The 115,343-nt window shown below is 56.3% G+C and carries 106 protein-coding genes and 1 tRNA gene (1 of these 107 running past the window's edge); 24 read left to right on the top strand and 83 right to left on the bottom strand.

The window, feature by feature from the left end:
* Positions 1–685, bottom strand: the beginning of a protein-coding gene (gene rcsC / locus AB8846_RS13855; protein WP_370732943.1) for a two-component system sensor histidine kinase RcsC. 2,162 nt of this gene lie to the left of the window's left edge; only the first 685 of its 2,847 coding nucleotides appear in the window; it begins with the start codon at positions 683–685; the stop codon falls past the left edge of the window.
* Between the two features lie 135 nt (positions 686–820).
* Positions 821–3,457, bottom strand: coding sequence for a DNA topoisomerase (ATP-hydrolyzing) subunit A (gene gyrA, locus AB8846_RS13850; RefSeq protein WP_370732942.1), 2,637 nt, complete (start codon positions 3,455–3,457; stop codon positions 821–823).
* A gap of 146 nt (positions 3,458–3,603) precedes the next feature.
* Between gyrA and ubiG the strand changes: the two genes are divergently transcribed.
* From ubiG to yfaE, 4 genes are all read left to right on the top strand, one after another.
* On the top strand, positions 3,604–4,332 hold the full coding sequence (ubiG, locus tag AB8846_RS13845) for a bifunctional 2-polyprenyl-6-hydroxyphenol methylase/3-demethylubiquinol 3-O-methyltransferase UbiG (protein ID WP_058841537.1): 729 nt from the start codon (positions 3,604–3,606) through the stop codon (positions 4,330–4,332).
* Between the two features lie 347 nt (positions 4,333–4,679).
* Complete coding sequence (gene nrdA / locus AB8846_RS13840) at positions 4,680–6,965, top strand: class 1a ribonucleoside-diphosphate reductase subunit alpha (protein WP_063143748.1); 2,286 nt, start codon at positions 4,680–4,682, stop codon at positions 6,963–6,965.
* Positions 6,966–7,046: 81 nt separating this feature from the next.
* Positions 7,047–8,177: a class Ia ribonucleoside-diphosphate reductase subunit beta gene (gene nrdB, locus AB8846_RS13835; protein ID WP_047346599.1), complete on the top strand. Its 1,131-nt coding sequence runs from the start codon at positions 7,047–7,049 to the stop codon at positions 8,175–8,177.
* Positions 8,177–8,431, top strand: a complete 255-nt coding sequence (gene yfaE, locus AB8846_RS13830) for a class I ribonucleotide reductase maintenance protein YfaE (protein ID WP_008500234.1) — start codon at positions 8,177–8,179, stop codon at positions 8,429–8,431. Before nrdB ends, yfaE begins: the two co-directional genes overlap by 1 nt.
* Positions 8,432–8,514: 83 nt before the next feature.
* Here yfaE and glpQ read toward each other — a convergent pair whose 3' ends face one another.
* Together glpQ and glpT are read right to left on the bottom strand one after the other, a co-directional pair.
* Entirely contained in the window at positions 8,515–9,576 is a 1,062-nt protein-coding gene (gene glpQ / locus AB8846_RS13825; protein WP_370732940.1) for a glycerophosphodiester phosphodiesterase, read from the bottom strand.
* A gap of 11 nt (positions 9,577–9,587) precedes the next feature.
* Positions 9,588–10,940, bottom strand: coding sequence for a glycerol-3-phosphate transporter (gene glpT / locus AB8846_RS13820; RefSeq protein ID WP_370732938.1), 1,353 nt, complete (start codon positions 10,938–10,940; stop codon positions 9,588–9,590).
* A gap of 252 nt (positions 10,941–11,192) precedes the next feature.
* Here glpT and glpA point away from each other — a divergent pair, with 252 nt between their 5' ends.
* From glpA to glpC, 3 genes are read left to right on the top strand one after another with little or no spacing between them, the layout of a single operon-like run.
* Positions 11,193–12,821 (top strand): anaerobic glycerol-3-phosphate dehydrogenase subunit A, encoded by a 1,629-nt coding sequence (glpA, locus tag AB8846_RS13815; protein WP_370732937.1) that lies wholly within the window; start codon positions 11,193–11,195, stop codon positions 12,819–12,821.
* Positions 12,811–14,028: a glycerol-3-phosphate dehydrogenase subunit GlpB gene (gene glpB, locus AB8846_RS13810; RefSeq protein ID WP_370732936.1), complete on the top strand. Its 1,218-nt coding sequence runs from the start codon at positions 12,811–12,813 to the stop codon at positions 14,026–14,028. Before glpA ends, glpB begins: the two co-directional genes overlap by 11 nt.
* Positions 14,025–15,215 carry an anaerobic glycerol-3-phosphate dehydrogenase subunit GlpC gene (glpC, locus tag AB8846_RS13805; protein WP_370732935.1) on the top strand — a complete coding sequence of 397 codons (1,191 nt, stop codon included), beginning with the start codon at positions 14,025–14,027 and terminating at the stop codon, positions 15,213–15,215. The genes glpB and glpC overlap by 4 nt, the downstream gene beginning before the upstream one ends.
* Positions 15,216–15,247: 32 nt before the next feature.
* Here the strand turns inward: glpC and AB8846_RS13800 are convergent, their stop codons facing one another.
* The 10 genes from AB8846_RS13800 to AB8846_RS13755 all read right to left on the bottom strand — a co-directional run bounded on the left by AB8846_RS13800 (position 15,248) and on the right by AB8846_RS13755 (position 25,116).
* Positions 15,248–16,447: a nicotinamide mononucleotide deamidase-related protein YfaY gene (locus AB8846_RS13800; protein WP_370732934.1), complete on the bottom strand. Its 1,200-nt coding sequence runs from the start codon at positions 16,445–16,447 to the stop codon at positions 15,248–15,250.
* 93 nt (positions 16,448–16,540) lie between these two features.
* Positions 16,541–17,080, bottom strand: a complete 540-nt coding sequence (locus AB8846_RS13795; protein ID WP_024908211.1) for a YfaZ family outer membrane protein — start codon at positions 17,078–17,080, stop codon at positions 16,541–16,543.
* Positions 17,081–17,204: 124 nt separating this feature from the next.
* On the bottom strand, positions 17,205–18,566 hold the full coding sequence (gene menE / locus AB8846_RS13790) for an o-succinylbenzoate--CoA ligase (protein WP_370732933.1): 1,362 nt from the start codon (positions 18,564–18,566) through the stop codon (positions 17,205–17,207).
* Entirely contained in the window at positions 18,563–19,528 is a 966-nt protein-coding gene (gene menC / locus AB8846_RS13785) for an o-succinylbenzoate synthase (RefSeq protein ID WP_370732932.1), read from the bottom strand. The genes menE and menC overlap by 4 nt, the downstream gene beginning before the upstream one ends.
* Positions 19,528–20,385: a 1,4-dihydroxy-2-naphthoyl-CoA synthase gene (menB, locus tag AB8846_RS13780; RefSeq protein WP_023312524.1), complete on the bottom strand. Its 858-nt coding sequence runs from the start codon at positions 20,383–20,385 to the stop codon at positions 19,528–19,530. The genes menC and menB overlap by 1 nt, the downstream gene beginning before the upstream one ends.
* Positions 20,382–21,158 (bottom strand): 2-succinyl-6-hydroxy-2,4-cyclohexadiene-1-carboxylate synthase, encoded by a 777-nt coding sequence (menH, locus tag AB8846_RS13775; protein ID WP_370732931.1) that lies wholly within the window; start codon positions 21,156–21,158, stop codon positions 20,382–20,384. The genes menB and menH overlap by 4 nt, the downstream gene beginning before the upstream one ends.
* Complete coding sequence (gene menD / locus AB8846_RS13770) at positions 21,155–22,825, bottom strand: 2-succinyl-5-enolpyruvyl-6-hydroxy-3-cyclohexene-1-carboxylic-acid synthase (protein WP_370732930.1); 1,671 nt, start codon at positions 22,823–22,825, stop codon at positions 21,155–21,157. Before menD ends, menH begins: the two co-directional genes overlap by 4 nt.
* 88 nt (positions 22,826–22,913) lie before the next feature.
* Positions 22,914–24,209, bottom strand: a complete 1,296-nt coding sequence (menF, locus tag AB8846_RS13765) for an isochorismate synthase MenF (RefSeq protein WP_370732929.1) — start codon at positions 24,207–24,209, stop codon at positions 22,914–22,916.
* A gap of 86 nt (positions 24,210–24,295) precedes the next feature.
* The gene (gene elaB / locus AB8846_RS13760; RefSeq protein ID WP_008500219.1) at positions 24,296–24,601 is read right to left on the bottom strand and encodes a stress response protein ElaB; all 306 of its coding nucleotides are present in this window, start codon (positions 24,599–24,601) and stop codon (positions 24,296–24,298) included.
* A gap of 53 nt (positions 24,602–24,654) precedes the next feature.
* Positions 24,655–25,116, bottom strand: coding sequence for a GNAT family N-acetyltransferase (locus AB8846_RS13755; RefSeq protein ID WP_063143736.1), 462 nt, complete (start codon positions 25,114–25,116; stop codon positions 24,655–24,657).
* Between the two features lie 71 nt (positions 25,117–25,187).
* Between AB8846_RS13755 and rbn the strand changes: the two genes are divergently transcribed.
* Together rbn and AB8846_RS13745 are read left to right on the top strand one after the other, a co-directional pair.
* A complete protein-coding gene (gene rbn / locus AB8846_RS13750; RefSeq protein ID WP_370732928.1) occupies positions 25,188–26,105 on the top strand; it encodes a ribonuclease BN in 918 nt (305 codons plus the stop codon).
* Positions 26,106–26,169: 64 nt separating this feature from the next.
* Positions 26,170–27,174, top strand: coding sequence for a chemotaxis protein (locus AB8846_RS13745; protein ID WP_032643418.1), 1,005 nt, complete (start codon positions 26,170–26,172; stop codon positions 27,172–27,174).
* Positions 27,175–27,265: 91 nt separating this feature from the next.
* On the opposite strand, the gene nuoN is transcribed toward AB8846_RS13745, so the two are convergent.
* From nuoN to lrhA, 14 genes are all read right to left on the bottom strand, one after another.
* Positions 27,266–28,723 (bottom strand): NADH-quinone oxidoreductase subunit NuoN, encoded by a 1,458-nt coding sequence (nuoN, locus tag AB8846_RS13740; protein ID WP_029740937.1) that lies wholly within the window; start codon positions 28,721–28,723, stop codon positions 27,266–27,268.
* 6 nt (positions 28,724–28,729) lie between these two features.
* Positions 28,730–30,259 carry an NADH-quinone oxidoreductase subunit M gene (gene nuoM, locus AB8846_RS13735; RefSeq protein WP_023312532.1) on the bottom strand — a complete coding sequence of 510 codons (1,530 nt, stop codon included), beginning with the start codon at positions 30,257–30,259 and terminating at the stop codon, positions 28,730–28,732.
* Positions 30,260–30,418: 159 nt separating this feature from the next.
* Positions 30,419–32,260: an NADH-quinone oxidoreductase subunit L gene (gene nuoL, locus AB8846_RS13730; protein WP_370732927.1), complete on the bottom strand. Its 1,842-nt coding sequence runs from the start codon at positions 32,258–32,260 to the stop codon at positions 30,419–30,421.
* Positions 32,257–32,559, bottom strand: coding sequence for an NADH-quinone oxidoreductase subunit NuoK (gene nuoK / locus AB8846_RS13725; RefSeq protein ID WP_003861496.1), 303 nt, complete (start codon positions 32,557–32,559; stop codon positions 32,257–32,259). The genes nuoL and nuoK overlap by 4 nt, the downstream gene beginning before the upstream one ends.
* Entirely contained in the window at positions 32,556–33,110 is a 555-nt protein-coding gene (gene nuoJ / locus AB8846_RS13720; protein WP_063143733.1) for an NADH-quinone oxidoreductase subunit J, read from the bottom strand. Before nuoJ ends, nuoK begins: the two co-directional genes overlap by 4 nt.
* Positions 33,111–33,120: 10 nt before the next feature.
* Positions 33,121–33,663 (bottom strand): NADH-quinone oxidoreductase subunit NuoI, encoded by a 543-nt coding sequence (gene nuoI, locus AB8846_RS13715; protein ID WP_003861491.1) that lies wholly within the window; start codon positions 33,661–33,663, stop codon positions 33,121–33,123.
* 13 nt (positions 33,664–33,676) lie between these two features.
* Positions 33,677–34,654: an NADH-quinone oxidoreductase subunit NuoH gene (nuoH, locus tag AB8846_RS13710; protein ID WP_047346615.1), complete on the bottom strand. Its 978-nt coding sequence runs from the start codon at positions 34,652–34,654 to the stop codon at positions 33,677–33,679.
* Positions 34,651–37,374 carry an NADH-quinone oxidoreductase subunit NuoG gene (gene nuoG / locus AB8846_RS13705; RefSeq protein ID WP_370732925.1) on the bottom strand — a complete coding sequence of 908 codons (2,724 nt, stop codon included), beginning with the start codon at positions 37,372–37,374 and terminating at the stop codon, positions 34,651–34,653. The genes nuoH and nuoG overlap by 4 nt, the downstream gene beginning before the upstream one ends.
* Before the next feature lie 55 nt (positions 37,375–37,429).
* Positions 37,430–38,767, bottom strand: a complete 1,338-nt coding sequence (nuoF, locus tag AB8846_RS13700; protein WP_023312536.1) for an NADH-quinone oxidoreductase subunit NuoF — start codon at positions 38,765–38,767, stop codon at positions 37,430–37,432.
* Positions 38,764–39,264 carry an NADH-quinone oxidoreductase subunit NuoE gene (gene nuoE, locus AB8846_RS13695; RefSeq protein WP_370732924.1) on the bottom strand — a complete coding sequence of 167 codons (501 nt, stop codon included), beginning with the start codon at positions 39,262–39,264 and terminating at the stop codon, positions 38,764–38,766. The genes nuoF and nuoE overlap by 4 nt, the downstream gene beginning before the upstream one ends.
* 2 nt (positions 39,265–39,266) lie before the next feature.
* The gene (gene nuoC, locus AB8846_RS13690) at positions 39,267–41,069 is read right to left on the bottom strand and encodes an NADH-quinone oxidoreductase subunit C/D (RefSeq protein ID WP_023312537.1); all 1,803 of its coding nucleotides are present in this window, start codon (positions 41,067–41,069) and stop codon (positions 39,267–39,269) included.
* A gap of 89 nt (positions 41,070–41,158) precedes the next feature.
* A complete protein-coding gene (nuoB, locus tag AB8846_RS13685; protein ID WP_003861482.1) occupies positions 41,159–41,833 on the bottom strand; it encodes an NADH-quinone oxidoreductase subunit NuoB in 675 nt (224 codons plus the stop codon).
* A 15-nt stretch (positions 41,834–41,848) separates the two neighbouring features.
* Positions 41,849–42,289: an NADH-quinone oxidoreductase subunit NuoA gene (gene nuoA, locus AB8846_RS13680; protein WP_370732923.1), complete on the bottom strand. Its 441-nt coding sequence runs from the start codon at positions 42,287–42,289 to the stop codon at positions 41,849–41,851.
* A gap of 630 nt (positions 42,290–42,919) precedes the next feature.
* A complete protein-coding gene (gene lrhA / locus AB8846_RS13675) occupies positions 42,920–43,858 on the bottom strand; it encodes a transcriptional regulator LrhA (RefSeq protein ID WP_370732922.1) in 939 nt (312 codons plus the stop codon).
* A gap of 938 nt (positions 43,859–44,796) precedes the next feature.
* Here lrhA and alaA point away from each other — a divergent pair.
* Together alaA and yfbR are read left to right on the top strand one after the other, a co-directional pair.
* Complete coding sequence (gene alaA / locus AB8846_RS13670; RefSeq protein WP_008500204.1) at positions 44,797–46,011, top strand: alanine transaminase AlaA; 1,215 nt, start codon at positions 44,797–44,799, stop codon at positions 46,009–46,011.
* A gap of 118 nt (positions 46,012–46,129) precedes the next feature.
* Entirely contained in the window at positions 46,130–46,729 is a 600-nt protein-coding gene (yfbR, locus tag AB8846_RS13665) for a 5'-deoxynucleotidase (protein ID WP_023312539.1), read from the top strand.
* Positions 46,730–46,778: 49 nt separating this feature from the next.
* Here yfbR and AB8846_RS13660 read toward each other — a convergent pair whose 3' ends face one another.
* From AB8846_RS13660 to yfbV, 4 genes are all read right to left on the bottom strand, one after another.
* Positions 46,779–48,611 carry an SLC13 family permease gene (locus AB8846_RS13660; RefSeq protein WP_063145417.1) on the bottom strand — a complete coding sequence of 611 codons (1,833 nt, stop codon included), beginning with the start codon at positions 48,609–48,611 and terminating at the stop codon, positions 46,779–46,781.
* A gap of 75 nt (positions 48,612–48,686) precedes the next feature.
* Complete coding sequence (locus tag AB8846_RS13655; protein WP_045402709.1) at positions 48,687–49,346, bottom strand: sugar phosphatase; 660 nt, start codon at positions 49,344–49,346, stop codon at positions 48,687–48,689.
* Between the two features lie 11 nt (positions 49,347–49,357).
* Positions 49,358–49,852, bottom strand: a complete 495-nt coding sequence (locus AB8846_RS13650; RefSeq protein WP_023312542.1) for a YfbU family protein — start codon at positions 49,850–49,852, stop codon at positions 49,358–49,360.
* A 92-nt stretch (positions 49,853–49,944) separates the two neighbouring features.
* Positions 49,945–50,400 carry a terminus macrodomain insulation protein YfbV gene (gene yfbV / locus AB8846_RS13645; protein WP_023312543.1) on the bottom strand — a complete coding sequence of 152 codons (456 nt, stop codon included), beginning with the start codon at positions 50,398–50,400 and terminating at the stop codon, positions 49,945–49,947.
* 337 nt (positions 50,401–50,737) lie between these two features.
* Between yfbV and ackA the strand changes: the two genes are divergently transcribed.
* Together ackA and pta are read left to right on the top strand one after the other, a co-directional pair.
* On the top strand, positions 50,738–51,940 hold the full coding sequence (ackA, locus tag AB8846_RS13640; protein WP_063145415.1) for an acetate kinase: 1,203 nt from the start codon (positions 50,738–50,740) through the stop codon (positions 51,938–51,940).
* Between the two features lie 76 nt (positions 51,941–52,016).
* The gene (pta, locus tag AB8846_RS13635; protein WP_063145414.1) at positions 52,017–54,158 is read left to right on the top strand and encodes a phosphate acetyltransferase; all 2,142 of its coding nucleotides are present in this window, start codon (positions 52,017–52,019) and stop codon (positions 54,156–54,158) included.
* A 112-nt stretch (positions 54,159–54,270) separates the two neighbouring features.
* Here the strand turns inward: pta and AB8846_RS13630 are convergent, their stop codons facing one another.
* The 5 genes from AB8846_RS13630 to AB8846_RS13610 form a co-directional block, all read right to left on the bottom strand.
* Positions 54,271–55,224 (bottom strand): transketolase family protein, encoded by a 954-nt coding sequence (locus AB8846_RS13630; RefSeq protein WP_370732921.1) that lies wholly within the window; start codon positions 55,222–55,224, stop codon positions 54,271–54,273.
* Positions 55,217–56,047, bottom strand: coding sequence for a transketolase (locus tag AB8846_RS13625; RefSeq protein WP_370732920.1), 831 nt, complete (start codon positions 56,045–56,047; stop codon positions 55,217–55,219). The genes AB8846_RS13630 and AB8846_RS13625 overlap by 8 nt, the downstream gene beginning before the upstream one ends.
* Positions 56,044–57,435: a PTS ascorbate transporter subunit IIC gene (locus tag AB8846_RS13620; RefSeq protein WP_032659183.1), complete on the bottom strand. Its 1,392-nt coding sequence runs from the start codon at positions 57,433–57,435 to the stop codon at positions 56,044–56,046. Before AB8846_RS13620 ends, AB8846_RS13625 begins: the two co-directional genes overlap by 4 nt.
* A 21-nt stretch (positions 57,436–57,456) precedes the next feature.
* Positions 57,457–57,729, bottom strand: a complete 273-nt coding sequence (locus tag AB8846_RS13615; protein WP_023336413.1) for a PTS sugar transporter subunit IIB — start codon at positions 57,727–57,729, stop codon at positions 57,457–57,459.
* An 80-nt stretch (positions 57,730–57,809) separates the two neighbouring features.
* Entirely contained in the window at positions 57,810–58,253 is a 444-nt protein-coding gene (locus AB8846_RS13610) for a PTS sugar transporter subunit IIA (RefSeq protein WP_023336414.1), read from the bottom strand.
* A gap of 235 nt (positions 58,254–58,488) precedes the next feature.
* Here AB8846_RS13610 and AB8846_RS13605 point away from each other — a divergent pair, with 235 nt between their 5' ends.
* The gene (locus tag AB8846_RS13605) at positions 58,489–59,508 is read left to right on the top strand and encodes a LacI family DNA-binding transcriptional regulator (RefSeq protein WP_029741925.1); all 1,020 of its coding nucleotides are present in this window, start codon (positions 58,489–58,491) and stop codon (positions 59,506–59,508) included.
* Positions 59,509–59,511: 3 nt separating this feature from the next.
* Here AB8846_RS13605 and yfcD read toward each other — a convergent pair whose 3' ends face one another.
* From yfcD to yfcF, 3 genes are read right to left on the bottom strand one after another with little or no spacing between them, the layout of a single operon-like run.
* Complete coding sequence (gene yfcD, locus AB8846_RS13600) at positions 59,512–60,066, bottom strand: NUDIX hydrolase YfcD (protein WP_063145410.1); 555 nt, start codon at positions 60,064–60,066, stop codon at positions 59,512–59,514.
* Between the two features lie 55 nt (positions 60,067–60,121).
* The gene (gene yfcE, locus AB8846_RS13595) at positions 60,122–60,673 is read right to left on the bottom strand and encodes a phosphodiesterase (protein ID WP_063145409.1); all 552 of its coding nucleotides are present in this window, start codon (positions 60,671–60,673) and stop codon (positions 60,122–60,124) included.
* A gap of 56 nt (positions 60,674–60,729) precedes the next feature.
* Entirely contained in the window at positions 60,730–61,374 is a 645-nt protein-coding gene (yfcF, locus tag AB8846_RS13590; RefSeq protein ID WP_063145408.1) for a glutathione transferase, read from the bottom strand.
* 140 nt (positions 61,375–61,514) lie between these two features.
* Here yfcF and yfcG point away from each other — a divergent pair, with 140 nt between their 5' ends.
* From yfcG to AB8846_RS13570, 4 genes are all read left to right on the top strand, one after another.
* Entirely contained in the window at positions 61,515–62,144 is a 630-nt protein-coding gene (gene yfcG, locus AB8846_RS13585; protein ID WP_331411821.1) for a GSH-dependent disulfide bond oxidoreductase, read from the top strand.
* Positions 62,145–62,219: 75 nt separating this feature from the next.
* Positions 62,220–62,588: a dihydroneopterin triphosphate 2'-epimerase gene (folX, locus tag AB8846_RS13580; protein ID WP_023336419.1), complete on the top strand. Its 369-nt coding sequence runs from the start codon at positions 62,220–62,222 to the stop codon at positions 62,586–62,588.
* Between the two features lie 13 nt (positions 62,589–62,601).
* Positions 62,602–63,495 (top strand): TIGR01777 family oxidoreductase, encoded by an 894-nt coding sequence (locus AB8846_RS13575; RefSeq protein ID WP_370732919.1) that lies wholly within the window; start codon positions 62,602–62,604, stop codon positions 63,493–63,495.
* Positions 63,496–63,539: 44 nt separating this feature from the next.
* Positions 63,540–64,052, top strand: coding sequence for a GNAT family N-acetyltransferase (locus AB8846_RS13570; RefSeq protein ID WP_370732918.1), 513 nt, complete (start codon positions 63,540–63,542; stop codon positions 64,050–64,052).
* 66 nt (positions 64,053–64,118) lie between these two features.
* On the opposite strand, the gene hisP is transcribed toward AB8846_RS13570, so the two are convergent.
* The 15 genes from hisP to pdxB form a co-directional block, all read right to left on the bottom strand.
* Complete coding sequence (hisP, locus tag AB8846_RS13565; protein ID WP_023312558.1) at positions 64,119–64,892, bottom strand: histidine ABC transporter ATP-binding protein HisP; 774 nt, start codon at positions 64,890–64,892, stop codon at positions 64,119–64,121.
* Between the two features lie 8 nt (positions 64,893–64,900).
* The gene (locus tag AB8846_RS13560; protein WP_063145404.1) at positions 64,901–65,617 is read right to left on the bottom strand and encodes an ABC transporter permease; all 717 of its coding nucleotides are present in this window, start codon (positions 65,615–65,617) and stop codon (positions 64,901–64,903) included.
* A complete protein-coding gene (locus AB8846_RS13555; RefSeq protein ID WP_014832782.1) occupies positions 65,614–66,300 on the bottom strand; it encodes a histidine ABC transporter permease HisQ in 687 nt (228 codons plus the stop codon). The genes AB8846_RS13560 and AB8846_RS13555 overlap by 4 nt, the downstream gene beginning before the upstream one ends.
* A gap of 88 nt (positions 66,301–66,388) precedes the next feature.
* Positions 66,389–67,171: a histidine ABC transporter substrate-binding protein HisJ gene (hisJ, locus tag AB8846_RS13550; protein ID WP_032659199.1), complete on the bottom strand. Its 783-nt coding sequence runs from the start codon at positions 67,169–67,171 to the stop codon at positions 66,389–66,391.
* A 226-nt stretch (positions 67,172–67,397) separates the two neighbouring features.
* Entirely contained in the window at positions 67,398–68,180 is a 783-nt protein-coding gene (gene argT / locus AB8846_RS13545; protein ID WP_023312560.1) for a lysine/arginine/ornithine ABC transporter substrate-binding protein ArgT, read from the bottom strand.
* A gap of 291 nt (positions 68,181–68,471) precedes the next feature.
* Positions 68,472–69,041, bottom strand: a complete 570-nt coding sequence (locus tag AB8846_RS13540) for a UbiX family flavin prenyltransferase (RefSeq protein ID WP_029740194.1) — start codon at positions 69,039–69,041, stop codon at positions 68,472–68,474.
* 89 nt (positions 69,042–69,130) lie between these two features.
* Positions 69,131–70,648 carry an amidophosphoribosyltransferase gene (gene purF / locus AB8846_RS13535; RefSeq protein WP_063145403.1) on the bottom strand — a complete coding sequence of 506 codons (1,518 nt, stop codon included), beginning with the start codon at positions 70,646–70,648 and terminating at the stop codon, positions 69,131–69,133.
* 33 nt (positions 70,649–70,681) lie between these two features.
* Positions 70,682–71,170, bottom strand: coding sequence for a colicin V production protein (gene cvpA, locus AB8846_RS13530; RefSeq protein ID WP_000262116.1), 489 nt, complete (start codon positions 71,168–71,170; stop codon positions 70,682–70,684).
* Positions 71,171–71,335: 165 nt separating this feature from the next.
* Complete coding sequence (gene dedD, locus AB8846_RS13525) at positions 71,336–72,022, bottom strand: cell division protein DedD (RefSeq protein WP_063145402.1); 687 nt, start codon at positions 72,020–72,022, stop codon at positions 71,336–71,338.
* The gene (gene folC / locus AB8846_RS13520; RefSeq protein WP_370732917.1) at positions 72,012–73,280 is read right to left on the bottom strand and encodes a bifunctional tetrahydrofolate synthase/dihydrofolate synthase; all 1,269 of its coding nucleotides are present in this window, start codon (positions 73,278–73,280) and stop codon (positions 72,012–72,014) included. The genes dedD and folC overlap by 11 nt, the downstream gene beginning before the upstream one ends.
* Positions 73,281–73,350: 70 nt before the next feature.
* Entirely contained in the window at positions 73,351–74,256 is a 906-nt protein-coding gene (gene accD, locus AB8846_RS13515) for an acetyl-CoA carboxylase, carboxyltransferase subunit beta (RefSeq protein WP_063145400.1), read from the bottom strand.
* Between the two features lie 154 nt (positions 74,257–74,410).
* Positions 74,411–75,070 carry a DedA family protein gene (locus AB8846_RS13510; protein WP_032659206.1) on the bottom strand — a complete coding sequence of 220 codons (660 nt, stop codon included), beginning with the start codon at positions 75,068–75,070 and terminating at the stop codon, positions 74,411–74,413.
* Between the two features lie 28 nt (positions 75,071–75,098).
* Complete coding sequence (gene truA / locus AB8846_RS13505; protein ID WP_023312566.1) at positions 75,099–75,911, bottom strand: tRNA pseudouridine(38-40) synthase TruA; 813 nt, start codon at positions 75,909–75,911, stop codon at positions 75,099–75,101.
* Positions 75,911–76,924, bottom strand: a complete 1,014-nt coding sequence (locus AB8846_RS13500) for an aspartate-semialdehyde dehydrogenase (protein WP_370732916.1) — start codon at positions 76,922–76,924, stop codon at positions 75,911–75,913. Before AB8846_RS13500 ends, truA begins: the two co-directional genes overlap by 1 nt.
* A 67-nt stretch (positions 76,925–76,991) precedes the next feature.
* On the bottom strand, positions 76,992–78,128 hold the full coding sequence (gene pdxB / locus AB8846_RS13495; RefSeq protein WP_370732915.1) for a 4-phosphoerythronate dehydrogenase PdxB: 1,137 nt from the start codon (positions 78,126–78,128) through the stop codon (positions 76,992–76,994).
* Between the two features lie 113 nt (positions 78,129–78,241).
* Here pdxB and flk point away from each other — a divergent pair, with 113 nt between their 5' ends.
* The gene (gene flk, locus AB8846_RS13490) at positions 78,242–79,246 is read left to right on the top strand and encodes a flagella biosynthesis regulator Flk (protein ID WP_331411805.1); all 1,005 of its coding nucleotides are present in this window, start codon (positions 78,242–78,244) and stop codon (positions 79,244–79,246) included.
* Between the two features lie 90 nt (positions 79,247–79,336).
* Here flk and AB8846_RS13485 read toward each other — a convergent pair whose 3' ends face one another.
* Both AB8846_RS13485 and fabB read right to left on the bottom strand, forming a co-directional pair.
* On the bottom strand, positions 79,337–80,515 hold the full coding sequence (locus AB8846_RS13485) for an MFS transporter (RefSeq protein WP_063145395.1): 1,179 nt from the start codon (positions 80,513–80,515) through the stop codon (positions 79,337–79,339).
* Positions 80,516–80,583: 68 nt separating this feature from the next.
* Positions 80,584–81,801: a beta-ketoacyl-ACP synthase I gene (gene fabB / locus AB8846_RS13480; protein ID WP_063145394.1), complete on the bottom strand. Its 1,218-nt coding sequence runs from the start codon at positions 81,799–81,801 to the stop codon at positions 80,584–80,586.
* 158 nt (positions 81,802–81,959) lie between these two features.
* On the opposite strand from fabB, the gene mnmC reads away from it, so the two are divergent.
* Positions 81,960–83,957: a bifunctional tRNA (5-methylaminomethyl-2-thiouridine)(34)-methyltransferase MnmD/FAD-dependent 5-carboxymethylaminomethyl-2-thiouridine(34) oxidoreductase MnmC gene (gene mnmC / locus AB8846_RS13475; RefSeq protein WP_370732914.1), complete on the top strand. Its 1,998-nt coding sequence runs from the start codon at positions 81,960–81,962 to the stop codon at positions 83,955–83,957.
* Positions 83,958–84,033: 76 nt separating this feature from the next.
* Here the strand turns inward: mnmC and AB8846_RS13470 are convergent, their stop codons facing one another.
* The 6 genes from AB8846_RS13470 to prmB are packed head-to-tail and all read right to left on the bottom strand — an operon-like array spanning position 84,034 to position 88,582.
* Positions 84,034–84,309, bottom strand: a complete 276-nt coding sequence (locus AB8846_RS13470; protein ID WP_028013966.1) for a YfcL family protein — start codon at positions 84,307–84,309, stop codon at positions 84,034–84,036.
* A 13-nt stretch (positions 84,310–84,322) separates the two neighbouring features.
* Positions 84,323–84,868 (bottom strand): elongation factor P hydroxylase, encoded by a 546-nt coding sequence (locus AB8846_RS13465; protein ID WP_264438522.1) that lies wholly within the window; start codon positions 84,866–84,868, stop codon positions 84,323–84,325.
* Positions 84,868–85,677 carry a sulfite exporter TauE/SafE family protein gene (locus AB8846_RS13460; protein ID WP_032642026.1) on the bottom strand — a complete coding sequence of 270 codons (810 nt, stop codon included), beginning with the start codon at positions 85,675–85,677 and terminating at the stop codon, positions 84,868–84,870. The genes AB8846_RS13465 and AB8846_RS13460 overlap by 1 nt, the downstream gene beginning before the upstream one ends.
* Positions 85,677–86,501: a penicillin-insensitive murein endopeptidase gene (mepA, locus tag AB8846_RS13455; RefSeq protein ID WP_023312576.1), complete on the bottom strand. Its 825-nt coding sequence runs from the start codon at positions 86,499–86,501 to the stop codon at positions 85,677–85,679. The genes AB8846_RS13460 and mepA overlap by 1 nt, the downstream gene beginning before the upstream one ends.
* A 2-nt stretch (positions 86,502–86,503) precedes the next feature.
* A complete protein-coding gene (aroC, locus tag AB8846_RS13450) occupies positions 86,504–87,589 on the bottom strand; it encodes a chorismate synthase (protein ID WP_029742149.1) in 1,086 nt (361 codons plus the stop codon).
* A 60-nt stretch (positions 87,590–87,649) separates the two neighbouring features.
* Positions 87,650–88,582, bottom strand: coding sequence for a 50S ribosomal protein L3 N(5)-glutamine methyltransferase (gene prmB / locus AB8846_RS13445; RefSeq protein ID WP_033146104.1), 933 nt, complete (start codon positions 88,580–88,582; stop codon positions 87,650–87,652).
* Between the two features lie 145 nt (positions 88,583–88,727).
* On the opposite strand from prmB, the gene smrB reads away from it, so the two are divergent.
* Positions 88,728–89,279, top strand: coding sequence for an endonuclease SmrB (smrB, locus tag AB8846_RS13440; protein ID WP_370732913.1), 552 nt, complete (start codon positions 88,728–88,730; stop codon positions 89,277–89,279).
* A 46-nt stretch (positions 89,280–89,325) separates the two neighbouring features.
* Here the strand turns inward: smrB and sixA are convergent, their stop codons facing one another.
* From sixA to AB8846_RS13420, 4 genes are all read right to left on the bottom strand, one after another.
* Complete coding sequence (gene sixA / locus AB8846_RS13435; protein WP_045330962.1) at positions 89,326–89,811, bottom strand: phosphohistidine phosphatase SixA; 486 nt, start codon at positions 89,809–89,811, stop codon at positions 89,326–89,328.
* 209 nt (positions 89,812–90,020) lie between these two features.
* Positions 90,021–92,168 carry a fatty acid oxidation complex subunit alpha FadJ gene (gene fadJ / locus AB8846_RS13430; RefSeq protein ID WP_370732912.1) on the bottom strand — a complete coding sequence of 716 codons (2,148 nt, stop codon included), beginning with the start codon at positions 92,166–92,168 and terminating at the stop codon, positions 90,021–90,023.
* A complete protein-coding gene (gene fadI, locus AB8846_RS13425) occupies positions 92,168–93,478 on the bottom strand; it encodes an acetyl-CoA C-acyltransferase FadI (RefSeq protein ID WP_063145391.1) in 1,311 nt (436 codons plus the stop codon). The genes fadJ and fadI overlap by 1 nt, the downstream gene beginning before the upstream one ends.
* Before the next feature lie 236 nt (positions 93,479–93,714).
* Positions 93,715–93,999 (bottom strand): YfcZ/YiiS family protein, encoded by a 285-nt coding sequence (locus tag AB8846_RS13420; RefSeq protein ID WP_125915122.1) that lies wholly within the window; start codon positions 93,997–93,999, stop codon positions 93,715–93,717.
* Positions 94,000–94,371: 372 nt separating this feature from the next.
* On the opposite strand from AB8846_RS13420, the gene fadL reads away from it, so the two are divergent.
* On the top strand, positions 94,372–95,655 hold the full coding sequence (gene fadL, locus AB8846_RS13415; protein ID WP_311391997.1) for a long-chain fatty acid transporter FadL: 1,284 nt from the start codon (positions 94,372–94,374) through the stop codon (positions 95,653–95,655).
* Between the two features lie 44 nt (positions 95,656–95,699).
* Here fadL and mlaA read toward each other — a convergent pair whose 3' ends face one another.
* The gene (mlaA, locus tag AB8846_RS13410) at positions 95,700–96,452 is read right to left on the bottom strand and encodes a phospholipid-binding lipoprotein MlaA (RefSeq protein ID WP_063145783.1); all 753 of its coding nucleotides are present in this window, start codon (positions 96,450–96,452) and stop codon (positions 95,700–95,702) included.
* Positions 96,453–96,767: 315 nt separating this feature from the next.
* Between mlaA and AB8846_RS13405 the strand changes: the two genes are divergently transcribed.
* Entirely contained in the window at positions 96,768–97,697 is a 930-nt protein-coding gene (locus AB8846_RS13405; RefSeq protein WP_063145782.1) for a formate/nitrite transporter family protein, read from the top strand.
* Positions 97,698–97,772: 75 nt separating this feature from the next.
* A tRNA-Arg gene (locus tag AB8846_RS13400) sits at positions 97,773–97,844 on the top strand.
* Positions 97,845–97,894: 50 nt separating this feature from the next.
* Here AB8846_RS13400 and AB8846_RS13395 read toward each other — a convergent pair.
* The 15 genes from AB8846_RS13395 to AB8846_RS13325 form a co-directional block, all read right to left on the bottom strand.
* Entirely contained in the window at positions 97,895–99,232 is a 1,338-nt protein-coding gene (locus AB8846_RS13395) for a VasL domain-containing protein (protein ID WP_370732911.1), read from the bottom strand.
* 44 nt (positions 99,233–99,276) lie between these two features.
* Positions 99,277–100,521, bottom strand: coding sequence for a GIY-YIG nuclease family protein (locus AB8846_RS13390; RefSeq protein ID WP_370732910.1), 1,245 nt, complete (start codon positions 100,519–100,521; stop codon positions 99,277–99,279).
* A 73-nt stretch (positions 100,522–100,594) separates the two neighbouring features.
* Positions 100,595–100,993 (bottom strand): hypothetical protein, encoded by a 399-nt coding sequence (locus tag AB8846_RS13385; RefSeq protein ID WP_370732909.1) that lies wholly within the window; start codon positions 100,991–100,993, stop codon positions 100,595–100,597.
* Positions 100,994–101,058: 65 nt separating this feature from the next.
* Positions 101,059–101,529: a hypothetical protein gene (locus AB8846_RS13380; protein WP_370732908.1), complete on the bottom strand. Its 471-nt coding sequence runs from the start codon at positions 101,527–101,529 to the stop codon at positions 101,059–101,061.
* A gap of 14 nt (positions 101,530–101,543) precedes the next feature.
* The gene (gene tssE / locus AB8846_RS13375) at positions 101,544–101,996 is read right to left on the bottom strand and encodes a type VI secretion system baseplate subunit TssE (RefSeq protein ID WP_370732907.1); all 453 of its coding nucleotides are present in this window, start codon (positions 101,994–101,996) and stop codon (positions 101,544–101,546) included.
* On the bottom strand, positions 101,989–102,525 hold the full coding sequence (gene tssJ / locus AB8846_RS13370) for a type VI secretion system lipoprotein TssJ (protein ID WP_370732998.1): 537 nt from the start codon (positions 102,523–102,525) through the stop codon (positions 101,989–101,991). The genes tssE and tssJ overlap by 8 nt, the downstream gene beginning before the upstream one ends.
* Positions 102,506–103,609 (bottom strand): type VI secretion system baseplate subunit TssG, encoded by a 1,104-nt coding sequence (gene tssG / locus AB8846_RS13365; RefSeq protein WP_370732906.1) that lies wholly within the window; start codon positions 103,607–103,609, stop codon positions 102,506–102,508. Before tssG ends, tssJ begins: the two co-directional genes overlap by 20 nt.
* The gene (tssF, locus tag AB8846_RS13360; protein ID WP_370732905.1) at positions 103,564–105,327 is read right to left on the bottom strand and encodes a type VI secretion system baseplate subunit TssF; all 1,764 of its coding nucleotides are present in this window, start codon (positions 105,325–105,327) and stop codon (positions 103,564–103,566) included. Before tssF ends, tssG begins: the two co-directional genes overlap by 46 nt.
* Before the next feature lie 20 nt (positions 105,328–105,347).
* Positions 105,348–106,943, bottom strand: coding sequence for a type VI secretion system protein TssA (gene tssA, locus AB8846_RS13355; protein ID WP_370732904.1), 1,596 nt, complete (start codon positions 106,941–106,943; stop codon positions 105,348–105,350).
* Positions 106,943–110,356 carry an ImcF-related family protein gene (locus AB8846_RS13350; protein WP_370732903.1) on the bottom strand — a complete coding sequence of 1,138 codons (3,414 nt, stop codon included), beginning with the start codon at positions 110,354–110,356 and terminating at the stop codon, positions 106,943–106,945. The genes tssA and AB8846_RS13350 overlap by 1 nt, the downstream gene beginning before the upstream one ends.
* A complete protein-coding gene (locus tag AB8846_RS13345) occupies positions 110,343–111,503 on the bottom strand; it encodes a hypothetical protein (RefSeq protein WP_370732902.1) in 1,161 nt (386 codons plus the stop codon). Before AB8846_RS13345 ends, AB8846_RS13350 begins: the two co-directional genes overlap by 14 nt.
* Before the next feature lie 3 nt (positions 111,504–111,506).
* Positions 111,507–111,773, bottom strand: a complete 267-nt coding sequence (locus tag AB8846_RS13340; RefSeq protein ID WP_370732901.1) for a PAAR domain-containing protein — start codon at positions 111,771–111,773, stop codon at positions 111,507–111,509.
* Positions 111,774–111,800: 27 nt separating this feature from the next.
* Positions 111,801–112,571, bottom strand: a complete 771-nt coding sequence (locus tag AB8846_RS13335) for a hypothetical protein (protein ID WP_370732900.1) — start codon at positions 112,569–112,571, stop codon at positions 111,801–111,803.
* Entirely contained in the window at positions 112,564–114,585 is a 2,022-nt protein-coding gene (locus tag AB8846_RS13330; protein WP_370732899.1) for a lipase family protein, read from the bottom strand. The genes AB8846_RS13335 and AB8846_RS13330 overlap by 8 nt, the downstream gene beginning before the upstream one ends.
* Positions 114,554–115,343 (bottom strand): DUF2345 domain-containing protein (locus tag AB8846_RS13325; protein ID WP_370732898.1); only part of this gene is annotated, 790 nt, incomplete at its 5' end. The genes AB8846_RS13325 and AB8846_RS13330, both read right to left, overlap by 32 nt.

The raw sequence follows: 115,343 nt of genomic DNA, 5'->3' as shown, positions 1-115,343 counted from the left end.
TGGTCTGCTCAATCCCCAGCAGCGCCTGCAGGCGATTGCCGAGATACACCGGCGTCAGGGCGTAGAAATAGCCCACGCCCGGGCGCGGGCCCTGGCTAACCCAGAAGATGTTATTCCCGCGCTCGTCCTGCGGCGCATTGCGATATTTCACAATACGCTCATGCAGGCTTTTCAGCGCATTGTCACGCTCAACGGGCACATCGCGCAGGCCAAAGTCAGCCATGCAGAGATTTTCACTGCCAATCAGGAATACGCGATTCAGGTCGTAGGCGGCGGAGAAATTGTCGCGCCAGTAGCGCATAAACCAGGCAAGGGATTCCAGCGACCCGCGCCAGGTGTTGCTCATGGTGGAGCAATCGGAGTCCGGGAACAGCGGCTGGAAGTCCGGGACTTCGGTTTTATCATTACGCCCGCGAAGCGCAAGGATGCCGTTTTCCGCCGTCAGACGATTTTCGGCAATATACTTCAGCTCCTTCATCACGTCAGACGTTCGCTGAATGTAGCGCTGGGCCTGGTCAGAGCTTAAGTTAAACTCCTGGCGGATCTCCGCTTCTTTCTGGTGCAGCGCGTTAACGATGTAAAACACCGAGAACAAGGCCACCAGCAGCCAGAGCAAGAGCGCCAGCGCCCGAAACAGATAGCGAGAGACTTTCAGCGTAGTACGAAAGGAGACGAGGTATTTCAAGGGGGCGAGGCTCCGCCGTCGGGGTCAAAAGAATGTGGTTAAGGTAGCGGTAAACGCGCCAGGTCGCAACGTTGACTTATCTGCTTGTGCAAAAGAAAAGGGCCGGAATCCGGCCCTTTTTTGCATCAGGAGACATTACTCGTCAGCGTCATCCGCTGCGTCATCGTCAGTGTCGGCTTCCGGCGCGATATCATCATCGCCTTCCGCAACGCTACCGTCGATGGAATCGAGCTCTTCGTCATCCACCGGCTCAGCAACACGCTGCAGACCCACCACGTTTTCATCTTCCGCTGTACGGATGAGGATTACGCCCTGGGTGTTACGCCCCACCACGCTGATCTCAGACACGCGGGTACGCACCAGCGTACCGGCATCGGTGATCATCATGATCTGGTCGGCATCGTCCACCTGCACCGCGCCCACAACGGAACCGTTGCGCTCGGTCACTTTGATAGAGATAACGCCCTGCGTGCCGCGAGACTTGGTCGGGTATTCGCTTTCTGCTGTACGTTTACCGTAGCCATTCTGCGTAACGGTCAGGATTGCGCCTTCACCACGCGGAACGATCAGGGAAACAACGCTGTCTTCGCCAGCCAGTTTGATACCACGAACGCCCGTAGCGGTACGACCCATTGCACGGACCGCGTTCTCTTTAAAGCGCACCACTTTACCGGCGGCAGAGAACAGCATCACTTCATCAGAACCGGAGGTCAGATCCACGCCGATCAGCTCGTCGCCTTCGTTCAGGTTCACCGCGATGATCCCGGCGGAACGTGGGCGGCTGAACTCGGTCAGCTCGGTTTTCTTCACGGTACCGCTGGCGGTCGCCATGAAGACGTTCACGCCCTCTTCGTACTCGCGTACCGGCAGGATGGCGGTGATACGTTCGTTCGCTTCCAGCGGCAGCAGGTTCACGATTGGACGACCACGCGCGCCGCGGCTTGCTTCCGGCAGCTGATAGACTTTCATCCAGTACAGACGACCGCGGCTTGAGAAGCAGAGGATCGTGTCATGGGTGTTTGCCACCAGCAGGCGGTCAATAAAGTCTTCTTCTTTAATACGTGCTGCCGATTTACCTTTACCGCCACGACGCTGTGCTTCGTAGTCGGTCAGCGGCTGATACTTCACATAGCCCTGATGAGACAGGGTGACCACCACGTCTTCGCGGTTGATCAGATCTTCAATGTTGATATCAGAGCTGTTCGCGGTGATTTCGGTGCGGCGCTCATCGCCGAACTGATCGCGGACCAGTTCCAGCTCTTCACGGATCACTTCCATCAGACGCTCTGCGCTACCCAGGATGTGCAGCAGCTCGGCGATCTGTTCCAGCAGCTCTTTGTATTCGTCGAGCAGTTTTTCGTGCTCAAGGCCGGTCAGTTTCTGCAGACGCAGATCCAGAATCGCCTGGGCCTGCTGCTCGGTCAGGTAGTACTGACCGTCACGCACGCCAAACTCAGGTTCCAGCCACTCAGGACGCGCAGCGTCGTCGCCCGCACGTTCGAGCATCGCAGAAACGTTACCCAGCGCCCATGGCCGAGCCACTAACGCTGCTTTCGCTTCCGCCGGGGTTGGCGCACGACGAATCAACTCGATAATCGGGTCGATGTTGGCCAGCGCAACCGCCAGCGCTTCAAGGATGTGCGCACGGTCGCGCGCTTTACGCAGTTCGAAGATGGTACGACGGGTCACCACTTCACGGCGGTGACGCACGAACGCGCTCAGGATCTCTTTCAGGTTCATGATCTTCGGCTGACCATGGTGCAGTGCAACCATGTTAATACCGAAGGAGACCTGAAGCTGAGTCTGGGAGTACAGGTTGTTCAGCACAACCTCGCCCACCGCGTCGCGTTTGATCTCAATCACGATGCGCATACCGTCTTTGTCAGACTCGTCACGCAGCGCGCTGATGCCTTCAACACGTTTTTCTTTTACCAGCTCGGCGATTTTTTCAATCAGACGCGCTTTGTTCACCTGATACGGGATCTCGTGAACAATGATGGTTTCACGGCCGGTCTTAGCGTCCGCTTCCACTTCGGCGCGGGCACGGATGTAAATCTTGCCGCGGCCGGTGCGGTACGCTTCTTCAATACCGCGACGACCGTTGATGATCGCCGCCGTCGGGAAGTCCGGACCCGGGATGTGTTCCATCAGCCCTTCAATGCTGATGTCTTCATCGTCGATATAGGCCAGGCAGCCGTTGATCACCTCGGTGATGTTGTGCGGCGGAATGTTGGTTGCCATACCGACCGCGATACCGGACGAACCGTTCACTAACAGGTTCGGGATCTTGGTTGGCATCACATCAGGAATTCGCTCGGTGCCGTCGTAGTTATCGACGAAATCAACGGTCTCTTTTTCCAGATCGGCCATCAGCTCATGAGCGATTTTCGACATACGGATTTCCGTATAACGCATCGCCGCAGCGGAGTCGCCGTCGACTGAACCAAAGTTACCCTGACCATCTACCAGCATGTAACGCAAGGAGAATGGCTGCGCCATACGAACGATGGTGTCATACACGGCGGTATCACCATGCGGGTGATATTTACCGATGACGTCACCGACGACGCGGGCAGATTTTTTATAGGCTTTATTCCAGTCATTGCCCAATACGTTCATGGCGTATAGTACGCGACGGTGTACCGGCTTAAGGCCATCGCGGACGTCCGGCAGCGCACGGCCAACAATGACCGACATCGCATAGTCCAGATAGGAGCTCTTCAGCTCTTCCTCGATGTTAACCGGTGTAATTTCTCTCGCAAGGTCGCTCATCTAACCGCTATCCCTCTACTGTATCCCGGATTCAAAGGTCGCAAATTATAACACAGCCGAGGTGATTGAGGTAAACCTATACGCTTTATTCACGGGGATTGCCTGATATACTCCTTTGTCTTGCTAAATAAGGAGTAAAAGCGCCCATGAATGCCGAAAAATCCCCGGTGGTTCACAACGTTGACCACGAAGAGATTGCCAAATTTGAAGCGGTGGCGTCCCGCTGGTGGGATCTCGAAGGTGAGTTCAAACCGCTGCATCGCATTAACCCGCTGCGTCTGGGCTATATCGCGGAGCGTTCCGGCGGTCTGTTCGGTAAGAAAGTGCTCGACGTCGGCTGCGGCGGCGGCATCCTGGCTGAGAGCATGGCGCGCGAAGGGGCGAACGTCACTGGCCTGGATATGGGCTTTGAACCGCTGCAGGTGGCCCGCCTTCATGCGCTGGAGTCCGGTATACAGGTGGAATACGTGCAGGAAACCGTGGAAGAGCACGCGGCAAAACACGCCCATCAGTACGATGTGGTGACCTGCATGGAGATGCTGGAGCACGTTCCCGATCCGCAGTCGGTGGTGCACGCCTGTGCAAAACTGGTGAAACCGGGCGGTCAGGTCTTCTTCTCGACCATCAACCGCAACGGTAAAGCCTGGCTGATGGCCGTCGTCGGCGCAGAGTATGTCCTGCGCATGGTGCCGAAAGGCACCCACGACGTGAAGAAATTCATCAAGCCTGCGGAGTTGTTAAGCTGGGTTGATCAGACGTGGCTCAAAGAGCAGCACATCACCGGCCTGCACTACAATCCGCTGACCGATAAATTCAAGCTCGCACCGGGCGTTGATGTTAACTATATGTTGCACACCACCGCCAAAAACGACTAACGTCATTCGTTATTCTTATAAAGATTGCGCGACATCATGTTGCGCAATTCTGACCTCCCGTTGAAGAAATCAGCACTCGATCAAATTTTGAATTTTTTTTCTTAATTATTGACATGTCTTCCAGGCCTTACGGTACGAGGACTTAGCCTTTTTTACCCTTTCACAACCTCAATTTAACGTCAAAATCAACCCTTGTGCTGAAAAGATTCGATACTAGAATACTCACCATATAGCGTTTTTCTTATCGCAAACCCCCTATATGTAGTATTTATCCACAGAGTTAGTCACAAGACGGTTCTGTGGATAAGCGGGGGATATTTTTTATTTCACGGACAGGTAAAACCCACATGAATCAGAGTCTGCTGGTGACAAAGCGCGACGGTACTACCGAGCGTATCAATCTGGACAAAATCCATCGAGTTCTCGACTGGGCAGCAGAAGGACTGAACAACGTATCTATCTCCCAGGTCGAACTGCGTTCCCACATTCAGTTCTACGACGGCATCAAAACGTCTGATATCCACGAAACGATCATTAAAGCAGCGGCTGACCTCATCTCCCGCGAAGCACCGGATTATCAGTACCTCGCTGCGCGTCTGGCGATTTTCCACCTGCGTAAAAAAGCCTACGGCCAGTTTGAGCCGCCGAAGCTTTACGATCACGTGGTGAAAATGGTTGAGCTGGGCAAATACGACACGCATCTGCTGGAAGACTATACGGAAGAAGAGTTCGAGCAGATGAACGGGTTTATCGATCACTGGCGCGACATGAACTTCTCCTACGCGGCGGTGAAGCAGCTCGAAGGCAAATACCTGGTTCAGAACCGTGTAACCGGTGAGATCTACGAAAGCGCCCAGTTCCTCTATATTCTGGTGGCCGCCTGCCTGTTCTCTAACTATCCGCGCGACACCCGTCTGGAATACGTGAAGCGTTTCTACGATGCGGTATCCACGTTCAAGATTTCTCTGCCGACGCCAATCATGTCCGGCGTGCGTACCCCAACCCGTCAGTTCAGCTCCTGCGTACTGATCGAGTGTGGTGACAGCCTGGATTCCATCAACGCCACCTCCAGCGCCATCGTGAAATACGTTTCCCAGCGTGCCGGTATCGGCATCAACGCCGGTCGCATCCGTGCGCTGGGCAGCCCGATTCGCGGCGGTGAAGCGTTCCACACCGGCTGTATCCCGTTCTATAAACACTTCCAGACGGCAGTAAAATCCTGCTCTCAGGGCGGCGTGCGCGGCGGTGCTGCGACCCTGTTCTACCCGATGTGGCACCTGGAAGTGGAAAGCCTGCTGGTCCTGAAAAACAACCGTGGCGTGGAAGGCAACCGCGTGCGTCACATGGACTACGGCGTGCAGATCAACAAGCTGATGTACACCCGTCTGCTGAAAGGCGAAGACATCACGCTGTTCAGCCCGTCCGACGTGCCGGGCCTGTATGACGCGTTCTTTGCCGATCAGGACGAGTTCGAGCGTCTGTACACCAAATACGAAAAAGACGACAGCATCCGCAAGCAGCGCGTGAAGGCGGTAGACCTGTTCTCCCTGATGATGCAGGAACGTGCCTCTACCGGCCGTATCTACATCCAGAACGTGGACCACTGCAACACCCACAGCCCGTTTGACCCGGTCGTCGCCCCGGTGCGCCAGTCTAACCTGTGCCTGGAGATCGCCCTGCCGACCAAACCGCTGGAAGACGTGAACGACGAAAACGGCGAAATCGCGCTGTGTACGCTGTCCGCGTTTAACCTGGGCGCGATTAAGAGCCTGGACGAGCTGGAAGAGCTGGCCGTGCTGGCGGTTCGCGCGCTCGACGCCCTGCTGGACTACCAGGATTACCCAATCCCGGCCGCCAAACGCGGTGCAATGGGCCGCCGTACCCTGGGTATCGGCGTAATCAACTTCGCCTACTGGCTGGCGAAAAACGGCAAGCGTTACTCTGACGGCAGCGCCAACAACCTGACGCACCAGACGTTCGAAGCGATTCAGTACTACCTGATGAAAGCCTCTAACGAGCTGGCGAAAGAGCAAGGCGCGTGCCCGTGGTTCAACGAAACCACCTACGCGAAAGGCATTCTGCCAATCGACACCTACAAGAAAGACCTGGATGCGATTGTCAACGAGCCGCTGCATCTCGACTGGGAAGGCCTGCGCGAGTCCATCAAGACCCACGGCCTGCGTAACTCGACGCTCTCTGCCCTAATGCCGTCCGAGACCTCTTCGCAGATCTCCAACGCCACCAACGGTATTGAGCCGCCGCGCGGCCACGTCAGCATCAAAGCGTCGAAAGACGGCGTGCTGCGTCAGGTCGTACCGGACTACGAAACGCTGGGTAATAACTACGAGCTGCTGTGGGAAATGCCGAACAACGACGGCTACCTGCAGCTGGTGGGTATCATGCAGAAGTTTATCGACCAGTCGATTTCTGCCAATACCAACTATGACCCGACGCGCTTCCCGTCCGGCAAGGTACCGATGCAGCAATTGCTGAAAGACCTGCTCACCGCCTACAAATTTGGCGTGAAAACGCTGTACTATCACAACACCCGTGACGGTGCGGAAGACGCGCAGGACGACATGGTGCCGTCAATTCAGGACGATGGCTGCGAAAGCGGCGCATGTAAGATCTAATGTAAATGCCGGGTGGCGCTACGCTTACCCGGCCTACGATTTTGTTTGCCCGACTGACAAAATCTCTCACAGGACACACTCATGGCATATACCACCTTTTCACAGACGAAAAACGACCAGCTCAAAGAGCCGATGTTCTTCGGCCAGCCGGTCAACGTGGCACGCTACGATCAGCAAAAATATGACATCTTCGAAAAGCTGATCGAAAAGCAACTCTCCTTCTTCTGGCGCCCGGAAGAAGTGGACGTTTCCCGCGATCGTATTGATTTCCAGGCATTGCCGGATCACGAAAAGCATATCTTCCTCAGCAACCTGAAATACCAGACGCTGCTGGACTCCATTCAGGGCCGTAGCCCAAACGTGGCGCTGCTGCCGCTGATCTCCATTCCTGAGCTGGAAACCTGGGTGGAAACCTGGGCGTTCTCCGAGACGATCCACTCCCGCTCTTACACCCATATCATCCGCAACATCGTGAACGATCCGGCGGTGGTGTTTGACGATATCGTCACCAACGAGCAGATCCAGAAGCGCGCGGAAGGCATTTCCCACTACTACGACGAGCTGATCGAGATGACCAGCTACTGGCATCTGCTGGGTGAAGGCACGCACAACGTGAACGGTAAAACCGTTACCGTGAACCTGCGCGCGCTGAAAAAACAGCTGTATCTGTGCCTGATGAGCGTCAACGCGCTGGAAGCGATCCGCTTCTACGTGAGCTTCGCCTGCTCCTTCGCCTTTGCCGAGCGCAAGCTGATGGAAGGCAACGCCAAAATCATCCGCCTGATTGCCCGCGATGAAGCCCTGCACCTGACCGGTACCCAGCACATGCTGAACCTGCTGCGCAGCGGTACGGACGATCCGGAGATGGCGGAAATCGCCGAAGAGTGCAAGCAGGAGTGCTACGACCTGTTCGTGCTGGCGGCTCAGCAGGAGAAAGAGTGGGCGGACTATCTGTTCCGCGACGGCTCCATGATTGGCCTGAACAAAGACATCCTGTGCCAGTACGTTGAGTACATTACCAACATCCGTATGCAGGCCGTCGGTCTCGACCTGCCGTTCCAGACGCGCTCTAACCCAATCCCGTGGATCAACACCTGGCTGGTGTCCGATAACGTGCAGGTTGCGCCGCAGGAAGTGGAAGTCAGCTCTTACCTGGTCGGTCAGATTGATTCTGAAGTCAACACCGACGACCTGAGCGACTTCCAGCTCTGATGTCACGCGTCACGTTAAGCCTTTCCGGCACTGAGGTACTGTGTCGGGAGGAGCACCCTTCTCTGCTGGTGGCGCTTGAGGCGCATCAGGTAGAAGTAGAGTACCAGTGTCGTTCCGGCTACTGCGGCTCCTGCCGCTGCCGTCTGGTCGCAGGCCAGGTGGACTGGCTGACCGAACCGCTGGCCTTTATCAACGAAGGGGAAATTTTGCCCTGCTGCTGCCGGGCAAAAGGCGATATAGAGATCGAGATGTGATTGTGTCGGGTGGCGCTTCGCTTACCCGACCTACAAAACCGCAGTTCGTAGGCCGGGTAAGGCGCAGCCGCCACCCGGCAATTTCAGCGTTTATCCTTCAAAAAACTCACCGCTTTATCCGGGAAATCCGTAAACAGTCCGTCCACGCCCGCCTGGTTATACAACACCTCATAAAGCTGATTCACATCCGTGGCATACGGCGGCAGCTGGTCTGCACGCACCGTGTACGGATGCACCTGCATCTTGCTGGCGTGCGCCTCTTTCACCATCGCCGTCAGCTTCACGTGGCCCGGGGCCGATCCTTCCGCCACCAGCATGTGGTAATCCGGCCCGATGCCGTCGGCGTACTGCGCAATCTGCTTCATCGCGCCCGGCTTAAACATCCAGTCGTAGTTATAGTTCACCCACTTCCCGTCCGGCTGCTTCTCCTGGGTTTCATTCCAGTCGGTATAGGCAATCAGCTGCACCAGATTGAGGTTCATCCCCATCTTCGGCTCCAGCTCGGTTTTGATGCGCTTCAGCTCGGCGGCGTCAAAACACTGCAGGTAAACTTTGTCCTTCTTGCTGGTGTAGCCGTACTGTTTCAGCACCTCCAGCGTCTTCGCAGCAATGTCTTTTCCTTCCTGATGGTGGAACCACGGCGCTTTGATCTCCGGGTAGATACCGATGTTTTTGCCGGTTGAGTGGTTCAGCCCCTGAACAAACTCAATCTCTTCCTGGAAGGTATGAATGCGGAAGTCAGATTTGCCCATCGGGAAACGCCCCGGATAGACCTGCACCTTCTTGCCGCTTTCAATCTCGAAGCCTTCGGTAAACTTCAGGGAACGGATCTCCGCCAGCGTGAAGTCGATGGCGTAGTAGCGGCCATCTTTTCGCGCGCGGTCCGGGAAGCGCTCCGCCACGTCCGTCACGCGGTCCAGATAGTGGTCATGCAGGACAACCAGCTGGTCGTCCTTCGTCATCACCAGATCCTGCTCCAGATAATCCGCGCCCTGGGCATAGGCCATCGCTTTTGCCGGCAGCGTGTGCTCCGGCAGATACCCGCTGGCACCGCGGTGGGCGATAACGATTTTATCCGCCGCCAGCGCGGAGCCGGTCATCAGGCCCGCCAGCAGCAGGCCGGTTGTTACGTAAGATAATTTCATGGCATTGCTCCTTATTGACGACGCGCCTGCACTTCCGCGTGGTGACGTTTCTCACCGATCATCACAACAATCAGCAGCAGTACCGCCAGCACGCTACCGCCGATCATCACCATAAAGCCGCCGTCCCAGCCGAAGAAGTCAACGGTGTAGCCCACGATGGCGCTCGCCGCGACCGAACCGCCCAGATAGCCGAACAGACCGGTAAAGCCTGCCGCCGTGCCTGCCGCTTTTTTCGGTGCCAGCTCCAGCGCGTGCAGACCGATCAGCATCACCGGACCGTAAATCAGGAAGCCAATAACAATCATGCAGGCCATGTCCACACCCGGATTACCCGGCGGGTTAAGCCAGTACACCACGGTCGCGATGGTGACCAGGGTCATAAAGAACACGCCCGTCGCGCCGCGGTTACCTTTAAACACCTTGTCCGACATCCAGCCGCACAGCAGCGTGCCCGGGATCCCGGCATATTCATACAGGAAATAGGCCCACGAGGATTTATCCAGCGCGAAGTGCTTCACCTCTTTCAGGTAGGTTGGCGACCAGTCGAGGATGCCGTAGCGCAGCAGGTAAACGAACACGTTCGCCACCGCGATGTACCACAGCAGCTTGTTCGGCAGGACGTACTTCATGAAGATCTGTTTTGCGGTCAGCTCTTCTTCGTGCTCTTTGCTGTAATCATCCGGATAGTCGTTTTTGTACTCTTCAATCGGCGGCAGGCCGCAGGATTGAGGCGTATCGCGCATCAGCGCGAAAGCGATAATCGCCACGACGATGGCGCCAAAGGCAGGCATATACAGCGCAGCGTGCCAGTCGTTGAACCAGGCCATCCCCAGCAGGAACAGCAGCGGCGGAATACCGCCACCCACGTTATGCGCGCAGTTCCACACCGACACGATGCCGCCGCGCTCCTTCTGCGACCACCAGTGCACCATGGTGCGTCCGCACGGCGGCCACCCCATCCCCTGGAACCAGCCGCAGAGGAACAGCAGCACGAACATGACGGCAATGCTGGAGGTTGCCCACGGCACAAAGCCCATGAACAGCATGACCGCGGCCGCCAGGATCAGGCCGGCGGGCAGGAACACGCGCGGATTCGAGCGATCCGACACGGAACCCATGATGAATTTGGAAAAACCGTAGGCGATTGAGATCCCCGACAGCGCGAACCCCAGATCGCCGCGGGAGAAGCCCTGCTCCACCAGATACGGCATGGCGAGCGCAAAGTTTTTACGTACAAGGTAGTACGCCGCGTACCCGAAGAAGATCCCCAGGAAAATTTGCCAGCGCAGACGGCGGTATAGCGGATCAATTTCTGCCTCTGGCAGACGCGCCCGATGCAGCGCAGGTTTGAAGATACTGAGCATAACAGCCTCCGTGGCCTTGAATTGAATGAGCAGGTGGCTCGCACCTGAATTCCAGAGGCGGGGATGTTAAGAAATCACGGTGATTGTTACTGTGAATCAACGCACAGATTGTTACAGAAATATGACAGAATGCGCAAAAAAGCGCATGAAATCACGTTTCACTTTCGAATTTCGCGCGTTTATGTTCGAAATCAAACAAACCACACTATTGATATGGCTAAATGATAAAAAAACGAACATAGAGGGTAAACAATGACCATTCACGATCCTCGCTACAGCGATGTGATAATCATTGGCGGTGGCGCAACCGGCGCCGGGATCGCACGCGATTGCGCCCTTCGCGGCTTAAGCGTCACGCTTCTGGAGCGCCATGATATCGCCACGGGCGCAACCGGGCGTAACCATGGCCTGCTGCACAGCGGCGCGCGGTACGCGGTTACCGACGGTGAATCCGCGCGCGAATGTATTGCTGAAAACCAGATCCTCAAGCGTATCGCCCGCCACTGCATTGAGCCGACCGACGGCCTCTTTATTACCCTTCCAGAAGATGACCTCGCCTTTCAGGACACCTTTATTACCGCCTGCACTGCGGCAGGCATTCAGGCGGAGGCCATGGACCCGGCGCTGGCGCGGCGGCTGGAGCCGTCGGTTAACCCGGCGCTTATTGGCGCGGTGAAAGTGCCTGACGGCACCGTTGACCCCTTCCGCCTGACCGCCGCCAATATGCTGGACGCACGCGAGCATGGCGCGCACATCCTGACCGGGCACGAGGTGACCGGGCTTATCCGCGAAGGTCATCGCATCTGCGGCGTGCGGATCCTTGATACACAATATAACGAACACAGCGAGCTGTATGCCGCCGTAGTAGTCAACGCGGCGGGGATCTGGGGGCAGCGCATCGCAGAATACGCGGACCTGTCGGTGCGCATGTTCCCGGCGAAAGGCTCGCTGCTGATCCTCGACCACCGCATCAATAACCACGTGATCAACCGCTGCCGCAAACCGTCTGATGCCGATATCCTCGTCCCGGGCGACACCATTTCGTTAATCGGTACCACCTCAACCCACGTGGACTACAGCGAGATTGACTACAACCGCGTGACCGCCGAAGAGGTCGACATCCTGCTGCGCGAAGGGGAAAAACTGGCCCCGGTGATGGCGCAGACGCGTATTCTGCGCGCCTACGCGGGCGTGCGCCCGCTGGTCGCCAGCGATAACGACCCGAGCGGGCGTAACGTTAGCCGGGGCATCGTGCTGCTCGATCACGCCGAGCGCGACGGCATGGACGGGTTTATCACCATCACCGGCGGCAAGCTGATGACCTACCGCCTGATGGCCGAGTGGGCGACCGATGCCGTCTGCCGCAAGCTGGGCAATACCGAACGGTGCGTGACGGCAGAACAAGCCCTGCCCGGCTCGCGTCAGTCCACCGAAAAAACGCTGCAAAAAATTATTTCCCTGCCCGCGCCGCTGCGCGGATCCGCTATTTACCGCCACGGCGACAGAACGCCACAGTGGCTCGGTGAAGGAAGATTGAGCCGCAGCCTGGTGTGCGAGTGCGAAGCCGTCACCGCCGGTGAGGTGCAGTACGCGGTGGAGAGCCTGACGGTCAAAAGCCTGCTCGATCTTCGCCGCCGTACCCGCGTTGGAATGGGGACCTGTCAGGGCGAGCTGTGCGCCTGTCGTGCCGCCGGACTATTGCAGCGTTTTCACACCACCACCGCCACCCAGTCGCTCGATCAGCTCAGCGCGTTTTTAAACGAGCGCTGGAAAGGCATTCAGCCTGTCGCGTGGGGCGATGCCCTGCGCGAAAGCGAATTTACCCGCTGGGTCTACCAGGGGCTTTGCGGTCTTGAGAAGGAGCAACGCGATGAAATTTGATACCGTCATCGTCGGCGGCGGGCTGGCAGGCCTGCTCTGCGGCATCAAGCTCACGAAGCAGGGGCTGCGCTGCGCCATTATCACCCGGGGCCAGAGCGCCCTGCACTTCTCGTCGGGCTCGCTGGATCTGGTGGACGAAGCGTACCGCGACAAGCTGCCGCCGGAGCACCCGTATCACCTGATTGGCGCGCAGCATATTGACCGCTTTGCGCTGGAAACCGAAGCGCTGCTGGCGGACTGCGGCGCGCGTCTGAAGGGGAGCGCCCGGCTCAATCACCAGCGCGTCACGCCGCTCGGCACCCTACGCTCTGCCTGGCTCAGCCCGGAGGAGGTACCCGTTGCTCCCTTCAATGCCGCGCGCGTGCGGGTCGTGGGTATTAGCGGCTTTCTGGATTTTCAGCCCCATCTCGCGGCGGCGTCGCTCTGTCGCCAGGGCGTTAACGCCGAAACGGCAGAGATAGAGCTGCCCGAGCTTGATGTCCTGCGCGATAACCCGAGCGAGTTTCGCGCGGTGAATATCGCCCGCTTTCTGGATAACGAGGACAAATGGCCGCTGCTGTATGACGCGCTCAGGCCGCTCGGCGACGGCTGCGACGCCCTGCTGATGCCCGCCTGCTTTGGTTTACGCGACAACCGGCTCTGGCGCTGGCTCTCGGATCGGCTGCCCTGCTCGCTCGGCCTGCTGCCCACGCTGCCCCCTTCCGTACCCGGCATACGCCTGCATACCCAGCTCCAGCGCCAGTTTGCCGCGCAGGGCGGCGTGTGGATGGCGGGTGATGAGGTGAAAAAAATCACCCTGACCGACGGCGCGGTGAGCGAAATCTGGACGCGCAACCACGACGATATTCCGCTTCGTGCCCGCTATACGGTGCTGGCAAGCGGCAGCTTCTTCAGCAACGGGCTGCTGAGCAGCCGGGAGGGCATCCGGGAAGCCATTATGGGGCTGGATGTTCGCCAGCGTGCCTCACGCGCGGACTGGTATCAGAGTGATTTCTTCTCGCCGCAGCCCTGGCAGCAGTTCGGCGTGATTGTCGATAGCCAGCTGCATCCGCAGCTTTCCGGTAGGCCCGTCAGTAATCTCTTTGCCATCGGCTCGCTGCTGGGCGGGTACGATCCCATTACCCAGGGATGCGGTGGCGGGGTCTGCGCCATCACGGCGCTGTATGTGGCAGAGCAGATTAGCCAGCGTACGGAGGCTGAACAATGAACGACACCCGTTTTGAAAGCTGCATTAAATGCACGGTGTGTACCACCGTCTGCCCGGTCAGCGGCGTGAACCCACGCTATCCCGGGCCAAAACAGGCCGGGCCGGACGGCGAGCGTCTGCGTCTGAAGGACGGCAAGCTGTACGACGAGGCGCTGAAATACTGCATCAACTGCAAACGCTGCGAAGTTGCCTGCCCGTCGGATGTTAAAATCGGCGATATCATCCAGCGCGCCCGGGCGCGCTACAGCACGCAAAAGCCGACGCTGCGGGACGCGATCCTGAGCCATACCGATCTGATGGGCAGTGTCTCGACGCCGTTTGCCCCGCTGGTGAATGCCGCGACCTCGCTCAAACCGGTGCGCCAGCTGCTGGATGCGACGCTGAAGATAGACCATCACCGCAGCCTGCCGAAATATTCTCACGGCACCTTCCGCCGCTGGTACAAATCCGTCGCGGCGGAACAGGCGAAGTATGCCGACCAGGTGGCCTTTTTCCACGGCTGCTATGTGAACTACAACCACCCGCAGCTGGGTAAAGATCTGCTGAAGGTGCTGAACGCCATGGGAACGGGCGTTCAGTTACTGAACAAAGAGAAATGCTGCGGCGTACCGCTGATTGCCAACGGGTTTACCGATAAAGCGCGCAGGCAGGCTCAGAGCAATGTCACTTCCCTGCGCGAAGCGATTGTCGATAAAGGTATTCCGGTGCTGGCGACCTCGTCCACCTGTACCTTCACCCTGCGCGACGAGTACCCGCATCTGCTGGACGTGGATAACACCGGCCTGCGCGAGCACATCGAGCTGGCGACACGCTTCCTGTGGCGCAAACTCGATAGCGGGCAGACGTTGCCGCTGGGGACATTACCGCTGAAAGTGGTCTACCACACGCCGTGTCACATGGAGAAAATGGGCTGGTCGCTCTATACGCTTGAGCTGCTGCGGCTTATTCCCGGCCTGGAGCTGACGGTGCTGGATTCGCGCTGCTGCGGGATTGCGGGAACCTACGGCTTCAAGCGTGAAAACTACGAAACGTCACAGGCGATTGGCGCCCCGCTGTTCCGTCAGATTGAAGAGAGCGGCGCGGATATCGTGGTGACCGACTGCGAAACCTGCAAGTGGCAGATTGAGATGTCCACCAGCAAGCGCTGTGAACATCCGATTACCCTGCTGGCGAAGGCGCTGGGCTGAACATGGCGGGGCGAAACGCCCCGGCACAGGTTTTACTCGATGAACAGCGACTCGACCACATGGATCCAGCCGTGCTCGCTGGCAACCTCTTTACCATTCAGCCAGCGGCGCAGCATGTTCAACGCCATCATGGCGCAAACCTCCTGACGCACCGCCAGGCTATGGCGGGTGATGCTCATTTTAACCCGCAGCGCCCAGGTGCCTTCCGGCGTCGCCAGCGCGAAGTTAAGGTATTCCTCATCCAGCCCCCCGACAAACAGCGCCAGACCGGCAAAATGTTTTACCCTTCTTTCGGAAGCCCAGCGGGCGGTTTGCGCCAGGGTCTCCTGCTGGAACGGCACCACTTCGCTGGCCAGCAGCGGCGCGTTGACGCGCGACAGCTGCAGCGCCAGCAGGCCGCCGGTGAACTGCTCGCTTAAGGTCACGCTCAGCTGACGCGACTGCAGATGCGCCGCAATCTGCGCGGGTAGCCCTTCCGTTCCTTCAAAGATCAGGCTTTCGCCCGCCACGCGCTGCACCTCGGGCCACAGGGCCAGCATCGCCGCTTTCTGCTCGGCCGGGCCTGTCAGCTTAAGTTCAATGATCGGCATGGAGGAGCGATAGCCCATGGAGACGCCCGGCGGCAGCGGGAGAGGGTCTAGGCTCTGGGCCAGATCGCTTTCCGAGCGGCCAAAGGTGGTCAGACGCAGGCACAGCGGAGGTTCAGGCAGGGTAAAACGATCGCGAAGGCGCGGCAGGATCTGCTGCTCGACCATCACTTTAAATTCTGAGGGCACGCCCGGCGTGAAGAACATCAGGCAGCGGTTCAGCTGCATGGCAAACCCGCACGCGGTCCCGACCGGGTTATCGACCAGCTCGGCGCTGGCGGGAATTTCAGCCTGTTTGCGGTTGCTGGGGGCCATGACGCGGCCACGTTCGGAGAAAAAGCGCTCCATCTGCGAAAGCCACGCCTCGTGCAGCACCAGCCCTTCGCCTTTTGCGGTAGCGGCGGCCAGCGCGCTGAGATCGTCACTGGTGGGGCCGAGCCCGCCGTTCACAATCAGCACGTCGCAGTGCTCGCTGCGCTCGCGCAGAATAGCGACCAGCGACTCCAGACTGTCGCCCACCGTATTGCGGCGCGTTAACGGTAATCCTTGCTCAAAGAAAAGATCGGCAAGCCAGGCAGCATTGGTATCAATAATTTGTCCATGCAGCACTTCGTCGCCGGTGGATAACATCTCCACGTTAATCATTATGTTCTCCCGCTTATTTGGTCAAAACACTATAGCGCAAACGCGGGGTGGAGAAGAGAGAAACTGGCGCGGCAGAACGCCGCGCCGGAGTGATTAGAAGCCTGCGCTGACGCCCACGTACGGGCCGTCGGCCAGCGCGTTATCGCGGTTGCCGTCTTTGCCGGCCAGGTTCAGATAGCGATAGCCCGCTTCGATGGTAATCGGACGCATGATGGTCCAGCGCGCGCCGGCGTTGGCCTCTTCATAGCTTTCGATACCGCTTGAGAGGGAATCCGGCGAATAGTAATACTCACCAAACAGGCCGAAGCTGTCGCCAATTTTCCACTGCAGCCCGCCGCCCACTGCGGCCGCGTACCCTTCGTCACCGTCATTTGGGTTGGTATAGATACCTTTACCGCCGACGGTGGCCAGGAACGGGCCAAGAGGAACGTTCAGACCCAGGCCGAGGCTCGCCGCGTCGCCGTCGTCATCGTTATGCGTCCAGCCGCCGGTCATCGCCAGACCGGAAGTCTCGGTACCCATGCCAAACCCCAGGTGGGTGTAATCCTGACCCGCCGAGCCGTTAATGCTAATGGCGTTAGCCGCCGCAGATACAACCATCAGGCCGAAGCCCAGTAATGCCACTTTTTTCATTGTCGTGATCCCGCACAATTATTATAAAGAAGTCCCAAAACCGCGAGATTTTAACCGGAGTCTCCCGGGGATCAAGCACTCTGCGTGCGGCAGAACGGTAGATTGTAACTATTTGAAACGGCGATTATCCCTTCAGCGATGCGTTCACCCACTGCTGCAACGCGCGGCGCGAGACTTTAATGCCGCCATTTTTGAGTTCGGTCGGCAACAGCAGCCAGCGGACGGGTTGCTCAAAACGCGCCACCTTATCCCTGACCCAGTCAGGTAAACAGGTGATATCCGTGCCCGGCTCGCACTCCACCACCGCCACCGGACGTTGCCCAAACTCGGCGTCGTCCAGCGGGACGATAAACACCTGGTTAATCTGCGGATGGCGGGCGATAACACGCTCAAGGCTCTCCGGCTGGATCCCTTCTCCGCCGCTAAAAAAGAGGTTGTCCATGCGGCCCAGGATCGTCAGTCGGCCGTCATGCCATTCGCCGCGATCGCGGGTAGCGAACCATCCCTGCGCGTTGGTCAGCGGAACTAGTTCGCCGTCCCGCCAGTAGCCTGAGGCCATGCTTTGCGCCCGGATCCAGACCTCACCGTTAACCACCTGCACCTCTCTGCCCGGCAGCGCATCGCCTACGTCCGGCGCGCCGTCCGCCGCTTTCGCGCAGACGGTAGAAGCAAACTCGGTCAGGCCGTAGCCGCAGAAGGTGCGAATCCCCTGCTCGCGCGCCTGCTGCGTCAATTCAACAGGGATGGCGGCTCCGCCCAGAAGCACCGCTTTCAGTGCGACAGGCTGGTGGGTATTAAGCAGGCGCCAGAGCTGGGTCGGCACCAGCGAGGCGTGGGTGCAGCCGAGCAACGCCTGCGCCAGCGGCTGTTTCTCGCGCACGGTTAACCGCGCCCCGGCCTGCAGCCAGCGCCATAAAATCCCCTGCCCGGAAACGTGAAACAGCGGCAGCGAAAGCAGCCAGTCATCGTCTTCACCGTAGGGCATCAGCGCCAGCACGCCGCGCGCGCTGGCGAGATGAGCCTCGCAGGTATGCACCGCCGCTTTCGGCAGCCCGGTGGAGCCGGAGGTCAGCGTCATGGACGCGAGCCGCGACGGTTGCCACGCAACGCAATATTCACCCGTGCGCTCGCGCATGCGCAGGGCAGGAAGCCCCTCACAGGTACCGTCCAGCACCAGCGCAAAACGCAGCGTCATCTGCGGGAGCAACACGTCCAGCAGCGGGCGCGGCAGCTGCGGATTAACGGGAAGAATACGCGCCCCGCACTGGAGCAGCGCCAGCCACGCCAGCAGGGTTTGCGGATGATTATGGGCCAGCAGTAGCACGCCGTCGCCCTCCTCCACGCCCTGCAGATGAAACTCTGCCGCCAGGCGGTCGATGCGGGTGCACAGCTGCTGCCAGCTGTGCACCTCGTCGTCCAGCCTGAGGGCCGGCTTATCGGCAAACTGCGCGCACCAGTGCCGCCACGGCCAGTCGGTAAAACTCATCGCAGCGGCTCCAGCGCCGCGACGTCGAGGCACGGCAGCGCGCTGTCCGGCCACGTGCGGATAAGCTGAGCCTGCATCAGGTTCAGCGTGTCGAGGCCAGGGATCGTGTCCGGCGTTAGCCAGGCGGCAATGCGCGCCAGCTGGGTCAACCCAAGGCTGGACTCAATCGACGAGCTGATGACCGCCGTCAGTCCAAGCGCGTGCGCTGCCGCGACCTGCTCGCGCACCTTCGCCAGGCTGCCGGTCAGCGTCGGTTTAATCACCACCGCGCTGACGCCGGGCTCGGCGACAAATTCAAAATCATCCTCGCGCAGGCTTTCATCCCAGGCGATGGCTATCCCCGTTTCGCGGGCGAACGCGCGCGAATCGTCGCGGGTTTTGCACGGTTCTTCGAGGAAGGCAATGCGGCTGCGGTACGCCGGGTTGACGTACTTTGCAAACTGCTGCGCCTTGAGCGGCGTCCAGGCGCGGTTAGCGTCCAGACGCAGATGAAGGTCAGGGATCGCTTCAAGCAGCAGGTTGGCGACCATGCCGTCGCGCACCGCCTCGTAGAGACCGACTTTAATTTTCGCCACCTTCTCGCCCGGCATGGCGGAGAGCAGCGCGAACAGCTCGTCAGGATCGCCCGTGCAGAGCGGTGCCGCGCGGTAGTTAGCCTCTTCAGGCAGGCTACCGTCCAGCTCCGCCAGCGCGCAGCTGAGACCAAAAGCCGCGGAAGGCACGTCCGGCAGCGCCGGGTTCTCGCCCTCGCGCCACGCGTCCGCCCACGCCAGCAATGCTGACCGCGCGTCATCCAGCGACTCCAGGCTAAAGCCCGGCAGAGGCGAAATCTCGCCCCAGCCTTCCCGCTCGTCCTGCTGTAGATGGACGAAGAAGCCGTCACGGGTTTTTAACCGCCGTTCACGCAGCACCACGCCCGCGTCCATCGGTATCTGCCAGCGGTAAACCTGCGCGCGACGCATTACGGGTTCCGTTTGTATTTGCTGAAGTCCGGCTGGCGTTTTTCGTTAAACGCGTTGCGCCCTTCCTGACCCTCTTCGGTCATGTAGAACAGCATGGTGGCGTTGCCCGCGAGCTCCTGCAGACCCGCCTGACCGTCACAGTCGGCGTTGAGAGCGGCTTTGAGGCAGCGCAGCGCCATTGGGCTGTTTTGCAGCATTTCGCGACACCAGCGTACGGTCTCTTTTTCGAGATCGGCAATCGGTACTACGGTATTCACCAGGCCCATATCCAGCGCTTCCTGAGCGTTGTACTGACGGCACAGGAACCAGATTTCACGGGCTTTTTTCTGCCCGACGATGCGCGCCATGTACGAGGCGCCCCAGCCGCCGTCGAAAGACCCCACTTTAGGGCCCGTCTGGCCGAAGATGGCGTTCTCGGCGGCAATGGTCAGATCGCACATCATGTGCAGCACGTGACCGCCGCCGATGGAGTAGCCCGCCACCATCGCCACCACCGGTTTTGGACAGGTGCGGATCTGACGCTGGAAATCGAGGACGTTCAGGTGGTGCGTGCCCGCATCGTCCTGGTATCCGCCGTAGTCACCGCGCACTTTCTGATCGCCACCGGAGCAGAACGCCTTATCGCCTTCGCCGGTCAGGACAATCACGCCGATGTTGTCGTCGTAGCGCGCATCCGCCAGGGCCTGAATCATCTCTTTCACGGTCAGCGGACGAAAGGCGTTACGCACCTGCGGGCGGTTAATGGTGATTTTGGCAATGCCGTCGGTGGATTTGTGGTAGCGAATGTCGGTGTAGCCTTCGGAGCAGTCCTGCCATTCAACCGGGGCGTAGAGCATGTTTTCATCAGGATAGATCATAGAGTGTCCTTTATTCGATAACGCAGTATCTGAGCCAGACTCGCGATAACCGCATCGGGGTTTTCCCGGTGGGCGTTGTGTCCGGCATTGGGAATTACATGGCGAACGGCGTTCACTTCCGCGGCAAGGGCCGCGAACTTCTCATCCCGTTCGCCATAGAGATAGTCAAAAGAGAAATCGCGTGCGCTAAGCGCGGCACGCAAATCAGGCTGCACGGCCAGCGAGGTCGCCTCGAGCATCATCGCCAGCGTCGCGCCGCTGTTCTGGCTGCGCAGGGTAATCAGCGCATCGCGCTGGGCGTCCGTGAGGGAGGCGAACACGGGCTGTTGATACCAGTCCGTGAACACCTTCTCCAGCGGTTCGGTGCGAAAACGCGTCGCCCAGCCGCGGTCGGATGCCCGCCGCGCATTTCTCGCATCGGCATCCTGCAGGCCCGGATGACCGCCCTCCACCATCACGCCCAGCAGACCCTTCGGCTGCTGGCAGGCATGGAACATCGCAATGCGGCCGCCGAGGGAGTACCCGACAAGCCAGAATTTCAGTATGTTGTAACTAAGAAGGGTTCGGGTGAGCAACTTGCTCATCTCGTCAAACCCCGCCACGCCCAGATCCCGGGATCCACCGTGACCCGGCAGTTCCAGGTACAGCCGGGGGTAATCGCTGAGCCCTTCACCGACCCTCTGCCACTCGCGGCAGTCCCCGGAAAAACCGTGCAAAAAGACCAGCCAGGGATAGCCTGGTTTTCCAGCCCGCTGCACGCCAGAGAGGATCACAGCTGGCTCACCTGCGCCAGCAGGCTTTGCAGGGCCTGCGCACCGTCAGCATCGTTCACCACCAGCTCAATCAGCGTCGCACCCGGCTGCTTCCAGGCGCTGCTTAACGCCGCGTCCAGCTGTTCCCAGCTTTCCGGGCGATGGTATTTCAGGCTAAACATTGCCGCGGCGTGTTCGAACTGCACGTTCTGCGGCATCAGATAGAAGCGCTCGCGCTCGCTCTGCGGCGTTGGCAGCAGGGAGAAAATCTGCCCGCCGTTGTTGTTGACCACAATCAGCACAAACGGGGCTGACGCCTGACGCAGCAGCGCCAGCGCGTTGAGATCGTAGAGCGCGGAGAGATCGCCCACGATCGCCAGCGTCGATTTCGCGCTGGCGCGCTGCACGCCCGCCGCCGTGGAGATCAGCCCGTCGATGCCGCTGGCACCGCGGTTGCTGTACACCGGGTAGCCCACGGGCAGCTTCGAAAACGCGTCAATCAGCCGCACGACCAGGCTGTTGCCGACAAACAGTTGCCCCTGTTCAGGCAGGCACTGGCGAATACGGTGCGCCAGCCCGGCCTCGCTAAACGCTTCACAGTGCGCTTTGGTCAGTTCCCACGCCTGGCGCGAAAGGTCAGGGATGGCCACCGCCCAGGGCTTGCGTTTTTCAGCCGGATGAAGCGTCAGCCAGGCGTCGATACTGCTGACCAGACGACGACCGCGATGGTGCGCCGGGTCAAGCCGCCCTTCCAGCGCATCCACCAGCCAGTACTCTTCCGGCTCGCAGGTGGCCTGCCACTGCAGTAACCGTTTGCCGGTCAAACTCGATCCAAGCTGAACCACAATCTGCGCCTGCGCCAGCTCGGTGACCGCTTTGGCATTACCCAGCCAGAGGTCGGCGCACGGCAGCGGCTGACCGGTCTGGGAAAGCACGTCGCCTATCAGCGGCCAGCCAAGGGTTTGCGCCCATTCGGCAACCAGCTTGCCTTCGGCGGCGCTCATGCGCCCGGCAATCACCACGCCGCGCTTCTGCCGCCAGAAGAACCAGTCGCGCTGCTTCGCGCTCTCAAGATGCGTCTGCTCACGCAGCCACGGTTTTTCACTCTCCCACCAGTCGCCAAGGGACTGCTGCCAGTCAAGACCCGTGTCGTCCAGCTCACCGTACAGCGGCTCGGCAAACGGACAGTTGATATGCAACGCCCCGCTGCGCAACGTCTCCATGGCGTGATCGACGGTGGAGACCAGCCAGCTTGCCGGAATATCCTGGGTGGGACGCGGTAACGAAATCGTCTGCGAAGGATGCGAAGCAAAGAGCCCCGGCTGGCGAATGGCCTGATTGGCGCCGCAGTCGATAAGCTCAGGGGGGCGATCTGCCGTCAGTAAGATCAGTTTTTCACCGGTTAACCCGGCTTCAATCAGGGCCGGATAGAGGTTCGCCACGGCGGTACCGGAGGTGACGATCACCGCTACAGGTTCTTTGCTGACTTTCGCCAGCCCAAGCGCAAGATGGCCGAGACCGCGTTCATCAAAGTGGGTGTGGTGAATCAACGCCCGGTTTTCAGCGGCCGCCAGCGTCAGCGGCGTTGAGCGAGAACCCGGTGCAATACACACGTGCCTGACGCCATGGCGCGTCAGGGCTTCAAGGATCACCGCCGCCCAGCGTCGGTTAAAAGAACTTACTGACATGAGATTGTCCGGTATCAAGAATGCGACACAGTATAAATAATAGAAAAAAATGGAATTTTGATATGAATCGGGATTGCGCGATTCAGTATTAATCCCTTAGGAGCAGAGAGCGCAATCCGGCGGCTTTGTTTTCAATCTCCTGCCACTCCTGCTCCGGGTCAGACCCGCTGACAATACCGGCACCGGCGTAGAGCCGCAGAGAATCCTCCAGAACCCGCGCGGAGCGCAACGCCACGCAGAACTCACTCTGTTCAGGAGATAAATACCCGGCCGAACCGGCGTACCATTCGCGGTTAAAGGGTTCAACCTTCTGGATAAACTCGCGCGCAGGCTGTCGGGGTAATCCGGCAACGGCCGCGGTCGGCTGTAACATGAGCAGACACTGCTCATCATCGGCCTGTTTGAGCTCGGTCCAGATACAGCGGCGCAAATGCTGCACTTTACGCAGGCGTACCACCTGGGCAGGCAGTACCTCAAGCGTCTGCGTATGGTGCTGAAGTCGCTGGCAGATATCTTCCACGACCAGCATATTTTCGCGCTGGTTTTTATCGTCGTTAAGCAACCACTCGCCGAGACGCTGCGCCTGTTTATCATCATTGTGGCTGGCGACGGTGCCCGCCAGCGCTTCGGTGCGCAGCAGCTTGCCGCGCCGCCGCCAGAGACGCTCGGGCGTAGAGCCAAGAAACGCGTTGCTGGCGTCGAATACCATGCAGAAATGGTAGCAGTGTAAATTCAGGGCGCGGCTGGCCGCCATCAGCGCGACGGGGTTAACGCGCTGCGTGAACTGCAGATCGGTTGCCCTCGCGAGGACGACCTTTTCAAAATCACCGCGCGCGATGGTCTCCGTCGCCGTGCGGATAAGCTTCAGCCATTCGGCCTGCTGCGGCTGATGGGTTTCGTGCTCAACCTGAACGGACAGCGGACGGATAGATCTCGCAGGACGGAGCTGCTGTAAAAAATCCAGCGCGGCGCGGGCATCCTCCTGAAGCGAGCGGTTGCTCCACAGCTGCAGGCGCAGCGTGGCGTTACCGGCGGTGCGTCGCCAGAGCAGTCGCGGTAAAAAGAGGCTACCCTGCTCCGGATTAAAGGCGTTCAGGCCGCAGATACGGGTATCACCTGCTGCGTTTTGCTCGCGCAAAAACTGCGAGGCTAACGCCAGAGAGGAAAATTGGGTGACTGCCCCCAGCGCGGCCAGCTCTTCATCGCCGTTACGCTGCTGCCAGTAAAACTGCGGATAACACTGCTGCTCGCCCAGCCAGGCGAGGGGATCGAAGGCGTCGTTTAACGGGAAAGAGACGTCGAAATGACGTATGCCGGGTGCTGCGGGTAACGCTTGCGATAGCTGGCTACGCAGTTGCTCCAGCGCGAGGAAAATCGAATTCACGCGAACCTCTCCCTGTTAAAACCTCGTATTATACGGGGTACTGACCATAAATAGCAGTACCCACGTATAGGGAGTGGTTAAGCGGCTTAACGACGGGCTAACAGCAGCCCCAGTACCAGACCTACGGCAGCACCCACTCCAATGCCCTGCCACGGTTTTTCATGCACGTAATCATCGGCACGATAGACCGCTTTTTTGGCACGGTAGTAGTAAGTATCTGACGCGTGGCTGACGCGGTTTTTCACTTCATGCAGCGCCTGCTCGGCACGGGCCTTTAGCTCAATATATTTCTGATCGGCAGGGTCGCCCGAGGAACGTAACACCTCTTCAAGCGTTTCGCTCAGTAAGGCCAGATCGTCGTCGATACGGGTATCCCAGGATTGAAATGACATATTTTTCTCCATGTTAGTACACCAGTCCGCTAACTATAGCCAACGTGCCGCCATTACGCCTGTTTCGTTTCCCGCGCCATGCCGATGTGGGGAATGCCATCTTCGTCATACACTTCCGTTACCGGCGTGAAGCCAAAGTGGGCATAGAACGACTGCAGGTGCGCCTGCGCGCCCAGGTATAACGCCTTGTCCGGCCACTGTTTCCGGCACGCTTCCAGCGTTTTTTCCATCAGCTGATAGCCGAGTTTTTCGCCGCGCGCCTTGCCGCTGATGATGACGCGGCCAATGACGACAGGCTCAAAATCGTCTTCGCTTTTCAGAATCCTCGCATACGCCACCAGCTCGTTATCCCGCCAGCCGAGGATATGGCGGTTCTCGCCAACGAGGTCATCGCCATCGATATCCTGATACGGGCAGGTCTGTTCCACAACAAACACTTCGCAGCGCAGCTTCAGCAGGGCGTAAAGTGCATTAACGGTGAGGTCACTATGATGTAAATCTTGCCACTGGATCATGTCAGTCTCCTTCCTGGGGTTCATCACGTTATACTAAACCCCTCCCCGTTCGGCAAAGGGCTGATTGCGTTATGGAACTGATTTTTCTGGGTACGTCCGCTGGCGTGCCAACCCGCTCACGAAACGTGACGGCGATCCTGCTGGATCTTAAGCACCCCACCCGTGGCGGGCTGTGGCTGTTTGACTGTGGTGAAGGGACGCAGCATCAGCTGTTACACACCGTTTATCACCCAGGCAAGCTGGATAAAATTTTTATCACCCATCTGCATGGCGACCATCTGTTTGGCCTTCCCGGCCTGCTCTGCAGCCGCTCGATGGCCGGTAACGCCAACCCGCTGACGATTTACGGGCCAGCGGGTATTCGTGAATTTGTTGAAGCTACGCTGCGCCTGAGCGGGTCATGGACCGATTATCCGCTGGAGGTCGTTGAGATAACCGAAGGCCTGGTTTTCGACGACGGGGATTATCGGGTGACTGCTCAACCGCTCAATCATCCTGTGGAGTGCTATGGCTACCGCATTGAGGCGCATGACAAACCCGGCGCGCTGGATGCCGCCGCGCTGATCGCCGACGGCGTAAAGCCCGGGCCGCTGTTCCAGCGTCTGAAGCACGGAGAGACCGTCACGCTGGAGGACGGACGCGTCATCAACGGCCAGGATTATCTCGCTGCACCGCAGCCCGGCAAAAAACTGGCGATTTTTGGCGATACGGCCCCTTGCCCGGCGGCGCTCACGCTGGCCCAGGGCGTGGACGTAATGGTGCATGAAGCGACGCTTGAAGCGGCGATGGAAGAGAAAGCCAACAGCCGGGGCCACAGCTCCACGCGTCAGGCGGCGCAGCTTGCCCGTGACGCGCGCGTCGGGCGGCTCATCGTCACCCACGTCAGCTCGCGCTACGACGCGCGGGGATGCGCAAGCCTGCTGGCAGAGTGCCGCACGCTGTTTCCGGAATGTGAGCTGGCCGAAGATTTCGCTCAGGTCAGCGTTTAGTCCTTCATTTTTCCCTCAGGATGCCGATAACGATTAAAAGGTCAGCATTTCTCTCGAGGGTAGAATGGATAATTTCCAGAAAGATATTGATGACAGGGCGAATCTGACCCTGTCGAACCGTTTTGAACTGTTGCTGTTCCGTCTTGGCACCTCTCTGAACGAAAATAAATCCGAGCTGTTTGGCATTAACGTCTTTAAGCTGCGTGAAATTGTGCCGATGCCGGAGTTCACGAAACCCGCCGGGATGAAGTCACCGCTGATGGGAATGGTGAATATTCGCGATCAGGTGATCCCGGTGATTGACCTGGCCGCCGTGGCGGGCTGTAAGCCCACCACCGGACTGAACATCCTGCTGATTACCGAATATGCGCGCAGCGTGCAGGCGTTTGCCGTGGAATCGGTTGAGAACATCATGCGTCTGGACTGGAAGCAGGTGCACGCGGCGGAAACCGCCGTCAGCGGTCGCTACATCACCAGCATTGCGTGCCTGGACGAGAAGACCGATACCAACGATCTGGCGATGGTGCTGGACGTTGAGCAGATCCTGTATGACATCACCCCTGCCAATCACGATCTGCACGCCACGAACCTGAAGACCACCAAATTCCATATCAAACCAGGCGCTGTCGCCATCGTCGCGGAAGATTCCAAAGTGGCGCGCTCGATGCTGGAGAAAGGTCTGCAGGCGATGGAGATCCCGGCGCAGCTGCATATCACCGGCAAAGAGGCGTGGGAAAAAATTGGCGTGCTGGCGGCACAGGCCCAGGCTGAAGGGGTTCCCATCACCGATAAGATCGCTCTGGTGCTGACCGACCTCGAAATGCCGGAGATGGACGGTTTTACGCTGACGCGCAAAATTAAAACCGACCCGTTCCTGAAAGACATTCCGGTGGTGATCCACTCTTCCCTTTCCGGCAACGCCAACGAAGACCATATTCGCAAGGTGAAGGCGGACGGGTATGTCGCGAAGTTTGAGCTGAACGAGCTGTCGTCGGTGATTGAGGAAGTGCTTGACCGCTCGATGAAGAAGATTGACGGGCCGTTGATTAGCCGGAAGCAGCTGGCTTAAGTCTGGTGCGGGCTGGTGCCCTCACCCCGTCCCTCTCCCACAGGGAGAGGGCGAAAATCATAAAAAAACCCGCCGAGGCGGGTTTTTTGTTTTACATCAGCGGCATCGCTCGCTGCACGATATCAATCAGCGGCTGCGGATAGATACCGAAGATCAACACCAGCAGCGCGGAGATAAGCACGACGATACCACCGGCGCTGTACTGCCAGTTGGTTGGGGCATCACGGTTGAGCTGCTGAGGCGCGCTCAGGTACAGGCTCACGGCCACGCGCAGGTAGTAGTAGAGACCAATCGCGGAGCCGATAACCACGCCCGCAGTCAGCCACCACAGGTGCGCCTGCACACCGACGGCCAGCACGTAGAACTTACCGATAAAGCCAAGCGTCATCGGGATGCCCGCCAGAGAGAGCATCATCACGGTCATCACCGCGGACAGGATCGGACGGTGCCAGAACAGACCACGGTAGGAGAACAGTGAATCGGCATCCGGACCACGGTACGGGCTGGACATCAGGCTCACCACGCCGAAGGCGCCGAGGCTGCTGAACAGGTAGCCGGCCAGATACACGCCTACGGCTTCCATCGACATCTCACCGCTCTGCAGCGCAATCAGCGCCACCATCAGGTAGCCCAGATGAGAGATAGACGAGTAGCCCAGCAGACGCTTGATGTTGGTCTGGCTCAGCGCCATCAGGTTACCGAAGATGATGGAGACGAACGCGATAATGCCCAGCACCACGCGAACCGCTTCGCTGTCACCTACCGGTGCGTACAGGAACAGACGCATGACCACACCGAAGATAGCGATTTTGCTCGCCGTCGCCAGGAAGGTCGACACCGGAGCCGGAGCGCCCTGGTATACGTCTGGCGTCCACAGGTGGAACGGCACCAGAGAGAGTTTAAAGCCGAGGCCAACGATCATCATGCCCAGACCCGCCAGCAGCAGCGGCTCATGCAGCATGCCGTCACCGAGGCTCTTGCCGAGCGCCATGAAGGAGAGGTTACCGGACTGTGCGTACAGCAGCGCAATACCAAACAGCAGGAACGAGGACGCAGCAGCAGACAAGATGGTGTACTTGATGCTTGCTTCCAGCGAGCGCTTCTGACGGAAGGCGTAACCAATCAGACCGAACAGCGGCAGAGAGATCAGCTCAATACCGAGGAACAGCGCGGCCAGATGGTTCGCATTCGCCAGCAGAATGCCGCCCAGCGCGGCAATCAGAACCAGCAGGTAAAACTCTTCTTTATTGTCGTTGTAGCCTTCGAGCCACGGGTACGCAAAGGTGCAGGTTGCCAGGCTCGCCAGCAGCACCAGACCGGTATACAGCATGGCGTAACCGTCAACGCGCATCAGCGGGGTGACGTCCATCGCCCCACCCTGGCCAACAAACCAGAGAGAGACTAACGCGGCATTCAGGCCGATGACCGACAGCGTGGCATTCAGGAAGTGATTGCGTCGCCACGCAATGGAGAGCATCACAACCACCACCGTCAATCCGACGATCAGCAGCGGTAGCAGCGCGATCAGTTGTTGTGGAGTTATTGTCATGGCGAATTACGGCCTTGTAGTAGAAGCAGAATTAACAAACCACTGCTGGATGTTACCCATCGCGCTATGCGAGGTATCCAGAATCGGCTGCGGGAAGAAGCCCAGCAGCACCAGCAGTACGACCAGCAGCAGGATGATGAACAGCTCACGCAGCGACATCCCCGGCAGTTCTTGTGCAGCAATTTCGCTCTTCGCTTTACCGAAGTAAGCGCGGTGCAGCATCGCCAGCGAGTACACGGAAGCGAACACCAGACCAAAGGTGGAGATCACGGTAATCACCGGGACCACTTTGAAGCTGCCGAACAGAATCATAAATTCGCCGACGAAGTTACCGGTGCCCGGCATCCCCAGGGTAGCCACCGCGAAGAACATGGACAGCGCTGGCAGCCACTTAATTTTGCTCCACAGACCGCCCATCATGCGCATGTCGCGGGTATGCAGACGTTCATACAGCTGACCACACAGGATGAAGAGGCCGGCTGCGGACAGACCGTGCGCAATCATCTGGATCACCGCGCCCTGGTACGCCAGCTGGCTGCCGGTGTAGATAGCAATCAGCACGAAGCCCATGTGGGAAACGGAGGTGTACGCAATCAGACGCTTGATGTCGTACTGCGTGAAGGCCATCCAGGCACCGTAGAAGATACCGATCACACCCAGCCACATGGCAATCGGTGCGAACTCAGCGGAGGCATTCGGGAACAGCGGCAGTGCGAAACGCAGCAGACCGTAGGCCGCCGTTTTCAGCAAGATGCCCGCCAGGTCAACGGAACCCGCCGTTGGTGCCTGAGAGTGCGCGTCTGGCAGCCAGCCGTGCAGCGGAACGACCGGCATTTTCACCGCGAACGCGATGAAGAAGCCCAGCATTAGCAGGTATTCAACGCCGTGGGACATTGGCGTCTTCAGCAGATCTTCGTAGTTGAAGGTCCAGGTGCCGGTCGCGTTGTGGTGAACAAACACCAGCGCCAGAATGGCAATCAACATCACCAGACCACTCGCCTGGGTATAGATGAAGAACTTGGTTGCCGCCGTGATACGCGTTTTACCGTCGGACGCCTTGTGGCCCCACAGCGCGATCAGGAAGTACATCGGCACCAGCATCATCTCCCAGAAGAAGAAGAACAGGAACATGTCGATGGCAAGGAACACGCCGATCACGCCGCCCAGGATCCACATCAGGTTCAGGTGGAAGAAGCCCTGGTATTTTTCGATTTCTCGCCAGGAGCAAAGTACCGCCAGAACGCCGAGCAGACCGGTCAGCACCACCATCAGCAGCGACAGACCGTCAATCGCCAGGTGGATCGTAATCCCGAAACGCGGGATCCACGGCAGGATGAACTCAGACTGCCACTGCGGAATACCCGCAGACTGGGTCAGTGAGTAACCGCCCTGCAACCACAGTTGCAGGCCAAGCGCGAGCGTCAATCCCATGGTGATCAGCGCGATCCAGCGCGGCATCTTCACGCCAAAGCGTTCAGTCTGCCAGCACAGGAAGCCGCCGATGAAGGGAATTAATATTAGCCAGGGTAGTAACATGGCGATTTTTATTCCTTGTTAAAGTCCCTAAGGGACCGATTTTCAACAAATTCGACAAAATTCACGCGTTAGTGCGGTTTGTGGTGTCGGGCGGCGCTCACGCTTACCCGACCTACTGTCTCGTAGGCCCGGTAAGCGCAGCGCCACCGGGCAAAACCACTATCGCAACACCATCAGCAGCGCCAGTACGACAACCGCACCGATGCTCATGGACGCCACATACCAGCGCAGGTAACCGTTCTCGCTGTACAGCAGGCCTTTACCTGCAAAGCGGGAGAGGATCGCCGGGATATTCATCAGGCTGTTCAGAGGGTCGCGCTTCACCAGCCACGCAATGCCCAGGAACGGCTTAACGAAGATCATGTCGTACAGCCAGTCGAAGCCCCACGCGTTGTACCACCAGGTGCCCAGCAGACGGCCCGGGGCGCTGTTGGCAACGGCAGTCACCAGCGTACGTTTGCCCAGCCACAGCCATGCTGCAATCAGGATGCCCGCAATAGCGACCACGCCGGAGGTGATTTCAAGCGTCAGAACGCGACCGTGCTCAAGCTCGGTGGTGTCTGGCAGTACGCCCTGCAGCGGCGGCACAATCATCGCGCCAATGAAGGTGGACAGTACCAGCAGCACAATCAGCGGCAGGTGGTGGGTGATCCCCTTCCCTGCGTGAGCGTGAATTTGTTCTTTACCGTGGAATACGATGAAAATCATACGGAAGGTATACAGGGAGGTCATGAACGCACCGACCAGACCCGCAACCATCAGATTGATATGACCATTCGCCATGGCGCCCGCAAGGATTTCGTCCTTACTGAAGAAGCCCGCGGTGATGAGCGGCAGTGCCGCCAGCGCCGCGCCGCCCACCAGGAAGCAGATATAAACCAGCGGGATGGACTTACGCAGTCCGCCCATCTTGAAGATGTTCTGCTCGTGATGGCAGGCCAGAATCACAGAACCGGATGAGAGGAACAGCAGCGCTTTAAAGAACGCGTGCGTCATCAGGTGGAAAATGGCTGCGTCCCACGCCTGGACGCCCAGCGCCAGGAACATGTAACCAATCTGGCTCATGGTGGAGTACGCGAGAACGCGTTTGATGTCGGTCTGCACCAGCGCGGCAAAGCCTGCCAGCACCAGCGTTACCGCACCAACGATACCCACCAGATGCAGAATTTCCGGGGTCATCAGGAACAGGCCATGGGTACGCGCAATCAGGTAGACACCGGCGGTTACCATGGTCGCGGCGTGGATCAGCGCGGAGACAGGGGTTGGACCCGCCATCGCGTCGGCCAGCCATGTCTGCAACGGCAGCTGCGCGGATTTACCCACGGCACCACCCAGCAGCATCAGCGTTGCCCACCACAGCATATTGTTGCCTGCAGCGAAGTGCGCCGGCGCCAGTTCCACCATTTCGCGGAAGTTCAGCGTGCCCAGTTCGTTGTAAAGAATGAACAGCGCGAAAGCGAGGAAGACGTCACCCACGCGGGTCACGACGAACGCTTTCATGGCCGCTGCGCCATTCTTCGGATCGGTATAGTAGAAACCGATCAGCAGGTAAGAACACAGACCCACGCCTTCCCAGCCCAGATACATCAGCAGCAGGTTATCGGCCAGCACCAGAACCACCATGCTGGCGATAAACAGGTTGGTGTAGGCGAAGAAGCGGGAGTAACCCTCTTCACCGCGCATGTACCAGGAGGCGAACATGTGGATCAGGAAGCCAACGCCGGTGACCACGGAGAGCATGGTCAGCGAGAGGCCGTCCAGCACCAGGTTGAAGCCGATGTTGAAATCACCGACCGACATCCAGGTCCACAGCGGCACGCTGAAAGGCTGGCGTCCGTTGTTAAAGAAGTCGATACCCGCATACGCTGTGACCAGCGCAGCCAGGCCGATGGAGCCAATGCCCACGGTCGCAGACAGATTCTCAGACCAGCGGCCGCGAGAAAACGCCAGCAGCACGAAGCCAATCAGCGGAAAAATAATGGTTAAGGCAAGCATGTTCATCCACGCAACTCACTTACTGAATCGATGTTCAGGTTCTGGCGGCGACGATGGAGCTGCAGCAACAGCGCCAGGCCAATACTCGCTTCGGCAGCCGCGAGGCTGATGGCGAGAATGTACATCACCTGACCATCGGTCTGGCCCCAGTAGCTTCCGGCGACCACGAAGGCCAGCGCGGAGGCGTTAATCATGATTTCCAGCCCGATCAGCATAAACAGCAGATTGCGGCGGATAACCAGACCGGTCAAACCCAGGACGAATAAAATCGCAGCGAGGATCAGTCCATGTGTTAAGGGGATCATGCGCGCTCCTCCATTTTTCTTTTCGCGCGGTCGTCAGTGCGGTTGCTCAGCACCTCACCAACACGCTCTTCGCGGCCAACGTGGAAAGCAACAACCAGACCTGCCAGCAGCAGCATTGAGGCCAGTTCAACCGCCAGAACGTATGGGCCAAAGAGCGTGATACCGACCTCTTTAGCGCTGATTGGCGTTCCGTCGATACCCTGATCGTTCACGCCCAGAATGGCGTAAACGATCACCACCAGCATGATGGCCGACAAAATTGCCGGGCCAATCCACACCTGCGGTTTTAACCACTGACGTTCCTGCTCAATTTCAGAGCCGCCCAGGTTCAGCATCATCACCACGAACACGAACAGCACCATGATGGCCCCGGCGTAGACGATGATTTCCAGCGCACCGGCGAAGTGCGCGCCCAGTGCGAAGAACACCCCGGAAATGGCCAGCAGCGAGATGATTAAGTACAGCAGCGCATGCACCGGATTGGTGTGCGTAATCACTCGTAGCGTAGCCAGGATGGCGATAAGGCCACAGATATAAAAAGCGAATTCCATTGCCCTCTCCTTACGGTAACAGGCTCTTGACGTCGATAGGCTTAGCTTCGTTCTCTGCTTCGCCCTTATCTTTGCCGTCGATTGCCATACCCGCCATCCGGTAGAAGTTATATTCCGGGTATTTGCCCGGACCGGAAATCAGCAGATCCTCTTTCTCGTACACCAGGTCCTGACGCTTGTACTCACCCAGCTCGAAGTCTGGAGTCAGCTGAATCGCCGTGGTTGGGCACGCTTCTTCACACAGACCGCAGAAGATGCAGCGTGAGAAGTTGATGCGGAAGAACTCAGGGTACCAGCGGCCGTCTACCGTCTCTGCTTTCTGCAGAGAGATACAGCCTACCGGACACGCTACCGCACACAGGTTACAGGCAACGCAGCGCTCGGAACCGTCCGGGTCGCGCGTCAGCACGATACGGCCACGGTAGCGCGGCGGCAGATATACCGGCTCTTCCGGGTACATCCGGGTTTCGCGTTTGGCAAACGCGTGCAGGCCGATCATCCAGATACTGCGTACCTGGGTACCGAAGCCTACCAGTAATTCTTTTAAGGTCATGGTCTATAGCCCCTTATGGCTGCTGCCAGAGAATGACAGCCGCCGTTACCAACAAGTTGACGAGCGTCAGCGGCAGGCACACTTTCCAGCCGAAGGACATTACCTGGTCATAACGCGGACGCGGTAACGCTGCGCGAATCAAAATGAACATCATCATGAAGAACGCGGTTTTCAGCGCGAACCAGATGAACGGCGGTAAGAACGGGCCATGCCAGCCACCGAAGAACAGCGTTACCATCAACGCGGAAATGGTGACGATACCGATGTACTCGCCCACGAAGAACAGACCGAACTTCATACCGGAATATTCAATGTGGTAACCGTCGGCCAGTTCCTGTTCGGCTTCTGGCTGGTCAAACGGGTGACGGTGACACACGGCCACGCCCGCGATTGCAAAGGTAATAAACCCAAAGAACTGCGGAATAACGTTCCAGATGTCGGCCTGGTTATTGACGATGTCGGTCATGTTGAATGAACCGGCCTGCGCCACCACGCCCATCAGGGAGAGACCCAGGAACACTTCGTAGCTCAGCGTCTGCGCGGAAGCACGCATCGCACCCAGCAGGGAGTATTTGTTGTTACTGGACCAGCCTGCGAACAGCACCGCGTAAACCGCGAGGCCTGCCATCATCAGGAAGAACAGAATGCCAATGTTCAGGTCAGCGACCACCCAGGTCGGGCTGACCGGAACGATAGCAAACGCCAGCAGCAGCGAGGTGAAGGCGATCATCGGTGCCAGAGTAAAGATCACGCGGTCCGAGAAGCGCGGGATCCAGTCCTCTTTAAAGAACATCTTGATCATGTCCGCAACCAGCTGGAGTGAACCACCCCAGCCCACGCGGTTCGGTCCGTAACGGTTCTGGAACAGACCGAGCAGACGACGTTCACCAAAGCTCATGAACGCGCCGCAGGTGACCACCACCAGCAGGATAACAACCGCTTTCAGAATGCTCAGCAGGATGTCGATAAGATCCGGCGTTAACCAACTCATGCTTTTGCCTCCTGCAGGTTATCAAGACGCGCACCCGCCAGAACCGGCGCGATGCCAGGCATACCCATCGGCAGACCCACCTGCCCTGCTGTCAGACCTTCGGAGATAATCAGCGGCAGGCTGATTGTCTGGCCGTCATAGCTAAAGGCAATGTTTGCGCCCGCGTTAACGCCAAGCTTCGCGGCATCCGCCGGGTTGAGCTTGATGTACGGCTGCGGCATGCGGGTCTGGAAGACCGGTGAACGCTGGGACAGCTCGTCGCTACCGAACAGATGGTAGTACGGCGCGATACGCCAGTTGCCATCCTGCGCCTGGAAGCTCGCCGGAACGGTCGTGAAGAAGTCCAGACCGGTTTCGGAGGCTTCAATCAGACGCACGCCCGGATCGCCGTGGCGCAGGGAGCCACCCACTTCAGCCTGGAACTTGTTCCATGCCTGCGGGGAGTTCCAGCCCGGAGCCCATGCGAATGGGATTTGCGAACGCGGCGCAGACGGCTGGTTGTTCCCTTCCATAGAGAAGGCGAACATGGTGTCTTTATCCTGCGGCTGGCGCGGTTCGTGTACGCTGATATTGGCGCGCATCGCGGTACGACCGCTGTAACGGTGCGGTTCACGCGCCAGTTTCTGGCCGCGAATGCGGAAGCTTGCTTCAGGCGCGGCATCTTTAATGCCTGCCAGCTGAGGCAGTTTTTCGACTACCGCGTCGATAACGTGGTCGAGCTGCGTCCAGTCCACTTCACGGCTCTGCACGGTGCTGTGCAGGGAGTGCAGCCAGCGCCAGCTTTCCAGCATCACGGTATTGCTGTCGTAGTACGCCGGGTCATAAACCTGGAAGAAACGCTGTGCGCGGCCTTCGTTGTTGATCACCGTACCGTCGCTTTCTGCGAAGCTTGCCGCAGAGAGCACCAGGTGCGCTTTGTCCATGATCGCGGTTCGCTGATGGTCAATGACCATCACCAGCGGCGCTTTGGAGAGCGCGGCGTCAACGCGAGCGGCAGAGGCGTGGCGATGCAGGTCGTTTTCCAGCACCACAACGGCGTCGGCAGAACCGGATTCCAGTTCGCTTAACGCTTCTTCCAGCGAGCCGCCGCCGATCATACCCAGACCAATGCTGTTTACCGCACGGGCAATCATGGTCACGCCGACGTCCGCACCGCGGCCTTTCAGGGCTTTGGCAACGTTGGCTGCAGCCTGAATAATCTCGGCGCTGCCGGCGTTGGTCCCGGAAATAATCAGCGGTTTCTTCGCACCCGCCAGGGCCTGGACAATCACGTCGACCTTGTTCTGCAGGTCACGATCCAGTTCAACCGCTGGCGAGCTGCTATCCAGCGCGTGGGCAATCGCAAAGCCGAGGCGCGCCTGATCTTCAACCGGTGCGCAGTAGGTCCACGCCGCGATATCGTCCAGACGGGTGTTATCGACGTTGGTCACAAACAGAGGATGTTTCGCGCGCTGGCCGATGTTCAGGATTGCCGCAATCTGCCAGTCAGCCACTTTCTGAGCCGCTGCCATTTCACGTGCTTTACCCTTCACCGCCTGACGAACCGCCAGAGCCGCGCGTGCGCCCGTCTGCGTCAGGTCTTCACCCAGCACCAGGACCGCATCATAAGATTCAATTTCGCGCAGCGCAGGGGTGTGAATACCGCCTTCACGCAGCACTTTCAGTACCAGCTGCAGACGTTCCTGCTCGCCCTGGGCGATACCGGTATAGAAGTTTTCCGCGCCAACCAGCTCGCGCAGCGCGAAGTTGCTTTCGATGCTGGCACGCGGGGAGCCGATACCGATCACTTTCTTCGACTGGCGCAGAATGTCTGCCGCGCCCTGCATCGCCTGTTCAGCGTTCAGGGTAATGAAGTCGTCGCCACGGCGCTGAACCGGCTGACGCGGACGGTCTTTCAGGTTCACATAGCCATAGCCGAAACGACCGCGGTCGCAGAGGAAGTAGTGGTTAACGGTGCCGTTGTAACGGTTTTCGATACGGCGCAGTTCGCCGTAACGCTCACCCGGGCTGGTGTTACAGCCGAGGGAACACTGCTGGCAGATGCTTGGCGCAAACTGCATGTCCCATTTACGGTTGTAACGCTCGGAATGGGTTTTATCCGTGAATACGCCGGTCGGGCAGATTTCTACCAGGTTACCGGAGAATTCGCTTTCCAGCACGCCGTCTTCCGGACGACCGAAGTAGACGTTATCGTGCGCGCCATATACGCCCAGATCCTGACCGTCTGCATAGTCTTTGTAGTAACGCACGCAGCGGTAGCAGGCGATGCAGCGGTTCATTTCGTGAGAGATGAACGGCCCCAGGTCCTGGTTACGGTGGGTACGCTTGGTAAAACGATAGCGACGGAAGCTGTGGCCGGTCATCACGGTCATATCCTGAAGGTGGCAGTTACCGCCCTCCTCACAGACCGGACAGTCGTGCGGGTGGTTGGTCATCAACCATTCCACAACGCTTTCGCGGAACTGTTTCGCTTCTTCGTCATCAATCGAAATAAAGGTGCCTTCGGTGGCTGGCGTCATACAGGACATCACCAGGCGACCACGCGTGTCTTCCGCGTTTTGATATTGCTTCACCGCACACTGGCGGCAAGCACCGACGCTGCCCAGCGCCGGATGCCAGCAAAAGTACGGAATATCGAGGCCAAGAGACAGACAAGCTTCCAGCAGGTTGTCCGCCCCGTTGACTTCGTATTCTTTGCCGTCTACATGAATCGTAGCCATTAGCATGCTTCCAGTTGGCTCGGTCGAAACCGAGCGTTAATCAAAATTCTTGTCGTTACCAGCGCGCTTTAAGCAGGTTCGGCTGAATCCCATTAATCGCATGGGTATTGCTGAACGGCTGCTTGATGCCTGCTTCGAACTCGTCGCGGAAATATTTGATCGCGCTCTGCAGAGGTTCGACGGCACCCGGTGCGTGGGCACAGAAGGTTTTACCCGGGCCTAAGAATCGACACAGCTGCTCAAGCGTCTCGATATCTCCAGGCTGGCCTTCGCCACGTTCGATTGCACGCAGGATCTTCACGCTCCACGGCAGACCATCACGGCACGGTGTACACCAGCCGCAGGACTCGCGGGCGAAGAACTCTTCCAGGTTACGCACCAGCGAGACCATGCCGATCTCGTGGTCGACGGCCATCGCCAGCGCCGTACCCAGACGGCTGCCTGCTTTACCAATGCTTTCGAATTCCATTGGCAGGTCAAGGTGGGCTTCGGTCAGGAAGTCAGTCCCTGCCCCACCCGGCTGCCAGGCTTTGAATTTCAGGCCATCGCGCATGCCGCCCGCGTAGTCTTCAAGAATTTCACGTGCGGTGGTACCGAACGGCAGTTCCCAGACGCCAGGATTTTTAACGCGACCAGAGAAGCCCATCAGCTTGGTACCGGCATCTTTGCTTGAGGAGATGCCCTGATACCACTCCACGCCGTTGGCGAGGATAGCCGGAACGTTACACAGGGTTTCAACGTTGTTTACGCAGGTCGGTTTACCCCATACGCCGGAGCTTGCCGGGAACGGAGGCTTGGAACGCGGGTTCGCGCGGCGGCCTTCCAGGGAGTTAATCAGCGCGGTTTCTTCACCGCAGATGTAACGCCCGGCGCCGGTGTGCACGAACAGTTCGAAGTCAAACCCGGTGCCCAGGATGTTTTTACCCAGCAGTCCCGCTTCGGTGGCTTCGGCAATCGCGCGACGCAGGTTTTCCGCCGCTTCGATGTACTCACCGCGCAGGAAGATGTAGCCACGGTAGGCTTTCAGCGCGAACGCGGAAATCAGCATGCCTTCCACCAGCAGGTGCGGCAGCTGTTCCATCAGCAGGCGGTCTTTATAGGTGCCCGGCTCCATTTCATCGGCGTTACACAGCAGGTAACGGATGTTCATGGATTCGTCTTTCGGCATCAGGCTCCACTTCAGACCGGTGGAGAAGCCCGCACCGCCGCGCCCTTTCAGGCCGGAGTCTTTCACCGCATTAACGATGTCATCCGGCGCCATGCCGCCGAGGGCTTTACGCGCGCCGGCATAGCCGTTTTTGCTCTGGTATTCGTCGAGCCATACCGGCTGTTTGTCATCGCGCAGACGCCAGGTCAGCGGATGCGTCTCAGCAGTACGAATTACAGTTTTCATTTGTACTGCTCCAGCAGGTCAGGAATCGCTTCCGGCGTCAGATGGCTGTGAGTGTCCTCATCAATCATCATGGTCGGCCCCTTGTCGCAGTTACCCAGGCAGCAGGTTGGCAGCAGAGTAAAGCGTCCATCGAACGTGGTCTGGCCCGGCTTGATATTGAGCTTCTTCTCAATCGCAGCCTGGATGCCCTGATAACCGGTGATGTGGCAGACAACGCTGTCACAGTAGCGGATCACATGGCGGCCAACCGGCTGACGGAAGATCTGGCTGTAGAACGTGGCTACGCCTTCTACGTCGCTTGCCGGAATACCCAGCACTTTCGCGATCTCATAGATCGCCCCATCCGGCACCCAACCACGCTGTTTCTGTACGATTTTCAGCGCTTCAATGGACGCCGCACGCGGGTCTTCGTAGTGGTGCATCTCATGCTCAATGGCGGCACGTTCTGCTTCACTCAGCTCAAAAGCCTCGGTTTGTGATTGTTGATTCTCGTGCATAATTAGCGGTCCACATCTGACATAACAAAATCGATACTACCCAGATACACAATCAGGTCGGAGACCAGACTGCCGCGGATGGCGGACGGGATCTGCTGCAGGTGCGCAAAGCTCGGCGTACGCACGCGGGTACGGTAGCTCATGGTGCTGCCGTCACTGGTCAGGTAGTAACTGTTAATACCCTTGGTCGCTTCAATCATCTGGAAGGATTCTTGCGCCGGCATGACCGGACCCCAGGAAACCTGCAGGAAGTGGGTGATCAGGGTTTCGATATGTTGCAGCGTGCGCTCTTTCGGTGGCGGCGTCGTCAGCGGGTGATCCGCCTTGAACGGGCCTTCCGGCATGTTGTTGAGGCACTGCTCAAGGATGCGCAGACTCTGGCGCAGCTCTTCTACTTTCAGCATCACGCGGGTGTAGCAGTCGGAAACACCGCCGCCCACCGGGACTTCAAAGTCGAAGTTCTCGTAGCCAGAGTAAGGACGGGCTTTACGCACGTCGAAATCAATACCGGTCGCACGCAGACCTGCACCTGTCGTACCCCACTCCAGCGCTTCTTTCGCGCCGTAGGCGGCAACGCCCTGGGAACGGCCTTTCAGGATGGTGTTACGCAGCGCGGCTTTCTCGTATGACGCCAGACGTTTTGGCATCCAGTCGAGGAATTCACGCAGCAGGCGGTCCCAGCCGCGCGGCAGATCGTGTGCCACGCCGCCGATACGGAACCAGGCCGGGTGCATACGGAAACCGGTAATCGCTTCCACCAGATCGTAGATTTTCTGACGGTCGGTAAAGGCAAAGAAGACCGGCGTCATCGCGCCGACGTCCTGAATGAACGTGGAGATGTACAGCAGGTGGCTGTTGATACGGAACAGTTCTGACAGCATAACGCGAATCACGTTAACGCGATCCGGCGTAACGATTCCCGCCAGTTTCTCAACGGCCAGCACGTATGGCATCTCGTTGACGCAGCCGCCGAGGTACTCGATACGGTCGGTATACGGAATGTAGCTGTGCCAGGACTGACGCTCGCCCATCTTCTCAGCACCACGGTGGTGGTAGCCGATGTCAGGCACGCAGTCGACAATCTCTTCGCCATCAAGCTGAAGAATAATACGGAATGCACCGTGCGCAGACGGGTGGTTCGGACCGAGGTTGAGGAACATGAAGTCCTCGTTGTCGGTACCGCGCTTCATGCCCCAGTCTTCCGGCTTGAAGGTCAGCGCTTCCATTTCCAGATCCTGCTTGGCTTTGGTCAGCTCAAACGGATCGAATTCGGTTGCACGTGCCGGGTAGTCTTTACGCAGCGGGTGGCCGGTCCAGGTCTGCGGCATCATGATGCGCGTCAGGTGCGGGTGGCCGTCGAAGGTCATGCCGAACATTTCCCAGGTTTCACGCTCGTACCAGTTGGCGTTCGGGAACAGTTTGGTGATAGTCGGCAGGTGCATGTCGTTTTCAGACAATGCCACCTTGAGCATGATATCCGTATTACGGTCTATTGAGATCAGGTGGTAGAAAACGGAAAAATCCGCAGCAGGGAGACCCTGGCGGTGGGTACGAAGACGTTCATCCATGCCGTGTAAGTCAAACAGCATGACGTACGGTTTTGGCAATTTCTTGAGGAAATCGACAACTTCCAGCAATTGCTCACGCTTCACCCAAACAACGGGTACCCCGGTGCGGGTAGCCTGAACAGTAAAGGCATCCGGCCCAAAACGGTTGCGCAGTTCGCCAATGACTGGGTCATCCAGATGATCCCGGGTCTGCCAGGCGGCTTCTTGCGCGGTTAAGTCGGTCATATTGTTCACCATTGCAAATGGTCCGTGGTGACTGTTGAGCCTGGCTTCGCGCTATTTGAGTAGTGATATGCGAAGGTGTTCTCCAGGCCTACAGGCGCAAATTAAATTTCGTCAGGCGTACGCAGATTGGTGACGGCAATACGTTCACCACGTTTACGCTCGCGCTCAGACTGCATGTTCGCGCGATACACACCCTGATCGCCAACAACCCACGACAGTGGGCGACGTTCTTTACCGATAGACTCCTGCAGCAGCATCAGCGCCTGCATGTAAGCTTCCGGACGTGGCGGACAACCCGGGATGTATACATCCACTGGAATAAACTTATCTACGCCCTGCACGACGGAATAGATGTCGTACATACCGCCAGAGTTTGCACATGCGCCCATGGAGATAACCCATTTAGGCTCCAGCATCTGGTCATAAAGACGCTGAATGACAGGTGCCATCTTAGTAAAGCACGTACCGGCTACCACCATCAGGTCAGCCTGACGTGGGGAAGCACGCAGTACCTCAGCCCCAAAACGCGCAACGTCATGCACCGCAGTGAATGACGTCACCATTTCAACGTAGCAGCAAGAAAGACCAAAGTTGTACGGCCAGATGGAGTTCTTACGACCCCAGTTGACCATATCGTGCATGGCATGTTCGAGTTTGCCCATGTACACGCTTTTGTTGACTTCTTGCTCCAGGGGGTCGGTTACGATCTCCTGTTTTTGCAGGGGGTAACGGTCATTCTCACCGTTAGGATCTATGCGGGTGAGCGTATAATCCATCTTATTGCCTCGCTGTTACTGCTGACGATTAGAGATACTGTTTTCCGGGTTGATGTGTTCACGGCGTGAACGCACAGGTGTCCAGTCCAGCGCGCCAATACGCACCAGATAAACCAGACCGGCCAGTAGCACTAAAATGAAAATTGCGGCCTCGACAAAGCCCACCCAACCACTTTCGCGAATGGAGGTAGACCACGCGAAGAGGTAAAGCGCTTCCACGTCGAAGATGACGAAGAACATGGCTACCAGGTAGAACTTGGCAGACAGGCGTAAGCGAGCGGTACCTACTGAATCAATACCTGATTCGAAAGGTGTGTTTTTGTGCCTTGCGCGGGCGTGACCGCCCAGGAACCAGCCGCCGACTAACATCAGGCAGCACAGGCCAATGGCTACAATAAGAAAGATTGCGAATGCCCAGTGATGAGCGATGACTTCTGTGGATGTTGACATACTCATTGCTTACTCATCAAAAGTGATACCAACGACACTGCTCTTGCTGGCAGATGGGCATCACATCGATTCATGGGGAGGAACAAATAACCTTACACTAACTGTCATAAATGAGACGTAGACAGCAAAATGATGGGGTTTTTTACTCCTTTCTATAACCTATTGTCAACTTTAACAAAGGTTTCTTCACATTAAATTACATCGAGCGATTCTCATTAACATTTGGTGCCCTTTAACCCTGGTGGGTGCATGACTTTCCGTCAAATGTATGTTGTTGAATCGTGTCCGTTTCGGAAGTAAAAAAAATAACCCTCCTATTTTGACAGGATTTGCCAACGATTCCTCCCCCCAAATAGGAGTATTTTCTTGATCTGAGACACGCTTTTGTTAATTCAACCTGGAAAACGGCAACATATTTCCTGTTTTTTTAACATGAGAGGGATGTGGATGAAGTTAGAACGGAAAACGGACAAGTTTTAAGCAAAAGCATTTAGATTGTTGATAAACATAGAATATCCTGAAAATCCATGCGCCATAAGCGGGTATTATTGCTAAAAAAAAGCCACTGCATGTGAAAATCACACGAGTGGCTTTTTTTTACATTTACATTTTGTTACCAGAATTTTGAGCTATCGATCACTCAAAATCCCCTTCAACGATCAGGGAGTCATCCCCCCCTTCGGAGGTAACGCGCTCGAACTGCCATGGGTTATGGTAATTTCCCATCGCCTCGAACACCACTTTGGCCAACTCGTTATGACTGGACGAATTGTGGCAGAGCAGATACTCCGTATCCGGCAGCGCAGGAAGGCCATCGGATTTCCCCAGAACGCGCAGATCGGGGCTCATCATCTCTACCGGACGGGCCGTTACACCCAGACCGGCCTTCACGGCGGCACGGACCGCTGGAAGCGTGGAAGCCACATACGCCAGACGCCACGGAATGTTCGCCTCGTTCAGCGCCGTGAGCACCATGTCGCGGAACGGGCTCGGGTCATCCAGTAAGACCAGTGGAACCGGCTCCCCTTTTTGCAGCACGTATTCGGCTGCGCAATACCAGTGCGTAGGCGATGTACGCAGCGTCAGGCAATCAAACTGCCCGGGACGATGCGTTGTCACCACCAGGTCCACTTTATTCTCATTTAACATCTCAACCATAAAGGCATTACGTTTTACGCTAACGTCCAGCGCAAGCTTCGGATAAACCGAACTAATACGATTGAGAAGAAACGGCAATATTGTATCCGCTGACTCATCAGATGCGCCTAACGTTAGCACCCCTTGAAGGTTGCTAAACATTAATGACATACATGCTTCATCATTAAAGCGAAGAATTTTCCTGGCATAACCCAGAAGCTGAATACCGTGTTCCGTTAAGAGCTTATTACGCCCATGACGCGCAAAAAGCTCTTTACCAACCAGTTGCTCCAGCCGCTGCATTTGCTGGCTGACGGCGGACTGAGTTCGACAAACGGCGGCAGCAGCTGCTGCAAAAGTGTTGAGATCGGCGACCGCAACAAACGTTCTCAGCAGATCGAGGTCGAGATTCATTATCGGACGATTTGCATTTATCATATCTATTCACTTTCAGGTTGCTCGTGCGGAGCTGCCCGGGTTGAAGCTGTGTGTGTACAGTTAAGCAATTCCCTCTGAAGATTTTCCCTCGCATCCCGGCCCGGCAGACTGCCTGACAGATAGTTATTGTGCTGCTTTATATCAACAGTCAGAAAGCACGTTTCATGACGTTATTTTTATTCTCTTAAACGTTCAGGATATTTAGATGTTCGCAGGTTTATGTAAATTACATTAAAGGTGTAACACCTTTTCTGCCATCTTTATCGCAGCGCTGTCAACGTAGCAGGAGATGTTCGACACATCCCAGCCAGAGATAACTCCAACAATAACAATCAATTAATTCGGAAAATCAGTGTCAGATATACAAAAAGCGGGCATCTGACCTCTGCTTTCCTGAAAGACATCTTAACCCAAATCCACTTTATTTATAAGTCTTATTGCAATATTGAGGATTAAAGAAGAATGTTAAGCTTCTAAACTAATTTTATTAGAATTAACTAAAGTTGCATTTTTTAGGTTAATAATAAATAAATTTTAATTTAGATTAAGACCATTCATTAATGGCACTTAACATTAATTTCACATGAGTAACTTTTAGCCACAGTATGCTATTACAGGAACAGGTATCAAGCATTCAGGTTTAACGAAATGTCACTCAGGGTGATTGCTACCTTTGTCCTGCTTACCACTTATTTTCACCAGCACAATATACACAATTTTGACAAATGAATAGCACATTTAACCTAACACGACGCCGTGCGCACAACTTTACGCCAGCATAAAAGCGCCCGCACAGCGAAAAAGATTTATCAAAATTTTCCTCCCGGCACAAAATCTTCTACTGCACACCCTTCAAAACGAAGCGAGGTGGGAGTACATTATTCCGTGCTGACTTCCACGGCAGGGAGTGGCAATAATAGCGAAAAGGTTAAAGGTTCATGTCCCCTATCGAAAAATCCAGCAAGCTAGATAACGTCTGTTATGACATCCGCGGCCCGGTTCTGAAAGAGGCAAAACGCCTTGAAGAAGAAGGCAACAAGGTTCTGAAACTCAACATTGGTAACCCTGCGCCATTTGGTTTTGAAGCGCCGGATGAAATTCTGGTTGATGTGATCCGCAACCTTCCTACTGCACAAGGCTATTGCGATTCAAAAGGACTGTACTCCGCGCGTAAAGCCATCATGCAGCACTACCAGGCACGCGGTATGCGTGATGTTACCGTTGAAGATATTTATATCGGCAACGGTGTCTCCGAACTGATTGTGCAGGCAATGCAGGCGCTGCTGAACAGCGGGGACGAAATGCTGGTACCCGCGCCGGATTATCCGCTGTGGACGGCTGCCGTATCACTGTCCAGCGGTAAGGCCGTGCACTATCTGTGCGACGAGTCCTCTGACTGGTTCCCGGACCTCGATGATATTCGCGCAAAAATTACGCCCCGCACGCGCGGCATCGTGATCATCAACCCGAACAACCCAACGGGCGCGGTATACTCAAAAGAGCTGCTGATGGAGATCGTCGAGCTCGCCCGCCAGCACAACCTGATCATCTTTGCCGACGAAATCTACGACAAGATCCTGTACGACGCGGCACAGCACCACTCGATCGCTGCGCTGGCCCCGGATCTGCTGACCGTCACCTTTAACGGCCTGTCTAAAACCTACCGCGTGGCCGGTTTCCGTCAGGGCTGGATGGTACTGAACGGTCCGAAAAAGCACGCCAAAGGCTATATCGAAGGGCTGGAAATGCTGGCCTCCATGCGTTTATGTGCCAACGTTCCGGCGCAGCACGCAATCCAGACCGCGCTGGGCGGCTATCAGAGCATTAGCGAGTTCATCGTTCCCGGCGGTCGCCTGTACGAACAGCGCAACCGTGCGTGGGAACTGATCAACGATATTCCGGGCGTCTCCTGCGTGAAGCCGAATGGCGCGCTCTATATGTTCCCGAAAATTGACGCGAAGCGCTTTAATATTCACGACGACCAGAAAATGGTGCTCGATTTCCTGCTGCAGGAAAAAGTGCTGCTGGTTCAGGGTACGGCGTTTAACTGGCCGTGGCCGGATCACGTGCGTATCGTAACGCTGCCGCGCGAAGATGACCTCGAAATGGCCATCAGCCGCTTCGGGCGCTTCCTGTCCGGTTATCATCAGTAACGCTGGCTTTCTGCCGGGTGGCGCTGCGCTTACCCGGCCTACAACACCTTCTGATTTGCATCTTCCCTCCCCTCCCCGCACAATGAACGCCTGTCGCAGTGAAGACAAAAGGTAACCTATGAGTCAGAGTCATTTCTTTGCCCACCTCTCCCGCCTGAAACTCATCAACCGCTGGCCGCTGATGCGCAATGTCCGCACGGAAAATGTGTCAGAGCACAGCCTGCAGGTTGCGATGGTCGCTCACGCGCTGGCCGCCATTAAAAACCGCAAATTCAACGGTCAGGTCAATCCAGAGCGCATTGCCCTGCTGGCCATGTACCACGATGCGTCAGAAGTGCTGACCGGCGACCTGCCTACGCCGGTGAAATATTTCAACTCGCAGATTGCGCAGGAATATAAGGCCATTGAGAAGATTGCCCAGCAGAAGCTGATTGACATGGTGCCGGACGAGTTGCGCGACATCTTTGAGCCGCTCATTGATGAGCATCAGTACACGGAAGATGAAAAGTCGCTGGTCAAACAGGCCGACGCGCTCTGCGCCTACCTGAAGTGTCTGGAAGAGCTGTCCGCGGGGAATAACGAGTTTTTACTGGCGAAAACGCGTCTGGAAAAAACGCTGGAATCACGCCGCAGCGAAGAGATGGATTACTTTATGCAGGTGTTTGTGCCGAGCTTCCATTTATCGTTGGATGAGATTAGCCAGGATTCACCGTTGTAATTTTTAGTTTGTAGGCCGGGTAAGGCGCAGCCGCCACCCGGCAAAATGCTCAGAACGGGAACAGGACCGGTATCAACACCACGCATACCAGCATCACCAGCACGGTGAACGGCACGCCCAGCTTCACGAAATCACTGAACCTGTAATTCCCGGGCCCCAGCACCAGCGTATTCACCGGTGAAGATACTGGCGTCATAAATGCCGCGGAGGCCGCCATTGCGACCATCATCGCAAAGGGATACGGCGACACGCCCATGGATTTGGCCATCGCCAGCGCAATCGGCGCCATCAGTACCGCCGTCGCGGTGTTGGAGATAAACAGACCGATGGTGGCGCACATGATAAACAGACAGACCAGCATCATGTACGGCCCATACCCGCCGCCAACGTCCATTAAGCCTTTAACGATCAGATCCACCCCGCCGGTTTTTTGCAGCGCCAGAGCGAAGGGCATCATCCCGACAATGAGAATAATGCTCGGCCAGTGAATGGCTTTATACGCGCTTTCGGCGTCAATGCAGCGGAATTTGCCCATCAACAGGCAGGCGATGATTGCCGCGACCGGATTGGGGATTTCATCGGTCAGCATCAGCGCCACCATCAGCACCAGACAAAAAATCGCGTGGGGCGCCTGGCTGTGCGCCGGGGAGGCGTCGCTCTCCTCGACAGGCATGTTGAGCACCACAAAATCGCGCCCTTTTTGCCCGAGCTGGCTAATCAGCTTCCAGTTACCGACAACCAGGAAGATATCGCCCAGCAGGATCGGCTCATCCACCACCGCCCCTTCCATCGCTACGCCATCGCGCTTCAGCCCCACGACATTCAGGCCATAGCGGGTTCGGAACCCCATTTCCCGCACGGTTTTACCCAACAGTTCCGATTCCGGGATCAGCGACACTTCTGCCATGCCGACATCCAGCGCCTGATCGGAGAAATACTCCCCGCGCAGCACCATCGGTTCCAGCAGCTGCTCGCTGCAAAACTCGCGCAGATCCACGTCCGCGGTGGACATATCAATCAGCAGGACGTCCCGCGCGCGAAATTCCGACACCCCGTTGACGTTGACGATCACCCGGCGAAAACGACGCCAGCGCTCTACGCCGATCACGTTTGCGCCATAGCGCTCGCGCAGCTTCAGGTCGTCCAGGCGCTGTCCCACCATCGGCGAGCCGGGACGAATAGCCAGACGGCGCGCGCGCCCGGTGAGACGGTACTCTTTAATCAGATCGCGGAAGGTGCGTCGCTTCCACCCTTCTTTATTTTTGTCCTGTTTTTCACCTTTCAGGGCAAACCGGGTCAGCAGCATGTAGACCACGCCCAGCACCAGAATGACCAGCCCAAGCGGGGTGACGCTGAAAAAACTGAAGCCCTGGAATCCTTCCCGAATCAGCTCGCTGTTGACGACCAGGTTCGGCGGCGTTGCCACCAGCGTCATCATTCCGCTGATCAAACCGGCAAAACTCAGGGGCATCATCAGGCGCGATGGCGAGATCTGCATCCGCATGGAGACGCTCAGCACCACCGGAATAAAGATGGCGACCACGCCCGTTGAGCTCATAAACGCCCCCAGCCCGGCGACGGTAACCATCAGGTAGATCAGCATTTTGGTTTCGCTGCTGCCCGCCACCTTCACCAGCCACGACCCCATGATGGTCGCCACGCCGGTACGCACCAGCCCATCACCGATAATAAACAGGGCGGCAATCAGGATAACGTTGGGATCGCTAAACCCGGAGAAGGCTTCCGGCAGCGTGAGCGTACCGCTCAGCACAAACGCGACGATGACAAACAGGGCGACGGCGTCCATGCGTACCTTGCCCGTTGCAAAAAGAAGGATGGCGATTAAAAGCAGGCTCAGGACCCAAATCAGTTCACCGTTCACAACATGTCCTTGTCAGTGGGAGAGGAGAAATTGTGCCATAAAAAAGCCCCAGCAATGTGGGGCTATATCATGTGATTACATTTTTAGCGAGACGGTTACAACTCCGTCAGAGGCTTTCGAAACGGCCAGCGCCGTCAGTGAATCCAGCACAAAGTCTGCCTCCTCCAGCCGGGGGGAGCCCGCCGGAACGTTAACGGCGATAACGTGGCTTCCGGCGTTTAGCCCGGCCAGTACGCCAGCGGCCGCATCTTCTACTACCACACACTCTGCGGGGGCGAGGCCCAGCAGTTCAGCTCCCAGTAAAAATGCATCGGGCTCCGGTTTACCGCGCTTAACGCGCTCCGCAGTGATAAACACTTCTGGCTTCGGTAAACCTGCCGCCTTATGACGGGCGTGGGCGACGGGAATGGAGCCTGAGGTGACGATCGCCCACGGGATCTGCGCTTCGTTCAGATGCTCAAGCAGCTCGCGCGCGCCCGGTAAGGCGGTGATGCCGTCCGTATCCGTGGCTTCAATGTGTTCCAGGTATTTAAACTCCGCCTGAATTTCGTCCTCAGAGCGTCCGGCAAGGAAGTGCCGTAGCGAGGTGATGGCCTGTTTGCCATGGATAAAATTCAGCACGTCCTGATGGTCGATGCCATGTCGATCAGCCCAATGGCACCATGAACGCTCCACAACCGGCAGCGAATCCACCAGCGTACCGTCCAGATCAAACAGAAAACCTCTACACTGCACACACACCTCCGTCAGGCATTAATGATTTGTTGAATTTCGTTGCTGCTTAAATGGTACTGACGCGGACAGGCATGCCACGCGCTCAGCATACGCTGATATTTTTCCCACATTGGGGTCTGCGCGTTGAAGCCGTGGGTGCCCGCATCAAAGTGGGTATAACGCCCTTCTGTGTTCACCATAAAGCGAACATAGCTCAGATAACGCGCTTCCGTTGCGGCATCAAAGCCTAAGAAGGTCACGCGGCGCTCGTCAATGGACTGCTGATCTTTGAGATTCGTCCAGGACACGTGCAGGGCGTGATACATCTCCATAATGTCGATCACGATGCGACAGGTTTCTTCTTTCAGCTCGCCAAACTCGCGGTCCAGTTCGCGCATTTGCAAACCAAAACCGCGTTCTACGATGGTTTGCAGGCGGCTGTAGCGCGCAGCGTTATCGGGATCAAGCATAGTCATCATCTTGTACTGGTTAGACAAAATCAGACGTTGAGCATGGGTCATTTCCATCTTTCGACTCCTGTAGCGCATTGCACTTTAAAAAAAAGACACGGTAACTGATTGTTACTGTGCCTTCTTTTCGTCGTCGTTTCGATGATCAATCACAAGTCATCGAGGAATGTTTTATCCAGTTGCTTAAAAGCGCGCTTTAACGTGTCCGCCAGCGCCTGGTAATCCGGCTTGCCTTCAACCGGGGCGAGCGCCTGTCCGGCCTCCTCCAGTTTTCCGCGCACTTCATAAAACCAGTGTAAAATAGAAGGGGGAAGCGGAGTGATGGACCGTTTACCTAACCACCACAGGCCCTGCATCGGCAGGCTTAACGCGAAGAGCGCCGTCGCGACCGCAGGACCAAGCTGCCCGCCCAACGCAATCTGCCAGCACAGCGTAAAGACAGCGACAGGCGGCATAAAACGAATCGCATAGCGCGTGGCGCGGATGGTGCGATTCTCAATGAACATAGGCGCAAGGCGCTTTTCCATCGGCCACGTCTTTGCGTAATGCTGTCCCCGACGAAACAGACTAAAGAAATTTACGGACGGGTTTTCTGGTGTCGACATGGCTGTACCTCAACTTCACATATAAAAATTAAAATTTTCGTGCAAAACCACAACAAGCTATGACAACGTTCAAAATATTTTGTCATCGCTACCCCGTATCGGGTATCCTGTGCCAGCCTGATAGGGCCATAGACGAGAATCATTAACTCGTCAAATTATTGCATATTATGCCATTGGCTGAAAATTGTGCAAAATGGCATAAAATCATAGTTATTTCTTCCATCATGCCACAATGTTTGTTTGGCATGATGTTAATCATAAATGTCTGAGTCATCATGCGTTACGCTGTTAGACTCACTGACGTTTTTTTAGCCACGTATCAATAATAGGTACTTCCATGTCGAGTAAGTTAGTACTGGTTCTGAACTGCGGTAGCTCCTCACTGAAATTCGCCATCATCGATGCGCTCAACGGTGACGAATACCTCTCTGGTTTGGCCGAATGTTTCCATCTGCCTGAAGCACGTATCAAGTGGAAGATGGACGGCAGCAAACAAGAAGCGGCTTTAGGTGCAGGCGCCGCTCACAGTGAAGCGCTGAACTTTATCGTTAACACTATTCTGGCACAAAAACCAGAACTGTCTGCTCAGCTGACTGCGATTGGTCACCGTATCGTCCACGGCGGCGAAAAATACACCAGCTCCGTCGTGATCGACGAATCTGTGATCCAGGGCATCAAGGACTCTGCGTCCTTCGCACCGCTGCACAACCCGGCTCACCTGATCGGTATCGCTGAAGCGCTGAAATCCTTCCCGAATCTGAAAGACAAAAACGTGGCCGTATTCGACACCGCGTTCCATCAGACCATGCCGGAAGAGTCTTACCTCTATGCCCTGCCATACAGCCTGTACAAAGAACACGGCGTACGTCGTTACGGCGCGCACGGCACCAGCCACTTCTATGTGACTCAGGAAGCTGCAAAAGTTCTGAACAAGCCGGTTGAAGAACTGAACATCATCACCTGCCACCTGGGCAACGGTGGTTCTGTTTCCGCTATCCGCAACGGTAAATGTGTTGATACTTCCATGGGTCTGACCCCGCTGGAAGGTCTGGTGATGGGTACCCGTTCCGGTGACATCGACCCGGCGATCATCTTCCACCTGCACGACACCCTGGGCATGAGCGTTGACCAGATCAACAAAATGCTGACCAAAGAGTCTGGCCTGCTGGGTCTGACCGAAGTCACCAGCGACTGCCGTTACGTTGAAGACAACTACGCAGAGAAAGAAGACGCTAAACGTGCAATGGACGTTTACTGCCACCGTCTGGCGAAGTACATCGGCTCTTACACTGCGCTGATGGAAGGCCGTCTGGACGCGGTTATCTTCACCGGTGGTATCGGTGAGAACGCGGCAATGGTTCGTGAACTGTCCCTGGGCAAACTGGGCGTTCTGGGCTTCGAAGTTGATCACGAGCGTAACCTGGCTGCCCGCTTCGGCAAGTCTGGCTTCATCAACAAAGAAGGCACCCGCCCTGCTCTCGTTATCCCAACTAACGAAGAACTGGTCATTGCGCAAGACGCGCACCGCCTGACTGCCTGATTCCACACCGCCAGCAATGCTGGCGGTGCTGTTTTGTAACCCGCCCCATTTGGGCGGTAACGAAAGAGGATAAACCGTGTCCCGTACTATTATGCTGATCCCTACCGGAACCAGCGTCGGCCTGACCAGCGTCAGCCTTGGCGTTATCCGTGCTATGGAACGCAAAGGCGTTCGTCTGAGCGTCTTTAAGCCAATCTCCCAGCCACGTGCCGGTGGCGATGCGCCAGACCAGACCACCACTATCGTTCGCAAGAACTCCAATCTGCCAGCGGCTGAACCGCTGAAGATGAGCCACGTTGAGTCTCTGCTGTCCAGCAACCAGAAAGACGTGCTGATGGAAGAGATCATCGCCAACTACCATGCTAACGCGCAAGACGCGGAAGTGGTGCTGGTTGAAGGCCTGGTCCCGACGCGCAAACACCAGTTTGCCCAGTCTCTGAACTTTGAAATCGCGAAAACCCTGAATGCAGAGATCGTTTTCGTGATGTCTCAGGGCACCGACACTCCAGAGCAGCTGAACGAGCGTATCGAACTGACGCGCAGCAGCTTCGGCGGCGCGAAAAACACCAACATCACCGGCGTGATCGTGAACAAACTGAACGCACCGGTGGATGAGCAGGGCCGTACTCGCCCTGACCTGTCCGAGATCTTCGACGACTCTTCCAAAGCGAAAGTTGTCAAAGTTGACCCGGCTAAGCTGCAGGAATCCAGCCCGCTGCCAGTACTGGGCGCGGTGCCATGGAGCTTCGATCTGATCGCCACCCGTGCAATCGACATGGCGCGTCACCTGAACGCCACCGTGGTTAACGAAGGCGACATCAACACCCGCCGCGTGAAGTCCGTGACCTTCTGTGCGCGCAGCATTCCGCATATGCTGGAACACTTCCGTGCAGGTTCCCTGCTGGTGACCTCCGCAGACCGTCCGGACGTGCTGGTTGCAGCCTGCCTGGCCGCGATGAACGGTGTGGAAATCGGTGCGATCCTGCTGACCGGTGCCTACGAGATGGACCCACGCGTCAGCAAGCTGTGCGAACGCGCGTTCGCTACCGGCCTGCCGGTCTTCATGGTGAACACCAATACCTGGCAGACCTCCCTGAGCCTGCAGAGCTTCAACCTGGAAGTACCGGTTGATGACCACGAGCGTATCGAGAAAGTTCAGGAATACGTTGCGGGCTACATCAACGCAGACTGGATCGAATCCCTGACCGCAACCTCCGAGCGCAGCCGCCGTCTGTCTCCTCCTGCATTCCGTTACCAGCTGACCGAGCTGGCGCGTAAAGCAGGCAAGCGCGTTGTTCTGCCAGAAGGCGACGAACCACGTACCGTTAAAGCGGCTGCTATCTGTGCAGAGCGCGGCATCGCGACCTGTGTGCTGCTGGGTAACCCTGATGAGATCAACCGCGTTGCGGCGTCTCAGGGCGTTGAGCTGGGCGCTGGCATCGAAATCGTTGACCCTGAAGTGGTTCGCGAAAGCTACGTTGCCCGTCTGGTTGAGCTGCGTAAGAGCAAAGGCATGACCGAAGCCGTTGCGCGCGAACAACTGGAAGACAACGTGGTGCTGGGCACGCTGATGCTGGAGCAGGACGAAGTTGACGGTCTGGTTTCCGGTGCGGTTCACACCACGGCGAACACCATCCGTCCACCGCTGCAGCTGATCAAAACCGCGCCAGGCAGCTCTCTGGTTTCTTCCGTGTTCTTCATGCTGCTGCCTGAACAGGTTTACGTTTACGGCGACTGCGCGATCAACCCGGATCCAACCGCAGAACAGCTGGCAGAAATCGCTATCCAGTCCGCGGACTCTGCGATTGCCTTCGGTATCGAACCGCGCGTAGCGATGCTCTCCTACTCCACCGGCACCTCTGGTGCAGGTAGCGACGTAGAGAAAGTGCGTGAAGCGACCCGTCTGGCGCAGGAAAAACGTCCTGACCTGATGATCGACGGCCCGCTGCAGTACGACGCCGCCGTTATGGCCGACGTTGCGAAATCCAAAGCGCCGAACTCTCCGGTTGCAGGTCGCGCTACCGTGTTCATCTTCCCGGATCTGAACACCGGTAACACCACCTACAAAGCGGTACAGCGTTCTGCAGACCTGATCTCCATCGGGCCAATGCTGCAGGGCATGCGCAAACCTGTGAACGACCTGTCCCGTGGCGCGCTGGTTGACGATATCGTCTACACCATCGCACTGACCGCGATTCAGTCTTCGCAGCAGCAGTAATGTTAAAAAGCCCGGTGGCGCTAGCGCTTACCGGGCCTACGGTTTTGTAGGCCGGATAAGCGAAGCGCCATCCGGCAAGAAAGGCGACCACTTAACCGGTCGCCTTTTTTATTTACAGCAGCTCTCTCGCCGCCGACACAATGTCATGTGCCGTCAGGCCATACTCCTTCTGCAGGAAATCCTGCGTCCCCACCTGGCCGTAACGCTTCTTGACGCCCACCCGCCGCATCGGCACCGGGCAGGTTTCCACCAGCACTTCCGCCACCGCCGACCCCAGGCCGTTGTGAATGCTGTGGTTTTCACAGGTGACGATACGCCCGGTCTTCTCGGCGTAGTTTTTCACCAGCATCCGGTCGATGGGCTTCAGGGTAAACATGTCGATGACCGCCGCGCTTACCCCCTCCTGCTCCAGCTGGCGCGCCGCTTCCAGCGCTTCCGCCACCATGATGCCGTTGGCAATCAGGGTAATATCGGTTCCTTCGCGCAGCACGTTGCCTTTGCCAATGGTGAAGGTTGAGCCCGGGGCATACACGCTCGGCGCCTGCTTACGAATAGTCCGCACCCAGTAGAAACCTTCGAGGTCGATAAGCTGGCGCAGCACGTCCTCGAACATCACCGCGTCGGTCACCTCGAGCACCACCGAGTGCGCCAGACCGCGCACGATGCCCATATCCTCAAACGACATATGCGTCCCGCCGTTGTGGCAGGCCGTCACGCCCGCATCCGAGGCAATCACCTTTACGTTATTGCGCTGGTAGTCCAGGGACATAAACAGCTGGTCAAAGCAGCGACGGCTGGCAAACGCGGTGAAGGTGTGGACGAACGGCTTGCGTCCGGTGAGCGATAGCCCGGCAGCCGTACCGATCACGTTCGCCTCCATAATCCCGCAGTTAATCACGTGCTGCGGGTAATCGCGCGCCACCCCGTCCATCGCCATCGAGCTCATCAGATCCGCTTCCAGGGCGATAATCTCGCTTCCTGCCTCAATCTGCTTTGCCACGAAGCCCGCGTAGACCTTACGCATCTCAACGGCGTCTTTCTCTCCTGCCGGTGCAACCTTAATCATGTGAAGCCTCCAGTTGGCGAATCGTCTCGTTGAGGGCCGCTTTGCTCTCCTCCGTTAAACGCAGGTGGTGCGAGTTGCTGAGCTGCTCCAGATACGGCACCCCCTGCCCTTTGATGCTGTCGAGGATGACGACTAACGGACGCGCATCGGCAGTCGGGACCCGCGACGTTACCGCCAGCAGACCCGGAACGTCGTCGCCCTTCACCGTCGCCACGTCAAAGCCAAAGGCGCGGAATTTCCCCTCCAGGTCGAACGCGCTGATGATCTCGTCCAGCTCGCCGTCGAGCTGCTGTTTGTTCCAGTCCACGAACACCGTCAGGTTATTCAGGCGATGGTGGGCGATAAACTGGAAGGCTTCCCAGCACTGACCCTCGTTCAGCTCGCCGTCACCGACGATGCAGAAGACCCGGTTCGGCCGCCCCGCCAGCCTGTGCGAGAGCGCCATACCGCCGGCAATGGAGATCCCCTGCCCCAGCGAACCGGTGGTGGCATCCACGCCGCGCGTTTTCAGGCGGTCCGGGTGGCTTGGCAGGCGCGTGCCGTTCTGGTTCAGGGTGCTCAGCTCTTCTATCGGGAAGTAGCCCTTGATCGCCAGCGTGCTGTAGAGCGCCGGGCCCGCATGACCTTTCGACAGGACAAAATAGTCTCGCTCCGGCCAGTCCGGATCCGCCGGGTCGATTTTCATCACCGCGCCATACAGCACGGCCAGGGTTTCAACCACCGACATGCTGCCGCCATAGTGTCCAAAGCCCAGCTGCGTCAGGGATTTCAGCGTCTCAAGACGGATCTGACGCGCGAGTTCGGTTATCTCTTTCTCATTCATGATTTGGCTCCGGTGTTTTCCTGCGCGTTACCGCCCGCAGGTTTGTTTTTCGCGAAGACGTTGTACGCCACCAGCAGCGCGAACAGCGCAACGACCAGTCCGGTGATGGCAAGCGGCGACAGGAAGCGCGCCAGGTTGCCGAGAACAATCCCGACCGCGCCGAAGTCGGCGTCCGAGAAGGTGGTGTTGGCAAAGCCAATGGCGCCCAGCACCGGCAGAAGCAGAACCGGCAGGAAGGTGATCAGCAGGCCGTTAGCAAAGGCGCCGATCATTGCCCCGCGACGTCCGCCGGTGGCGTTACCGAACACGCCCGCCGTTGCGCCGGTAAAGAAGTGCGGCACGACGCCCGGGAGGATCAGCACCCAGCTAAACTGACCGCAGATCAATAACCCCACAATCCCGCCGAGGAAGCTGAACAGGAAGCCAATCAGCACCGCGTTTGGCGCATACGGATACACCACCGGGCAGTCCAGCGCAGGACGCGCGTTCGGCACCAGTTTCTCCGAGAAGCCGGTAAAGGCCGGAACGATCTCCGCCAGAATCAGGCGCACGCCCTGCAGGATGATGAACACGCCCGCCGCGAAGGTGATCGCCATGATGATGGCGTAGACCAAGTAGTTCTGGCCGCCGCTGAAGGTGGCCTCAACGTACTCGCGCCCGGCGCTCACCGCCAGGATGAGGTAGATAATCATCATGGTCAGGGAGATGGAGATCGAGCTGTCGCGCAGGAAGCTCAGGTTCTTCGGCAGGTTCATCTCTTCGGTTGAGCGGGAACCTTTGCCGACCTTGCTGCCAATCCAGCCGGACAGCACGTAGCCCAGCGTGCCGAAGTGGCCGAAGGCAATTTCATCATTGCCGGTAATGCGCTTCATGTAGCGCTGGGCAATTGCCGGGAAGAAGGCCATGATCAGGCCGAGGATCAGCGAGCCGGTAAAGACCAAACCCACGCCCTCAAAGCCCGCCACCGTCAGGATCACGCCAATCATGCACGCCATATAAAACGTGTGGTGTCCGGTCAGGAAGATGTACTTCAGGCGGGTAAAGCGCGCGACGATAATATTCGCCACCATGCCGAAGGCCATAATCAGCGCGGTCGCTGCACCGTATTTTTCCAGCGCGATTGACACAATCGCTTCATTGTTTGGAATAATGCCCTGAATCGTAAAGGCGTGCTCAAACATACCGCCCAAAGGATTTAACGACCCCACAAGAACCGTGGCGCCGCCGCCCAGCACAATAAAGCCGAGAATGGTTTTAATCGTCCCTTTCACCACGTCCGAAAACGCTTTCTTCTGCGCAACCAGACCAATTAGCGCAATTAAACCGACCAGCACCGAAGGGACTTTTAAAATATCAACAACGAAATTCAGCGTTTCAAGGATAAACATATCCACCTCGCCTTATCAGGGTTATTGTCTGTCGAACCAGGCGCGCAGCTGCGCTTCAAGTTCGTTGATGTCGATGATGTTATTAATCACCACCAGCTGGCTTTCCGGCACGCTGGCGCTGGCCGCAATGTCTTTTGCCATCACGAACAGATCGGCCGCGCCCGGCGTGGCCGAGGAGAGATCGGAGTGTTCAACCTCAGCCTCAATCTCCAGCTTTTTAAGCACCTTTTTAATATTCATTTCGACCATAAAACTGCTGCCCAGGCCGGAACCGCAAATAGCCATGATTTTCATTGTTGTCCCCTTATTTTGAGTAGAGCACGCCCCATCACGCTGGCGCGTAATGTTGTGAATAATCGGATTAAAGAATTAAATCAGAAGCGGTCAATAATCGTTTTAATTTCCTCCAGGGTATTCGCCTGATGCAGTTCAGCCATATCTGCATCGCTGGAAAATAATTCAGCCAGCGATGAGATCATCTCGATATGGCTATTTTTGTCGGGTGCCGCGAGCATAATAATGACATCGACAGGGTCAAACTCACCGGCACCAAACGAGACGCCCTGTTTTAGTTTTAATAAAGACAACCCCAGTCCTTTGGCGCCTTCCTCCGGCCGCGCATGCGGCATAGCCAGCCCTGGTGCCAGCACATAATAGGGTCCTAACGTGTGGTGCTGCTGGATGATGGCAGTGACGTATTCAGGCTCAATCACCTGCAAATCCAGAAGCGGCTTCGCGCACAGCTCCAGCGCCTGCGGCCAGTTTTCCACGCTATCCTGCAGCGTGATGGTTGTATCATATATCCATTTTTTGAGCACTTTTCACTCCCGCTACACGCTTAAAGATGAGCAAACTTTATTCAACACATCGCTGGATGACTGCGATCGCGATCACAAAGATAGCGCTACCAACGGTTAACATGCAGAAATGTGATAGCGCTATCAAATTGCAATCGCGACGCTAAATCACAGCAAAAAAAGGGATTTAAGGCGTATACTGCCTGTCACGTGAAGCGAAGGAAATGAAGAACGCGTCTGGTCAGCAGGAAGGTGTATGTCTTTAACCCGAAAACGGCGCAGTACTGGTAAAGTGACACTCGCCGATGTCGCACAGCTTGCCGGTGTGGGCACGATGACCGTGTCCCGTGCACTCCGCACGCCCGAACAGGTTTCCGATAAACTACGAGAAAAAATAGAAGCTGCCGTGCAGGAGCTGGGCTATATGCCTAATCTAGCCGCCAGCGCGCTGGCCTCGGCGTCGTCATGGACGATAGCCATGGTGGTGCCTAATCTCTCCGAAGCCGGCTGCTCGGAGATGTTCGCCGGGCTACAGCAGGTGCTACAGCCTGCCGGGTATCAGATCATGCTGGCTGAATCCCAGCATCGTCTTGAGCAGGAGGAGAAGTTGCTGGAGACGCTGCTGGCGTCGAATATTGCCGCCGCTATCCTGCTTAGCGTTGAACATACCGACACCGTTCGCCACTGGCTGAAAAATGCCTCTATTCCGGTGATGGAGATGGGCGCCATGCGCGCCGACCCGATTGATATGAATATCGGGATTGATAACGTAGCGGCCATGTATGAGCTCACGGAAATGGTGATTAAGCGCGGCTATCAAAATATTGGGCTGCTGTGCGCCAACCAGGAGCAGTGGATTTTCCAGCAGCATTTACAGGGCTGGTATAAAGCCATGCTTCGCCACCATATGTCGCCGAACCGGGTCATAAACGCGGCGATGCCGCCGAGCTTCTCCACGGGTGCCGCGCAGTTGCCTGAGTTTTTGCTGGCATGGCCAGAGCTGGATGCGCTGGTTTGCGTGTCTGACGAGCTGGCCTGCGGCGCGCTGTACGAATGCCAGCGCAGGCGAATCAAGGTGCCGGACGATCTGGCGGTGGTCGGCTTTGGCGATAGCGACGTGAGCCGCGTCTGTCAGCCGCCGCTGACGACGATGGCGGTGCCGCATCGTAAGATTGGAATTGAAGCCGGGAAAGCGCTGCTGGAGCGTCTGAATGACGGTGACTGGCGCGATCAAAAGCCCATCGCGTCCAGTCTGTGTCTGAGAGAGAGTTGCTGAATCTTACTCAGCCTCTTCCTCTTTCTCTGATCTGGTCGATTCGTTTTTGGCGTTGCGGGTCATCCACAGCGCCAGCGCTTTTAACGAATCCGGCGTAAACTCGTCGCAGCGCGCGGTGATCTCTTCCGGCGTCATCCAGCTGACTTCGCTCACCTCTTCTTCCTGCAGTGCAAACGGGCCGTGAGAAACGCAGCTAAACAGCCCGCCCCAGACGCGGCAGTTTTCGTCTTCGAAATAGAACTGACCGTGCTCGGCAAACGGCACGCCGGCGATACCTAACTCTTCTTCCGCTTCACGACGTGCGGAATCCAGCAGCACTTCATCTGCCTGCACAACCCCACCTGCGGTGGCGTCCAGCATGCCCGGGAGAAAATCTTTGGTGTCCGTACGGCGCTGGACCAGAATTTTGCCCATACCGTCATGCACAACGATGTACGTTGCGCGGTGGCGCAGACGCTCCGCACGCATTTGTTCGCGGCTGGCCTGCGCGATCACTTCATTCTCTTCGCTGACAATGTCAACCCACTCTGTACTTGCCAAATGACTCTGCTCCACCATCGGGAAACCTTCTCTTCTAAGCGCTCTTTCGGCGCGTTTGCAGTTGAGGTGTAACTTACGGATTAATCGCTACCTGCGCAATAACTTGCTGATCATTAAGTGCGATAACGCTCAGGGTATTTCCATCCAGCATGCCATAGCTCGCAGGGTATCCGCCTTTCGGTATGCTGACCGAACCCGGGTTAAAGTGATAAATCTCACCGCGCTTTTCAGCAACCGGAATATGAGTATGACCGTAAACCAGGACATCGCCAGCCGCGAGCGCCGGGAGATTATCCGGGCTGAAAAGATGCCCATGGGTCAGGAACAGGCGGCTTTGTTCCAGCAGCACCTGTTGCCATGGCGCGGTAAGGGGAAAATGCAGCAGCATCTGGTCCACTTCGCTGTCGCAGTTGCCGCGAACGGCAACGATACGCGAGGCATACGGGTTGAGCTTTTCGGCAACCTGTGCCGGGGCGTAGCCCTCCGGCAGCGCGTTGCGCGGGCCGTGATTGAGTACATCGCCCAGAATAATCAGCCACTGCGCGCCGCTTTGTGCAAACAGGGAGAGGACACGCTCGGTAGCGGGCAGCGAGCCATGGATATCCGACGCAAACATCAGTTTCATCAGTCACTCCTCGGGAAAACAGACTGCCCCCATCATACCTGAAGCGTCAGGGCTTATCAGCCCGCGCGCTTGGCCGAGAGTGCCACATAGCGCTGCACGGAGGCGCGCTGCCACTGAAACGCGGCATAATCCACCAGCAGCTGCGGCACCTCATCGCCGTTGAGGATCAGGCGGTTGAGCATCAGCGCCAGATCGGCGTCGGCAATGCACCACTCGCCGAACAGGTTTGGGTTGCCGTGGGCGAGGAGCGAGGTGGCGGCTTCAATCAGTTTTTGCGCGCTTTCGCTGCCTTCTGCGCTGAGCGCTGGCTTTTTCACCCCGGCAAACACGACGTCCGTCGAGCGTTCCACGCGAATCGGTACCAGATCGCTTCGCAGCCACGCCTGGATCTGCCGCGCCCGCGCGCGTTTTTGCAGGTCGTGAGGATAGATACGCTCCCACTCAGGCGGCGCAAACCGATCTTCCAGATATTCATCGATCGCCGACGATTCGCTCAGGGCAAAACCGTCAATCTCCAGCACAGGCACGCGTCGGGTCAGGTCGTAGCCCTGCCACTGCGGTTTGAGGTGTTCACCGCCGTCAAGATCAACGGTCCTCAGCGTAAAAGTGAGCCCTTTTTCGGCCAGCGCAACGTATACGCTCATAACATAGGGAGAAAAGAAATTCGCATCGGACCACAACGTGATGGCGGGCTGGTTCATAACATCCTCATAGGCTGATCGGTTTTTACTCAACATATAATCTCTTTGTCTCGCTGTCACTTGATGAAAACTCACGATTTACAACAACCACCTATACTCATTTGTCATGGCACCACTCTTCGCATGGACAGGAGTTGAGAATGATCGACCTTTATTATGCCCCTACCCCAAACGGCCATAAGATCACCCTCTTTCTTGAAGAAGCCGAGCTGGATTACAGGATCATTCGCGTGGATATCAGCAAAGGCGAACAGTTCAGCCCTCTCTTTCTGGCTATCTCGCCGAATAATAAAATCCCGGCCATTATTGATAACCGGCCTGCGGATGGGGGCAGACCGCTGAGCCTGTTTGAATCCGGTGAAATTTTGCTCTACCTGGCGGAGAAAACCGGCAAACTGCTGAGCGGTGAACTGCGCGAGCGTCACCATACCCTGCAATGGCTCTTCTGGCAGACGAGCGGGCTGGGGCCCATGCTGGGTCAAAACCATCACTTTACCGCTTACGCCCCGCAGCCCATCCCTTATGCGATAGAACGCTATCAGGTTGAGACTCAACGGCTCTATGACGTTCTGAACCGTCGGCTTGAGAAAACCCCGTGGCTCGGGGGCGATCATTACAGTATTGCCGATATCGCCTGCTGGCCGTGGGTGAATACGCATGAAAAACACCGCATTGACCTGGCCTCTTACCCGGCGGTGAACAACTGGTTTGAGCGCATTAGAACCCGCCCGGCCACCGAGCGAGCGATGCAAAAAATCCAGCAGATTTAACCCTCTATGAGGCTGGGTGCCCGCGAGCCTCTCATGTATGATGAGCAGGAAATACTGACACGGAGAAGACCTGCAATGTCACAGCCAGATGCTGTTATTCGTATAAAAAATTTACGCTTGCGTACCTTCATCGGTATCAAAGAGGAAGAGATCGCCAACCGTCAGGATATTGTCATTAACGTGGTGATTCACTATCCCGCAGACAAAGCGCGGGCCAGCGAAGACATCAACGACGCGCTGAACTACCGCACAATTACCAAAAACATCATTCAGTACGTGGAGAATAACCGCTTCTCTCTGCTGGAAAAATTAACTCAGGATGTGCTCGATATCGCACGCGAACATCACTGGGTCACTTATGCTGAAGTTGAGATCGATAAACTTCACGCCCTGCGCTACGCCGATTCCGTCTCTATGACGTTAAGCTGGCGACGCCAGGCGTAAACCTGGAGGTTGTATGAAGATTTTGCTGACCGGCGGTACAGGCCTTATTGGTCGTCACCTCATTGCGCGTCTGCAGGCCTTGCATCACGACATTACCGTGGTGACGCGCAGCCCGGAGAAAGCGCGTCAGGTGCTGGGGGCAGGTGTCGATATCTGGAAAAATCTGGCCGATCAGCAAAATCTGGACGGCTTCGACGCCGTCATTAACCTCGCGGGTGAACCCATCGCCGATAAGCGCTGGACGGAAGAGCAAAAACAGCTGTTATGCAGCAGCCGGTGGAACATTACCGAAAAGCTGGTCGAGCTGATCCGCAATAGCCACACCCCGCCTTCGGTGCTGATTTCGGGTTCAGCGGTAGGCTATTACGGCGATCTCGGTGAGGTGGTGGTGACCGAGGAAGAGCCGCCCCATAACGAATTTACCCATAAACTCTGCGCCCAGTGGGAGCGTCTCGCCTCTGCGGCGCAGAGCGATCGTACCCGCGTCTGCCTGCTGCGGACCGGCGTCGTGCTTGCGCCGAAAGGCGGCATTCTGGCGAAGATGCTTCCCCCTTTCCGGCTCGGGCTCGGCGGCCCCATTGGGAATGGTCGTCAGTACCTGGCGTGGATCCATATCGACGATATGGTCAACGGTATTCTCTGGCTGCTGGATAACGATCTCCGCGGGCCGTTTAACATGGTTGCGCCGTATCCGGTGCGTAACGAACAGTTTGCCCACGCGCTGGGGCATGCCCTGCACCGCCCGGCGATTTTGCGCGTGCCTGCCACGGTCATTCGCCTGATGATGGGTGAAGCGTCCGTGCTGGTATTAGGCGGACAGCGGGCGCTGCCAAAACGGCTGGAAGCGGCCGGCTTTGCGTTCCGCTGGTATGAATTAGAAGAGGCGCTGGGGGATGTGGTGCGGTGAATATGTTACAGTGACAGGCCATGTTCCGAAGAAATGGCGTAACAATGGCAACCATCACCACTCCCCGACTTCACCTCACTCCTTTCGAACCCACCGACTGGGCCTTCTTTCGCTCGCTGCGTGAAGATCGCCGCATCATGCGCTACATGGCCGCCATCGCGCCGGAAAAAGAGACCCGACGCGCGTTTGCCGCACGCCTGATGGCGGAGCATGTCTTCGTGATCCGCTCTCTGGAGGACGATACGCCGCTGGGTGATATTGGCCTGCAAATCAGCCCTGAGAATCGTGAAGAGGCCGACATCGGCTATACGGTTGTGCCTGCCGCGCAGGGAAAAGGGATTGCCAGCGAGGCGCTGCGCGCGATATGTGGCTATGCGTTTAACCAGACCGGCGTAAAAGCGATTAACGCGTATGTGCTGGCGGATAACGGCGGTTCGGTGCGGGTGCTGGAGAAAGCGGGGTTTGTGCGTACGCAGGTGCTGGAAAAGGCGTATGAAATTGACGGCGTGCGCTATGACGACTGGGTGTATCGGCTGGAGTGTGCCGAACGGCAATAGAATTTGTAGGCCCGGTAAGCGAAGCGCCACCGGGCGATTGGGCTGCACTGCGGGCTGATGCCCTCTTTACTTCAGAGATCCTTTGAGGAACTGCTGCAAACGCGGGCTTTGCGGGTTCGCCAGCACCTCGTCCGGGTGGCCCTGCTCTTCAATTTTCCCCTGATGCAGGAAAATCACGTGGTTCGAGACGTTACGGGCGAAGCCCATCTCGTGCGTCACCACCACCATCGTTTTGCCCTCTTCGGCCAGCTTCTGCATGATGCGCAGCACTTCGCCAACGAGTTCAGGGTCCAGCGCGGAGGTCGGTTCATCGAACAGCAGCACTTCAGGCTCCATCGCCAGCGCACGCGCGATGGAGACACGCTGCTGCTGACCGCCGGAGAGATGCACCGGGTATTTCATCTGCTGGCGCTCGTCGATACCCACTTTCGCCAGGTATTTCACCGCACGCTCGCGGGCTTCCTGCTTGCTCAGCCCCAGCACCTGAATCGGCGCTTCCATCACGTTCTCCAGCACCGTCATGTGGCTCCAGAGGTTGAAGTGCTGGAATACCATCGTCAGGCGCGTACGCAGCAGGCGCAGCTGGTGTTTATCCGCGACCTTCAGCTGGCCGTCTTTGTCACGGACCAGGTTAATATTCTGCCCGCTCACCACAATCGAACCTTCGCTCGGCTTTTCGAGGAAGTTGATGCAGCGCAGGAAGGTACTTTTACCCGAGCCGGATGAGCCGATGATACTGATTACATCGCCTGCGTTAGCCTGCAGCGACACCCCTTTCAGCACTTCATGTTCGCCGTAGCGTTTGTGCAAATCAATAACGTTTAATTTGTTCTCAGCCATCATCTTTCTCAGTGCGTCGAAGAAGGTTTTATATGCTGCAACCAGCGTTTTTCAGCCTTACGGAACAGGCTAATCAAAACATAAGAGATAATTAAATAGAGCACCGCCGCAATGCCAAAAGCGGTAAACGGCTGATAGGTCGCGGAGTTAATATCGCGCGCGATTTTGAGCAGATCCGGCACCGTCGCGGTAAAGGCGAGCGCGGTGGAGTGCAGCATCAAAATCACTTCGTTACTGTACGCCGGTAGCGCAATACGCAGTGCCGACGGCAGGATGATGCAGCGGTAGAGTTTCACCGACGAGAAGCCGTAGGCCCGCGCCGCTTCAATCTCACCGTAAGGGACGGAACGAATTGCCCCGGCGAAAATCTCGGTGGTGTAGGCGCAGGTGTTGAGCGTCAACGCCAGCACCGTACAGTTCAGACCGCTGCGGAAGAACGCATTCAGCATCTCAGTGCCTTTTACGATCTCAAGCGTATACATTCCCGAATAGAACACCAGCAGCTGCACGTAGAGCGGCGTACCGCGAAACACGTAGGTAAACAGCCAGATCGGGAACTGGATAAATTTATTGTTCGACACGCGGCCAATGGCAAGAAATACCGCCAGAATGCCGCCCGTCACCACGGAGGAGATCAGCAGCCAGAGCGTAATCGCCACGCCGGTAAAGCGGTAGCCATCCGTCCACAGCAGCGATTTCCAGTATTCCTGAATAATCTCAATCACAGGTCAGCCCTCTTCACACCCACGGAGTAGCGACGCTCGAGCAGAAGCAGCACACCATTGGAGACGGTCGTAAAGACCAGATAAATCACACCGCAGACCACCGCAAAGTAGAACGGCTCCCAGGTGCTCTTGCCCGCCAGCTGAGTCGCTTTCACGACGTCTTCCAGACCAAGCAGCGAGACCAGCGCTGTCGCTTTGAGGATAACCTGCCAGTTGTTGCCGATGCCCGGAAGCGCGTAGCGCATCATGGCCGGGAACATAATCCGACGAAACGTTTGTGAAGAGGTAAAACCAAATGCGGTTGCCGCCTCAATGTGGCCCTTCGGCACGGCCATGTAAGCACCGCGGAAGGTTTCGGTGAAGTAGGCACCGTAGATAAAACCGAGGGTAATAATACCGGCCACCATCGGGTCGATATCAATTTGTCCCATGCCCATCGCGTCCGTTACGCTGTTCAGCGCAATCTGCAGACCGTAAAAGATAAGCAGCATCAGCACCAGATCGGGAACGCCGCGAATAAGCGTGGTGTAGCCTTCAAAAATTAGCGCCAGCGGTTTGTTAGCCGAAAGCTTCGCCCCTGCGCCTGCCAGACCTATCAGCACCGCCAGCACCACGGAGCTGATAGCCAGCTCAAGGGTGACAAGCGCGCCCTGTAAAATAACGCCAGAAAATCCGTACAGCATACCGCGAGCCCTGTCGTATCGTGAGTGGTGGAACCGTGTCTTATCCCCTCCCGCACCGGGAGGGGCCGCACGTTATTTGACGGGGCGATTAGCCGCCGTAAACATTAAAATCAAAGTACTTTTTCGCCAGCTTGTCGTAGGTGCCATCAGCGCGCATTTCAGCAAACGCTTTGTTCAGCGCCTCGCGCAGCTCGTTGTCTTCTTTGCGCAGGCCCATACCGGTGCCCACACCAAACAACTTCACGTCCTTAATAGACGGGCCGCCAAACTTGTAATCTTTACCCACCGGCGTTTTCAGGAAGCCTTCGCTTGCCGCGACTTCATCCTGGAATGCCGCATCAATTCGGCCTGCCGTCAGGTCAGCGTAGATATTTTCCTGGCCCTGGTAGGAGACGATTTCAATCCCCTTCGGCGCCCAGTGTTCGTTGCCGTAGGTTTCCTGCGTGGTGCCCTGCAGCACGCCGACGCGTTTGCCTTTCAGGGACTCCAGCGTTGGCTGAACGTCAGAAGCTTTAGCCACCACCAGACGAGAATCGGCCGCGTAGAGTTTGTCGGTGAAGGCAATCTCCTGCTGGCGTTTTTCGGTGATGGAGAGCGAGGACATAATCACGTCGATTTTTTTCGCTTTCAGGGACGGGATCAGCGCATCCAGCGGGTTCTCAACGTAGGTACACTGTGCTTTGATGCGTTTGCACAGCTCATTGGCCAGATCGATGTCAAAACCCACCAGTTCACCCTTTGAATTCTTCGATTCGAACGGCGCATAGGTTGGATCGGTACCAATCCGAATTTTCTGCGGAATAGCTGCGAATGCCGCGGTGGCGCTGGAAAAGGCCAGAACCAGAGATAGTGACAACACGAGTTTTTTCATATTTGTCCTCAACAAACTGTCTTCATACGGGATTTTTACGACGACGGGGTGGTGCTAATGTGCCATCAATCCCCTCTGTCAGGCAAAGACTAATGCCCTTCAGGCGGGAATTTTTGCATTATAAATGCGTAAGTATGCACAAAGCGATCCAATACGGTGCACCAAATGCACCGAATTGGGTCAACCGCCCCCGTAACGCACCTTTACGGTGCGTTAGCGCCAGGTGTTATTCACCGTATACGTTGAAGTCGAAGTATTTCTTCGCCAGTTTGTCGTAAGTACCGTCTTTACGCAGCTCTGCAAAGGCTTTGTCGAAGGCGGCTTTTAGCTCGGTATCATCCTTACGCAGGCCAATACCGGTGCCGTCACCAAAGTATTTTTTGTCTTTCACCGACGGGCCCGCAAACGCATAGTCTTTACCCGCAGGCTGCTTCAGGAAGCCTTCACTCGCGGCGACTTCATCCTGGAATGCGGCATCCAGACGACCGGCGGCCAGGTCAGAGTAAATCAGATCCTGGTTCTGGTAAGCCACCACGTCTACACCCTTCTCACGCCAGGTCGCATTGGCATAACCTTCCTGGGTCGAGCCCTGAAGCACGCCAACATGCTTGCCTTTCAGCGAGTCGATGGTTGGCTTAATCGGGGAACCTTTCGGCGCAATCAGGCGAGAATCCGCGGCGTAGAGCTTGTCAGAGAAGGCAATCTCCTGCTGGCGTTTTTCGGTGATGGAGAGAGAAGAGATAATGGCGTCGATTTTCTTGGCTTTCAGCGACGGGATTAACGCGTCGAAGTCGCTGCCCACCCATGTGCATTTCACCGCAATGCGTTTGCACATTTCATTTCCCAGATCGATATCAAACCCCACGAAATCGCCTTTCGCATCCTTGGAAGAGAATGGCGCGTAGGTTGCGTCTGTACCGATACGAACCGTCTGTGGAAGCGCTGCGTAGCTACCTGCTGCCGCACTTAACCCCACGAGCAAAGACAGAGCCAGAACCGTCTTCTTCATACATTTACCCTCAAGTACCGTGATTTTATTATGTATTGTGTTGTGTGTTGTGTTGCAGGCTTCATCTTGCAGGTCTTATGCCACATTGCCGTCTGGTCAAAACTTCGACGTTAAATATGTTAATAAAACGTTGCGATATTGCCTTAATGGTGAAAGATAGCAGGTCTGCCGAACGAACCGGAAAGAGAAAAAGGGAAAAAACGAATTAAATGTCGAGGATATGATCGCCGTTGCATAATTGCCCTGAAACAGGGCAACGTCTCTTTTCATGCACTCTGTTTGTGCACAGAATCAGGCCCCTTGCCAGCGGGTGAAGAGGTCTTCAGGCAGGTCGATGTCAAACTGATCCAGCACGCGGTTAACGGTCTGATTAATCACGTCATCCAGCGAGGTCGGGCGATGATAAAACGCCGGTACCGGCGGCATGATGATGGCGCCAAGCTCAGCGGCCTGGGTCATTAAACGCAGATGGCCGAGGTGCAGCGGTGTTTCCCGCACGCAGAGCACCAGAGGACGACGCTCCTTCAGCACGACATCCGCCGCGCGCGTTACCAGAGTGTCGGTATAGCTGTTCACAATGCCTGAGAGCGTTTTAATGGAACAGGGCAGGATAACCATGCCGGCCGTTTTAAACGAGCCTGAGGAGATGCTGGCGGCGATATCACGGGCATCGTGAACCACGTCCGCCAGTGCCTGAACATCGCGCAGGGAGAGATCGGTTTCCAGAGAGAGGGTCTGCCGCGCCGCCTGGCTCATCACCAGATGAGTCTCGACTTCCGCCACGTTACGCAGAACCTGTAACAGGCGTACGCCGTAAATCGCGCCGCTGGCGCCGCTGAGCCCAACAATGAGTCGTTTCATGATTTTCGCCCTTACTGATTTCAGGGCAGACTGTGCAGGATTTTGCGGGGAGTTGCAAGTGAGGGCATTCGCCCTCACCTGCCGGACCATCAACCTTCGTTGTGCATCTCTAAGCTTTCAAGATCGTTCTGCAGCTGGACGGCTTTCGCATCGTCGTTGCGCAGCGAATCAAGATAGTCGAGGTACTGCTGGTCAACGTCTTTGGTCACGTAAATACCGTTGAACACGGAGCATTCGAACTGCTGAATTTCCGGGTTCTCGGCACGCACGGCGTCTATGAGATCGTTCAGATCCTGGAAAATCAGGCCGTCGGCACCGATGATCTGGCGAATTTCATCCACTTCACGACCGTGAGCGATCAGCTCGTTGGCGGTTGGCATATCGATGCCGTACACGTTCGGGAAGCGAATCTCCGGCGCAGCAGAGGCCAGGTAGACTTTCTTCGCACCCGCTTCGCGCGCCATCTCGATAATCTGCTCAGAGGTGGTGCCGCGAACGATGGAGTCATCCACCAGCAGAACGTTCTTGTCGCGGAATTCCGCGCGGTTGGCGTTCAGCTTGCGGCGCACGGACTTACGGCGCAGCTGCTGGCCTGGCATGATAAAGGTGCGGCCAACGTAGCGGTTCTTCACGAAGCCCTGGCGGTATGGCTTATCCAGAATGCGGGCGATTTCCAGCGCGATATCGCAGGAGGTTTCCGGGATAGGAATAACCACGTCGATGTCGAGATCGTCCCACTCGCGGGCAATCTTCTCGCCCAGCTTCGTGCCCATGTTGACGCGCGCGCTGTAGACGGAAATCTTGTCGATGAAGGAATCCGGGCGGGCAAAGTAAACGTATTCAAACAGGCACGGATTGCTGACCGGGTTATCGGCACACTGGCGGGTAAACAGCTGGCCCTTCTCGGTGATATAGACCGCTTCGCCCGGCGCAACGTCACGCAGGAACTCAAAGCCCAGGGTGTCCAGCGCCACGCTCTCAGAGGCAACCATGTATTCGGTACGGCCATCGCCGAGGTCGCGTTTGCCGAGCACCAGCGGACGAATGCCGTTTGGATCGCGGAAGGCCACCATGCCGTGACCGATGATCATCGCGACGCAGGCGTACGCACCGCGGATCTGACGGTTTGTCGCAGCGACAGCAGCAAAGACGTTGTCAGCTTCCAGCGGGTAGTGACGGAAGTTATCCAGCTCGCTGGCGAACACGTTGAGCAGGATTTCAGAATCAGAGGTGGTGTTAATGTGGCGACGTTTTTCTTCGAACAGCTTTTTACGCAGCTCGTGCGCGTTGGTCAGGTTGCCGTTATGAGCAAGGGTAATGCCGTACGGCGAGTTGACGTAGAAAGGCTGTGCCTCAGAAGCGCTGGAACTGCCAGCAGTAGGATAACGAACGTGACCGATACCCATATTACCTTGCAGACGCTGCATATGGCGGGCTTCAAACACATCGTTTACCAGGCCATTCGCCTTGCGTAAACGGAAGCAGTTGTTTGCATCAATGGTGATGATACCCGCAGCATCCTGCCCACGGTGCTGAAGCACCGATAACGCGTCATAAATCGACTGGTTTACCGGCATGAAACCGGCGATACCGACAATACCGCACATTCGTCTTTTCCTCGTTAAGCCACATCTCAGGGTTTATGCCCTGGGCAAAAAACTCGACGAGCTTTGCAGATAGTCAAAGAACCATCTGATGATGAAGCTGAACTCTGGAATGAGCTGCGATTTTTGCCAGTCTTCGCTTTTGGAGAACCCGGTGAAGGTATCCAGGAAGAACAGGATCGCGGCCACAATCAGCACGCCTCGTAATGCCCCGAAACAGATCCCGAGCACCCTGTCCGTTCCTGACAGACCGGTTTTCTCGACCAGCTGACCTATCACGTAATTCACGATAGCGCCGACAATCAGCGTTGCGATAAACAGCACCGCGATAGCGATTCCATTTCGGACCAGTTCATCTTCAAAGCCCGTGAACCAGACAGACAGGTAAGTGTAGTAATGACTGGCGACAAAGAAAGCACAACCCCAAGTCACCAGCGATAACGCTTCACGAACAAAGCCACGGATCAGGCTAACCAGACAGGAAAAACCAATCACCGCAATGATGGCGTAATCAATCCAGACCATATGTGTCCCACGATTTAACGCCCTGTCATCCAGTTCGGGGCGAATTCTAACAGAAAAAGAAAACGTTTGCGTAGGGATTTCCTTCCCGCGCGTAAATAAAAAAGGCGCTGAAAAAATGTTCAACGCCGTGGCTTGTCGCCTCTCTCTTTAAGGAGCAGGTCGTACTTAGTTCGCGCTGTAGCCCATCACCACACCGCTCAGGCCGGAGATCTGCTTCAGCTCACCGAGCGAACCTTTCAGCTTATCTTTGGACGCTTCTGGCCCCACGAGGATACGGGTAATTTTACCCTGCACCGGCGTGGAAGGTGAAGTGTAAACACGATATCCCGCGCTGCGCAGTTTGCTCACAACCTCGTTGACCTTATCGGCGTTTTTCAGCGCGCCCAGTTGCACAACATAGGCTTTACCGGTCGGTGCCGCGTCTTGTTTCGCTGGCGGTGGCGTTTCTGAGGCGGCGGCCAGCTGCTCTGCCGCTTTATCCCGCTGCGGTTTCGGCTGCGGCTTCTCAACCGGCTTCGGTTTTTCAACAGGCTTAGGCTGCTCTACCGGCACCGGATCGATATCGCTGTTGCTCGCTGCCGCCAGGCGAGACGGATCGAGCGACGGTGCGGCGGCATCGCCTGCACGCACCTCTTCCGCCGCCCCTTCCGGAGGCTGAGCAGGCAGCGCCTGCGTCGCCGCTGGCAGCATATCCGGCTCATCGCGGTCACCCGGTTTCGGCACCAGCGGAATAGCGGCAAACTCATCCTGATAATGCTTTTTCTGCCCGTCGAGCAGACCCGGGAGAATAATCACCCCGAGCGCGACCAGCACAATGGTTCCTGTTAAACGGTTCTGAAACTTACTCGCCACCGGTTCTCCCCGCGTCCATCACTTCCATGACATGTGCCACCGTGTGGAATGACCCACACACCAGCACGGTATCTTCTGGTTTAGCATCCGCCATCGCGGCATGCCAGGCCTGAGCCACGCTACTATAGATTGCGCCTTTGCCGAGATGTTCCATCAGCTGCTCAGCCGTCGCGCCGCGCGGCCCTTCCAGAGGAGCACAATACCAGCTATCGACCACACTCTCCATGCAGGCCAGCGTCCCGCCGATATCTTTATCATGAAGCATACCGATAACCGCCAGCACACGCCCGGTTTTTGGTAACGATTTGAGACGTTCCGCGAGATACGCCGCCGCATGCGGGTTGTGCGCCACGTCCAGAATCAGGCGCGGTGACTCGCTGACAATCTGGAAACGTCCGGGCAGAATTGCGCTCTGAATGCCATCGCGGATCGCCTGCTCGCTGACCACGAGGCCGCTGGCGCGCAGGGCCGCCAGCGCGGTTGCCGCGTTCGGCTGCGGCACCTGCGGCAGCGGCAGGTCGTCCAGCACGCCCTGGGCATCGCTAAAGCGCCAGACGTTTTCCTGAACCTCATACTGCCAGTCAACGCCAAGGCGCAGCAGACGCGCGCCCTTCTCGTTTGCCACGTCAGCAATGGTATGCGGCATATCCGGCTCGCCGACCACGGCGGGCTTATTTGCGCGAAAAATACCGGCCTTCTCGCGGCCAATGCTTTCACGATCCGGTCCCAGCCAGTCGATATGGTCCAGCGCGATGCTGGTGACTACCGCCACGTCCGCATCCACCATATTAGTCGCATCAAGACGTCCGCCGAGGCCAACCTCAAGAATCACCACGTCCAGCTGCGCCTGTTTGAACAGCCACAGCGCCGACAGGGTGCCGTATTCAAAATAGGTTAATGAGATCTCACCGCGTGCGGCTTCAATTTCCGCGAACGACGCCGTATGCGCCGATTCCGGCAGCTCGCGGTTCTGCACGCGAACGCGCTCGGTGTAGCGGACCAGGTGTGGAGAGCTGTACACGCCAACTTTATAACCCGCGACCATCAGGACAGATTCCAGCGTGCGGCAGGTCGTGCCTTTACCGTTGGTGCCCGCGACGGTGAATACGAAAGGTGCCGGTTTGAGCACATCAAGACGCGCGGCGACCTGGCTTACGCGCTCAAGCCCCATATCGATGGTTTTACTGTGCAGGTTTTCCAGATAAGAAAGCCACGCGGCCAGGGGCGACGTGGCTTGGGGAATGCTTTTATTTTCCATAATGCCCGGTTGTCATTAACAGATTAGAAAGCAAAAGGGCAGCGCCAACCGGCCCTGCCCTTTTCAGTTATCAGGCCTCGGGTTCCTGATCCGGTACCACCACGCCTTCGCGCGGCTCATCCGGGTTCGGCGCTGGCAGATTCATCAGCTTCGCCAGGACGCTCGCCAGCTTCAGGCGCATTTCCGGACGGCGGACGATCATGTCGATGGCGCCTTTTTCAATGAGGAACTCACTGCGCTGGAAGCCAGGCGGCAGTTTTTCACGAACGGTCTGCTCGATAACGCGAGGACCCGCAAAGCCGATCAGCGCTTTTGGCTCAGCGATGTTCAGGTCGCCCAGCATCGCGAAGCTCGCGGAGACGCCGCCCATAGTTGGGTCGGTCAGCACGGAGATGTACGGAAGACCGCGCTCCTGCATTTTCGCCAGCGCAGCAGAGGTTTTCGCCATCTGCATCAGCGACATCAGCGCTTCCTGCATACGCGCACCGCCGGAGGCAGAGAAGCAGATCAGCGGACAGTTGTCTTCCAGCGCCTGCTCAACGGCACGCACGAAGCGCGCACCGACCACGGAGCCCATTGAGCCGCCCATAAAGGCGAACTCAAACGCAGCGGCAACAACCGGCATCTCATGCAGGGTGCCTTTCATGACGATCAGCGCGTCTTTCTCGCCGGTCTCTTTCTGTGCAGAGGCCAGACGATCTTTGTATTTTTTGGAGTCGCGGAACTTCAGCACGTCTTTTGGCTCGAGTTCGCTACCCAGCTCTACCAGAGAGCCTTCGTCCAGCAGGCTATGCAGGCGGTTGCGCGCCGACATACGCATATGGTGGTCACACTTCGGACACACCTCAAGGTTGCGCTCCAGCTCTGCGCGATACAGAACCTGGCCGCAGCTATCACACTTCGTCCATACCCCTTCAGGAATGCTCGCTTTACGCGTTGGGGTAATGTTGCTTTTAATTCGTTCAATCCAGCTCATTGATAACCTTTCTGCCTGAACCTGGTCGTATGCCAGTTTTGCTATAAGAGGCGAATAATGCCATTTTTGCCTCCAACAGACCATGAATGTTGCACATTAAAACATAACAGCCCGAAACTTTGGATAAAAAAGTGGTCGAACCGCCAGCGTGCATTTACTTCGCTTGCTTTGCCGCCGCACGTTTGTGACGAATGATTTCGATAACGCCCGGCAGTACTGAAAGCACAATAATCGCTACAATCAGTAACTTAAGATTTTCCTGAACGATCGGAAGATCGCCAAACAGGTAGCCTGCATAGGTAAACAGCAATACCCACAGCAGCGCGCCAACCACGTTGTATGCCGCAAAATGACGATAGGACATATGCCCCATTCCCGCCACAAACGGTGCAAAAGTGCGTACAATAGGCACAAAACGCGCAAGGATAATGGTTTTTCCGCCATGGCGTTCATAAAACGCATGGGTTTTATCTAAATAGCTGCGACGGAAAATTTTTGAATCAGGATTGCTGAAAAGCCGCTCACCGAACACCCGTCCAATCGTATAGTTAACCGCATCACCAATAATGGCGGCAATCACCATCAGCACAACCATAAGATGCACGTTCAGGTCATTGGTGGGTAACGCCGATAGCGCGCCGGCAACAAACAGCAGTGAATCCCCTGGCAGGAATGGGGTAACGACCAGCCCGGTTTCACAAAACAGAATAAGAAACAGAATGGCGTAAACCCAGACGCCATACTGCGCGACCAGCTCTGCCAGGTGAACATCAATATGCAGGATGAAATCAATTAAAAAACGAATTACGTCCATATTGTCTAAACCCTAATTGCACCTTTGTTTAGTCCGCTAAAAATAGCGGACCCATTGGCGGTTTCGGCAGGTCAAACCGATCCGGATAGTCAACCGAGACCAGATATAGCCCTTCCGCTTTCGCCGTGGCTGCCGCAAGCGTTCTGTCCTTCGCTGCCAGCAGGTCTGCAATCCAGCTCTCCGGCTGGTGTCCGGCACCCACTTCCATCAGGCTGCCCACAATATTCCGAACCATATGATGTACAAAGGCATTGGCTTTGATATCCACCACCACATACGCGCCAAAACGGCTGACGTTTATGTGCATGACGTTGCGCCACGGCGTGCGGGACTGACACTGCACCGCACGAAACGACGTAAAGTCATTTTCACCAATCAAACACTGCGCCGCACGATGCATGCGTTCTGCATCAAGCGGTTCATAAAAATGCGTCACGCCCTGGCTTAACACCGCCGGACGCAGGCGCTGGTTGTAGATGACATAACGGTAGCGACGCGCCGTGGCGCTGAAGCGCGCGTGAAAATCATCCGGCACAGCTTTTACCCAACGCACCGCAATGTCACCAGGCAAATTCGCATTTACACCCAGCGTCCAGGCGGCATCCTTACGCACGGCGGTGGTTTCAAAGTGAACCACCTGCCCCGTACCGTGAACACCCGCGTCCGTACGTCCTGCGCACAGGACGTTAATCGGCTCGTTTGCCACCTGTGAGAGCGCTTTTTCCAGCTTTTCCTGGACGCTGCGCACCTCGTTCTGACGCTGCCAGCCATAATATTTACTGCCATCGTACTCAATTCCGAGGGCAATTCTATGGACCGGCTTTTGTTCCACGTCTGACATCAGTACAGGTACTCCTGCACCAGTTTCTCAGCGATCTTGACCGCCATCAGCGCGCCGCCAAAGCGAACGTTGTCGGCAACGGACCAGAACTGAACCTGTTCCGGCATACCGTAATCGTTATGCACGCAGCCAACGGAAAGATGCGCGCTTCCGGAGGCGTCACCTACCTGGGTCGGGAACTCGCTCTCTTCAGAGAGCACGATGTCTTCACCGCGGCCAAACGCATCACGCGCCTCTTCTGCCGCCAGCGGACGCAGCGCTTCAAAACCTACCATCTGCGCGTGGCCGTAGAAGACCGGGGACTGCACGACGTTCGCGGAGATCATCAGGCCATCGTCCTGCAGAATTTTACGCACTTCATCAACGATACGACGCTCTTCGCGCACGGAGCCCTCGCGGTCCGGCAGCAGCGGCAGCATGTTGAACGCCAGCTGGCGACCAAAGAAATCATCTTCATCAATCGGGATACCGTTCAGCAGCTTCGCGCTCTGCCCGGCAAGCGCGTCAACGGCCTTTTTGCCGTTCGCGGACGCGGACAGCAGGCTGGTGACGGTAATGCGCGACAGGCCGCCGTCGTCGATCAGCGGTTTCAGGGCGGTGAGCAGCTGGCTGGTCAGGCTGTTCGGAACCGCAATGACGTTACGGTTGCGGTAGTCAGCGAGCACAAACGGGTTAACGTCCGGCACCACCAGCGGCACGTCCGGCTCCATTGAGAACAGGCCGCTCAGGTCGATCACCAGGCAGCCTGCGTTGGTCGCCTCTTCAACGTATGCAGCAGTCGCTTCAGCGCCCGCGGCAAAAAACGCCAGCTGCGCCTGCGTCCAGTCGAACGCGGCCGCGTCCTGCACCATCACGGATTTACCGTTAAAACGCAGATGCTCACCTGCGCTGTCGGTACGCGCCAGCGCATAGATGTCGCCCACCGGGAACTGACGCTCAGCAAGGGTTTCGAGCAGGGCTTCGCCCACGGCACCCGTGGCACCTAAAATGGCAATGTTCCAGCCTTCAGACATGGTGGTTTACTCCAGAAATAAAAAAGCGTCCCTGTCGGAGTATCCGACAGGGAGCATTAAGAAGACATTAACGTGCCGGGTGATGAACGGCGTTAAATCCCAGCTTATGCAGCAGCGTCGCCGCCGAGGCGTCGTCGCACATCACATACAGGGAAGACCACTCGCGGCGCTCAACGTAGTTCTTGCGCAGCTTATCAAACTCACCCGGGATCCCCGCCGCTTTACGCAGCAGCGCATCATCGCGGCGCACATCATACACCAAATGCACCAGCCTTTTCAGCGTTGCCTGATCGAGCGGGCCGTGCAGGGTAATGCGGCCAAATTCAGGCGCGGGGAGTAAGGTATCCAACGCTACCTGCTGCGGATGGCCGATAAAAGCGCTGTAGGCCTCGAAGACCTGCGTCGTGCCGCGCGCTTTCCCCTCGAGGGTGTAACCGGCGATATGCGCGGTGCCCACGTCCACCTTATTGAGCAGCTCAACGTTGAGATCCGGCTCCGGCTCCCAGACGTCCAGCACCACGCTGAGGTCTTGTCCTTCATTCAGACACGTCAGCAGCGCGGCGTTATCCACCACCGGACCACGGCAGGCATTTATCAGAATAGTGCCAGCCTTCAGACGACGGATCAGCGCCTCGTCAGCAAGATGCAGCGACTTATACGGCCCCTCTTTAAACAGCGGCGTGTGGAAAGTCAGCACGTCACACTGTTCGACCAGCTCGTCCAGCGGGCGGAAATCCCCCTCATCGCCGTTGTCTTTGCGCGGCGGATCGCACAGCAGCGTGCGGATCCCTAACGCTTCAAGGCGCTTTTGCAGGCGCCCGCCGACGTTACCTACGCCGACAATCCCCACAGTGCGATCCTTCAGCGCAAAACCGTCGCGCTCGGCCAGCATCAGCAGGGAGGAGAAAACGTATTCCACGACGGCAATGGCGTTACAGCCCGGCGCGGCGGAAAAACCGATTCCAGCCTGCTTCAGCCACTTATCATCCACATGATCGGTCCCTGCCGTTGCGGTTCCGACAAACTTAATCGCTTTACCGGCGAGCAACACCTCATTCACTTTGGTCACCGAGCGCACCATCAGCGCGTCTGCGTCATCCAGTTCGTTGACCGGGATCGGGCGACCAGGGACAGCCTTAACGTTACCCAGGCGGCTAAATAGCTCACGGGCATAAGGCATATTTTCATCAACGAGGATTTTCACGTCTGAGTACCTGTTTGAGAGGAAGAAAACCTGCCAAGTGTGCCATAATCTGGCCGCCAGGCATATACGTATACCTGGTTAACGCTGAGTTTTGACTTTAAGGATTTTTGACGATGCAGCCCATTTCAGGTACGCCGCCACGCCCTCCGGGTGAAGGCCCCGTCACGCCAAACGTTGCCGGTGAACAACCGCTATCCACGCAACAGCGCACCGTGCTGGAGCGACTGATCACGCGCCTGATTGCGCTGACTTCACAGCAAAACGCGGAAGTCTGGGCCGGGGTTAAGCATGATCTAGGCGTGAGGAACGACGCACCGCTGCAGTCGCGTCATTTCCCTGCTGCCGAGCAAAACCTGAACCAGCGTATCACTACCGCGCAGCAGAACCACACCACGCGCCAGATTGTCGCTCAGCTGACGGAGCTGCTGGGCCAGGGCAATAACCGCCAGGCGGTGAGTGATTTTATTCGCCAGCAGTATGGTCAGACCGCGCTGGGCCAGCTGACGCCCGACCAGCTCAAAACCGTGCTGACCCTGCTGCAGAACAACGAGCTGTCTATTCCGCAGCCTCAGGTGCGCCCGGCGACCGAGCGTCCGCTGCTGCCTGCCGAGCACAACACGCTCAAGCAGATGGTGACAAAGCTGGCTGCGGCCACCGGCGAACCGACGAAGCTTATCTGGCAATCCATGCTGGAGCTGTCCGGCGTGAAGGCGGGTGAGCTGATCCCGGCCAAACAGTTTACTCATCTGGCGACCTGGCTCCAGGCGCGCCAGACGCTCAGCACCCAGAATGCCCCTACCCTGCATACCGTCCAGGCGGCACTTAAACAGCCGCTTGATCCGCATGAGTTCGACGTGATTCGTGATTACGCCCAGCAAAACTGGCAGGCCACGCCGCAAACGGTCCTGACCACCGCGCAGGTGCAGGATCTGCTCAATCAAATCTTCGTTCGTCGCGCCGAGCGTGAGGGCGGCGTGCCGGAGGTGAGAAACATTCAGCCGATCTACAGCCCGCTGTTTGCACCAGTCGTCGAGACGTTCAGAACGCTCTCTGCGCGTCCGGGGCTGATGTTTATTGCGCTACTGATTGCACTGGCGATTTTCTGGCTGGTTGCCTGAGGTTTTGCCCGGTGGCGCGACGCTTACCGGGCCTACAATTGCTCGAACCGTAGGCCGGGTAAGGCACAGCCGCCACCCGGCAACAACGGCTCAAGTCCTGCGAAACGCCACCAGCGTCACCACGATCCCCACCACCGCAGAAACCGCACCGGCCAGGAAGACGGACGGATAGCCAAACGAGGTGGCTAACACCCCTGCCAGCGGCCCGGTGACCCCGTATGAGATATCCTGAAACGCCGCATAGCCGCCCAGCGCCGTACCGCGCACCTGTGGGGCCACGCGCTTCACCACTTCAACGCCCAGCGCCGGGAAGATCAGTGAACAGCCGCAGCCGGTCAGCGCCGCACCAAGCAGCGCAACGGATGCCACGGGTGCATTCCACAGCAGCAGCAGACCGATGGCCTCAATCACCAGCGACGCCACCGCCACCTTCACCCCGCCAAAGCGATCCGGCATCCAGCCGAAGAGCACGCGCATCAGCACAAACGCGCCGCCAAACGCGGTAAGCGTAAAACCGGCCATCGCCCAGCCGCGGCTCATAAAATAGAGCGAGACGAAGGTACCAATCACCGCAAAACCCACGCCCTGCAGCGCCAGGCCAAGACCCGGCTGCCAGATCTGGCCAACCACGCTCCACAGGGAAGGCCGCTCGCCTTTGTGCGCGGGTACCTTACGCACCGAGCCGTTAAACGCCCACGCCAGCAGGGGTAAAACCATCGTGGTTGCGGCCAGCGCCGCAAATCCAAACTGGCTATTAATCAGCAGCCCAAGCGGTGCGCCCGCGGCCAGCGCGCCATAGATGGCCATACCGTTCCAGGACATCACCTTGCCGGAGCGTGCTGGCCCCACCAGGCCCATTCCCCAGGTCAGGGTGCCGGTCAGCAGCTGGCTTTCACCGAAGCCAAGGATTAAACGGCCCAGCACCAGCAGCGCAAATTTATACGCGGCGTCTACCGGCAGGAGAGCCGCCAGCAGCCATGCGCCGCCCGCCAGCCCACAGGCAAACATTCCCTGTAGCGCCGAGCGTTTTGCACCGTGCTGATCCGCCAGCCGTCCGGCGTAACCGCGGGTTAAAACCGTGGCTAAAAACTGAATGCCCACGGCAATGCCGACCATGGTGTTGCCATAGCCCAGTTCCTGATGAACGAACAGCGGGATCACCGGCAGCGGCAGGCCAACGGTCATATAGGTTAGAAATACCGCAAAAGCGATGCGGAACAGCGAGGTGTTCCCGGACGTGGCGTTTTTTTCTGAGGTTGCGGCCGTCATGCATAACTCCGAATTCAGGCATAAAAAAAGGGAGCCATCAGGCTCCCTTCTACTATACATTCAAACGCTTATGCTTTCAGCTTACGCATGACCAGCGTGGCGTTGGTGCCACCGAAGCCGAAGCTGTTTGACATGACGGTGGTCAGCGTCGCGTCCATTGGTTTGGTTACGATGTTCAGGCCAGCAGCCTGCTCGTCCATCTCATCAATATTGATGCTTGGCGCGATAAAGCCGTTTTCCAGCATCAGCAGAGAGTAGATCGCTTCCTGCACGCCAGCCGCACCCAGAGAGTGACCGGTCATGGCTTTGGTCGCGGAGATCGCCGGGCTGTTGTCGCCGAAGACTTCACGGATCGCACCCAGCTCCTTCACGTCGCCTACCGGAGTAGAGGTACCGTGGGAGTTCAGGTAGTCGATTGGGGTATCAACGCCGTGCATCGCCATCTTCATGCAGCGCACCGCGCCTTCGCCGGATGGCGCAACCATGTCGGCGCCGTCAGACGTTGCACCGTAGCCCACGATTTCAGCGTAGATGTGCGCGCCACGTGCCAGGGCATGCTCCAGCTCTTCAACCACAACCATACCGCCGCCGCCAGCGATAACGAAACCGTCACGGTGCGCATCATAGGTACGGGATGCTTTATCCGGGGTTTCATTGTACTTAGTGGACAGTGCGCCCATCGCGTCGAATTCACAGGCCATTTCCCAACCCAGCTCTTCGCCGCCGCCAGCAAATACGATGTCCTGTTTACCCAGCTGGATCTGCTCAACAGCATTACCGATGCAGTGTGCGGAAGTTGCACACGCGGAGCTGATGGAGTAGTTCACACCGTGGATTTTGAATGGGGTCGCCAGGCACGCGGAAACCGCAGAACCCATGGCTTTGGTAACCACGTACGGACCTACTGCTTTCAGACCACGCGGGCTACGCATTGCGTCAGCACCGAATACCTGCGCTTTTGATGAGCCGCCGGAACCGGCGATCAGACCCACGCGCGGGTTGTTCTGATAAACCTCTTCACTCAGGCCAGCATCTTTGATCGCTTCCTGCATGGAGAGATAAGCATAAATAGAGGCATCGTTCATGAAACGAACCACTTTGCGGTCAATCAAACCGGTGGTGTCCAGTTTGACGTTACCCCATACGTGGCTACGCATACCTGAATCTTTAAACTCTTCAGAGAAAGTGATCCCGGAGCGTCCTTCACGCAGAGATGCCAGGACTTCCTGCTGGTTATTACCGATGCTGGAAACAATGCCCAGGCCAGTAATCACTGCACGTTTCATTCAATACCTCTGTAAGTCGCACTATAGTAAGTTTCGAGTCGCACAATAGCGTACACTTGTACGCCGAACAAGTCCGATCAGACATTTTCTGCGGAAATTTGCACCGATGGACTCACATCGTTAAGATCGTGCCACTGCCTGTCAGACGAGTAACTTACGTGAAACAAAACGCTATACAACCCGCCAACCTCGAATTCAACGCTGAGGGTACACCTGTTTCCCGAGATTTTGATGACGTCTATTTTTCTAATGATAACGGACTCGAAGAAACTCGCTATGTTTTCCTCGATGGAAACCAGCTCAGCACCCACTTCCCGGAGCATCCGCGCAGCCTGTTTGTGGTCGCGGAGAGCGGATTCGGCACCGGGCTGAATTTTTTAACCCTCTGGCAGGCGTTTAACCAGTTTCACGCTGCACACCCTGAGGCTACGCTACAAAGATTACATTTCATCAGTTTCGAAAAATTCCCGCTCACCGTGCACGATCTGCGGCTCGCTCATCAGCGCTGGCCAGAGCTTGCCACCCTGGCGGAACAGCTTCAGGCGCAGTGGCCGCCTCACATCGGCGGCTGTCACCGTCTGATTCTGGACGGCGGACGCGTAACGCTGGATTTATGGCTTGGCGACATCAACGACCTGACCGATACGCTCGATGATTCGATGAATCAGACGGTGGACGCGTGGTTCCTGGACGGCTTTGCCCCCGCCAAAAACCCGGACATGTGGAGCCAGCATCTGTTTAGCGCGATGGCGCGGCTGGCGCGTCCTGGCGCAACGCTTGCCACCTTCACCTCGGCGGGCTTTGTCCGCCGCGGGCTGCAGGAGGCGGGCTTTACCATGCAGAAGACCAAAGGCTTTGGCCGCAAGCGCGACATGCTGGTCGGCAGGATGGAGCAGACGCTGGACGTTCCCGCTCAGGCGCCCTGGTTTGCACGCCGCGCCAGCGCATCACGTGAGGTGGCGATAGTCGGCGGGGGGATCGCCAGCGCCCTGCTCTCTCTCGCGCTTCTCCACCGCGGCTGGCAGGTCACGCTCTACTGCGCTGACGACGCGCCAGCAGGCGGCGCTTCCGGCAACCGCCAGGGGGCGCTCTATCCGCTTTTAAGCGCGCACGACCCGGCGCTGTTCCAGTTTTTCCCGGCGGCGTTTACCTTCGCCCGTCGTCTGTACGACGCCCTGCCGGTGGCATTCGCTCATGACTGGTGCGGCGTGACGCAGCTCGGCTGGGATGAAAAGAGCCAGCAAAAAATCACGCAGATGCTGTCGCTGGGCCTGCCTGACGAGATTGCCCGCGCGGTAAGTGCGCAGGAGGTGGCGGACACCGCTGGCGTAGAAACCGGCTGTGGGGGCATTCAGTATCCGCTCGGCGGCTGGCTGTGCCCGGCTGAACTGACCGCGGCGGTCATTGCCCTGGCGCAGTCGCGCGGGCTGACGGCGCATTATGCACACACCGTTGAATCGCTGAGCCGGACAGAACGCTGGAATCTGCGTTTTACCGATGGCAGAGAGGCGAGCCATGCCAGCGTTGTGCTGGCAAATGGACATAACATCAGCCGGTTTATCCAGACGGAGGCGTTGCCGGTTTATCCGGTCGGTGGCCAGGTAAGCCATATTCCTTCCGCGCCCGAACTGAGCAAACTGCGTCAGGTGCTCTGCTATGACGGCTATCTGACGCCGCAAAATCCGTCTAACGGCCATCACTGCATCGGGGCCAGCTATCATCGTGGCGAAACGGATATGCGCTACAGCGACGCGGATCAGGCGCAGAACCGCCAGCGCCTGATTGACTGTTTCCCGGATGCGGCGTGGGCGAAAGCGGTTGACGTCAGCGAGGGGGAAGCGCGCTGCGGCGTGCGCTGTGCCACACGCGATCATCTGCCGATGGCGGGAAATGTGCCGGACTACGACGCGACGCTTACGGCCTATCAGGACCTTGCTGATAACCGGGATAAAGCGGTAAGCGCGCCGGTTTATCCGGAGCTGTATATGCTGGGTGGATTAGGGTCTCGCGGGCTGTGTTCCGCACCGCTGCTGGCGGAAGTGTTAGCCGCACAAATGAGCGACGAGCCGATTCCGCTGGACAGGGTTACGCTTGCGGGGCTGAATCCGAATCGCTTGTGGGTACGGAAACTGCTGAAGGGGAAGAAGGTTAAGTAGGGTGCCCTCACCAATAGTGCTGAGGGGATATTCGTAGGCCCGGTAAGCGCAGCGCCACCGGGCGAAATACGATGACTTAGCGTTTAGCCTGCTGGAACAAATTGTCCCACATGCCCAGCACCAGTGACTGGTCGCGCGGAGAGAGCTCCCCGGCCAGAATGGCTTTTTCCAGGCTGCGAGTGACTTCAGCGTGAACGGCGTCGGCAGAGTGATCGTCACCCGCTTCCAGCTCGGCTACCGCGAGCGTCAGGTGACCACGCAGATAACCGCTGGCGAACAGCTCATCATCACTGGCGTGTTCCACCATGTCATCAATTAACGCCAGAATGCGTGATTCAAATTCTGCGATCATCTTCTTTCCTCTGTTAAAGATCTTCCGGCCAAGGGAAGCATTCCGCCGTCATCTCCGGCGTGTGGTAATAATTCTGTAAAGCCTCGATCAGGCGTGCCGGACGTTCCGGGATGCCTTTCTCAAGATATTCCATCACCTGCGCGTGAACGCGGCGCTGGAAGACGATACGGTCTGGCTCGAAGTCGCCTTCGAGGTTGTCACAGCTCACGTTGAACGGGAAGCCCGCCGCGACGCAGAATAGCCATTCCAGCGCCTGCGGCTTCACTTCCACATCTTCAAACTGCCCCTGCGTTGCGGCGTCACGCCCGTCCGGGCAGTACCAGTAGCCGAAGTCCACCAGCTCACGCCGCGCTTTCCCCGCAATGCACCAGTGCGAAATCTCGTGCAAGCCGCTGGCGTAAAAGCCGTGGGCAAAGACGATGCGGTTATACGGAACCTCTGCATCAGCAGGAAGATAGATCGGTTCGTCGTCGCCTTTAATCAGACGGGTATTAAAATCGTCAGCAAAACAGCCGTCGAAAATCTCAATAAGCTGTTCGTATTTATGCGTACTGTTCATTAGTGCATCCCCAACCAGGTGAGGATCTCCTGTCCATGGCTGTCATAAAGAAGTTTGGCGCTCATTACGGCCGAGACGATGACGATCATCGGGCGAATAAGCTTTTGTCCTTTGCTTAACACCAGACGCGAGCCCGCGCGCGCGCCCAGGAACTGCCCTGCCATCATCACAAATCCGGTTGCCCAGATGACCTTACCGCCGATGATAAACAGCAGCAGGCCGCCGACGTTTGAGGTTGCGTTGAGCACTTTGGCATGGGCGGTAGATTTGGCGAGGTTAAACCCGGCCAGCGTCACGAAGGCTAACGCGTAGAACGAGCCAGCGCCGGGGCCAAAGAATCCATCGTAGAACCCCACGCAGCCGCCCGCAATAAGCGCAAACGGCAGGCCGTGCAGACGACGCTGGCGGTCCTCTTCACCGAGCTTTGGCATCAGCAAAAAGTAGAGGCCAATGCAGATAACCAGAATCGGCAGGATCTGACGCAAAATATCGGACTGCACGTGCTGAACCAGCAGCGCGCCAGACGTGGAGCCGATAAAGGTCATCAGGATATTGAGCTTCTGATCGGCCAGGCTCACTACCTTGCGGCGGATAAAATAGAGCGACGCCGAGAGCGAGCCGCCGCAGGCCTGAAGCTTGTTGGTGGCAAGCGCCTGTGCCGGGCTCATGCCCGCCGCCAGCAGCGCGGGCACGGTTAACAACCCGCCGCCGCCGGCGAGCGCATCGATAAAACCGGCCAGCATGGCCACAAAGAACAGCACCACCAGCAGCAGCGGTGACACCATAAACAGATCGACGAAATTATCCATTAAAGTACATGCTCATCCAGTAGCGCCTGGCAGGAAGGCGGCAACGGAGGCGGTGTCTTCTTCTCAGGCTTAGAGGTTCCAGGTTTTGCCGGTTCAAACCAGCTTTGCAGTTCCGCACCGCAGCCATCGCCTGGCGGCGGTAGCGGCTGATCTTCACATTCCAGACTGTTCGCCGGGCAGCGCAGACGAACGTGCATGTGCGCACGATGCTGGAACCACGGGCGCACTTTGCGCAGCCAGTCGCGATCGGTTCCGGCATCCAGGCAAAGCTGCTGCTTGATGGCCGGGTTAACGAAAATCCGCGTGACGTCGTTATCTTCCGCGGCCAGCTTGATCATGCTGGATACGTCCCGCGTCCACAGGGACGGCACAACGCGCTTACCGTCGCTCGCCACCAGATCCAGCGCCTGCGGCTTCAGCAGTTGGGCGGAGGTCCAGCGGGCTTTCGGCAGCTGCAGGAAGATATCGACATCCAGTCCGGTCTGGTGACTGGCGTGTCCACCGTTAAAACGACCGCCGGCAGGCATCCCCATATCGCCAATCAGCATCGTGCCCAGCCCCAGGTTATGCACCTGATTTCCCAGACGCTGGATGAACAGCACCAGATCCGGGTGGCCGAAATAACGCCGCTGATCGGTGCGCATCACCTGATAGGTATCAGACTGGAGAGGAAGCTCCTGGGCACCGACGATACAGCCGTTGGAAAAGGCGCCAATGGACTGCGCGCTCCCCGCCACCGGGTGGGTGATTTTTTGCCATGGCGTCGCGGCCAGACTGGCTCCACTGGCGAGCAGCGCCAGCAGAGCAATTGCGGTTTTTTTCATGTTTACCAGCGTGGAATGGTGGTCGTCACATCCGCATTCTGCGCGCGCTGGCGCAGGAAGTGATCCATCAGCACGATCGCCAGCATCGCTTCTGCGATCGGCACCGCGCGGATCCCCACGCACGGATCGTGACGACCTTTGGTGATCATCTCAACTTCTTCGCCATCGCGGTTAATCGTGTGGCCCGGCACGGTGATACTGGAGGTCGGCTTCAGCGCGATGTTGGCAACAATCTGCTGCCCGCTGCTGATACCGCCCAGGATGCCGCCCGCATGGTTGCTCTGGAAGCCCGCCTTCGTGATTTCGTCGCGGTTCTGACTGCCGCGAAGCTGAACCACGTCAAAGCCGTCGCCAATCTCTACGCCCTTCACCGCATTGATGCTCATCAGTGCGTGGGCAATGTCGGCGTCGAGACGGTCAAATACCGGCTCGCCCCAGCCAGCCGGGACGCCGTCCGCCACCACGGTGACTTTCGCACCAATGGAGTCGCCCTCTTTTTTCAGGCCGCGCATCAGTTCGTCCAGCGCTTCAAGCTTGTCGGCATCGGCGCAGAAGAACGGGTTTTGTTCAACCTGATCCCAGTCCTTGATCGCCAGCGGAATGTCGCCCATCTGGGTCAGGCAGCCGCGAATGACGATGCCAAATTTCTGCTGCAGGTATTTCTTAGCAATTGCCCCTGCCGCCACGCGCATCGCGGTTTCACGCGCGGAAGAACGCCCGCCGCCGCGATAGTCGCGGAAGCCGTACTTTTGTTCGTAGGTATAGTCGGCATGTCCCGGACGGAAGACGTCTTTAATGGCGCCGTAGTCCTGGGAGCGTTGATCGGTGTTTTCGATCAGCAGACCAATGCTGGTCCCGGTGGTGCGGCCTTCGAAGACGCCGGAGAGAATTTTTACCTGGTCCGGCTCGCGACGCTGCGTGGTGTAGCGAGAAGTGCCCGGACGACGACGGTCGAGGTCGTGCTGTAAATCGGCTTCGGTCAGTTCGATGCCTGGCGGTACGCCATCAACGATACAGCCCAGCGCCAGCCCGTGCGACTCGCCAAAGGTGGTCACGCGGAATAACTGTCCAATACTGTTTCCTGCCATCACGGCTCCGATATTGTTGTTTGTGTTTGAGCGTTGTGAAACGGGCCGAAGCCCGCTGGATTAATCTTTATAGATGCTGAAGTATTCGCGCGCGTCGAGCAGCTGCGCTTTGGTCAGCATAAAGACGCCGTCACCGCCGTTGTCGAACTCAAGCCAGGTGAACGGCACATCCGGGTACTGCTCTATCAGATGTACCATGCTGTTGCCCACTTCACAAATCAGAACGCCGTCGTCGGTCAGGTAATCTGGCGCGCAGGCCAGAATGCGGCGCGTCAGCTTCAGGCCGTCAGAGCCTGACGCCAGACCCAGCTCCGGCTCGTGACGGTATTCATTCGGCAGATCGGACATGTCTTCCGCATCGACGTACGGCGGGTTGGTGACGATCAGATCGTACTGCAGCGTCGGCAGGTCGCGGAACAGGTCAGAGCGAATTGGCGTAACGTGATGGATCAGGCCGTGCTCTTCAATGTTGTGCTCGGTCACGGCCAGCGCGTCGGTGGAGATATCGACGGCGTCTACTTCCGCTTCCGGGAAGGCGTACGCGCAGGCGATGGCGATACAGCCGCTGCCGGTACACATATCCAGAATGTGCTGCGGCTGATGGCCGATCAGGCCCTCAAAGTGGTTGTTGATCAGCTCGCCAATCGGCGAGCGCGGCACCAGCACGCGTTCATCGACGTAGAACTCGTGGCCGCAGAACCAGGCTTTGTTGGTCAGATAGGCGACTGGAATACGCTCGTTCACGCGGCGGATCACGCGCTCAACGATGCGGTGTTTTTCGCTGGAGGTCAGGCGCGCGGTGCGCATGTCTTCCGGGATATCCAGCGGCAGGTAGAGCGACGGCAGCACCAGCTGCACGGCTTCATCCCACGGGTTATCGGTACCGTGACCGTACCAGATATTAGCGGCGCTGAAGCGGCTAACCGACCAGCGCAACATGTCCTGTATGGTATGCAGCTCGTTTACTGCTTCATCGACAAAAATTTTATCCACTCTTTCCTCCAGGGCATGCTCGCATAATTTTCGGCGGCTAGTTTGCCATGAAGACGGCGATAAATCAGCAATGACGCGTCTCGCTTGAGGTTAAAAAATGCGTTTAGTCGGGTACACTGTCGGAAATACGAGATGAGAATGACGAATGAAAAAGAAAACATCGCTCAGCGAGGAGGATCAGGCGCTCTTCCGACAGCTAATGACCGGGACGCGGAAAATCACGCAGGACACCATCGTCCATCGCCCGCAGCGCAAAAAAATCAGCGAAATACCGGTCAAACGCCTGCTGCAGGAGCAGGCCGATAACAGCCACTATTTTTCAGATGAATTTCAGCCGCTGCTCAATACGCAGGGGGCTGTAAAATACGTGCGCGAAGACGTCAGCCATTTTGAGCTGAAAAAGTTACGTCGCGGAGATTATTCGCCGGAGCTGTTTCTCGATCTGCACGGTTTAACGCAGATGCAGGCGAAACAGGAGCTGGGGGCGTTGATCGCTGCCTGTCGCCGTGAACATGTTTTCTGCGCCTGCGTGATGCATGGCCACGGAAAACATATCCTTAAGCAACAGACGCCGCTGTGGCTGGCTCAGCATCCACACGTGATGGCTTTTCATCAGGCACCCAAAGAGTACGGCGGAGATGCCGCATTGCTGGTGTTGATTGAAGTGGAAGAGTGGCAGCCGCCAGAGTTGCCCTGACAGAATGGCGGGAAGCACATTGCACCCCGCCATATCGCACGTCACGTCAGATCGCTTTTGCCATCTTCAGGTTGCACGGACTCATTTGCCAGTTGAAGACACCTTTGCCCGTTTCGTCGAGAGAAACATTGGCAATGGCGGATGTCGTGAACATCGGCGGGGTCTCGCCAGGGCACAGCTCAGATACCAGATAGCCAACCAGTGGCAGGTGGGAAATGACCAGCGCGGAAGCGACACCTTCATTGCACAGCGCCTGAAGATAAGCGCTGACAAGGCCTACATCGCCACATGGGGTGAGTTCAGGGAGAACATCCACACTGGATGGCAGGTTCATACACTCCCCTACCACGTCCAGCGTCTGTTCTGCACGCAGGAACGGACTCACCAGAACGCGTTCGATGTCCACTTTTTGACCGTTAAGCCAGGTCGCCATCAGACGTGATTCGTCGCAGCCACAGACGGTCAAAGGACGTACTGAGTCACTGGCGGCATCGAGTGCCGCGTCGCCGTGACGCATGATAAAAACTTGCATATTGCACCGCTTTTGTTAACCAGAATCACCGGCGTTAGCTACCCGCGATAAACGCTGCGAGGTAGAAAACCCGATGGTCGGGCATTGTGCCTGATCCATTCGGTGAATGAAACGCTGTTTTTTACCTCATTGGCGTAAGTATAGTCAATCTCTGTTTACAAAATCGCCAGAACAGGTTCATTCACTTCAGGATTTACCCTTCTTTGACCTCAGCTTACGAGGACAGTTTCCCTTGCAGGCCAAAATGTCTGGCCGCGTTCCGCCATCTGCAATAATTCGTCACACGGTGTAAACCGTGGACCATATTGCGAAGCCAGACGTTGCAGGATAGCAACCACTTCTCCCGCGCCGAGCGTATCCATATAACGGAACGGGCCGCCAAGGAAAGGCGGGAAACCAATGCCAAATACCGCGCCAATATCACCATCGCGTGCGCTCTTGATCACCTGTTCACCAAAGCAGCGCGCCGCTTCATTGAGCATCATCATCACGCAGCGCTCAGCACACTGAACGGCGGACAGTTTTCCCTGACCGGTGGTCGAAATAAGCCCATAAACCGAAGGGTCGACCTGTTTCTTGCTTTTACGCCCTTTCGCGCCGTAAAGATAGAAACCGCGTTCATTTTTTCTGCCTTTGCGATCGTCCTTCAAAATTGCAGAAACAATGTTTGCAGGTGGGCTAAAACGATCGCCATAGGCGGCTTCCAGCACTGGTATAATTTTAGTGCCGGTGTCTATTCCCACCTCATCCAAAAGTTGGATTGGACCAACGGGGAAACCAAACTTTACCAATGCCTCGTCGACGTGCTCGATTTTCTCGCCTTCCGTCAGCAACCGCATTGCTTCATTAATGTAGGGAGCGAGAATGCGGTTGACGTAGAAGCCGGCTTTATCTGCTACCACGATCGGCGTTTTCCCCTGCTTCTTCGCAAGCTTGACTACCGTGGCGATGGTTTGCGGACTGGTGGTCGCATGCGGAATCACCTCCACCAGCGGCATTTTTTCGACCGGGCTAAAGTAGTGCAGTCCGATCACCTGCTCCGGACGCTCGGCTTTCGCCGCGATATCGCCAATCGGTAATGACGACGTGTTTGAGGCAAAAATGGTATGCGGGGCGCAATGTTGCTCAACGTCTGCCACCATCTGCTGCTTAAGCGCCAGATCCTCAAACACGGCTTCAATCACCAGATCGCGGTGCGCAAAACCGCTGTAATCCGTCGTGCCGGAGATCATCGCCAGGGTTTTATCACGCTCGCTTGCCTTGATATGGCGGCGTTTGACCTTTTGATCAAGGTTCTGCCAGCTGTACTGAAGCGCGTGGTTGATCCCCTTAGGATTAATGTCTTTGATTCGTACAGGTAATTTGCCTTTGCTGGCGGTGACAAAAGCGATACCGCCGCCCATGAGCCCCCCACCCAGTACGCCAATAGCACGAAGTGGAGCGGGCTGCGCCTCGCTGCCGGGATCTTTTTTCACGTCCGTGCTGGCGAAGAAGATGCTGCGCAGCGCCTGAGACTGCGGCGTCATCGCCAGTTCGCCAAAGGCTTTGGCCTCCGCGGCATAGCCGCTGCTGCTGCCCTGCGACAGCCCGGTTTCGATCACTTCCAGGATCCGCTTTGCCGCCGGGTAATTGCCTTTGGTTTTTTGTTCGGTCTTTTTGCCCACCATGTTGAACAGGAGCGTTCTCCCCAGCGGACCGGCCAGCACGCGCTCGCGTACCGGCAGAGGACGTTTTGCCTGACGCCCTTTCAGCGCAAGCGCAACGGCGGCCTCCAGCAAAATGGACTGCGGCACGACGTCATCGACCAGACCGGCCTTCAGCGCCTGACGGGCACGCAGCTGTTTACCGGTTAAGATCATCTCCAGCGCCGTGCTGACGCCCACCAGGCGCGGCAGTCGTTGCGTTCCGCCGGAGCCAGGCAGCAGGCCCAGCTGCACTTCCGGCAGACCCAGAATGGTTTTCGCATCGTCAGTACAAATCCGGCTGTGGCACGCCAGCGCCAGCTCAAGCCCGCCGCCCAGACAGGCACCGTGGATCGCGGCAATGAGCGGGATCGGCAGTCCGTTGATCTCCGCCATCACCTGCTGGCCCTGACGCGCCAGCTCTTCGGCTTCCAGAGCGCTTTGCGCCCGTGCGATCATGTTGATATCGGCCCCGGCGATAAAGTTATCCGGCTTGGCAGAGATAAACACCAGGCCACGAATGGCTTTGTTATCGCGGATCTGCTTTAGCATCGCGCGCACCTGAACACCAAATTCGGCCTTCAGGGTATTCATCTTTTCATCAGGCACATCAATAGTGATAACGGCCACGTTATCGAGGCGAACCGTCAGATTAAATGCAGATGGCATATCCATTATTCAGCCTCCAGAACCATTGCTGCGCCAAGGCCACCCGCCGCACAGGCGGTAACAAGGCCAAACCCGCCGCCACGGCGACGGAGTTCATGTAATGTTTGTGTGATCATCCTCGCCCCCGTGGCGGCAAACGGATGACCATAGGCGATAGAGCCGCCAAGCACGTTGAATTTACTCTGATCCACTTCGCCTGTGGCGTGGGCGCGGCCCAGTACATCGCGTGCGAAACGCTCGCTTGCCAGCAGCTGAACGTTTGCCAGGGTTTGCGCGGCAAACGCTTCGTGCATATCAATCAGGGTTAAATCAGCCAGCGTCAGCCCCGCGCGCTCCAGCGCCAGCGGCGTGGACCACGCCGGACCTAACAGCATGTCCTGCCAGACATCAATGGCGGTAAAGGCATAGCTGCGTAAATAGCCCAGGGGAGTGATGCCCAGCTCCTTCGCGCGGGATTCGGTCATCAGGATCACGGCGGCGGCACCGTCCGTCAGCGGCGTACTGTTCGCCGCCGTTACCGTGCCGTGCTTGCGGTCAAACGCAGGGCGCAGCTTTGCGTAATCCGCCAGCGTCGAGGTGCCGCGAATATTGTTATCTTCCGCGAGCGGTTCACGATAAGGCGGGATATAAGCCGTCATCACCTCGTCGGCAAGTTTGCCTTCCGACCAGGCCTTCGCAGCGAGCTGGTGCGAACGATGCGCCAGGGCATCCTGCTGTTCACGGGTAATGCCGTAGGTTTTCGCCATCTGCTCGGCGGTATCGCCCATACGCAGGCCGGTGGAGTATTCGGCGACAGCAGGTGGTACAGGCATGAGGTCGCGCAGGCGTAAACGCGAGAAGAGTTTGAGTTTCTGACCCATCGTGCGGGCTTTATTGGCATCAACCAGGATGCGCGCCAGCTTTTTACTGACCCCAATCGGCAGCACCGAAGAGGAGTCCGCCCCACCCGCAATCCCGGCGCGAATCGTACCCGCCATCAGGCTTTCAGCAACGTTAGCCACGGCCTGAAAGCTGGTTGCGCAGGCGCGGCTGACGCTGTAGGCATCGGTATGCACGTTCATCCCGGTACCGAGGACGATTTCCCGCGCAATATTGGGGGCTTCAGGCATCTGCACGACCTGACCGAATACCAGCTGTTCGATAACCTCAGGCGGAATTTCGCTGCGAGCCAGCATCTCCCCCACTACCATTTTCCCCAGGTCGACGGCCGGTATGCCATGAAACGCCGTTGCCTGACGCGCAAACGGTGTGCGCAATCCACTGACTATGGCAATGCGATCGCCCTGACGGGTAATAAGCGGTAATGCCTGACTCATAACACTCCCCTGTAAAAAATTTTCGCAAACACAAAGTGGTCTGACCTGATAATAGTCTTAACCATTTTTTTACATTCAGCCAATCGGGGAAACGAAAAAGTGCGAGCTAAGGCACAGAGAAGAAAAAGAAAATGCCCGGAGGTAAAAGCAAAACGGTAACCCGTAGGTTACCGTTTTTAGTGTTTGCACCCTCTCCCGTGGGAGAGGGTTGGGGTGAGGGCATCAGGCCGCAGAGGTTAACGCAGGCCTAACTGGAAAATCAGCGTTTCAGCTTCACAGGCGAAGACAAAGTCGATATCCAGCTTCACGCCGCCTTCCACTTCGGTAAAGGTAGACTTGATTTCACACGGATCGGATTCAACATCACGCGCACGCTTGCTCAGCGCGTTCAGGGTCTCTTCCGCTTCGGCGCGGTTGGTGAATACACGGCTGTAAGAGGCGGTGCAATCGGTGTTGTCCATGATGGTCCCAACATCCATACAGCAGCAAACCGGGGTTTCATCAGCACTGCATTTACTCATAGCTCAATTTCCTCTGTATTCGCGCAGCGCGCGAGATAAACACGATGCTGCTATTTTACGCCCCGGCGCGGGCTCTCTCCAGCCGTTAATGGCGCAAAATCGGATAAGTGACCAATATCACACTAAAAAATGATCTAAAACAAAAACCACCCTTTTGGGTGAGTCGCGATGGTCACAATTTTGCCAACCAGATCTCGTTTCACGAAACATGTTTGAAAATATTAATAAACAAACTTGCAACATTCAGGCTGGTCAGACCTATACTCTGGCCACTGGTCTGATTTGTCTGTAATACCTCAGACCCTACACTTCGCGCTCCTGTTACGGTATGTAACAATTATTGAATAAAAATAACTCAATGAGGTTATGGTCATGAGCCAGAAAACCCTGTTCAACAAGACTGCGCTGGCAGTCGCAGTGGCACTCGTCTCCACTTCCGCCTGGTCAGCGGGCTTTCAGTTAAACGAATTTTCTTCCTCTGGCCTTGGCCGCGCGTATTCCGGGGAAGGCGCTATTGCTGATGATGCAGGTAACGCGAGTCGTAACCCTGCATTGATCATGATGTTTGATCGTCCGACTTTCTCTGCCGGTGCGGTTTATATCGATCCTGATGTCAACGTTTCGGGTAAGTCGCCTTATACGGGTGCGAGCCTTAAAGCGGACAATATTGCCCCAACAGCATGGATCCCGAACCTGCACTTCGTTGCGCCTATCAATGAACAATTTGGCTGGGGTGCATCCGTAACGTCTAACTACGGCCTTGCTACCGAGTTCAATAACAACTACCCGGCAGGTGAATACGGCGGTAAAACAGACCTTACTACGCTGAACCTGAACCTGAGCGGTGCTTATCGCCTGAACGATAGCTGGAGCTTTGGTCTGGGCTTTGATGCCGTCTACGCCGATGCCAAAATCGAACGTTATGCCGGGGAACAAACGTCTAGCCTGCCAAGAAACAGCAACAAAATTGCCAGTCTTAAAGGTGATGAGTGGGGCTATGGCTGGAACGCAGGCATCCTTTACGAGTTGGACAAAAACAACCGCTGGGGCCTGACCTATCGTTCTGAAGTCAAAATTGACTTCGACGGCGATTACAAGAGCGGCATCCTGACGCCTGTGAACAATCTGGTTCCAGGTGCTGGCACCACCATTCCTTGGGGAACGTCAAACCAGACCGTTCCAGGTTCACTGTCACTGCATTTGCCAGAAATGTGGGAAGTCTCCGGTTACAACCGCGTTGCACCACAATGGGCTATTCACTACAGCCTGGCCTATACCAGCTGGAGCCAGTTCCAGGAGCTGAAAGCGACCGGAACCAATGGACAAACGCTGTTCTATAAGGACGAAAGCTTCCACGACGCCTATCGTATTGCGTTGGGTACCACCTACTACTACGATAAAAACTGGACTTTCCGCTCCGGTATCGCATTTGACGATAGCCCGGTTCCGGCAGACAAACGTTCTATTTCCATTCCGGATCAGGACCGCTTCTGGTTAAGTGCTGGCGCAACCTATGCGTTGAACGAAAATGCCTCCATCGACGCGGGCGTATCTTATATGCACGGTCAGAAAGTGACGTTCAAGGAAGGTCCGTACGAATTTACCTCTGAAGGTAAAGCCTGGCTGTTCGGTACGAACTTCAACTACGCGTTCTAATCGCGCTGAAATCAAAAAAGGTGAGCATTGCTCACCTTTTTTATTTATTCCGAATCGATATCTTTTAGTTCGTTTTCGATCGCCTTAGCGTTTGGATTCTCTTCCGGCTTCAGCTTACCGCCGTTGGCAATAAAGTCATGATTCTGGAAGTACGCTTCACGTACCATAATGTACGGGTCAGAAGACTGGCGCAGCAGACCATCAGAGTCGAGTAGTTGCGCGCGGGTTTCAATCCCTTCCACCGTCCATTTACCCACCGACAGCGGCCAGGTCAGCCATGACAGGACCGGATACAGCGTATCCACCATATCGCCGCCATCATCACGGATGGTGAAACTACCGTAGAACGGTAACTGCATGTATGGGCCATACCCGACGCCGTAGTGCCCCATCGTGCTGCCGAAACGGTGCGGCTGTTCACGCTGCAGTTTCGGGTTAGCCATGCCTGCAACATCAATAAAGCCCCCCATCCCCAGAATGGAGTTCAGGAAGAAGCGGGTAAAGTGGACCATCCCCTGATACGGGTCACCCTGCAGGAAGTAGTTTACCATTACCGCAGGCTCTTCGAGGTTGCTGGTAAAGTTACTTAACCCGTTACGCGCAGGTTGTGGAACATAATCGCGCCATACTACTGCCACCGGACGAACCACATACGGGTCCAGTACGTTGTAGTTGAAGCTATACATTGAGCGGTTAAATCCTTCGAGAGGATCGGAGCGTCCCGTTTGCTCACCGGAGCTGGCGCAGCCCACAAGCATCGTCGCGCCAAGCGCAAGCGCCGACAGCCGAAGTTTCATAAATATCTCCCTGTTCAGTATGGCTATCGTTGATTGCCATCCGTAACGGAGCCGTTGACGCTCCGTCTGTAAACGTGCAAGCGATTGTAACAGCACGTTTACCGATGTCTATGAGCACAATTACGGGCAGTAACCACCGTGACTCTGATCTCAGCATAGCCTGGCTTTTGGAATTCGTTTCGCTGCCAATTTTATAATGACTTTGAAAGAGATGTATCACCTTTGTTGTCATTGCCGCCAATTTAAGAGCATCCCCACAGGCATCCCGATAAAAGCCGCTACGCTTAACAGAAAGATCAACCTCCGGGAGCAAATATGAAAGACGTGGGCGAAGAAAAAATTGGCGAGAATAATGAGGATCTTGAAATTGAAAGCGAGGAGAAAGCGCGCGGCGAGAAGATAGAAATTGATGAAGATCGCCTCCCCTCCCGCGCGATGGCTATCCACGAGCATATACGACAGGATGGCGAAAAAGAGATGGAGCGCGACGCGATGGCCCTCTTCTGGTCAGCCATCGCTGCCGGGCTCTCAATGGGCGCGTCACTCCTCGCAAAAGGGATATTTCATGTGCAGCTGGAAGGCGTACCCGGCGGATTTTTACTGGAGAACCTCGGCTATACCTTCGGCTTTATTATTGTCATCATGGCCCGCCAGCAGCTGTTTACTGAAAACACGGTGACCGCCGTGCTGCCGGTGATGCAAAACCCCACCCTCGGCAATTTCGGTTTATTGATGCGTCTATGGAGCGTGGTCCTGCTGGGTAATATCATCGGTACGGGCATCGCTGCATGGGCGTTTGAATATATGCCGATCTTTGATGAACCCACCCGCGATGCGTTTGTGAAAATTGGCATGGATGTGATGAAAAACACCCCGATCGAGATGTTCTCAAATGCCATCATCTCAGGCTGGATTATCGCCACGATGGTGTGGATGTTTCCTTCAGCGGGAAGCGCCAAAATTGTGGTGATCATATTGATGACCTGGCTGATTGCGCTGGCGGATACCACGCATATTGTGGTCGGCACCGTGGAAATCCTCTATCTGGTCTTTAACGGTACGCTTCACTGGAGCGATTTTTTCTGGCCGTTCGCCCTTCCGACGCTGGCGGGAAACATCTGCGGCGGAACGTTTATCTTTGCGCTGTTAAGCCATGCCCAAATCCGTAACGACATGTCGAACAAACGCAAAGCTGAGCTAAAGGCACGGGAAAATGATGATAAATCGACAAAAAAATCGACCTGAATGGTGACTCTTTGAGCAGTCAGGCGGCGATGTGCTTAACGCAAAGTGTAAATAACGCTATACTCGTGCCGCCTCGTCCCCTTAGTTAAATGGATATAACGAGCCCCTCCTAAGGGCTAGTTGCAGGTTCGATTCCTGCAGGGGACACTTTGACCTCCTCGCTTTTTCGAGCACATTCATCTTTCCGCCGCCAGAATTCACTGAGCAGAAGAACCCTGTTTTATTAGAGCATACCGCGTTGACAGTTGTTTAAGATGCAGTTCCAGCTGGGTCTTTTCAGCTTCTGGAAGCGCATCTCCTGCCGGATACTGCGACAAGCGTCTAAGTTGCTCTTCAGCCGGTATCGCATGGTTAAATGACTGCATAGTTGAAAAAACCACGGATTTTAGCTCGCTCACCGTTATATATTTTCCTTTTTGCGCATCCAGACTACTGAGTCGATTACTCAATTGCTGAAGCTTCATCATTCCCTGATACCAGCTGTTCATTGCGTCGACAGGCAACGCAGCCGCGTTAAGTTTCTGTTGCCACTGCAGGGTGAGCGGTTTCGCCTCATCCGGCCGCAATGTCTGGAGTTGTGCTAACAGCTGAAGGCTGTAGGAGATATTCCAGTCAGGAGGCAGTTTATCCAGTCGGGTAAGCTGCTGCTGTGTATCTGTGATAAACGTGGCCGGTAAAGCGCCTCGCTGTATTAACGCGTCTTGCTGAACAGGTGTAAGCACTTCAGGTAACGGCGCCAGCGAGGCAATAGCCTGAGCCGTTAAGGGATCGGGTCTGGAGAGAAAGCCCCCTACCCACGCTACGGCGATGCAAACCACCAGCGTAGACCCCATCCCGGCGACAAAGGGTTTCCAGTATCTGACAAGTACGGCAGTGGTGCTATGCGCCTCTACATTCGGCTCATTTTCCTGCTGCACAACATATACCCATTTCACCTCTTCGATCGGTTCAGCCCTCTCCAGAGACGATTCGCTACCGGGCGTCATGGCCACATTCAAATCTGATGCGCTATTACTTTTTTCCAGCCTTGCAGCACTTGAATGTATCAACGTTCGTAACGTATCGAACTGGCTAAGGTGTTTCAGCTCAAGGCGCTGGAGCGCCGCCCCCAGACTGGTTAGCAATTCTTCAGCGCTATAAAGCTCGCTAAGATTACCGTTGTTAAATGGAAGCATACGCATGAGCTGCTGCAGACGCAGGCTCAGGCTGCTCAGGATTTCCATACGAACCTGTAACGACTGCGGCCAGAGAACATCCCACTGGCGGTTAATCAAGGCCTCGAGGATCGCCAGCCCTTCATTCATGCCAGCTAATCCAGACCGCTGCGTACGGGCAAGGGTGTACCAGGCTGCAGTCTGCAACTCAACACCGTTTTGTTCGAATAATGAAAGGCAGCATTTTTCCACATATACCCAGTTCACATCCGGGCGCGCGGGATGGCTTAGCTTACTCAGTTCATTACGCAGGGATGTGTATTCCGGAAGCGTGCGCGGGTCGCCGCCGGTTTTTATTTTACGGGGGGTGATGTCATTCATGACCAGATATCCCTTTGATATGAGGAACTATGGCGAATTATCGTTTATGCGGCTTCGTTTTCTGCATATTCGAGACTCTGCAGATACTGTAGCGCCACCGGGTCAGCAATATATTCAACCTGCCCGTGGTGACGCTCCACCTCATTGATAATTCTGCTGAGCTCGACCCGGAAAAACTCCTTACGCAGGTTGATTCGGTTCATCCGATAGCTTTCCAGATGGTCATGAAGTGTCTTTTCAAGCGCGGGGGCATCATCGCAGGAAATCATGGCATGAACGTCAAAATCAAACGGCACGGCTGCCCCACTCAGTTCTTTCACGCGCTCCATGGGCTCCAGCCGTCGGGTCATACCGATTTTAAAGACGTTCTCGCCGAAAGAGCCGATATTCGAAATCACATACACATGTCCCTGCTTTGTAAGCTGGGCCATGGATTTGGCACGTTCATACCGCTGATGCACGTCCTGCATTTTCTGTTCCAGCTCAAGACGTTGTCTTTCCAGCTCTTCCCTGTGAGCCCCTTCAGCGGCGAGCAGAGCTTCCTCCAGTAAGCGCTGCTGCTCAGCAAGACGTTGTTCCTCCTCTTCCGCCTCTCGTTGCTGTCTGTCCAGCTCATCCTGACGCTGTTTTTCTTCCCGCATCTGACGCTTGAGCTCTGCCTGAAACTCTTTTTCTTCCTGCGCTTTTTCCAGCAGGGCAACCTTATCCAGAAACTGCTGTTTTATGCCATCCCAGTCGGCATTGTCTTCAAGTTCCAGAAAGGTGATTTTCTCGCTGATAGCAGCGTAAGCGTCCCTCTCCTTCCTGAGCTGGTCATACTTGCTTTGCCAGTTATTCACCGTGGTGCCGGAAAGCAGGGTTTTAACTTTGAATTTATACGCAGAATCCACAATACGCTGCAGTGCCCGGGAGGCTTTATTTCTGGCATTGCGAAATTCCTCCCACTGACCCGAAAGCTGTTTCTTTTCGTGATACAGACCGCGAGCCACTTCAGTGCTGACGGTCTCTTCAAAGGCTTTCTCTCTCTGTGCCAGGTCCGACACCGCCAGCTCCAGCTCAGCTTTTTTCTTCCGGAAGCCACGGTAAATGAAAACCCGTATTATCAGGGCAACAGCTATCAGTAAACCAAAAAACAGACCGACTATTCCGACCGGATTCGACACTGATTCAATAAATCGCTCATTAAGGTTAATTAATGCTCTTACCGCGACATAAATACCCCAGGCAATTACACCAATAATAAACAGAATAATTCCCGCAGAATTGTTATCCTTTTTTCTTCGTGCCATTTTTTATTTCCTTTCTTCTTGCATTCCAGTTCATTCAATCCGCATAGTGGAGAAGGAACCTCTTCCACAAGGATTAATACTGATTCCCTGAACAAATCGGTAAATGGGTGAAGCCGGGTTTGTTTGCCATATAAAGAGGAGCGCATGTGGGCTGAGGGGGTTGCGTATTGACTGGCTCAACACTTTCCATAACGGGTTGCTGCTCCTGCTTTTTCGGGGTTTTCACCTTTTTAGTCCGTGTTTTACTTGTAGGCGCTGAAAAATTTTCCTGCTGGTGAGTTACGGCGTTACCGTACCCGGAGCAGAATCGCTTCGACTGGCTAAAACTGCCGTCGTTACAGACAAAACGGCCATCCGAGGTGCAATGTGCAATCCCTCCTTTTGAACCTGAGCAGGGCTGTCTTCCTCGTGCGGCCTCAGCCTGTAAGGTAAAAAGGACACTGAACATAAGAAAGAGGCTTAGTTTTTTCATTATTACTTCCATGATCATTTCACGGGTCAATTCGCAGTGACTAATAAAGAGAATGAATATTATCGCTATGGCAATAACGCTAAAATCAGACCAAAAAAAGTACCTTCATCAAATAGTTGCCCTGACTGAGATGACGTTTCAGGGGGAGTATAAGTCCAGTTACTCACACACCCCACCCGCATGAACAGGCGTCCTTGAGAAATAATCTTTTCCCCAGAACAGAAAGCTACCTCGACACAGCCCGCCACGCCCTGGCCATACAGAAATATCGGCATAAACTTTACCGCACGGCTGTCATAACGCAGAACGATACCGGAAATCTCGAAAGCACCTCTCTCTACCAGCAGGTCCGGAACAAATGCCGCCTGCGGCTCTACATTCAGTCCAGTACCTGTCAGCCACTCATCCATCTGCGTCTGAAGTTGCTCCATTCGCAGGCGAAACTCTGCTATATCAGCCTGACTCTTACTGCCAGGAGAAGCCGGAACGGGTTGCCTTTCCTGAAGCTTCTTCAGGAACTGTGATTTTACGGACATGGTGTTATCTGACCTTATATACGGGTTGTTGTGTCGAGATACTGCTGTTGCCTGAGATGTCGCAACAGGACCCGTCCTTCGGGCATAAACTCAGTGCCATACCGCACCAGACCAATCCCTTTCAGTTCGGCGTCAATGGCATAGCGCAACTCGCCGGGTACGTTCTGCTCCAGCAGAACAACGTCTATCTTTTTCAGCCGTGGCTCATATTTGAGCAGGACGGCAGACAATGTGCCCATAAGCTCATGGGCCGTTCCCGGCATCCCCTGCAGGATTTTCGTCATATCAGGCAACCCGTAGTCAGGCAAATGCGCCAGCGTGCCGGCGCGACAGTTGAGCACGCGCTGCATGTTATCCAATACCGAGAGAATGACCTGATTTTCTTCACTGACCTGATGCAGATCGAACCCACCGGTAAAATTGCCATAAAGCGTCTCGTACAGCGAGGGACGGATCGTCTCATTCATCTTTCAGCGCCTGCATGGTCAGCCGGTTGTTCCCCGCCTCGATGACGCGAGCCTTATCCGGATCGAGATCATCGCGGCTCAGTACCACACGCCAGGTGTTGTTCTCCTGGTCCGGTGACATAAACATCCCGGCAACCGCGACATACTGCGCACCCTCCTCCATCGGCATGTCAACAATTACCGCCCCACCCGGCTGCAGGCGGATATCTTTCTCCGCCACCAGGTCTGCCTTGATGGCCTGACTGTCAGCCTTAAACAGCGACGGGTAGTCCGTAGTGTCGAACATTTTCCGCTCCTTGAGCTGGTAGACGCGCACCACCGTCGACAGTGCTATACCACCAGCATTGCTGTTAACAGCCTCACGGGCTCGAATATCCAGATGCAGGGTCTTTATCTGCTTATAAAAAATCGATTTGGTCACGGCAACGGTGCCGTCTGTCACTTTTTGAGTCAGCCCACAGCCAGCCAGTATCAGTGTGATACCGGCGGCCAGCGCAGCTAGAGGAAATTTACCAGCGGTAATCGCCATCTTCATCGGTCTCCCTGCGGTGAATATTTTCCTGTACCCGCTCATAGCGGCCAAGATTGATGGTTATTGTTTTGGAGTGCGTGGCGGTGTTCACTGCATTCAGCGGCCGCATCACGGCGGTACGGCCCAGCTGCACTGCGCTGGCGTTGGGTTTAGTACTCATGATCGCGTCAGGCAGCAGATTTCGGTCGACACACAGCTGTAACCGTACATCGAGGCGAGAGCCAAGATAGACATGCAGCAGCGCCATTAAATCCGTGTGATGCTCCCCGCCCGGTAACCAGCCCTGCACCTCTGCCGGGTCAGTGGTGGTCAGACGCATCAGCACCCGGCTGTTCACGTCGGTGGCATAGTTACCCATCACCGGACGGCTGGTCAGGGTGACGGGATGACTGACACTCATGGTCAGCGGCTTCTTCAGCGGCACACGCCGTTTGTCGTGGTGCCAGATTTTCGCCTGCGTGTTGGGTGCCAGCAGATGCACCAGCGAGGCCATACCTTCTGCGGTACGCCCCGGCAGCAACATGACCGGCAGCAGTGCCAGAAAGCGCGAAGCCGGGGTCGCGATACTGTCCGTGCAGCCGTTAATCCCGAGCCCGGCCAGTCCCAGCAAGTACTGCGAAGTGTTGTCCTTACCGCCTTCCTCGAAAGTCGCCGGGTATGAGTATTTACGCCAGATACGGTAGTACTGGGCAATCAGCCGGTGGTTGAAGATATCGAGGAAATCCGCGGTGGCCTCATACCCTTCCCGTCGCTGGGTAATGTCATCGATATAGTGTGTCGGCAGCGGGGACTCCACGCCATAGAGCCCCATAAAGGTAATACGCACAGTTGGCGGCAGATGCAAATGCTCAGACTGCTCAATCCCTTTGATTTCAGAGGCCGGAAAGCCCATGCCCGGATGAGGCCGGAAGCGCACCGGCTCATGCCGCACCTGCCAGTTGCTGCCGATAACCGGTTTACCCGGCTGGCTCTGCTCCAGTATCTGGCAGAAGCGATAAAAGTTCATGTACGGCAGGTACTGCCGTAGCCGCTCCATCAGCCGGGCAGGCGTGGACTGTGGTTCTCTTTCCACCGGATGCATTTTCCTTCTGGCTGGACGATGAGTGTGAGCTGGTTGAATTGATTCATATCGGCATACAGCGCAAAGAACCGGTTAAGCATTTCACCGAACAGGTGAATATCCCCCTCGCCGGTGAATCCGTTACTGTCGAGGGTTACTTCGATATCCAGCCCCCGCAGCAGGTAGCCCTGCTCAAAACGCTGCAGGCGGTGGTGCTCCACCAGCTGAATCGCCTCCAGACGGCGGGTATTCAGTTCATCTTCCTGCCAGTTATAGAGTGCCAGCGTCCCGCGCAGCACTTCAGCGGTACTCATCATATTCAGAAACCCGGAGCCGAGATGGCTCAGTACCCGCCAGTGGAAACGGTCTTCCGCTGGCGGGTAGACCGGCAGCGTAGGCTTGCAGAGGTTGCGCACCGTCAGTGATGTGCTGACCACTTGTTCACAGCGGTCGAGCAGCGTGCTCTGAAGCGCCCGGCGCGGTAACTGACCGTTGGTGCCGGTGATTTGCAGCGACACGGCTTCACGCTCAAACAAACGGTCATCTTCCCACTGGTGACCACCGAGGATAAGCCAGGTGTCATACAGTCCGGTCACGCTGCGTTTTACGCGAGTGTGGTAATAACGGGGAGGCGCATGGCGACGCATCATCCCGCCTTTATGGCGGAAGCTGCTGAACGGCACATATTCGGCATCACTGGTGCGGTTTGAACCTGTGACCGAATCCACCGAATAAATCTCGGTGTGTCCGTCCTGCAGACGCTTGGGGCGCAGCAGGTACTCACTTTCAAGCCCGGTAATGGTGAGCGGGTCCGCTTCCAGGGTGAACAGGTTAATCACCGGCACACAGTGCAGACGAACCGCGTCATCGGTGACCGGCAGCTCTGATGGCCACGGTGCGCTGAACACGACTTCGATGTCGAAATACTCCGCTCCGGCAGGCGGTTTAATGCCGTCCAGGCCGTTAAGGTGGACAAACATAAACTTGTCGCGGAAAGTGAAGTACTCCAGCAGCAGCTGGTAACCACTGAAGGCAGTATCGCCCTTCGGCCACAGCCCGTCTTCCTCCGCAAATCCCCCCGGCGAGAAGTACCCGTCAAGGCGGATACGGTCAGTCTGCCCGGGCAGGCGCATATACAGGGCGGCCTGCCGTTTGGTCAGCATCAGGTGCAGCTGGCTGCTGACGGGTGCTTCCGCACCGAGATACAAATTCAAGTGACTGAGGTCAGCATGGGACCAGTCCGCCTGCGTGCTGCAGGCAAAGCGCATCCGCAGCTGCGAACGTCCGTCAGGCTCGGTGGTCATGGTCACCCCTGAAATAATCAGCGGGTTGAGCATCACATCGCGGGTGGTGCGGTAGCGACAGACCGTGTTTTTCGGCCCCACCGGGCGGGAGTACACTTCCAGACCCGCAGGCATCACTTCCGCCATCTTCACGGCCTGAAGTACAGGCGTAAACGCCACTATTGAAAGCGACGGAATGGTACGCAGATAATGTGGCCAAAGCATGCTGACCAGCCCTTCGGTCAGTTCCGGCAGGTCGTCGTCAATTTTCTCCCGCAGCCGCCCCATTGAGAAGGCAAACCCTTCAAGCAGGCGTTCAACATAGGGATCGGGTGTGCCGGCTTTATCCAGATCGAGCATCGCTGCGCGATCTGGATGGGTTTGCGCGAACTCTTTCGCGGCTTCACGGAGGTAGCGCATTTCCGCATCGTAATAACGCAGGGTCAAATCTTCCATTTATTTCTGTTCCTGTGGATTTAACCGCAAAGCACGGCGGCACGGGCAGGATCGACGGCGATCAGTCCGGCAAGTAACTGGTCCATTACCGGCGTAAGGCGGGCCTTATCAGCCTCACTGCGACCGGCTTTCAGGCGCAGGAGTTTCAGATGACGGGCCAGCACCTCAAACAACAGCTCAGGCTCCCAGTCATTGAGGGTCACTTCACGGGCACGCTCACCCAGTTCTGCAAACAGGTGCACCGCCAGCTCATTTTTGCCGTACTGCTCAGCAATGCGCCCCATCAGCAGTCGCAGCAGCCACTGCTGTCGCGCAGAGGCCACGCCCGGACGGTTCTGTAGCCAGCCCAGCGCTGCATCCGGACCTTCACTGTCCGCCAGCGCCACCGCTTCCGGCTCCAGTGCCAGAATGTCATCGTTGCCACCGGACATCTGTGCGGAAGGTGTTTCATTGCCCCAACCGCCGACCGTATCCAGCACGATCTGCTGGATCCAGTTCAGCGTCACTTCATCCGCAAACGGGGTTCCGTCACTGAACGCCAGCGTCTCCAGCCCGGACAACCGTAACAACAGCCCTTTCAGGTCAGCGGCGACAATACCGGCCAGCGTTTCCTGGCCGGTTTTCGTCAGCGCCTGATGGATATACCATTGCAAATCCAGCCACAGGTGATTGGCACCGCGGGAAAACGTGCTGTCGGCCGTCTCCAGTATTTCAGTCCAGCTCTGTTGCAGGTACAGGCGTTTGAGAAGTGCACGCTGATCCGCCCTTGGCGGCTCGATGCGTGTACGCCCCTGCGCATCCGGGGCCGGGATAGCCCGCAGGGTGTCATGACGCAGGCTTTTCATCAGATGGTGCGCTGACAGCCAACCATCAGGTTGATCGCGTAGGTATTCAGTGAGCGTACGGGCCTGGGCCAGCAAATCCTGACCGGACGTGATACGCCCGATGGTCGGAGCATCGTTGTTGCTGGTCGTCGAAGGGGTTTCGCTGGTACTGGCGTTCTGCGGTACCACCGCATCCACGCCTCCCGCTTTCTGCAGACGACTTTCCAGCGCGCTGTATAGCGCATTGAGTTCGGGACGGGTTTCATCCGGATCATTCTCAATAAGCAGTGATATCAGCAGCAGCGCACCAGTGGTTCGCATCGCATCTCTCCTGACCACTTCCGGGTACAGGTAAAGCGAGTCGGTCATGCGCGACCCCGCAAGCCATTCCAGTGCCGCCTTACGGCTGCGGTCACGCTGCGGATGCAACTGTGCTCCAAAGCGCTCCAGCAGACCGGCCAGTAGCTCGAGTCCTTCGGCTAGCCCCTGTTCTCCTTCACGGTGCAGCTTCGCCCAGCAGTACCAGGTTGCCACACGAATATCTTTCGCAACGGTGGTTAAAATCTTTTCTGCATGCTGGCAAATAAGCTCTGTGTTGGCACCAGAGAGTTTATTAATTTCCTCGCGAATCTGCTGGAAATCATCGTCATAGCCAGGGTCTTCGCCAACGGGTGACGACCCGGGCAATGGCTGCAGCCAGTTATCCCACTGCGCCACGCGCTCACGGGTGGCGGCAAGCAGAGGTGCCTGCTCTGCCTGACATGCACTGAGTAATGCATTGAGCGTACTCATCAGTAGACCTCCTCTGTATCACTCTCCGCACTGGCGACCTGGTCTGGGGATATGACACCGGTAGTGCTGAAGATGGTTTCCGGCAGACGGAAATTACGCAGTTTCAGCAGCGCCAGCGGACCTTCGCCTGCCTCGGTACGCAGGGTGTAATTAAGCGTGCGACCGTCCTGTGCTTTCCAGCTCAGACTGTAGCTGCTGCCGACGCCCGGGTAAGCGCTAACCACCGCCTTATCGAGCAGGCGTATCCAGCCCCAGGCACCCGGAATATCGGCATACTGGCGAGTGCCAGCCTGAGTACTTATCCAGCTCAGGTTTGCGCCGGGCGCTTCAGTATCCGCAGGCCAAGTGAAGCGCTTCCATGCCGGCAGTTGGTTCACATAGGTCAGTTTCTGGCTGTCGATAATCATGTCGGTCTGCATCACGCCATCGGCGGTTCCCGGGCGCATCTCGAAGTTCATCCCGGCATTGCCTTCGGTAAAGGCAACATCCGATATATGGCTCAGAGTATTAATGGCATTGAGGAACGCCGGATTAAAGGCGAGGCCCTGGGAGTTGATGCTGTCCGGTACCCAGTGGTTACCCTCTTTGTGTAGCACGCCTTTAAGGCGGGTCTGCAGGAACTGGGCGATACGCCCGGAATCCGCATTGAGGTATTTAGCCAGCAGCGGCAGGGACACATCGCTGCTGGCGTTGTTGAACGGGTAACGACCGCCAAAGGCACTGTTCCACTCAGCCACCACCGCCTGCTGCCACTGGGCATTGAGGCTCTCGGCTGCCGGGGTCAACACCTGCTGCCAGGCCTGCTCCATCGGGCTCACAAACACTGTACGACCAAAACCGCTCCACTCCTGACCGAGGCCTGCGGCAATCAGGCTGCCGTAGTCACGGGTTTCGGTAAGGTCCACGGCCTTGCCCTGGAATACGGTCTGGGCGATGGTCTGGGTCATGGCCTGAGGGTCAGCGGCATTAGTCACCTGCTGCAGGCGCAGACGCACCTGCGTCACACGGGTCAGATAGGATTGCAGACTCAGCGCCTGCGCACCGGTATTGCTTTTATCCATGAGAGCCAGTACCGGACCAAAGGTTGCATCCAGCGGGCCGTGAACGCCGGCACTCTGGTCAATGGCATCCTTGTTATCACCGCCGAGCAGGTTTTTGGCCGATTTAACCAGGGAGTCGGAAATCGCCTCGCCGGTCTGGCCTGTGCGCCCCTGCACATTGAGAGTATTCATCAGCGCCACCAGAGGTGACTGACGCACGTCAGCCATCAGGGTCAGTTGATCAATGGAATCCGACAGCGTAACCGCCTGGTTCCAGCGCAGACTGTTGAGGAACTCAAGCCACGAACCGCCGAAGTCCGCAAAGTAACGTTCCATCAGGCGATGTTTTAGCGCTTCCGGAGACATCTCATCCTGTGTATTAGCCTGGTGCTTGCTGTCAGTAAGCACCCAGTCGAGCTCATCCCGGCGCGCTTTCACCACTTTCTCAATGGCTGGCTGCACGGCCTGCTCCCAAGCCTGACGGGTAAACATACCCGGCACAATTTCGGTGGTGCTGAACAGGCGAGCTGCGTCGGTATCGCCGGTCATGTCCTCAAGACGCATATCAACATACAGGTGCGCCACCTGGGAAAGCATTTTCTGATAAAGGGTCGCTTCGCTGTTACGCACGCCCATCAGACGAACCAGCAGCGAACGCGCCTGGCTGACCATGTTTTCATCAGTACGGAGTTTCCACTCCGGGTGCGTAACGAGCTGCGCGCCATAGAACGACAGCAGTAATGGAGCCATCCCCTGCCAGACACCATCTTTTACACCATCACGCTTCGGCCAAGCGCTCAGCAAAGCAGAGCTGAACCAGGCCGCATCCATATGCTCCGGACGCGCCAGCATCAGGTAGAGCTTGAGCTGATCATAGGTTTTTTTGGCCATCTGCTCACGCAAGGGGCTGCCTGGCGGCAGTGCATTAAAGGCACTGACCTGCTTCTGCAGATAGTCTGCGGCTGCATCCCGCAACAGCGGCAGTGCACTGTCCTGGTAACGTGGCCAGAGTGCCGCCAGCAGGGCATTGTTCTGGCTCAGCCCGGCCTGCTCGTACCACGGCATGCCATGTTCTGAACGGTATTGCAAACGAGCCAGGGTTTTCTGGAGTTCAGACAGTGCATGCAGACGCTGCTCCAGGGGCTGATTCTGTCGGGCGGCAAGCGAAGCCTGTGCATTTGCGCCTGCAATCTGGCTGCGGTTGGTGACATACGCGATACCCATCCAGGCTGCCCAGCCAGCCATCGTCAGGGCAGCAGCAAACGCCACAACCCTGCGCCAGGGAATACCCGGTTTGCGCGGACGCAGTCTGGCAGGAAGCATCCCGACAGATTCAGGCAGAGCCTCCCAGCGCTTATCCATCCCCCAGTGATGCGGCACGGCGCGCTCAGCGCCCTCAGAAAGCTGGCTGAACACCAGTCCCGCCAGCGGCAGCGGTCGGTATGGGTTGAGCATCACCGACAGCGGCGCGGTCACGCTTTCCGGCTCACGAATGAGCTGGTCGGCAAGCGTCAGCAGGAAGTTATGTTTCACCTCACCGCTGGTCTGCTGCAGGCCCTGTGAAATCAAATCCGGCGTCAGGGCGGAGAGTTGCTCTGCCAGCCCTTCGGTACGACAACCGGCAGGTAACAGGCAGCCGATCGCCTGCGTAATACGACCTTCCGGCTTACCGGTGCGCGGATGCAGGGACCAGACATACAGCGGGAGCTGCCAGCCAAGCTTATCCATACGCGCACTGATGGCATGAGACAGGGTATCCATGATGCTTTCAGACGGTACCGGCAGCGGCTGCTCCAGCCCTGGCGCTGAGAGTTGGTCAAAGGCCGAGGTCACCCACACCAGACCATCCACCGGACGGCGGCGCAGTTTGCGCAGCGCGGTCAGCCAGGCGCTGTCTGCTGGCGTATTGAGGTCACCGCCCCACAGTAACAGCGTGCCGCGATCTTCCTGCCAGAGCTGAGCCGTAAGACCTGGAGTCAGTTGCTCTACTTCAATGGCAGTACCGGTTATCAGCAGGATGCGGGTTTTACGTCCCCAGCGTCGGCCGTAGAGATTACGCATGGCGTCACGGATGGTGTCAACGGTGACATTGCGAGGCGGAGTCCGGACAACTCTTGATTCATCAGAAGGCAACGCATTGTTCTTCTGTTCCCGCCAGCGGTGATACTTTTCCCGCATGAACCGGAACATGAACGGCGTATAGAAAATAATCAGTAAGACGATCCATACGGCAACAAATGCAAGCATTTGCTTCAGCCGGGTATCAAGGCCATGCGATGGGCCGAAATGAAGGATCACGGCCACTATAATCGCTGAGATGCAGGCTATTATGCCGGCAAGGCCCCCTCTGCTCCATGTACTACCCGGCATCATTATTTCCACTCCCTGAGGTAACAGTACTGACAAAACGATCAGTACCTGAGGTAAACAGTCCTAAAACAGGTTTGTTGCTGACGTACACGATGTCGGCCAGTAATGTGGCTAGAAGCCACGCACTCCCGGCCCCTGGAATACCGTTATATTTTTCCAGTACATCAATGTCCTGGGGCACCCACTGTGTCAGATGTGATTGAGATGCAGTCATTAGATCAGCAAACTCGTCATTCCAGTGCCCGCAGTCACAAAACACGTTTGATGCCTGACAGGCGATTGTTTGTGTTTCGAGGAACAAACCTATATCAGCCCTGAAATTTGTCATGTCCAGCGGCATCGGTCGCAATATGCGGGCAGAGTGTGAAAGCTGGTATTTTTCAGCAACATCATCGCTGGTAAGTACCATCGCTGCGAGTGCATCGGAATACAGTTCAGCACCCTGACTCTGCAATATCAGGATCAAATCAATATCGAAAATGGGATTTTTAAGGCGCTCCTCGAGCCAGTCAAAAGAAAGGGCTTCACAACATGAAATCGAACCTGTCAGCGCACGCCCAGGGTAAATTTTCCCCCATGATTTGCGAAACCGGGTCCCGAAGTCTGACGAAATCATGTCGCTCACAATGGTAACGTTGAACGGCACTGTCGCAGGCAACATTGAGATCGCGTCTTGTACACCAGCCAGACCCAGCTCAAGCAAGGAGGTGAAATTCACCGATTGCGCATCAAAATGGCTGGTCAGTGAAAGATATTGCGGCGCATCTGCAGCATCTGATTTAGCAATGGCGTCAGAGGTCACTCCGGAAGGTAGCAGTATGCTGCTTCCAAGTACGGCCAGATAGCGCCCAGCCCAGGCTTCCCACTGTTGCTGTCCGTATTCCGCTTCCTTCTGTAAAAACTGATGTTCATTGACGGTTCTGCCCCACCGCCACCCCCGCAAACAAAACAGGAAAAACCAGCCAAGAACCGGGCTGGATGCCAGCGACCAGATATTGAATGCAGCCAGTGTCTTAACCATGCCTGACGCATGCAGAATAAACAGCAAAATACCCACAACCGCGGCGACACCACCAGCCAACAGCCATCCCGTAAAAGATGGTTCAGGAGGCAACTCCATCGTTGTTGCTTTCGTCCTTTCCCAGCCCATTGCTTATCCTACCGTGCTGTTCTGAGCACTTGAAATTACAGTACAACCGCACTGACATTTGCAGCCATCGACGACGACAGCGCGACCGTTAAATGTCCGGTGCGGTGCTCCTTCCACGATAGGATTATTTCCATGCCCATCTACCGGACAACTCACCATATCACCCACTAACGCGACTTTTTTCCCGTCGACAGTAATACTGGAAGAGGCGGAGATCACTTTTCCGCCGTGAGAAGTTTTGTCACCAAGCAAAACTAAGCCTTTTGTCATGTTGAATACTCGAAAAATAAATAAGAATCAATTAACATTCATTTTGTCGATCTTATCAAAATCAGGAAAAAGAGTTTTTTCAGGAGCAACACTCCCGTCCGGATAAATGATTTTTGGATATTTACCTTTTATTTTTTCTTCTAATCCGAAAAACCTTGTTATTTTCCTCTCATCTATTTCAGGGGAAAACTTCACAGAACTAATCTCACCAACACGCAATGACAGGAAGTCTTTACTACCAATTAGAGACAAGCTATTCTCTACCCCCCCCATTTTCTTCTCTCTTATATAAGGATAATACTTCGGAGATAAATCTACATCTCCAGTGACAAAGGTAAATTGTCCATTACGAGAAGCATCATTATCAAAGGCGAGGGTCACACCTACCGCCGTACCAGGAACAAGATCCTTGCCAAGATGTATAGCATCTATATATTCGATACCTAAATTGACCGCACTCAACGTCCATTTACACGAGCCACCACCGGTCATAGCCACTTTTGCTTTCCAGATATCCCCGCTCTCTTGCTGCATGGGGATCCCGATAACGTTATAGCTGGGTTCCGTAATAACTGAACCATCAAATCCACTGATTCTTTTTTTCTTACATTCATAAGAGATGTATCTGACTTCGAGCGGGAAGGGTTTTGTATACTGAGACGGATTTTTTACTTCAACATTCACCCATTTTGTATCCGCTGGCGGAGATAAGGTTTTATTAACAGTTCTACTTATGCTGCACCCTGATGATGAAAACAACACTAATGAAAGAAAAATGATTTTTGATTGATTAGACATTTTCCATTACCTCTTCTCCGTATTGAGCAAACCGCAAAAGTGTATCGTTGCCAGACGGTATGGACAACGTAGGGGAAAGCGATGCATCCAGTAGTCCTTCTATATTCAGAAAGATGTTATTTCTTGCTACCTCTCTCTCCGGTATGTCATTTTTATTTTCTGCCATCTGCTCCCTGAATGCATCCACATTATACCGGTGCTCAGTAAAGGTACGTTTTTCCACTATCCCGGCATTATCAATCAGCTCTAGCACTTTGTTATACATATAGGGCATATAGGAGGTCATGAAGTGATCAAAAAGATTTAAATTAACGCCTCTGTCCGGATTACTGCCTTTGGGGAAAAAGTTCTTTAGATTTGCCTGCGTTAATGACGCTTTAAATTCTTTCTGCTTCTGACCAGCCTGCTGCATCTCCTGCTCTGCCAGTGCAGGGACCAGGTAAAGTTTAGCCTTAAGAGGTAGTAAATTCCTGATGGTAATACACCCTGCCGGCGTTGGCAGGTCTCGCTTGCACTCATGCCATTCCCGACTCTGGGTAGCTGTGAGAAAAGCCACCGTATTGCCGTGGTGCCAGAAGCAGTCTCCCCAGGTAACCATCTGGTTAGCCAGAAGCTCACCCAATGACCAGAAAAAGCCCAGAGTCCCACCAAACCATCCCCATAATTTATATAACTCGTTATCCAGGTTAGCTTCCGCGGGCACGGCTGGAATAGGATCACTATCGTTTACATGACGGAAATGGGTAATCTCGGACAATTGCATCACTGCATTACGTGTAAAAGTTCGTGGCATTCCATAGGTGTATAAAAGAGGATTATAGATTTTTAAATTTGCGGAGTGAATCAATGCCAAAGCGCCGCCAAGACTATGACCGCAAATAAATACATCCAATCGCTCAGCCAAATCATTGAGTATTTTTATTTCCTTGGAGAATAATCGATCAACCCGACTATATCCGCTCCAAAACCCTGTATGCACTTTCCCCGTGGGTAATAAGCTAGTACATTGGGTTTTATCTATATCGCATAATTTTGAATTTACCGGTCTAAACGCAAGATCCGTTCCCACATCAAACAAGCTGGCCGTTCCACGCCAGGCAACAATCACCTTATCCGCGTTATAAACATAATAAAGCTGCGTATCGCCGTCTGCCTTTGTTGCAGCAGTGTCATCCTCTGCCTGTACTGTTCCATGTGGGTTCTTCTCGCCTTCCTTAGGTGACGTGTCTCGTGAGGTATCCATAAATACCGGGGGATGATATCGTTCACTAAAGGGAACATCCTGTACTAACGTATTCCATGCAGAGCCGTCTTTATAAAGCTGAGGTAAGCGGGATAGATCCTGGCACTGGTTAATAAAAAAGCGCGTAATTGATACCGTATCCAGAGTACTGTCGTCTGCATAAGCAAGTGTTGCTGCCGCACCAAGATTAATTCCGTTCGCAATGGAATAGTCCTTTTGATGATGCAGAACAAGCTCCCAAGCTCTGAAAGGACATATTTCAATAACGTGTCGCTTTTCAAGCTCATTGGTTCTTACAATCACCCCTTTCATAATTTTCTGCGGAGGGAAATGGAATGGCGGCCACACTTCTCCTTTACGTAGTTTAACAGAGGGAAGGGTACGGCAAAGTTCGCCGATAACAGCGTAGTGCCAGATATACCCTTTCTCTTCAGCTTCAGGACGAACAACAGAATCATTTTCCGCATCCCTGCTAACACGCAAGGTACGTTTTTCCATTTCAGTAGCCAACTTTTCGCCATCTAACGTCAGCCTCAATTCAAGTCCGTGGGGCATATCAATACGAATAAGCCCATTCGCATCGCTTTGGCCTGAATGCGTAAAGTTATCGACTGGTCCGGAAACTGGATGAGAACTTTCGGCTATCCATGGCATATTCGCTACAGGATCGCCCTGCTCATCTACGAGTTGAAATTCGACCCAGTAGGGCATTTGCTCGTCACATGGAGCATGGGGGTTTTTACGGCAGAGTGAAGATACAGCGGTAGTCATGATATTCGCCCTCCTGGCTATCAGCAATATTGCGCGGATATTCTATTTTTAACTGCGATGGTATAGACGTAAATATTGGAGAGTTCTCTCCTTCTGCACCGGAAATGCCCTCATAAACCTCACCTTCAGCCGTCGTAATTTTATATGTGGTGAAAGGCTTGACTGCTCCGCTGGTGGATGACGTTGTGGTAAACCCTTCGCTGTACCCTTTCGGGAAAGTCACCGGCGATGTATCTAAGCTGGCAGGACCGGTCTGATTAACATTAGCTGCTTTCAGCAAAATATTCCCCGGACATCCCAGTTCAATATTCCCGCCGCTAAGCTTCATATAAGCACCACCACAACTTAAAATCAGTTCCTTGCTGGCATTTACCTTCACGCTCCCCTGACTACTGGCGACAGTGATGTCCTGTAATGCTGAGACATCCTGTAATGCTGAGACATTCATGGCGTCCGCTTGTGCCTGAATATCAACTTTCCCTGCCCCCGCATACATTTTCATTCCTGCAGCCTGTGCAAACAAACTTACAGCCTCGCTTGCCGCTACAGTGAACGATTGCCCGGTGCTGATATCCGTGTTTTTACCTGACATGAGGCCAATACTTGCCCCGCCTGAAGCAAGCCGGACAGCCTCAGAACTGAGAATACCTATTCCAGCGGGAGCACTGGCCAGCATTCCTGGCATTTTCAGATATTTCAGTGAGCTGTTTAGCGTCTTTTGGCTGTCGATGTCAGATACTGTCGCCTGTGCCCCTTTC

It is taken from the genome of Enterobacter sp. KB-221C9, assembly GCF_041320715.1.
Classification (GTDB): domain Bacteria; phylum Pseudomonadota; class Gammaproteobacteria; order Enterobacterales; family Enterobacteriaceae; genus Enterobacter; species Enterobacter asburiae_D.
This window is presented reverse-complemented; position numbering and strand designations above follow the sequence as displayed.

Coding starts and splice junctions, on each gene's coding strand:
- gyrA (WP_370732942.1), bottom strand. CDS start 3,457: ATGAGCGACCTTGCGAGAGAAATTACACCGGTTAACATCGAGGAAGAG.
- ubiG (WP_058841537.1), top strand. CDS start 3,604: ATGAATGCCGAAAAATCCCCGGTGGTTCACAACGTTGACCACGAAGAG.
- nrdA (WP_063143748.1), top strand. CDS start 4,680: ATGAATCAGAGTCTGCTGGTGACAAAGCGCGACGGTACTACCGAGCGT.
- nrdB (WP_047346599.1), top strand. CDS start 7,047: ATGGCATATACCACCTTTTCACAGACGAAAAACGACCAGCTCAAAGAG.
- yfaE (WP_008500234.1), top strand. CDS start 8,177: ATGTCACGCGTCACGTTAAGCCTTTCCGGCACTGAGGTACTGTGTCGG.
- glpQ (WP_370732940.1), bottom strand. CDS start 9,576: ATGAAATTATCTTACGTAACAACCGGCCTGCTGCTGGCGGGCCTGATG.
- glpT (WP_370732938.1), bottom strand. CDS start 10,940: ATGCTCAGTATCTTCAAACCTGCGCTGCATCGGGCGCGTCTGCCAGAG.
- glpA (WP_370732937.1), top strand. CDS start 11,193: ATGACCATTCACGATCCTCGCTACAGCGATGTGATAATCATTGGCGGT.
- glpB (WP_370732936.1), top strand. CDS start 12,811: ATGAAATTTGATACCGTCATCGTCGGCGGCGGGCTGGCAGGCCTGCTC.
- glpC (WP_370732935.1), top strand. CDS start 14,025: ATGAACGACACCCGTTTTGAAAGCTGCATTAAATGCACGGTGTGTACC.
- AB8846_RS13800 (WP_370732934.1), bottom strand. CDS start 16,447: ATGATTAACGTGGAGATGTTATCCACCGGCGACGAAGTGCTGCATGGA.
- AB8846_RS13795 (WP_024908211.1), bottom strand. CDS start 17,080: ATGAAAAAAGTGGCATTACTGGGCTTCGGCCTGATGGTTGTATCTGCG.
- menE (WP_370732933.1), bottom strand. CDS start 18,566: ATGAGTTTTACCGACTGGCCGTGGCGGCACTGGTGCGCGCAGTTTGCC.
- menC (WP_370732932.1), bottom strand. CDS start 19,528: ATGCGTCGCGCGCAGGTTTACCGCTGGCAGATACCGATGGACGCGGGC.
- menB (WP_023312524.1), bottom strand. CDS start 20,385: ATGATCTATCCTGATGAAAACATGCTCTACGCCCCGGTTGAATGGCAG.
- menD (WP_370732930.1), bottom strand. CDS start 22,825: ATGTCAGTAAGTTCTTTTAACCGACGCTGGGCGGCGGTGATCCTTGAA.
- elaB (WP_008500219.1), bottom strand. CDS start 24,601: ATGTCATTTCAATCCTGGGATACCCGTATCGACGACGATCTGGCCTTA.
- AB8846_RS13755 (WP_063143736.1), bottom strand. CDS start 25,116: ATGATCCAGTGGCAAGATTTACATCATAGTGACCTCACCGTTAATGCA.
- rbn (WP_370732928.1), top strand. CDS start 25,188: ATGGAACTGATTTTTCTGGGTACGTCCGCTGGCGTGCCAACCCGCTCA.
- AB8846_RS13745 (WP_032643418.1), top strand. CDS start 26,170: ATGGATAATTTCCAGAAAGATATTGATGACAGGGCGAATCTGACCCTG.
- nuoN (WP_029740937.1), bottom strand. CDS start 28,723: ATGACAATAACTCCACAACAACTGATCGCGCTGCTACCGCTGCTGATC.
- nuoM (WP_023312532.1), bottom strand. CDS start 30,259: ATGTTACTACCCTGGCTAATATTAATTCCCTTCATCGGCGGCTTCCTG.
- nuoL (WP_370732927.1), bottom strand. CDS start 32,260: ATGAACATGCTTGCCTTAACCATTATTTTTCCGCTGATTGGCTTCGTG.
- nuoK (WP_003861496.1), bottom strand. CDS start 32,559: ATGATCCCCTTAACACATGGACTGATCCTCGCTGCGATTTTATTCGTC.
- nuoJ (WP_063143733.1), bottom strand. CDS start 33,110: ATGGAATTCGCTTTTTATATCTGTGGCCTTATCGCCATCCTGGCTACG.
- nuoI (WP_003861491.1), bottom strand. CDS start 33,663: ATGACCTTAAAAGAATTACTGGTAGGCTTCGGTACCCAGGTACGCAGT.
- nuoH (WP_047346615.1), bottom strand. CDS start 34,654: ATGAGTTGGTTAACGCCGGATCTTATCGACATCCTGCTGAGCATTCTG.
- nuoG (WP_370732925.1), bottom strand. CDS start 37,374: ATGGCTACGATTCATGTAGACGGCAAAGAATACGAAGTCAACGGGGCG.
- nuoF (WP_023312536.1), bottom strand. CDS start 38,767: ATGAAAACTGTAATTCGTACTGCTGAGACGCATCCGCTGACCTGGCGT.
- nuoE (WP_370732924.1), bottom strand. CDS start 39,264: ATGCACGAGAATCAACAATCACAAACCGAGGCTTTTGAGCTGAGTGAA.
- nuoC (WP_023312537.1), bottom strand. CDS start 41,069: ATGGTGAACAATATGACCGACTTAACCGCGCAAGAAGCCGCCTGGCAG.
- nuoB (WP_003861482.1), bottom strand. CDS start 41,833: ATGGATTATACGCTCACCCGCATAGATCCTAACGGTGAGAATGACCGT.
- nuoA (WP_370732923.1), bottom strand. CDS start 42,289: ATGAGTATGTCAACATCCACAGAAGTCATCGCTCATCACTGGGCATTC.
- lrhA (WP_370732922.1), bottom strand. CDS start 43,858: ATGATAAATGCAAATCGTCCGATAATGAATCTCGACCTCGATCTGCTG.
- alaA (WP_008500204.1), top strand. CDS start 44,797: ATGTCCCCTATCGAAAAATCCAGCAAGCTAGATAACGTCTGTTATGAC.
- yfbR (WP_023312539.1), top strand. CDS start 46,130: ATGAGTCAGAGTCATTTCTTTGCCCACCTCTCCCGCCTGAAACTCATC.
- AB8846_RS13650 (WP_023312542.1), bottom strand. CDS start 49,852: ATGGAAATGACCCATGCTCAACGTCTGATTTTGTCTAACCAGTACAAG.
- yfbV (WP_023312543.1), bottom strand. CDS start 50,400: ATGTCGACACCAGAAAACCCGTCCGTAAATTTCTTTAGTCTGTTTCGT.
- ackA (WP_063145415.1), top strand. CDS start 50,738: ATGTCGAGTAAGTTAGTACTGGTTCTGAACTGCGGTAGCTCCTCACTG.
- AB8846_RS13630 (WP_370732921.1), bottom strand. CDS start 55,224: ATGATTAAGGTTGCACCGGCAGGAGAGAAAGACGCCGTTGAGATGCGT.
- AB8846_RS13625 (WP_370732920.1), bottom strand. CDS start 56,047: ATGAATGAGAAAGAGATAACCGAACTCGCGCGTCAGATCCGTCTTGAG.
- AB8846_RS13620 (WP_032659183.1), bottom strand. CDS start 57,435: ATGTTTATCCTTGAAACGCTGAATTTCGTTGTTGATATTTTAAAAGTC.
- AB8846_RS13615 (WP_023336413.1), bottom strand. CDS start 57,729: ATGAAAATCATGGCTATTTGCGGTTCCGGCCTGGGCAGCAGTTTTATG.
- AB8846_RS13605 (WP_029741925.1), top strand. CDS start 58,489: ATGTCTTTAACCCGAAAACGGCGCAGTACTGGTAAAGTGACACTCGCC.
- yfcD (WP_063145410.1), bottom strand. CDS start 60,066: ATGGTGGAGCAGAGTCATTTGGCAAGTACAGAGTGGGTTGACATTGTC.
- yfcE (WP_063145409.1), bottom strand. CDS start 60,673: ATGAAACTGATGTTTGCGTCGGATATCCATGGCTCGCTGCCCGCTACC.
- yfcF (WP_063145408.1), bottom strand. CDS start 61,374: ATGAACCAGCCCGCCATCACGTTGTGGTCCGATGCGAATTTCTTTTCT.
- yfcG (WP_331411821.1), top strand. CDS start 61,515: ATGATCGACCTTTATTATGCCCCTACCCCAAACGGCCATAAGATCACC.
- folX (WP_023336419.1), top strand. CDS start 62,220: ATGTCACAGCCAGATGCTGTTATTCGTATAAAAAATTTACGCTTGCGT.
- AB8846_RS13575 (WP_370732919.1), top strand. CDS start 62,602: ATGAAGATTTTGCTGACCGGCGGTACAGGCCTTATTGGTCGTCACCTC.
- AB8846_RS13570 (WP_370732918.1), top strand. CDS start 63,540: ATGGCAACCATCACCACTCCCCGACTTCACCTCACTCCTTTCGAACCC.
- hisP (WP_023312558.1), bottom strand. CDS start 64,892: ATGGCTGAGAACAAATTAAACGTTATTGATTTGCACAAACGCTACGGC.
- AB8846_RS13555 (WP_014832782.1), bottom strand. CDS start 66,300: ATGCTGTACGGATTTTCTGGCGTTATTTTACAGGGCGCGCTTGTCACC.
- hisJ (WP_032659199.1), bottom strand. CDS start 67,171: ATGAAAAAACTCGTGTTGTCACTATCTCTGGTTCTGGCCTTTTCCAGC.
- argT (WP_023312560.1), bottom strand. CDS start 68,180: ATGAAGAAGACGGTTCTGGCTCTGTCTTTGCTCGTGGGGTTAAGTGCG.
- AB8846_RS13540 (WP_029740194.1), bottom strand. CDS start 69,041: ATGAAACGACTCATTGTTGGGCTCAGCGGCGCCAGCGGCGCGATTTAC.
- purF (WP_063145403.1), bottom strand. CDS start 70,648: ATGTGCGGTATTGTCGGTATCGCCGGTTTCATGCCGGTAAACCAGTCG.
- cvpA (WP_000262116.1), bottom strand. CDS start 71,170: ATGGTCTGGATTGATTACGCCATCATTGCGGTGATTGGTTTTTCCTGT.
- folC (WP_370732917.1), bottom strand. CDS start 73,280: ATGGAAAATAAAAGCATTCCCCAAGCCACGTCGCCCCTGGCCGCGTGG.
- accD (WP_063145400.1), bottom strand. CDS start 74,256: ATGAGCTGGATTGAACGAATTAAAAGCAACATTACCCCAACGCGTAAA.
- AB8846_RS13510 (WP_032659206.1), bottom strand. CDS start 75,070: ATGGACGTAATTCGTTTTTTAATTGATTTCATCCTGCATATTGATGTT.
- truA (WP_023312566.1), bottom strand. CDS start 75,911: ATGTCAGACGTGGAACAAAAGCCGGTCCATAGAATTGCCCTCGGAATT.
- AB8846_RS13500 (WP_370732916.1), bottom strand. CDS start 76,924: ATGTCTGAAGGCTGGAACATTGCCATTTTAGGTGCCACGGGTGCCGTG.
- flk (WP_331411805.1), top strand. CDS start 78,242: ATGCAGCCCATTTCAGGTACGCCGCCACGCCCTCCGGGTGAAGGCCCC.
- AB8846_RS13485 (WP_063145395.1), bottom strand. CDS start 80,515: ATGACGGCCGCAACCTCAGAAAAAAACGCCACGTCCGGGAACACCTCG.
- fabB (WP_063145394.1), bottom strand. CDS start 81,801: ATGAAACGTGCAGTGATTACTGGCCTGGGCATTGTTTCCAGCATCGGT.
- AB8846_RS13470 (WP_028013966.1), bottom strand. CDS start 84,309: ATGATCGCAGAATTTGAATCACGCATTCTGGCGTTAATTGATGACATG.
- AB8846_RS13465 (WP_264438522.1), bottom strand. CDS start 84,868: ATGAACAGTACGCATAAATACGAACAGCTTATTGAGATTTTCGACGGC.
- AB8846_RS13460 (WP_032642026.1), bottom strand. CDS start 85,677: ATGGATAATTTCGTCGATCTGTTTATGGTGTCACCGCTGCTGCTGGTG.
- mepA (WP_023312576.1), bottom strand. CDS start 86,501: ATGAAAAAAACCGCAATTGCTCTGCTGGCGCTGCTCGCCAGTGGAGCC.
- aroC (WP_029742149.1), bottom strand. CDS start 87,589: ATGGCAGGAAACAGTATTGGACAGTTATTCCGCGTGACCACCTTTGGC.
- smrB (WP_370732913.1), top strand. CDS start 88,728: ATGAAAAAGAAAACATCGCTCAGCGAGGAGGATCAGGCGCTCTTCCGA.
- sixA (WP_045330962.1), bottom strand. CDS start 89,811: ATGCAAGTTTTTATCATGCGTCACGGCGACGCGGCACTCGATGCCGCC.
- fadJ (WP_370732912.1), bottom strand. CDS start 92,168: ATGGATATGCCATCTGCATTTAATCTGACGGTTCGCCTCGATAACGTG.
- fadI (WP_063145391.1), bottom strand. CDS start 93,478: ATGAGTCAGGCATTACCGCTTATTACCCGTCAGGGCGATCGCATTGCC.
- AB8846_RS13420 (WP_125915122.1), bottom strand. CDS start 93,999: ATGAGTAAATGCAGTGCTGATGAAACCCCGGTTTGCTGCTGTATGGAT.
- fadL (WP_311391997.1), top strand. CDS start 94,372: ATGAGCCAGAAAACCCTGTTCAACAAGACTGCGCTGGCAGTCGCAGTG.
- mlaA (WP_063145783.1), bottom strand. CDS start 96,452: ATGAAACTTCGGCTGTCGGCGCTTGCGCTTGGCGCGACGATGCTTGTG.
- AB8846_RS13405 (WP_063145782.1), top strand. CDS start 96,768: ATGAAAGACGTGGGCGAAGAAAAAATTGGCGAGAATAATGAGGATCTT.
- AB8846_RS13395 (WP_370732911.1), bottom strand. CDS start 99,232: ATGAATGACATCACCCCCCGTAAAATAAAAACCGGCGGCGACCCGCGC.
- AB8846_RS13390 (WP_370732910.1), bottom strand. CDS start 100,521: ATGGCACGAAGAAAAAAGGATAACAATTCTGCGGGAATTATTCTGTTT.
- AB8846_RS13385 (WP_370732909.1), bottom strand. CDS start 100,993: ATGAAAAAACTAAGCCTCTTTCTTATGTTCAGTGTCCTTTTTACCTTA.
- AB8846_RS13380 (WP_370732908.1), bottom strand. CDS start 101,529: ATGTCCGTAAAATCACAGTTCCTGAAGAAGCTTCAGGAAAGGCAACCC.
- tssE (WP_370732907.1), bottom strand. CDS start 101,996: ATGAATGAGACGATCCGTCCCTCGCTGTACGAGACGCTTTATGGCAAT.
- tssJ (WP_370732998.1), bottom strand. CDS start 102,525: ATGGCGATTACCGCTGGTAAATTTCCTCTAGCTGCGCTGGCCGCCGGT.
- tssG (WP_370732906.1), bottom strand. CDS start 103,609: ATGCATCCGGTGGAAAGAGAACCACAGTCCACGCCTGCCCGGCTGATG.
- tssF (WP_370732905.1), bottom strand. CDS start 105,327: ATGGAAGATTTGACCCTGCGTTATTACGATGCGGAAATGCGCTACCTC.
- tssA (WP_370732904.1), bottom strand. CDS start 106,943: ATGAGTACGCTCAATGCATTACTCAGTGCATGTCAGGCAGAGCAGGCA.
- AB8846_RS13350 (WP_370732903.1), bottom strand. CDS start 110,356: ATGATGCCGGGTAGTACATGGAGCAGAGGGGGCCTTGCCGGCATAATA.
- AB8846_RS13345 (WP_370732902.1), bottom strand. CDS start 111,503: ATGGGCTGGGAAAGGACGAAAGCAACAACGATGGAGTTGCCTCCTGAA.
- AB8846_RS13340 (WP_370732901.1), bottom strand. CDS start 111,773: ATGACAAAAGGCTTAGTTTTGCTTGGTGACAAAACTTCTCACGGCGGA.
- AB8846_RS13335 (WP_370732900.1), bottom strand. CDS start 112,571: ATGTCTAATCAATCAAAAATCATTTTTCTTTCATTAGTGTTGTTTTCA.
- AB8846_RS13330 (WP_370732899.1), bottom strand. CDS start 114,585: ATGACTACCGCTGTATCTTCACTCTGCCGTAAAAACCCCCATGCTCCA.